Annotated in this window: 113 protein-coding genes, 11 tRNA genes and 8 pseudogenes (1 of these 132 only partly in view); 34 read left to right on the top strand and 98 right to left on the bottom strand. The window is 57.8% G+C overall.

The window, feature by feature from the left end; all coding sequences use genetic code 11:
* From EYC95_RS06435 to EYC95_RS06405, 8 genes are all read right to left on the bottom strand, one after another.
* Positions 1 to 47 carry the start of a hypothetical protein gene (locus tag EYC95_RS06435; RefSeq protein WP_131059603.1) on the bottom strand. 244 nt of this gene lie to the left of the window's left edge, so 47 of the gene's 291 nt are visible here — the first part of the coding sequence; its start codon is at positions 45 to 47; the stop codon falls past the left edge of the window.
* Positions 34 to 2,319 carry a hypothetical protein gene (locus EYC95_RS06430; protein WP_131059602.1) on the bottom strand — a complete coding sequence of 762 codons (2,286 nt, stop codon included), beginning with the start codon at positions 2,317 to 2,319 and terminating at the stop codon, positions 34 to 36. Before EYC95_RS06430 ends, EYC95_RS06435 begins: the two co-directional genes overlap by 14 nt.
* Before the next feature lie 9 nt (positions 2,320 to 2,328).
* Positions 2,329 to 3,588, bottom strand: coding sequence for a PBSX family phage terminase large subunit (locus EYC95_RS06425; RefSeq protein ID WP_131059601.1), 1,260 nt, complete (start codon positions 3,586 to 3,588; stop codon positions 2,329 to 2,331).
* Positions 3,578 to 4,105, bottom strand: coding sequence for a hypothetical protein (locus tag EYC95_RS06420; RefSeq protein ID WP_131059600.1), 528 nt, complete (start codon positions 4,103 to 4,105; stop codon positions 3,578 to 3,580). Before EYC95_RS06420 ends, EYC95_RS06425 begins: the two co-directional genes overlap by 11 nt.
* Before the next feature lie 12 nt (positions 4,106 to 4,117).
* Positions 4,118 to 4,528, bottom strand: coding sequence for a hypothetical protein (locus EYC95_RS06415; protein WP_131059599.1), 411 nt, complete (start codon positions 4,526 to 4,528; stop codon positions 4,118 to 4,120).
* A 20-nt stretch (positions 4,529 to 4,548) separates the two neighbouring features.
* Entirely contained in the window at positions 4,549 to 4,722 is a 174-nt protein-coding gene (locus EYC95_RS30125) for a hypothetical protein (RefSeq protein ID WP_165557432.1), read from the bottom strand.
* A gap of 1 nt (position 4,723) precedes the next feature.
* Entirely contained in the window at positions 4,724 to 5,128 is a 405-nt protein-coding gene (locus tag EYC95_RS06410; RefSeq protein WP_218568834.1) for a hypothetical protein, read from the bottom strand.
* 81 nt (positions 5,129 to 5,209) lie between these two features.
* Positions 5,210 to 5,286: transfer RNA gene (locus tag EYC95_RS06405), tRNA-Met, on the bottom strand.
* A gap of 101 nt (positions 5,287 to 5,387) precedes the next feature.
* Here EYC95_RS06405 and EYC95_RS06400 point away from each other — a divergent pair.
* Positions 5,388 to 5,591: a hypothetical protein gene (locus EYC95_RS06400; protein ID WP_131059598.1), complete on the top strand. Its 204-nt coding sequence runs from the start codon at positions 5,388 to 5,390 to the stop codon at positions 5,589 to 5,591.
* Here EYC95_RS06400 and EYC95_RS30120 read toward each other — a convergent pair.
* The 11 genes from EYC95_RS30120 to EYC95_RS06350 all read right to left on the bottom strand — a co-directional run bounded on the left by EYC95_RS30120 (position 5,588) and on the right by EYC95_RS06350 (position 11,470).
* The gene (locus EYC95_RS30120; RefSeq protein WP_165557431.1) at positions 5,588 to 5,752 is read right to left on the bottom strand and encodes a hypothetical protein; all 165 of its coding nucleotides are present in this window, start codon (positions 5,750 to 5,752) and stop codon (positions 5,588 to 5,590) included. The genes EYC95_RS06400 and EYC95_RS30120 overlap by 4 nt on opposite strands.
* Positions 5,753 to 5,842: 90 nt before the next feature.
* Positions 5,843 to 6,151, bottom strand: coding sequence for a hypothetical protein (locus EYC95_RS06395; protein WP_131059597.1), 309 nt, complete (start codon positions 6,149 to 6,151; stop codon positions 5,843 to 5,845).
* A gap of 197 nt (positions 6,152 to 6,348) precedes the next feature.
* Positions 6,349 to 6,738, bottom strand: coding sequence for an antiterminator Q family protein (locus tag EYC95_RS06390; RefSeq protein WP_131059596.1), 390 nt, complete (start codon positions 6,736 to 6,738; stop codon positions 6,349 to 6,351).
* The gene (locus EYC95_RS06385) at positions 6,735 to 7,004 is read right to left on the bottom strand and encodes a hypothetical protein (protein WP_131059670.1); all 270 of its coding nucleotides are present in this window, start codon (positions 7,002 to 7,004) and stop codon (positions 6,735 to 6,737) included. Before EYC95_RS06385 ends, EYC95_RS06390 begins: the two co-directional genes overlap by 4 nt.
* Before the next feature lie 17 nt (positions 7,005 to 7,021).
* Entirely contained in the window at positions 7,022 to 8,392 is a 1,371-nt protein-coding gene (locus tag EYC95_RS06380) for a DnaB-like helicase C-terminal domain-containing protein (RefSeq protein WP_131059595.1), read from the bottom strand.
* On the bottom strand, positions 8,389 to 8,886 hold the full coding sequence (locus EYC95_RS30490) for an ATP-binding protein (RefSeq protein ID WP_256656908.1): 498 nt from the start codon (positions 8,884 to 8,886) through the stop codon (positions 8,389 to 8,391). Before EYC95_RS30490 ends, EYC95_RS06380 begins: the two co-directional genes overlap by 4 nt.
* Before the next feature lie 289 nt (positions 8,887 to 9,175).
* Positions 9,176 to 9,982, bottom strand: a complete 807-nt coding sequence (locus EYC95_RS06370) for a helix-turn-helix domain-containing protein (protein WP_131059593.1) — start codon at positions 9,980 to 9,982, stop codon at positions 9,176 to 9,178.
* A 3-nt stretch (positions 9,983 to 9,985) separates the two neighbouring features.
* Positions 9,986 to 10,207, bottom strand: coding sequence for a hypothetical protein (locus EYC95_RS06365; protein WP_131059592.1), 222 nt, complete (start codon positions 10,205 to 10,207; stop codon positions 9,986 to 9,988).
* Complete coding sequence (locus EYC95_RS06360; protein ID WP_131059591.1) at positions 10,207 to 10,713, bottom strand: hypothetical protein; 507 nt, start codon at positions 10,711 to 10,713, stop codon at positions 10,207 to 10,209. The genes EYC95_RS06365 and EYC95_RS06360 overlap by 1 nt, the downstream gene beginning before the upstream one ends.
* Positions 10,714 to 10,734: 21 nt before the next feature.
* Positions 10,735 to 11,157, bottom strand: coding sequence for a phage regulatory CII family protein (locus EYC95_RS06355; RefSeq protein ID WP_077430489.1), 423 nt, complete (start codon positions 11,155 to 11,157; stop codon positions 10,735 to 10,737).
* A gap of 67 nt (positions 11,158 to 11,224) precedes the next feature.
* The gene (locus EYC95_RS06350; protein WP_131059590.1) at positions 11,225 to 11,470 is read right to left on the bottom strand and encodes a YdaS family helix-turn-helix protein; all 246 of its coding nucleotides are present in this window, start codon (positions 11,468 to 11,470) and stop codon (positions 11,225 to 11,227) included.
* Positions 11,471 to 11,568: 98 nt separating this feature from the next.
* Here EYC95_RS06350 and EYC95_RS06345 point away from each other — a divergent pair, with 98 nt between their 5' ends.
* A complete protein-coding gene (locus EYC95_RS06345) occupies positions 11,569 to 11,994 on the top strand; it encodes a hypothetical protein (protein WP_131059589.1) in 426 nt (141 codons plus the stop codon).
* Between the two features lie 44 nt (positions 11,995 to 12,038).
* Here EYC95_RS06345 and EYC95_RS06340 read toward each other — a convergent pair whose 3' ends face one another.
* The 3 genes from EYC95_RS06340 to EYC95_RS30115 form a co-directional block, all read right to left on the bottom strand.
* Positions 12,039 to 12,839 carry a phage antirepressor KilAC domain-containing protein gene (locus tag EYC95_RS06340; protein ID WP_131059588.1) on the bottom strand — a complete coding sequence of 267 codons (801 nt, stop codon included), beginning with the start codon at positions 12,837 to 12,839 and terminating at the stop codon, positions 12,039 to 12,041.
* A complete protein-coding gene (locus tag EYC95_RS06335) occupies positions 12,836 to 13,147 on the bottom strand; it encodes a DUF3077 domain-containing protein (protein WP_131059587.1) in 312 nt (103 codons plus the stop codon). Before EYC95_RS06335 ends, EYC95_RS06340 begins: the two co-directional genes overlap by 4 nt.
* 62 nt (positions 13,148 to 13,209) lie before the next feature.
* Complete coding sequence (locus EYC95_RS30115; RefSeq protein ID WP_165557430.1) at positions 13,210 to 13,371, bottom strand: hypothetical protein; 162 nt, start codon at positions 13,369 to 13,371, stop codon at positions 13,210 to 13,212.
* A 90-nt stretch (positions 13,372 to 13,461) separates the two neighbouring features.
* Between EYC95_RS30115 and EYC95_RS06330 the strand changes: the two genes are divergently transcribed.
* Positions 13,462 to 13,992 carry an Arc family DNA-binding protein gene (locus tag EYC95_RS06330; RefSeq protein WP_131059586.1) on the top strand — a complete coding sequence of 177 codons (531 nt, stop codon included), beginning with the start codon at positions 13,462 to 13,464 and terminating at the stop codon, positions 13,990 to 13,992.
* A gap of 339 nt (positions 13,993 to 14,331) precedes the next feature.
* Here the strand turns inward: EYC95_RS06330 and EYC95_RS06325 are convergent, their stop codons facing one another.
* A complete protein-coding gene (locus EYC95_RS06325) occupies positions 14,332 to 15,249 on the bottom strand; it encodes a DUF6387 family protein (protein WP_131059585.1) in 918 nt (305 codons plus the stop codon).
* A 163-nt stretch (positions 15,250 to 15,412) separates the two neighbouring features.
* Here EYC95_RS06325 and EYC95_RS06320 point away from each other — a divergent pair, with 163 nt between their 5' ends.
* Both EYC95_RS06320 and EYC95_RS06315 read left to right on the top strand, forming a co-directional pair.
* The gene (locus EYC95_RS06320; RefSeq protein ID WP_131059584.1) at positions 15,413 to 15,628 is read left to right on the top strand and encodes a hypothetical protein; all 216 of its coding nucleotides are present in this window, start codon (positions 15,413 to 15,415) and stop codon (positions 15,626 to 15,628) included.
* Positions 15,629 to 15,778: 150 nt separating this feature from the next.
* Positions 15,779 to 16,720, top strand: coding sequence for a hypothetical protein (locus EYC95_RS06315; RefSeq protein ID WP_131059583.1), 942 nt, complete (start codon positions 15,779 to 15,781; stop codon positions 16,718 to 16,720).
* On the opposite strand, the gene EYC95_RS06310 is transcribed toward EYC95_RS06315, so the two are convergent.
* The gene (locus tag EYC95_RS06310; RefSeq protein ID WP_131059582.1) at positions 16,692 to 16,982 is read right to left on the bottom strand and encodes a hypothetical protein; all 291 of its coding nucleotides are present in this window, start codon (positions 16,980 to 16,982) and stop codon (positions 16,692 to 16,694) included. The two genes, EYC95_RS06315 and EYC95_RS06310, sit on opposite strands and share 29 nt — an antisense overlap.
* A gap of 178 nt (positions 16,983 to 17,160) precedes the next feature.
* Between EYC95_RS06310 and EYC95_RS06305 the strand changes: the two genes are divergently transcribed.
* A complete protein-coding gene (locus EYC95_RS06305; RefSeq protein WP_131059581.1) occupies positions 17,161 to 18,417 on the top strand; it encodes a hypothetical protein in 1,257 nt (418 codons plus the stop codon).
* Here EYC95_RS06305 and EYC95_RS06300 read toward each other — a convergent pair.
* From EYC95_RS06300 to EYC95_RS06280, 5 genes are all read right to left on the bottom strand, one after another.
* Positions 18,401 to 18,613, bottom strand: coding sequence for a hypothetical protein (locus tag EYC95_RS06300; protein WP_131059580.1), 213 nt, complete (start codon positions 18,611 to 18,613; stop codon positions 18,401 to 18,403). The genes EYC95_RS06305 and EYC95_RS06300 overlap by 17 nt on opposite strands.
* Before the next feature lie 209 nt (positions 18,614 to 18,822).
* Positions 18,823 to 19,677, bottom strand: a complete 855-nt coding sequence (locus EYC95_RS06295) for a DUF3037 domain-containing protein (protein WP_131059579.1) — start codon at positions 19,675 to 19,677, stop codon at positions 18,823 to 18,825.
* Positions 19,674 to 20,471, bottom strand: a complete 798-nt coding sequence (locus EYC95_RS06290) for a HipA family kinase (RefSeq protein ID WP_131059578.1) — start codon at positions 20,469 to 20,471, stop codon at positions 19,674 to 19,676. The genes EYC95_RS06295 and EYC95_RS06290 overlap by 4 nt, the downstream gene beginning before the upstream one ends.
* Positions 20,472 to 20,700: 229 nt before the next feature.
* Positions 20,701 to 20,904, bottom strand: coding sequence for a hypothetical protein (locus tag EYC95_RS06285; RefSeq protein WP_131059577.1), 204 nt, complete (start codon positions 20,902 to 20,904; stop codon positions 20,701 to 20,703).
* A 144-nt stretch (positions 20,905 to 21,048) separates the two neighbouring features.
* Positions 21,049 to 21,390 (bottom strand): hypothetical protein, encoded by a 342-nt coding sequence (locus EYC95_RS06280; protein ID WP_131059576.1) that lies wholly within the window; start codon positions 21,388 to 21,390, stop codon positions 21,049 to 21,051.
* An 835-nt stretch (positions 21,391 to 22,225) separates the two neighbouring features.
* Between EYC95_RS06280 and EYC95_RS06270 the strand changes: the two genes are divergently transcribed.
* The 4 genes from EYC95_RS06270 to EYC95_RS06260 are packed head-to-tail and all read left to right on the top strand — an operon-like array spanning position 22,226 to position 24,239.
* A complete protein-coding gene (locus EYC95_RS06270) occupies positions 22,226 to 22,411 on the top strand; it encodes a hypothetical protein (RefSeq protein WP_131059574.1) in 186 nt (61 codons plus the stop codon).
* Positions 22,404 to 22,778: a hypothetical protein gene (locus tag EYC95_RS06265; RefSeq protein ID WP_131059573.1), complete on the top strand. Its 375-nt coding sequence runs from the start codon at positions 22,404 to 22,406 to the stop codon at positions 22,776 to 22,778. Before EYC95_RS06270 ends, EYC95_RS06265 begins: the two co-directional genes overlap by 8 nt.
* Positions 22,779 to 22,782: 4 nt before the next feature.
* Positions 22,783 to 23,184 carry a hypothetical protein gene (locus EYC95_RS30485; RefSeq protein WP_256656907.1) on the top strand — a complete coding sequence of 134 codons (402 nt, stop codon included), beginning with the start codon at positions 22,783 to 22,785 and terminating at the stop codon, positions 23,182 to 23,184.
* Positions 23,085 to 24,239, top strand: a complete 1,155-nt coding sequence (locus EYC95_RS06260) for a tyrosine-type recombinase/integrase (protein WP_256656911.1) — start codon at positions 23,085 to 23,087, stop codon at positions 24,237 to 24,239. Before EYC95_RS30485 ends, EYC95_RS06260 begins: the two co-directional genes overlap by 100 nt.
* A gap of 81 nt (positions 24,240 to 24,320) precedes the next feature.
* Here EYC95_RS06260 and EYC95_RS06255 read toward each other — a convergent pair.
* The 9 genes from EYC95_RS06255 to thrS all read right to left on the bottom strand — a co-directional run bounded on the left by EYC95_RS06255 (position 24,321) and on the right by thrS (position 31,776).
* Positions 24,321 to 24,397, bottom strand: a tRNA-Pro gene (locus EYC95_RS06255).
* 89 nt (positions 24,398 to 24,486) lie between these two features.
* Complete coding sequence (locus EYC95_RS06250) at positions 24,487 to 24,843, bottom strand: MerR family transcriptional regulator (protein ID WP_003179985.1); 357 nt, start codon at positions 24,841 to 24,843, stop codon at positions 24,487 to 24,489.
* Positions 24,824 to 25,126 carry an integration host factor subunit alpha gene (gene ihfA, locus EYC95_RS06245; RefSeq protein WP_002553164.1) on the bottom strand — a complete coding sequence of 101 codons (303 nt, stop codon included), beginning with the start codon at positions 25,124 to 25,126 and terminating at the stop codon, positions 24,824 to 24,826. The genes EYC95_RS06250 and ihfA overlap by 20 nt, the downstream gene beginning before the upstream one ends.
* A gap of 3 nt (positions 25,127 to 25,129) precedes the next feature.
* A complete protein-coding gene (pheT, locus tag EYC95_RS06240) occupies positions 25,130 to 27,511 on the bottom strand; it encodes a phenylalanine--tRNA ligase subunit beta (protein ID WP_131059571.1) in 2,382 nt (793 codons plus the stop codon).
* A gap of 26 nt (positions 27,512 to 27,537) precedes the next feature.
* A complete protein-coding gene (gene pheS / locus EYC95_RS06235; RefSeq protein ID WP_007905876.1) occupies positions 27,538 to 28,554 on the bottom strand; it encodes a phenylalanine--tRNA ligase subunit alpha in 1,017 nt (338 codons plus the stop codon).
* Between the two features lie 109 nt (positions 28,555 to 28,663).
* A complete protein-coding gene (gene rplT, locus EYC95_RS06230; protein WP_007905879.1) occupies positions 28,664 to 29,020 on the bottom strand; it encodes a 50S ribosomal protein L20 in 357 nt (118 codons plus the stop codon).
* 27 nt (positions 29,021 to 29,047) lie between these two features.
* Positions 29,048 to 29,242, bottom strand: coding sequence for a 50S ribosomal protein L35 (rpmI, locus tag EYC95_RS06225; protein WP_008145659.1), 195 nt, complete (start codon positions 29,240 to 29,242; stop codon positions 29,048 to 29,050).
* Positions 29,243 to 29,302: 60 nt separating this feature from the next.
* The gene (gene infC / locus EYC95_RS06220; RefSeq protein ID WP_176469887.1) at positions 29,303 to 29,854 is read right to left on the bottom strand and encodes a translation initiation factor IF-3; all 552 of its coding nucleotides are present in this window, start codon (positions 29,852 to 29,854) and stop codon (positions 29,303 to 29,305) included.
* On the bottom strand, positions 29,854 to 31,776 hold the full coding sequence (gene thrS, locus EYC95_RS06215; protein WP_131059570.1) for a threonine--tRNA ligase: 1,923 nt from the start codon (positions 31,774 to 31,776) through the stop codon (positions 29,854 to 29,856). Before thrS ends, infC begins: the two co-directional genes overlap by 1 nt.
* A gap of 373 nt (positions 31,777 to 32,149) precedes the next feature.
* Here thrS and EYC95_RS06210 point away from each other — a divergent pair, with 373 nt between their 5' ends.
* Both EYC95_RS06210 and EYC95_RS06205 read left to right on the top strand, forming a co-directional pair.
* Positions 32,150 to 32,452, top strand: coding sequence for a hypothetical protein (locus EYC95_RS06210; RefSeq protein ID WP_131059569.1), 303 nt, complete (start codon positions 32,150 to 32,152; stop codon positions 32,450 to 32,452).
* 290 nt (positions 32,453 to 32,742) lie between these two features.
* On the top strand, positions 32,743 to 32,955 hold the full coding sequence (locus EYC95_RS06205) for a cold-shock protein (RefSeq protein WP_007905882.1): 213 nt from the start codon (positions 32,743 to 32,745) through the stop codon (positions 32,953 to 32,955).
* Between the two features lie 72 nt (positions 32,956 to 33,027).
* Here the strand turns inward: EYC95_RS06205 and EYC95_RS06200 are convergent, their stop codons facing one another.
* Both EYC95_RS06200 and EYC95_RS06195 read right to left on the bottom strand, forming a co-directional pair.
* On the bottom strand, positions 33,028 to 33,348 hold the full coding sequence (locus tag EYC95_RS06200; protein WP_131059568.1) for an I78 family peptidase inhibitor: 321 nt from the start codon (positions 33,346 to 33,348) through the stop codon (positions 33,028 to 33,030).
* Between the two features lie 166 nt (positions 33,349 to 33,514).
* Positions 33,515 to 33,820, bottom strand: a complete 306-nt coding sequence (locus EYC95_RS06195) for a hypothetical protein (RefSeq protein ID WP_131059567.1) — start codon at positions 33,818 to 33,820, stop codon at positions 33,515 to 33,517.
* A gap of 133 nt (positions 33,821 to 33,953) precedes the next feature.
* On the opposite strand from EYC95_RS06195, the gene EYC95_RS06190 reads away from it, so the two are divergent.
* Complete coding sequence (locus tag EYC95_RS06190) at positions 33,954 to 34,163, top strand: hypothetical protein (RefSeq protein ID WP_131059566.1); 210 nt, start codon at positions 33,954 to 33,956, stop codon at positions 34,161 to 34,163.
* 36 nt (positions 34,164 to 34,199) lie between these two features.
* On the opposite strand, the gene EYC95_RS06185 is transcribed toward EYC95_RS06190, so the two are convergent.
* The 8 genes and pseudogenes from EYC95_RS06185 to EYC95_RS30480 all read right to left on the bottom strand — a co-directional run bounded on the left by EYC95_RS06185 (position 34,200) and on the right by EYC95_RS30480 (position 41,805).
* Positions 34,200 to 35,228: a nucleoside hydrolase gene (locus EYC95_RS06185; protein WP_131059565.1), complete on the bottom strand. Its 1,029-nt coding sequence runs from the start codon at positions 35,226 to 35,228 to the stop codon at positions 34,200 to 34,202.
* A 44-nt stretch (positions 35,229 to 35,272) separates the two neighbouring features.
* Positions 35,273 to 35,677, bottom strand: coding sequence for a D-ribose pyranase (rbsD, locus tag EYC95_RS06180; protein WP_131059564.1), 405 nt, complete (start codon positions 35,675 to 35,677; stop codon positions 35,273 to 35,275).
* Complete coding sequence (gene rbsK / locus EYC95_RS06175; protein WP_131059563.1) at positions 35,674 to 36,591, bottom strand: ribokinase; 918 nt, start codon at positions 36,589 to 36,591, stop codon at positions 35,674 to 35,676. Before rbsK ends, rbsD begins: the two co-directional genes overlap by 4 nt.
* 24 nt (positions 36,592 to 36,615) lie before the next feature.
* On the bottom strand, positions 36,616 to 37,635 hold the full coding sequence (locus tag EYC95_RS06170) for a LacI family DNA-binding transcriptional regulator (protein WP_131059562.1): 1,020 nt from the start codon (positions 37,633 to 37,635) through the stop codon (positions 36,616 to 36,618).
* A 3-nt stretch (positions 37,636 to 37,638) separates the two neighbouring features.
* Positions 37,639 to 38,616 carry an ABC transporter permease gene (locus tag EYC95_RS06165; protein WP_010455954.1) on the bottom strand — a complete coding sequence of 326 codons (978 nt, stop codon included), beginning with the start codon at positions 38,614 to 38,616 and terminating at the stop codon, positions 37,639 to 37,641.
* Positions 38,613 to 40,166, bottom strand: a complete 1,554-nt coding sequence (locus EYC95_RS06160; protein ID WP_131059561.1) for a sugar ABC transporter ATP-binding protein — start codon at positions 40,164 to 40,166, stop codon at positions 38,613 to 38,615. Before EYC95_RS06160 ends, EYC95_RS06165 begins: the two co-directional genes overlap by 4 nt.
* 55 nt (positions 40,167 to 40,221) lie before the next feature.
* Positions 40,222 to 41,178, bottom strand: a complete 957-nt coding sequence (locus EYC95_RS06155) for a sugar ABC transporter substrate-binding protein (protein WP_131059560.1) — start codon at positions 41,176 to 41,178, stop codon at positions 40,222 to 40,224.
* 188 nt (positions 41,179 to 41,366) lie between these two features.
* Positions 41,367 to 41,805 (bottom strand): annotated as a pseudogene (locus EYC95_RS30480) (hypothetical protein).
* A 344-nt stretch (positions 41,806 to 42,149) separates the two neighbouring features.
* Here EYC95_RS30480 and EYC95_RS06145 point away from each other — a divergent pair.
* From EYC95_RS06145 to EYC95_RS06135, 3 genes are all read left to right on the top strand, one after another.
* Positions 42,150 to 43,238 (top strand): asparaginase, encoded by a 1,089-nt coding sequence (locus tag EYC95_RS06145; RefSeq protein WP_131059559.1) that lies wholly within the window; start codon positions 42,150 to 42,152, stop codon positions 43,236 to 43,238.
* A gap of 169 nt (positions 43,239 to 43,407) precedes the next feature.
* Complete coding sequence (locus EYC95_RS06140) at positions 43,408 to 43,698, top strand: DUF1654 domain-containing protein (protein WP_131059558.1); 291 nt, start codon at positions 43,408 to 43,410, stop codon at positions 43,696 to 43,698.
* 4 nt (positions 43,699 to 43,702) lie between these two features.
* On the top strand, positions 43,703 to 44,392 hold the full coding sequence (locus EYC95_RS06135) for an endonuclease (RefSeq protein WP_131059557.1): 690 nt from the start codon (positions 43,703 to 43,705) through the stop codon (positions 44,390 to 44,392).
* 57 nt (positions 44,393 to 44,449) lie between these two features.
* Here EYC95_RS06135 and EYC95_RS06130 read toward each other — a convergent pair whose 3' ends face one another.
* Together EYC95_RS06130 and EYC95_RS06125 are read right to left on the bottom strand one after the other, a co-directional pair.
* Positions 44,450 to 45,361 (bottom strand): siderophore-interacting protein, encoded by a 912-nt coding sequence (locus EYC95_RS06130; protein ID WP_131059556.1) that lies wholly within the window; start codon positions 45,359 to 45,361, stop codon positions 44,450 to 44,452.
* Between the two features lie 101 nt (positions 45,362 to 45,462).
* Positions 45,463 to 45,828 (bottom strand): SPOR domain-containing protein, encoded by a 366-nt coding sequence (locus EYC95_RS06125; RefSeq protein ID WP_131059555.1) that lies wholly within the window; start codon positions 45,826 to 45,828, stop codon positions 45,463 to 45,465.
* A gap of 250 nt (positions 45,829 to 46,078) precedes the next feature.
* On the opposite strand from EYC95_RS06125, the gene csrA reads away from it, so the two are divergent.
* A complete protein-coding gene (gene csrA, locus EYC95_RS06120) occupies positions 46,079 to 46,273 on the top strand; it encodes a carbon storage regulator CsrA (RefSeq protein ID WP_007938114.1) in 195 nt (64 codons plus the stop codon).
* A 194-nt stretch (positions 46,274 to 46,467) separates the two neighbouring features.
* On the opposite strand, the gene EYC95_RS06115 is transcribed toward csrA, so the two are convergent.
* The gene (locus EYC95_RS06115; RefSeq protein ID WP_131059554.1) at positions 46,468 to 46,923 is read right to left on the bottom strand and encodes a DUF2214 family protein; all 456 of its coding nucleotides are present in this window, start codon (positions 46,921 to 46,923) and stop codon (positions 46,468 to 46,470) included.
* Between the two features lie 533 nt (positions 46,924 to 47,456).
* Between EYC95_RS06115 and EYC95_RS30475 the strand changes: the two are divergent.
* Positions 47,457 to 47,898: pseudogene (locus EYC95_RS30475) on the top strand (hypothetical protein).
* Positions 47,899 to 47,970: 72 nt separating this feature from the next.
* Here EYC95_RS30475 and EYC95_RS06105 read toward each other — a convergent pair.
* The 3 genes from EYC95_RS06105 to EYC95_RS06095 form a co-directional block, all read right to left on the bottom strand.
* Positions 47,971 to 48,165 (bottom strand): hypothetical protein, encoded by a 195-nt coding sequence (locus tag EYC95_RS06105; protein WP_131059553.1) that lies wholly within the window; start codon positions 48,163 to 48,165, stop codon positions 47,971 to 47,973.
* Positions 48,166 to 48,791: 626 nt separating this feature from the next.
* Positions 48,792 to 48,968 carry a hypothetical protein gene (locus EYC95_RS30110; RefSeq protein WP_165557429.1) on the bottom strand — a complete coding sequence of 59 codons (177 nt, stop codon included), beginning with the start codon at positions 48,966 to 48,968 and terminating at the stop codon, positions 48,792 to 48,794.
* A 140-nt stretch (positions 48,969 to 49,108) separates the two neighbouring features.
* Positions 49,109 to 49,185 (bottom strand) — tRNA-Val (locus tag EYC95_RS06095).
* A 183-nt stretch (positions 49,186 to 49,368) separates the two neighbouring features.
* Between EYC95_RS06095 and EYC95_RS06090 the strand changes: the two genes are divergently transcribed.
* Positions 49,369 to 50,652, top strand: coding sequence for an FAD-binding oxidoreductase (locus EYC95_RS06090; protein WP_131059552.1), 1,284 nt, complete (start codon positions 49,369 to 49,371; stop codon positions 50,650 to 50,652).
* A gap of 142 nt (positions 50,653 to 50,794) precedes the next feature.
* Here EYC95_RS06090 and EYC95_RS06080 read toward each other — a convergent pair.
* The 24 genes and pseudogenes from EYC95_RS06080 to leuC form a co-directional block, all read right to left on the bottom strand.
* A pseudogene (locus EYC95_RS06080) lies at positions 50,795 to 51,765 on the bottom strand (XdhC family protein).
* 1 nt (position 51,766) lies between these two features.
* Positions 51,767 to 52,375 (bottom strand): annotated as a pseudogene (locus EYC95_RS06075) (cytochrome c); the annotation flags it as partial.
* A gap of 222 nt (positions 52,376 to 52,597) precedes the next feature.
* Positions 52,598 to 55,021, bottom strand: coding sequence for a TonB-dependent receptor (locus EYC95_RS06070; protein ID WP_131059551.1), 2,424 nt, complete (start codon positions 55,019 to 55,021; stop codon positions 52,598 to 52,600).
* A 67-nt stretch (positions 55,022 to 55,088) separates the two neighbouring features.
* Positions 55,089 to 56,039 (bottom strand): FecR domain-containing protein, encoded by a 951-nt coding sequence (locus EYC95_RS06065; protein WP_131059550.1) that lies wholly within the window; start codon positions 56,037 to 56,039, stop codon positions 55,089 to 55,091.
* On the bottom strand, positions 56,036 to 56,545 hold the full coding sequence (locus EYC95_RS06060) for a sigma-70 family RNA polymerase sigma factor (RefSeq protein WP_131059549.1): 510 nt from the start codon (positions 56,543 to 56,545) through the stop codon (positions 56,036 to 56,038). The genes EYC95_RS06065 and EYC95_RS06060 overlap by 4 nt, the downstream gene beginning before the upstream one ends.
* 248 nt (positions 56,546 to 56,793) lie before the next feature.
* A tRNA-Asp gene (locus tag EYC95_RS06055) sits at positions 56,794 to 56,870 on the bottom strand.
* A 105-nt stretch (positions 56,871 to 56,975) separates the two neighbouring features.
* Positions 56,976 to 57,052 (bottom strand) — tRNA-Asp (locus tag EYC95_RS06050).
* A gap of 55 nt (positions 57,053 to 57,107) precedes the next feature.
* Positions 57,108 to 57,183 (bottom strand) — tRNA-Val (locus EYC95_RS06045).
* A gap of 193 nt (positions 57,184 to 57,376) precedes the next feature.
* The gene (locus tag EYC95_RS06040; protein ID WP_131059548.1) at positions 57,377 to 58,153 is read right to left on the bottom strand and encodes an SDR family oxidoreductase; all 777 of its coding nucleotides are present in this window, start codon (positions 58,151 to 58,153) and stop codon (positions 57,377 to 57,379) included.
* Positions 58,150 to 59,361, bottom strand: a complete 1,212-nt coding sequence (locus tag EYC95_RS06035; protein WP_131059547.1) for an O-succinylhomoserine sulfhydrylase — start codon at positions 59,359 to 59,361, stop codon at positions 58,150 to 58,152. The genes EYC95_RS06040 and EYC95_RS06035 overlap by 4 nt, the downstream gene beginning before the upstream one ends.
* Before the next feature lie 132 nt (positions 59,362 to 59,493).
* The gene (purF, locus tag EYC95_RS06030; protein WP_131059546.1) at positions 59,494 to 60,999 is read right to left on the bottom strand and encodes an amidophosphoribosyltransferase; all 1,506 of its coding nucleotides are present in this window, start codon (positions 60,997 to 60,999) and stop codon (positions 59,494 to 59,496) included.
* Between the two features lie 41 nt (positions 61,000 to 61,040).
* A complete protein-coding gene (locus tag EYC95_RS06025) occupies positions 61,041 to 61,601 on the bottom strand; it encodes a CvpA family protein (protein WP_109633196.1) in 561 nt (186 codons plus the stop codon).
* A 98-nt stretch (positions 61,602 to 61,699) separates the two neighbouring features.
* Positions 61,700 to 62,365: an SPOR domain-containing protein gene (locus EYC95_RS06020; RefSeq protein WP_131059545.1), complete on the bottom strand. Its 666-nt coding sequence runs from the start codon at positions 62,363 to 62,365 to the stop codon at positions 61,700 to 61,702.
* Entirely contained in the window at positions 62,349 to 63,656 is a 1,308-nt protein-coding gene (gene folC, locus EYC95_RS06015; protein WP_131059544.1) for a bifunctional tetrahydrofolate synthase/dihydrofolate synthase, read from the bottom strand. Before folC ends, EYC95_RS06020 begins: the two co-directional genes overlap by 17 nt.
* Positions 63,653 to 64,573, bottom strand: a complete 921-nt coding sequence (gene accD / locus EYC95_RS06010) for an acetyl-CoA carboxylase, carboxyltransferase subunit beta (RefSeq protein WP_131059543.1) — start codon at positions 64,571 to 64,573, stop codon at positions 63,653 to 63,655. Before accD ends, folC begins: the two co-directional genes overlap by 4 nt.
* A gap of 213 nt (positions 64,574 to 64,786) precedes the next feature.
* Positions 64,787 to 65,410: a phosphoribosylanthranilate isomerase gene (locus EYC95_RS06005; protein WP_131059542.1), complete on the bottom strand. Its 624-nt coding sequence runs from the start codon at positions 65,408 to 65,410 to the stop codon at positions 64,787 to 64,789.
* A 63-nt stretch (positions 65,411 to 65,473) separates the two neighbouring features.
* Positions 65,474 to 66,328 carry a tRNA pseudouridine(38-40) synthase TruA gene (gene truA / locus EYC95_RS06000; RefSeq protein ID WP_131059541.1) on the bottom strand — a complete coding sequence of 285 codons (855 nt, stop codon included), beginning with the start codon at positions 66,326 to 66,328 and terminating at the stop codon, positions 65,474 to 65,476.
* 280 nt (positions 66,329 to 66,608) lie between these two features.
* Positions 66,609 to 69,254 carry a FimV/HubP family polar landmark protein gene (locus EYC95_RS05995; RefSeq protein ID WP_131059540.1) on the bottom strand — a complete coding sequence of 882 codons (2,646 nt, stop codon included), beginning with the start codon at positions 69,252 to 69,254 and terminating at the stop codon, positions 66,609 to 66,611.
* A 208-nt stretch (positions 69,255 to 69,462) separates the two neighbouring features.
* Positions 69,463 to 70,473 (bottom strand): aspartate-semialdehyde dehydrogenase, encoded by a 1,011-nt coding sequence (locus EYC95_RS05990; RefSeq protein WP_131059539.1) that lies wholly within the window; start codon positions 70,471 to 70,473, stop codon positions 69,463 to 69,465.
* Positions 70,474 to 70,725: 252 nt separating this feature from the next.
* Complete coding sequence (gene asd, locus EYC95_RS05985) at positions 70,726 to 71,838, bottom strand: aspartate-semialdehyde dehydrogenase (protein WP_054052925.1); 1,113 nt, start codon at positions 71,836 to 71,838, stop codon at positions 70,726 to 70,728.
* A 69-nt stretch (positions 71,839 to 71,907) separates the two neighbouring features.
* Positions 71,908 to 72,990 (bottom strand): 3-isopropylmalate dehydrogenase, encoded by a 1,083-nt coding sequence (leuB, locus tag EYC95_RS05980; protein WP_131059538.1) that lies wholly within the window; start codon positions 72,988 to 72,990, stop codon positions 71,908 to 71,910.
* A 51-nt stretch (positions 72,991 to 73,041) separates the two neighbouring features.
* Positions 73,042 to 73,809: a class I SAM-dependent methyltransferase gene (locus EYC95_RS05975; RefSeq protein ID WP_131059537.1), complete on the bottom strand. Its 768-nt coding sequence runs from the start codon at positions 73,807 to 73,809 to the stop codon at positions 73,042 to 73,044.
* A gap of 160 nt (positions 73,810 to 73,969) precedes the next feature.
* On the bottom strand, positions 73,970 to 74,614 hold the full coding sequence (gene leuD / locus EYC95_RS05970) for a 3-isopropylmalate dehydratase small subunit (RefSeq protein WP_131059536.1): 645 nt from the start codon (positions 74,612 to 74,614) through the stop codon (positions 73,970 to 73,972).
* 11 nt (positions 74,615 to 74,625) lie between these two features.
* Positions 74,626 to 76,044: a 3-isopropylmalate dehydratase large subunit gene (leuC, locus tag EYC95_RS05965; protein WP_131059535.1), complete on the bottom strand. Its 1,419-nt coding sequence runs from the start codon at positions 76,042 to 76,044 to the stop codon at positions 74,626 to 74,628.
* 147 nt (positions 76,045 to 76,191) lie between these two features.
* Between leuC and EYC95_RS05960 the strand changes: the two genes are divergently transcribed.
* Positions 76,192 to 77,082, top strand: a complete 891-nt coding sequence (locus EYC95_RS05960; RefSeq protein WP_131059534.1) for a LysR family transcriptional regulator — start codon at positions 76,192 to 76,194, stop codon at positions 77,080 to 77,082.
* Positions 77,083 to 77,147: 65 nt separating this feature from the next.
* Complete coding sequence (locus EYC95_RS05955; RefSeq protein WP_131059533.1) at positions 77,148 to 80,426, top strand: PAS domain S-box protein; 3,279 nt, start codon at positions 77,148 to 77,150, stop codon at positions 80,424 to 80,426.
* A 229-nt stretch (positions 80,427 to 80,655) separates the two neighbouring features.
* Here the strand turns inward: EYC95_RS05955 and EYC95_RS05950 are convergent, their stop codons facing one another.
* From EYC95_RS05950 to gltX, 10 genes are all read right to left on the bottom strand, one after another.
* Positions 80,656 to 81,099, bottom strand: a complete 444-nt coding sequence (locus EYC95_RS05950; protein ID WP_131059532.1) for an Hsp20 family protein — start codon at positions 81,097 to 81,099, stop codon at positions 80,656 to 80,658.
* 119 nt (positions 81,100 to 81,218) lie between these two features.
* Complete coding sequence (locus tag EYC95_RS05945; RefSeq protein ID WP_131059531.1) at positions 81,219 to 82,178, bottom strand: tRNA-dihydrouridine synthase; 960 nt, start codon at positions 82,176 to 82,178, stop codon at positions 81,219 to 81,221.
* Positions 82,179 to 82,346: 168 nt separating this feature from the next.
* Positions 82,347 to 82,796 carry a thioesterase family protein gene (locus EYC95_RS05940; RefSeq protein ID WP_131059530.1) on the bottom strand — a complete coding sequence of 150 codons (450 nt, stop codon included), beginning with the start codon at positions 82,794 to 82,796 and terminating at the stop codon, positions 82,347 to 82,349.
* Between the two features lie 48 nt (positions 82,797 to 82,844).
* A complete protein-coding gene (locus EYC95_RS05935; protein WP_131059529.1) occupies positions 82,845 to 83,678 on the bottom strand; it encodes an alpha/beta fold hydrolase in 834 nt (277 codons plus the stop codon).
* 31 nt (positions 83,679 to 83,709) lie between these two features.
* The gene (locus tag EYC95_RS05930) at positions 83,710 to 84,249 is read right to left on the bottom strand and encodes a TetR/AcrR family transcriptional regulator (RefSeq protein ID WP_008028313.1); all 540 of its coding nucleotides are present in this window, start codon (positions 84,247 to 84,249) and stop codon (positions 83,710 to 83,712) included.
* 183 nt (positions 84,250 to 84,432) lie between these two features.
* Positions 84,433 to 84,508, bottom strand: a tRNA-Glu gene (locus EYC95_RS05925).
* A gap of 80 nt (positions 84,509 to 84,588) precedes the next feature.
* Positions 84,589 to 84,664, bottom strand: a tRNA-Ala gene (locus tag EYC95_RS05920).
* 53 nt (positions 84,665 to 84,717) lie between these two features.
* Positions 84,718 to 84,793, bottom strand: a tRNA-Glu gene (locus EYC95_RS05915).
* 79 nt (positions 84,794 to 84,872) lie between these two features.
* Positions 84,873 to 84,948 (bottom strand) — tRNA-Ala (locus EYC95_RS05910).
* Positions 84,949 to 85,187: 239 nt separating this feature from the next.
* Complete coding sequence (gltX, locus tag EYC95_RS05905; RefSeq protein ID WP_131059528.1) at positions 85,188 to 86,669, bottom strand: glutamate--tRNA ligase; 1,482 nt, start codon at positions 86,667 to 86,669, stop codon at positions 85,188 to 85,190.
* 220 nt (positions 86,670 to 86,889) lie between these two features.
* Between gltX and EYC95_RS05900 the strand changes: the two are divergent.
* Positions 86,890 to 87,080, top strand: a pseudogene (locus EYC95_RS05900) (HlyD family secretion protein); the annotation flags it as partial.
* Positions 87,081 to 87,266: 186 nt separating this feature from the next.
* On the opposite strand, the gene uvrB reads toward EYC95_RS05900, so the two are convergent.
* The gene (gene uvrB / locus EYC95_RS05895; protein WP_131059527.1) at positions 87,267 to 89,282 is read right to left on the bottom strand and encodes an excinuclease ABC subunit UvrB; all 2,016 of its coding nucleotides are present in this window, start codon (positions 89,280 to 89,282) and stop codon (positions 87,267 to 87,269) included.
* Positions 89,283 to 89,633: 351 nt separating this feature from the next.
* Here uvrB and EYC95_RS05890 point away from each other — a divergent pair, with 351 nt between their 5' ends.
* Positions 89,634 to 90,830 (top strand): amino acid aminotransferase, encoded by a 1,197-nt coding sequence (locus EYC95_RS05890; protein ID WP_131059526.1) that lies wholly within the window; start codon positions 89,634 to 89,636, stop codon positions 90,828 to 90,830.
* Positions 90,831 to 91,067: 237 nt separating this feature from the next.
* Positions 91,068 to 91,277: a hypothetical protein gene (locus EYC95_RS05885; RefSeq protein WP_131059525.1), complete on the top strand. Its 210-nt coding sequence runs from the start codon at positions 91,068 to 91,070 to the stop codon at positions 91,275 to 91,277.
* Here the strand turns inward: EYC95_RS05885 and EYC95_RS05880 are convergent.
* Entirely contained in the window at positions 91,274 to 91,504 is a 231-nt protein-coding gene (locus EYC95_RS05880; RefSeq protein WP_131059524.1) for a hypothetical protein, read from the bottom strand. The two genes, EYC95_RS05885 and EYC95_RS05880, sit on opposite strands and share 4 nt — an antisense overlap.
* Positions 91,505 to 91,731: 227 nt before the next feature.
* Between EYC95_RS05880 and EYC95_RS05875 the strand changes: the two genes are divergently transcribed.
* Positions 91,732 to 91,807: transfer RNA gene (locus EYC95_RS05875), tRNA-Asn, on the top strand.
* A gap of 120 nt (positions 91,808 to 91,927) precedes the next feature.
* Here EYC95_RS05875 and EYC95_RS05870 read toward each other — a convergent pair.
* Complete coding sequence (locus EYC95_RS05870) at positions 91,928 to 93,445, bottom strand: nucleobase:cation symporter-2 family protein (protein ID WP_131059523.1); 1,518 nt, start codon at positions 93,443 to 93,445, stop codon at positions 91,928 to 91,930.
* A 254-nt stretch (positions 93,446 to 93,699) separates the two neighbouring features.
* On the opposite strand from EYC95_RS05870, the gene EYC95_RS05865 reads away from it, so the two are divergent.
* Positions 93,700 to 93,981 (top strand): BrnT family toxin, encoded by a 282-nt coding sequence (locus tag EYC95_RS05865; RefSeq protein WP_131059522.1) that lies wholly within the window; start codon positions 93,700 to 93,702, stop codon positions 93,979 to 93,981.
* A 3-nt stretch (positions 93,982 to 93,984) separates the two neighbouring features.
* The gene (locus tag EYC95_RS05860) at positions 93,985 to 94,317 is read left to right on the top strand and encodes a BrnA antitoxin family protein (RefSeq protein WP_131059521.1); all 333 of its coding nucleotides are present in this window, start codon (positions 93,985 to 93,987) and stop codon (positions 94,315 to 94,317) included.
* A gap of 106 nt (positions 94,318 to 94,423) precedes the next feature.
* On the opposite strand, the gene EYC95_RS05855 is transcribed toward EYC95_RS05860, so the two are convergent.
* The 3 genes from EYC95_RS05855 to EYC95_RS05845 all read right to left on the bottom strand — a co-directional run bounded on the left by EYC95_RS05855 (position 94,424) and on the right by EYC95_RS05845 (position 98,828).
* On the bottom strand, positions 94,424 to 95,251 hold the full coding sequence (locus EYC95_RS05855; protein WP_131059520.1) for an arylamine N-acetyltransferase: 828 nt from the start codon (positions 95,249 to 95,251) through the stop codon (positions 94,424 to 94,426).
* 112 nt (positions 95,252 to 95,363) lie between these two features.
* Positions 95,364 to 96,158, bottom strand: a complete 795-nt coding sequence (locus tag EYC95_RS05850; protein WP_131059519.1) for an exodeoxyribonuclease III — start codon at positions 96,156 to 96,158, stop codon at positions 95,364 to 95,366.
* Between the two features lie 99 nt (positions 96,159 to 96,257).
* Entirely contained in the window at positions 96,258 to 98,828 is a 2,571-nt protein-coding gene (locus EYC95_RS05845) for an EAL domain-containing protein (RefSeq protein WP_131059518.1), read from the bottom strand.
* Between the two features lie 169 nt (positions 98,829 to 98,997).
* Between EYC95_RS05845 and EYC95_RS05840 the strand changes: the two are divergent.
* A pseudogene (locus EYC95_RS05840) lies at positions 98,998 to 99,443 on the top strand (GNAT family N-acetyltransferase).
* Positions 99,444 to 100,097: 654 nt separating this feature from the next.
* Here EYC95_RS05840 and EYC95_RS05830 read toward each other — a convergent pair.
* Together EYC95_RS05830 and EYC95_RS05825 are read right to left on the bottom strand one after the other, a co-directional pair.
* Positions 100,098 to 100,673 carry a DUF1254 domain-containing protein gene (locus tag EYC95_RS05830; RefSeq protein WP_131059517.1) on the bottom strand — a complete coding sequence of 192 codons (576 nt, stop codon included), beginning with the start codon at positions 100,671 to 100,673 and terminating at the stop codon, positions 100,098 to 100,100.
* Positions 100,674 to 100,815: 142 nt separating this feature from the next.
* Positions 100,816 to 102,174 (bottom strand): annotated as a pseudogene (locus tag EYC95_RS05825) (diguanylate cyclase); the annotation flags it as partial.
* Between the two features lie 49 nt (positions 102,175 to 102,223).
* Here EYC95_RS05825 and EYC95_RS05820 point away from each other — a divergent pair.
* Positions 102,224 to 102,691: a hypothetical protein gene (locus EYC95_RS05820; RefSeq protein WP_131059516.1), complete on the top strand. Its 468-nt coding sequence runs from the start codon at positions 102,224 to 102,226 to the stop codon at positions 102,689 to 102,691.
* A gap of 57 nt (positions 102,692 to 102,748) precedes the next feature.
* Here the strand turns inward: EYC95_RS05820 and EYC95_RS05815 are convergent, their stop codons facing one another.
* Positions 102,749 to 104,509, bottom strand: a complete 1,761-nt coding sequence (locus EYC95_RS05815; RefSeq protein ID WP_131059515.1) for a murein L,D-transpeptidase — start codon at positions 104,507 to 104,509, stop codon at positions 102,749 to 102,751.
* Positions 104,510 to 104,590: 81 nt separating this feature from the next.
* On the opposite strand from EYC95_RS05815, the gene EYC95_RS05810 reads away from it, so the two are divergent.
* The 4 genes from EYC95_RS05810 to EYC95_RS05795 all read left to right on the top strand — a co-directional run bounded on the left by EYC95_RS05810 (position 104,591) and on the right by EYC95_RS05795 (position 108,257).
* Entirely contained in the window at positions 104,591 to 105,295 is a 705-nt protein-coding gene (locus tag EYC95_RS05810; RefSeq protein ID WP_131059514.1) for a murein L,D-transpeptidase catalytic domain family protein, read from the top strand.
* A 143-nt stretch (positions 105,296 to 105,438) separates the two neighbouring features.
* Positions 105,439 to 106,257 carry an alpha/beta fold hydrolase gene (locus EYC95_RS05805; protein WP_131059513.1) on the top strand — a complete coding sequence of 273 codons (819 nt, stop codon included), beginning with the start codon at positions 105,439 to 105,441 and terminating at the stop codon, positions 106,255 to 106,257.
* Entirely contained in the window at positions 106,244 to 107,425 is a 1,182-nt protein-coding gene (locus tag EYC95_RS05800; RefSeq protein WP_131059512.1) for a PAS domain-containing sensor histidine kinase, read from the top strand. The genes EYC95_RS05805 and EYC95_RS05800 overlap by 14 nt, the downstream gene beginning before the upstream one ends.
* A 46-nt stretch (positions 107,426 to 107,471) precedes the next feature.
* Positions 107,472 to 108,257 (top strand): transporter substrate-binding domain-containing protein, encoded by a 786-nt coding sequence (locus tag EYC95_RS05795; RefSeq protein ID WP_131059511.1) that lies wholly within the window; start codon positions 107,472 to 107,474, stop codon positions 108,255 to 108,257.
* A gap of 134 nt (positions 108,258 to 108,391) precedes the next feature.
* On the opposite strand, the pseudogene EYC95_RS30465 reads toward EYC95_RS05795, so the two are convergent.
* A pseudogene (locus tag EYC95_RS30465) lies at positions 108,392 to 108,593 on the bottom strand (hypothetical protein).
* A 551-nt stretch (positions 108,594 to 109,144) separates the two neighbouring features.
* Between EYC95_RS30465 and EYC95_RS05785 the strand changes: the two are divergent.
* Positions 109,145 to 109,429, top strand: coding sequence for a type II toxin-antitoxin system YafO family toxin (locus tag EYC95_RS05785; RefSeq protein ID WP_256656906.1), 285 nt, complete (start codon positions 109,145 to 109,147; stop codon positions 109,427 to 109,429).
* Positions 109,430 to 109,665 lie beyond the last annotated feature (236 nt).

Here is a 109,665-nt window from a genome sequence, read left to right as displayed (position 1 = left end):
TCACGGGCTCTGTTGCCGTCATAGATGCGTTGTTCAAGCGTTGCCATCGGGCGCCCCTTGCTGTTCGAAATCCTGCGCTGACTTCATCTGCGCGGCGTTCAACGTGGTTTGCTGGCTGATCTGGGCCACGGCGATTCGGGTTTCTGCGTCGAGCTCGGCCTTCCAGCGGTCGAAGTCCAGCTGCATGGCCAGTTGCTGGGTCTTCTGCTCGTCTTTCAGCGCATCCAGCTGGGCCTGCTGCTGACTCATCAGAGTCTTCTGGTCGGCTTCGACCTGCTGGCGGTTGGCGTCGACCTGAGCCTGCATCTGCATCTTGGCCGTTTCGATCTGCAACTCGTGGTCGCGCTTGGCCTGATCCAGCTGGGCGTTGTGCTGCAACTCCATCTGCTTGATCTGCATGGACGACTGGATTTTTGCCTGCTCGACCTGCATTTGCGCCTGAGCCTTCATCTGCTCAGGGTCTGGCTTGTCCTGCGGCGGCTGCTTCGATGGGTCGGTGAAGTACTTGTCCGCGTTCTTGAACCCAAGCTGCTTGGTGAGCTCGGTTGCCGCGTGATAGATGTTGTCCGGGGTCGAGATGCCAATTTCCAGACCTTGCGCCTGGACTTGGCCCAGCATGGTCAGGTGCTGAATCTTCTGGTCCTTGTTGCCCATGCCAATGCCGACGTTGATGCACACGTCGAACTGGTTGCTCCACTCGCGCGGGTCGATTGGCACCCAGCCGCCAGTGAGCTTGACGATCTGTTCTTTCTGCTGGTACTGGCAAACCAGCTTCAGGATCAGCTTGAACAGGTCGACGTAGCCCTCGGAGAAGTTGCGGGCGATCAGGTCGAGGCGCATGTCGGCCTTGTTGGTCAGCACGTTGACGCCGGTTGCGGTGTCGTGCAACGAACCTTGGTCATTGCCCTGGCTGTAACGCGTCCAGCCGGTCTTGTTCTCCAGGTCCTGCTGCATGTACTCCATCATCTGCATGGAGTTACCAATGTCTGGTGCACCCTGATCGAGACGGCCGGCAGCGCCGATCTGCTTGACCCTCACGACTCCACCTGGGCGCGAGGTAAGCAGGTCGTCAAGGTTGACCTGCCCTTCCACGGCGAAATAGCGGCCATTGACGGCCAGATACATGTTGTCCAGCTGCGAGCGCAGGATGCTGGTCTTGGTCTTCTGGCTCTCCATGGCCAAATCGGCAATGGACAGGCCGAAGAACTCGTGGGGCAGCGGCACAGGTGTAATTGAAACGAACGGGATGGCATCAACCGGCTCGTTGTCGAGCAGTTCATTGCCGGCCATCGTGACCTTGCGCAGCTCGGCAATGCCGTCACCGTCGAAGTCACAGCGCACGTAGGCCTCAAGCACCCATATCAGGTCTTGGCTCTTGTCGCCCTCACCGTCATCGTCTGCGTAGGCGTTCTCGTCGTTCCAGCTGAGACGCTGGATGCGCTCGGAGTTCACAGCTTGGCCAGAGTCCTGCGAAGTGAGCTGATCGACGTTCTTGTAGCCCATCGATTTCAGCTCGGACTTGCTGCGCTGCACCCTGTGGGCGACGAACGAAGCTGTCTCAATGTCCTTGGCGTTGCGCGCAATCAGGAACTCTTCAGGCGGCACGTTCTCGATGCACACCTTCCCATCTGTTTTGGTGCGCTTGCAGACGACGTCATAGACCAGCTTGGGCGGCATGGATTCGATCTGCTGGATTTGCTGCATGACCCGAGGCGCGGACTGCGGTTGCGCCTGAGCCTGCTGTATTAACTGCTCAATGGCCTCTTGGCGCTGCTTGGCGTCGTCTTCATCAGCGGACGTCGAGTGCTCGACCACCTTGACTTCGTCGTCCTCCATCAGCTGAGCCAGCTCAACCTCGGACATGCCGCGGTATTCTTCGCGGGTTTCCTCGTTGCGCGTGTCCCACCAGACCTTGACGATGCCGTTCTTCTGAAGCAGCGCATCCTTCATCCAGGTGTACGCGATGCGATGGCCGTTGTTCTTCTTGTAGAACAGGTAGTTGACGTATTCAGTCGCCTGCTGAGCCTTCATCTCGTCATCAGGCTTGGTCGCCTCGAACTCGGCCACGGTGTCGGAGCCCACGAAGGTGACCATCAGCTGCGGCAGCATGGACTCGATGGTGTCGCGCACGTCGGTGGACACCACGGACGAACGACCCTCCACCTCGGGTGGCGACAGATCACCCACCGGCATACCGAGGTAGTAATACATCGACTTCTGCCGCGCGTTGCTCAGCTTCGACGATGCATACCCAAGCGACTGGCGCATCTCGGCCCCGACCAGGGCTTTGAGTTCGTCCTCGGTAAGACCCTTAGTCATGCTGTGCCCTTATGCGTTGTTGGATTTCGGATAGTTGAGCTTGCCGCCCCACTCATCGTTGCTGAGTTGGTCGGTGACAATGGCGAGGTAACGCATCACGTCAGCGCCGTGACTGTATTCGTCATGCAATGGAGCGCCGGGCTCGTTGGTCTGTTGATTGATCTGCCGGCGGTAGCGCTTGAGGCATTCCACCAGTCGAGCCGTGCGGTCACGGTTGAAATAGGTGCGGGGGAACACTTCGCGAACCCGGTTGATGCCCTGCTCGACGTGCATGTTCGGCACTGGCAACACGGACCAGCCCAGCTGACCCATCACCTCGGCGTCTGACTTGCCGCTCTGGTGGCGCTTGGCGTAGCCGTCGTGGGGCAGATAGACGTGCCCCCAGTTGATCGGCTGTCCATCCAGCTGCAAGCCCTTGAGCTCGGCGCTGTACTCGGCCAGCGTGCGCTGATGCCCTTCGATGTAGTGGACGATGCGGATCTCGCCGGCCACCTTCTGCGCCAGGATGATCGTCATCGCGTCATTCCAGCCCAGGTCGAAGATGACGTGGGTTTTCAGCAGCCCGTCGTGCGGCACGTTACCAATGCGCGACTCGGCCTGACTCATCTGCTCGAAGTAGATGGCGCCTTCGACTGCCGGCATACACTTACCTTCCCAAATGTGAGCGTATTGCTCGGGCTTCATGGTCGCTTTTGCGTGGAGGCGCTCTTGTTCGAGCACCTCAGGGAACCAGGGGTTGTCGCTGTAGTTCATCAGCACTGACACGCAGTCAGGCGGCGGCGTAATGACGAAGCGTTGATGCGTCTCGTCAGACTCAAGCTGCGGGTTGTAACCAGCCCAGATCTCAGACCCGGGCTTACGAATGGTTGGCAGCAACACGTCCCAACTTTTCTTCACGACTGCGTGAGCCTCTTCGACCCAGACGATGTCTACGCCCTCATAGGACTTGATCGAGTCGATGGTGTGCTGTTGCAGCCCGGCGAAGCTGAACTCTGTGCCGTTCCTGCCCTTGATGTAGGCCTGTTGGACGTCGTAGAACGCGCCCAACCCTAAGCCAGCGATCTGGTCAGCAAGCAGCTTGTGGACCGAGTCAGCGATGCTCTTCTGGATCTCCCGAGTACAGAGGATGCGCAGCGGCTTCTGAGCGCCATGCAGCAACAGCGCTCGGGCAAAGCTCCATGACTTGCCACTCCCCCTTCCGCCGTATGCCACCTTGTACCGGTGCGGCTCGAATAGGAATGCGAGCTTGTCGGGAAACTCAATTGCCATTGGATGGCTTGACGAAACTGATGGTCAGGTTTTGGTCAGCAGGACCGCCACCTTCGCCGTTGTCATCACCGAGGTTGTAAGCCTGGCGCTGACCCTTGATGACCTTGAGCTGAGCATCGACACCAGCGTTCAAGGAGCGGGCGAAGTCGCCGGAGTTGTCTTCAGTCACATCCATCTCGGCCAGCACCACGCTGAGCTTGTCAGCGATGCTCTGCCAACGAGCCAAGCCAGCCCTGTGAGCCAGAACAATGGCGGCGCCCTGAGAGGCAGCCTCTTCGATGATCTCGGCGTCAGTAACCGCCTTCGACTGGTTACCGTTAGTGGTTACCGCTGTGGTGACTTTCTGCTTGGTCGCGGTTCTGACTTGTTCGGTCAGATCTCGCGCCCAGCCTTCTTTTTTGGCTCGCTTGAGGATGGTCGCGTGGTTTACACCGTGCAGCTCACCTATGGCGCGGATCGAAAGAGAACCAGCCCTATAGGCGCGTTCGATCGCCTCCCAGTCAGGCTTGGTCGTCATGTTGAATTCCTTCTACTGCTTTGGCTTCTTGCTAAAGAGGTTGAATCTGGTGTCGCAGAACGCAGTCGTTACCTGCTGAGTGATCGCCTGCATTGAATAGGCTTCGAACTCACTGCTTGGGACGTCCTCGCCAATGGTGTCGAGGATGAAACGCCAAGCATGCGTGCACTCATGGACGATCAACCCGATGATGCCGTGACGACAGCTGCCAGCCTTCAGCCGCTCATGGACGCAGACGATGATGCAGTCCCTGTCGTCGCCGGTCTTAAAGCGCGTGGTGCACCCTGACGAACTCGGGTATGGCTCGGACACGCTCATCCGCTTCATTTCACGATGCCAAGCCTTCTCGCTCGGGCAGAACCCAATGAATACTGGCTGCCAGCCCCTATCGAGCCAGACAACCTTGTGCTTGGCAGTCGCCATTAGGTTTCACCTTGTGTGACTTACTGTTGATCGCTTGGATCGATCTCGCGGTAACGAGTGAATTGCTTGACCTGAGCGCGGATGACGTCTTGGTCAACCTCAAGCCCAGCCATGTAGGCGAATGCGTAGACTGCCTTGACGTAAGTGCGGAACCACCAGGGGAGGTAGGCGCGGACGTTAATCTGGCGAGGCATGTCACTGCCCGCCTGTGACGGTCTTGCGCAGATCCTTCAGCTCCGTAGCCAGCTCGGCCAGATCCTTGTCCTTGCGCTTCTCGGCCCACTTGAACCAGGCTCGGACCAATACCCATGCAGGCAGGCCGCAGACGAAGATGATCCCGCCGATCGCAATCAGGCCGATATCGTCATGCGCCCAGACCCCAAGATCGAACCAGCGCACCACGAAGGCGCCGCCGCAGATACTGGAGACTGTGGTGCTGATCATCGCGACAACGAATTCACGAACCGTCTTGGGCAGTGTCATCGCCATCACAACAATGGCTGCCAGTACCGCGACAAAGCCAAAGGCGCCGAGCTTGTAGAGCGCGATCCCACCCAAAGCGGTAAACGGTCCGGGCTCTGACATGGTTTGCGATCTCATAGGCGCCTCGTGGGTCTCGGCGTTAGGGAATAAAAAAGGCCGGTGTGAGCGGCCAAGCGCTGGGGGGAGCAGCGGAGAATTTGGATGCAAGGGCTGGATTTGAACCAACGACCTCTGGGTTATGAGCCCAGCGCGCTACCTGACTGCGCCACCATGCAATAGAAACAAAAAAGCCCCGCACTGTGGCGAGGCGTTACTGGTGTCCGGCGCTTCCGTGGTAACTTTTTGTTTCCACATCAAAAGGCCTAGGAGGCCGAACATGTCCGAAATCGTTAGTCTCAACAACAATGCTGCCACCGCAGCGCTTCAAGTCGTTATCGAGTTGATTCGAGCGGGCGACTTGAAGACCGGAATGGAAGCTGAAAATCCCGCAACTGCGATCATTGCAGCGCATGCACAACTGACCGAACACTTCAAAAGTGCGGCAGGCAAAGGCACCGTTACTGTGCCTCTTTCTCGCTAGCTGCTTGCTGGTTTAGCTAGCTCGTCAAAAGCAGCTCTGACGGCTTTAGCGTGTTCAATTGCCACGTTCGTCAGGGCGTTCACTCCAGTCTTGGGTAGGGCGTACAGCAGTAACTCTTTCAACGCTTCTGCCTCTGACTGATGGATATTTCGTGTGCTCATGGCGTTTCTCCGGATTGTTCTGAGCGCCTGCGCGACACCCACAAAAAAGCCCGACTCAATGGCCGGGCTATGGGTACGATTTTAATTTGTTCAGGCTCCTGATTCCGGGTCGCTCGCAGGCATGCCGCGAGGCTCCTTATCATCTGCGCCCTGATCGTTCATCTGTGGTTCGGCGTCCGGATCATCTACGCGACCGCTTTTCCCGGCTTCTGGATGCTCACCCGACACCGAGTTGTTGGTATCCACGTCCGACATCTCTTCATCCACAGGCGCTTCGTCGTCCGCGGGCAGCCGAACCTCAGACTCATTTCCCTTAGGGTCATGGCCTGCTTCGTTATCCGTGCTGCTTGTTGCGCCACTCTGAGAAATGTTTCCTGGCGCATTTTCATCAATGTCCATGCTCGCTCTCCGTTCTGACGCGCGAATTGCCCGCGCTTAAACTTCAGAGGTGACAGAGCATCGCAAGTGCCGAGCTTTGGACGAACGGCGGAAACGAAAAAGCCCAACTCAACGGCTGGGCTTCTCTGTGGTGTCGCGCTTGAAAAGCTGAACACCGTGCCATGAAAACAGTTAGTTATCCGCGTGGAAAGGACTTTTTAAGCTGCCTCGCGAATTGTCTCTAGCGCTGAATCAATCCAGGCGACTCCAGCCTTAATGACCTCCCGTGCCTTCGCCTCCCCCATGTCATTTTCCCTTGCGATGCGCAGTGCCGGCCATTTAGCACCGAAGTAAAGCCAAATGAAATTTCCCATCTGCTGATCGCGCTTCGTTAGTCGAGCGACTGCCCCATCCAACACTAACGCCAGATCATCGGTCACTGAATACTCCTTCACTCCTCCCTGGCACTGTGTGTTGTCGCGCATCAAGGCATAGAGCGGAGAAACGTACCGCGGCACCCCCATGCCGTCCATCCGCCAATAACCCCACTGCTCCAGCATCCACTCGGTATCTCCCAAGGCTTTACCGATGTACGTTCGCTTTTTCATGCAGCCTTCCTCGGGTCAGGGTCACTCAGGCCGAACAGGTCGCGCAGCAACCGATCAGCAGGTTTGTTCTTGGCGTTACCTTCGATCAACCATCGCTGACCGTAATCATGAAATCCGATTTCGGCCCGCATGCCGTGCCAGGAGGCGACCATGTCGAGCAAGCACGCCAACGCGCTGGGGCCGCCAAGCTTGACCTTGGCCAACTCTTCGCCTGCAATCTTCAAAAACTGTCGCTCCAGATCACTCATGCTTTTACGAGGAAGCATTGCGGCAACTTGACCATTCATTTGGCGTTCCCCCTGTACTTGCTGACGAAGGGACGATTCATCTCGACCTCTTCATCCGATGGATACGAGTTTCCGCAGAAGTCCACGAAGCGCCCATATTCCCCCTGTTGCTGGACAAGACAGCTTCCGACCTTGGCGTGCCGACACTTGGGCATGATCAACTCTGTGACCCCGTTTTGGCCCTCCTCGCTGTCCATGTCGCGATGAACCAGGATGATGCAACTGGCGTCGGCCTCGATCTCGCCAGAGTCACGCAGATCACTCGCTTGAGGTCTCTTGCCAACACGCTTTGTGGAATCACGATTCAATTGAGAGAGTTCAATCACAGGAACATTGAGTTCCTTAGCGAGCCGTAGGAGCGCCTTGCTGATCGCGCCGACTTCTTCGCTTCTTGTCCGCCCTCTCCTCTCTGACTGAACGAGCCCAAGATAGTCGACCATGATTCCGGCCAGGCCGTGCTCACGCTGACATTGCCTTGCGGTTGATCGAATGCTCGCCGGGGTCTGATGAGGATCGTCACAAATGAACAGCGGAGCTCCATGCGCCTTGGCTACGGCTCCGACCATTCGTGCCCAGTCGTCATCCTGCATCTTTTCCGGATTGTCGAGCCGCCGCAGGTCCACGCCGCCAAGGGACGCGATAGCGCGCACACCCAATTCTTCACCCGGCATTTCGATCGAGAACACCAACCACGGCAACTTCGCTACACAGGCATTGTGTTGCGCAATTTGCAGCGCCAGGGTGGTTTTCCCACTACCTGGCAGCCCCGCGATGATGGTCACCTTCTTCGGGCGAATCCCCTGTATCAACTCATCAAGCTTGTGGAGCCCGGTCGAAGGCCAATCCGGTCTCAGGCCAAGATGTTTATCATTGACGCCTTCAGCGGCCTGCCCCATGACATGGTCCAGACGGTGATACTTAGGATGGTCGTCATCTAGGTCGCGTAGGTCTGCAGTAGCCTGCTGAGCCAGCGCGATAATCTCAGCCACCGATCTGTCCTCACTGACTTGTTCTCTAATCACGTCGGCAGCCTGGACAACCTGGCGCAGCACGGCGCGCTCTCGAACGTGACGCGCGTACGCCTTCCAGTTGGCGGCGCTTGGGATGTTTTTGGCGATCTCGGCAGCGAACGCCAGCGTGCTATCACCGCTCGGTAACCGAGGACGAAACAGTCCAACGGTTACCGCATCGACGGGATCCCCCGTTGCATGACAATCGACAATCGCCTGGTACAGCGCGGCGTTCTCCAGATCATGAAAGTCCGAACTCTTTACCTTGCTGGTAATTTCGTCGAACAAGGACGGGTCCATCATGATCGCCCCTAGGACGCCATGCTCTGCCTCGATGCTGAACAGTTCGCGGCTCATACTGCACCTCGTGCAGATGCCCAGTTGAAACCGATAGCTTGCCCACCGGCTTGCCTCAAGCGATCCAGTGCGCGATCCCCGATGTAGCGAGCGAGATCCACAGTGACCAGATTGGAGACGACAACCGTCGGCAGGACGAGCTGGTAACGTCGATCAATCACCTCGTGAAGAACGCCAAGCTCATACGCGCTGCCACTTTGAGCGCCGACCTCATCAATCACCAACAGATCAAAACTGGAAAGTTCTTCGAGGACATCTCTTTCCGAATACTCGGCGCTGCGATCCATAGTGCTTTTGAAGACTCGGATGATCTCAGCTGCCGTGGCAATTACTGCTTGAGCCCCGTGCTCACGGATGACTGCCAGGACCATCGCGCAAGCGAGATGGGTTTTGCCATTACCGACATTGCCGGAGAGGACAAGTGAACGGCCGGCAGCGTAGTTGTCGGTAAATTGGGCAACATAGTCCTTGCAGGCACCTAGAGCCTTGGCCATAGCCGGCCCCCCTTCAGCGGTCCTGTAGGTGTCGAAGGTGCACCCGCTGAACCGAGGTGTGATGCCAGAGCCTATGAGCAGTTTGTTCAGGTCTTCCGCCTTCTTCCTGCCCTTCGCCAAGGCGTATGCCTCAGTTGATCTCGTGGCCGTGTGCAAAGCCTCCCAGTGGCAATGCTTGCAACCACGTGGCAACACCGAGCCGTCGAACTGCTCAGTCTCGGAACTGTTCACCAAACCATGCAACGGACATTCGAGATCAAAGAAGCGGACACGAGGCTGTCTGCAAAAATTAGAAGTTCGGGCCATTTTTCACCTCTGGATACATCTCGTGCGTGTGGGTAGGCAGACCGTGATAAGCCGATGTTTTGCCATTCTTTGCGCCAGTGCCGGGCAATACCGAATCCGGGTAGATATCACTCCAAGCATTTGTGGTTGAGTTATCCAAGACGGCATCAGGATCGGGATGGTTAGCCAGCTTCTTGGCGATCAACTCACAGGCTCGCTCAGTCAGCTCCTTGCGCTTGGATTTACGCATTTCGCAGAACCCGATCCAGGATTCGGTCGATGCGTTTTCAGGCTTGGCAGCTAGTGGATCAAACTTGCTCGACTTCCCCTTCGCCTGAGCACCAGCAGGCTTGCCTGCGCCTTCTTTTGGTTTATTAACGGGTAGTTGACGGATAGATGAAGGATTGGGTGCATGTGGTGCACCCCGTTCTGTCGTCATTTGCACGTCGTTCTGTTGTGAGCTGCACCCCGTTACGTCTTCATTTGCACCCCGTTCATCACGGGGTGCATCAGGTGCACCCCGCTCAACGGCCATGTCGTAGACCACCGGACGACGATCGTGCCTGTCGATATAGGCCGCCGCGATCGCTTGATTTCCGCGGCGAATCGCACCAAGCGCCTCGAGTGCCTCGAGCTTGTACTTGACCGTTCGCACGGCCAGGCCAGTGTCATCGCTCAAGCTGTTCGTAGAGGGGAATGCCCCTTTTCCGTTCTTGTCGGCATAGTTGGCAAGACACAGGAGAACGTGGCGAGCAGTGGACTCTTCGACCAGCCGCTGCTCAAGAGCCCAGACCATTGACTGAATACTCATACGTTAGAGCTCCATCTCGTCTGTCACACGCTTGATGAAAGCGTCGTAGGATTCAGCCATGACGAAACCCTGATCCTCCAGAGCCTGCCGATACGCCTTGGCGCTGCCGTAAAGGACCCAGCGCTCACGCTCAGGGAGATTTCGGAAGCTGGCATAGGTTGGCCAAGGACCAGCGATTTTGCAGGCCGTAGAGGGCTCTGGATGGTGATCTCGAAGAACACTCATTAGTTGTCCTCCCGATCGACAGCAACAAAATCGGCTTCACCATTTCGCATAGCGCGAAGGCCCAATACCGCGGCCGCAGCAACGCGTTGAACAAAACCAATTTCAAGGTTCGTACAGCGACCGCCCATGCCCATGATTGCGAACTGAATTGCATGGAAAGCTTCGGTTTCGTCAAAGGCCGCCAACGCACTGACTTCTTGATCGAAGAAAGTCATACCCTTTTCCCAGTCGGCAGCGACGCCGGGGTTGTTCCGTGGCCAATTGACCATGCGCCCCTGAACGTCACGCGCTGTAAAACTCAGGTCGTCGCGCGTACAAATCAGCGGATAGTTGATCAACATCAGCCGACGAGCTTGTTCACCACCAATTGCGTGTGCCATGATAAATACCTCTACGAGATGTGTTGTCCTGGTTGCACAGGACGATTTGATAAGCCCGGTTCCCGCCGGGTTTGTTGCTTTCTGCACCGGGTGAATTTCATCATCCACCCGTTTGAAATAATGCAAGTCCTGTCCTGGCTGGCGTATTCAGGCCGCCTTCACCGATTCTTCAAGCACCAGCAAGCTCTGCCGCACATGGCCGATTTCTTTCTGGATGCCCGCCTTCTCGATCTGCGAAACATGTCCATCCGCTATGGCGTCATGCACAGCGCGGGACACATCTCCCGACTCCGCAGCCAGGTGTACAAGCGCTTGAATCAGGCTGACTCCCTCAGGCTTCACTTGAGGCACCAACTCGTATCCCAAGGCGCTCGCCAGTAACTGCAATGGTTCCGGGTTCTTGCTGTGCACCAGAATCTGTAGGAACTGCTCCAGGTTCAGCCGATGCGAGTCGTCATTCGGGTTGCTGCGGTTGAGCAGCGCGGTGTGGCTCATGCCCATCAGGTGAGCCAATTGCTTTGGCCCCGCATCAAGCACTGCCTCATGAATTGCGCGATGTACTTGTTCCATTCGGGAAACCTCTTGGCGGTTGTCGTGGCAGCACATCCTGTCGTTGAGCGAAACTTTGCTCATCGGATCAGGCGGCAGATTGCTCGGAGCTGGTAGGTGAATTGCGCAGATAAGCCCAGTCGATATCAGGACGCAGTTCTTCACACGTCACCGCCCTCCCCGACTCGCGATCAAGATTGATGGCGAGTCCGGGACCAGCCAGGCGATACCCGTAGGCAATCTGTTTGAGGTTGCCGACGCTGGTGCCGCTTCGCTCTGCTAGAGCATCCAGTTGGGCCGGCTCCAAGGAGCGGATGAGGTCGATTAGCGTCATGGTGATCTCCGAAAGAAGCTCAGATTACGCTTTGCTAAATCAAATAACAATAGCAATTTATAATTTACTGTTTGCTAACGCGGGATCACTATTCGCCTATGGATATGAAAACTCTTCGGGTCGACGCGCTGCGGCGCGTAATCGGCCAACTCAGCCAGAAAGAATTCGCCGACCAGCACGATCTGGACGCTTCCTATTTGTCCCAGATCCTCAATGGCCATCGAGGCCTGGGCGAGAAAGCTGCGCTCAATCTTGAGCAGAAAATCGGCCTGGCACCGGGCGTACTGGTTAACCCGGGCAACTACGGCTCGAACGTCATCGAGGGCGAATTCTCGAGGCATGAGGTCCACCGTGAACAATCCCCCGCGTACCAAGCAATGCTAGGGAGCGCGTCACCCAGGGCGATCACCATCATCGATAAGCTGGCCAGAGCCGCGGCCAAGGGGAAGCTGAAAGAGTCGGACCTGGTACTGCTGGAAGGCATTGCCGGCCTCCTCGAAAAAGCCAACGCCGAAAAGCCATAAACCCCAGATAGCAAAAACCCGGCGCTGGGCCGGGCTCTATCCTGCTACTTCAGCAAGTCCTCTTCCCTGCTCTGCCACATAGCCTGAAGCTTGGTCAGCCCCTTGCCAGTGATCAACGTCGAGCACGTCGGGATCGTGCCGTCGATTGGGTGCTCAAAGGTACCCAGCTTCACATCAAGCAGACCTGCCTCGATCTTTACTTGGTAGGGCTCGTTGTTCCTCGTTACCCAGCCCTTCTGCCGCATAAACTGCAGCAACCGAGTACGGCCAGTGCCGATAATCTTCGCAGCCTGGGCAGCGTTGTAAGTCTTGTGCGACACCGTGACCATGTCGTGGAAAGCCACCTTCGGCGCATCCTGCTCAACCTTCACTTCCAGCTCGTGGTTCTCTTTCGAGAGCTCGATGTTGTCCGCCTCCAGCGCGACGACCTTCGTCACGTTCTCGGTGAGCAGCGCCAGGAGTGTACGAGGGTCGCTCAAGGCAGTTGCGTAGTCGAAGGTCGGTTTCGCGTTAGCCTCTTCGAGTTCGTGGAGACGACGAACAACCTTGCGACGAAGTGGGATGCTGTAGCCGGTCAGAAGCGTCTCTGTCAGCTCTCTATCCAGATGGAAATTTACGGTGTACCCACGACCATCCTTGTCCTCACGGACATGATCCAGAACTGGATCATCTTTCAACGCCTCAAGCATTGTGCGGATGTCACGAAGAACATGAGCGTGAAACTTCCCCGTTAGCTCTGCGATTTCCGAACTGCTCATGGTCACAGCGCGAGGTGAGTTCTCAGCAGGCTGATAGCTTGCCGCTGCGCAAGAATTCTGCCCGTGTTTGCTCAATGAGAGGTTCATTGGGTTTTCTCCAGGCCTGCATGTGTCGAGTCGACGATTGCTTTCGCTGTACCAACCGCCCGAAACAGGAGCCATGCCTGATTAGGCGTGATTCCATCCATCCCCATGGCAGCTGCTTCAAGTGATGACTTCAATTCGCTAAGAATGCAGGAGGCCTCCTCAAGGGCATCCGTTACTGGGATCCCGGGTCGTACAGCAAGCAAGTGTTCCTGGTCCGGGTTGCAAATCGTGAAAGACAACTCCACCGTGACCGGCATACAGACAGCGCCAGCATTGAGTTTTTCATTTACTGCGGTATGCTTATCCATGACGTTTTTCCTAGTAGATTGACGTTATCCAAACCTCAGCGCCGGCCAGCGCTGGGGTTTTTTTATGCCTGCTTGATTTGTTCATCTCGTTGCATCGCCTCTCTTAGCGCCTTCCCGACCAGCCAGTTCTGGCTGCGCTCTTCCTGCTGCGCCTTCCTTACGAGCCAAGCCTTAACGTCGGGATCCGCTCGAAAGACCACCTGCGTCATTTCACGTACCTTCATCTCAAACCTCCAAACCAAGCACCGTGCTTGATCAGGATTTAAGCACCGTGCTTTATTGCAGTCAATAGCACCGTGCTTCATTATTTGGGAATGAGCAGAACAGACCTTCAGGTAAATTTTCGGATTCCGGCCGAACTCAAGACATTCCTTGAGCAAGCTGCGAAGGAGAGCGGGCGTTCCTTAACGGCAGAGATTGTGGCGCGCCTCAATCTAAGCATCCTCGCTGACGGCAAAAACGGAGAAGAGCTTTTCACCGCAGATATGGCTAAGGAATATGCATCCATAGCGCGGAAGAGCTTGCCAGCCGTAGTGCGAGAGCGAATCAGGATTGCGATAAACCGGTCTGTCCTCCGAGGCCTGAGCAGTGCAGACGTATCCCTCAGTGACCTCGGACTGGAGTCACTGCCGTTTGAAGAACTAGCGAAGATTCAGATAGAGCTAAGTCAAGAACTGAATGACGCGGGCTATGGTTTTGAATGGGATGGGGGTGAATCGATCTGGATAACCTATGGTGATCCGGAGCCGACTTCGGAAATGCCAGAAGTCTCGGTGACTCGGAAAATTCAGGAGTCGGAGCCTCTTTCACCGCCACGACGCATTGGCGGCGCACGAAAGAGTTAAGTGAGTCCTGCGACAATCCCACCTTAACGCCGCAAGAGTCTCCATCTACTCTCCAGCAAGATCGAGATAAATGGGGGGCAGTCTCTATCGATTGTTTTTTGAAGCGCAATCTTTCTGAACGTTGTAGTGCAGCACGTCTATGACGGGCGAAAAGTGCTTGCGGGTAAATCGGAACATATATGGCCATCGTGCGCCTCTCGAAGCTTCTGTGGTTACGATGGTTTCCAATTATTCACATAAAATTTGCAATTGGAAGGCCCTCATAAGGGCCGTCTTTTTTCCGGAATCCGCCACACACAAACTTGTATCCGGAAGAGAATTGAATCAAATCGCTTCCGGTTATTCAGCCAAATCCTCTATATCGGCCAAATCATTTGTTCCAGCCTGGGCTGTGAGAGCCCCGCCAATGCTCGCACTCATCAGAAGATGTGCATTTTTCCTAACCGTCTTGCGTATAAACTCAGAAGTATCTACATCTGATTTTTCTGGAAAAATCAGATCAGCAATCTGATGAATAGGCGGTTTTGCCCCCACAGCTTCAAACCACAAAGTCAAATCTATGTATGCCAGAAGCCGCTGATCGATCCACTTATCAATATCTTTGGTAGCAATTTTCTGCTTTAGATTCGAAATGCCAAGCTTTTCTCTAATCGTTTTAGCATATTCCACTGCGGACTTAGCTATTAGTTCATCAGGTGCCGCGACGTCAAGATAAACTGGAACCAATGATCCAACCTGCGAAAACAGCGTCTCCCTAATATCGGATTGCATACGCCACACAGGTAGATTAGTAACTAGAGAATATTGTTTTAAAAGTGATTCGCTTGCGTCGCTAGGGGGAATAATCGTAAGTCCATTTTCATAATCAAGAATTTCGTCAAGCGGCAAGTCTGGAGCCACCTGCAAATATGCTGATAGAAACTTCGCATAGCTGAAAGCATCCATATCCACCATTGCGGTCTCTCTTCCGCCCCCTTCGAAATCCTCCTTACTCAACTCAGACAACGTCTCTTGCGCGAGATAAAAAGACGACATGAAATACATAGCCCAGCTAGCATCATCTGGCCCTTCATCTACAAATTTCACCTTTACAAAATGTCGCGCAGAAACAGCTTCACTCCACGCAGCAACTGACCTACTCACAATATTTGTGTAGTTCTCAAGATTAAACCAACGAGGCGGAAACTCTGTAGAATAATAGTAAGGCTCTAGCCTTTCGTAAATCTCAAGTTCTGGCCATGCCTTCAGTCTTTTCATAAAATCCCCCTACACTAACCAACCAATCGACTTCCAGTAGTCTATCGCCAGTTAGCAAAATGTAATAGCTGGCAGTTGAGCAGGCAGAACGGGCGCTTGACTGAGGATGCGCTAGGCTAAGGCGTGAATTACCAATAGCCGAAATAGAAAGGTGGGCTAGCAGATGGCGAAAAATGCAGAGCAGCGAGCACACGAGACAATGCACGCGCTGATTGCCGGAGGGTGCTTTCCGAAAGGATTGATCTCGTCAACAGGCGAGGACCTGGAGCTCAACAAGGCGCACCTTCAGCAGATTGAGGAGCAGCTTCACGACTACTACTCGACCGGACTGCACGAACCGAAGGAATCCACCGCGACGAGCACTCCCCTGAATATTTGAGAGTGCATGCCATAACCCTTTTCGTGACAGGTGCGCACTTCTTCCACGAAGAAGCGGATTTGTTGCGGGGGTTATGCGGATGAGTGAGGGCGGGAAAGATTGTGCGGGACTGATCAACGTAAGCAGCTTAAGTCAATTCAAGGAAGCGAAATGATCGACGACAAAGATAATTTATCTTTTGATGATGTCCCGGTGTTAACGGATATTGAATCAATTGTATGCCGAAAATGGTACAAGTCCCCACTACATTTTTTCCCAAAACATAAGGAGCGAAACTTTGGAAACATCGTCGCACCCTATCACCTAAAAGGACAAATGATAAAGTGTGGGATTTCTGATTGTGGCAAGCCGCACCTTCATGGGTATTTGATTACAACAAGTGACAAGCTGGAAACAAACATAGGGAAAGATTGCGGAACAAAGCACTTTAAAACTGATTTTGCGGCAGAAATGAAAAGGCATGACGAGCTTTATAGTAAGCGACTGAAAATAGGTAGGATACTGGAGCTAAAAACTGTAGCTCCGTCGATGCTTCATACCATCACTAGCATCCAGCAAAATTACTTGTTTCTTAAATCTCTTCGATTCAAGCTCCGCGGGGCGCTATCTGCGACAGACAGCTCCAGGCTCGACCACAAGATAAAGTCGAGAGATCCAGGTCTTTACAGATATGAAGCCAGATCACTCGCAGAGCGTGAGGCATACCTTGAGACCAATCCAGAAGCAAGAAAGTCAGGATCTGTCCCGCCGAAACAAATAAAAATTGGTGAAATTTCTGGATTTAGTTTCTTAGGTGCATCTCACAAGGACGAAGATTTATTTAATTTCATAAGCCCTTTAAAAGCAGTCATAGCAGCAAGTGGAGAAGAGATTCATCAATGGCGTCCTGGAGAAATAAGCAAAACGCACGCATGGATTGGATTAGTCCCGAAGGGCGTGTCCAGACTCGAAAGCCTAATCGTTAGCGGAAACGAATTTTTTACACAGCAGAACATAGAAGATCTAGCACTGATCGGAATTTCAAATGACAGCTTGAGTCCAGCTATTTATGAAATAAGACGAATCATGTCGATGGCTGGTCGACATTTTTAATAGCTTTTATCTTTGTCGTCATTAATTGTCGGCATAGTTCGCTCATATCCTCTGGCGTGGGGAGCACAGCCCAGAACAGTGTCTGCTCATGATGAAGTGGCTCATAGGTTGCGAACAAGTAAAAGCCCGGCTCATCTCCGAGATTCTTCCATGTTGCGACCATGAATCCTTCACATGGACTGTAGACCAGACACTCCTGATAATCATCGGGCTGGCGTAGCGATGTGAGATTCAGGCCAAGGCTTGTCTCTTGCTCTTTCATCTATCACCTATAGGAATGGAATTTCAGAATTCGATTCCTGTTAAGAATACACCAAGCCCAGCCCAGCGCTGGGCTTTTTATGCACGACGGAGACCATCACTGTACTCACTGCTAATGGTGATTTAGCCGCCTGAAATGATACGTTCGATCTCCTCACTCCGCGTGAAGAGACAAGAGCATGGCCGCACTCGAAAAGCGCTATCCCCGCGAGTCATTCACCAAGAAACTGGAGCGGATCTGCCAGAAGCTCGACGAGGCTTCGACCCGCACCATCGCCCATAAAGATTTCTTCAACAAAGCAGTTACGTCCGAGGTCGAGATCACTTCGCTATGGGTGGTCGGCTCGTATGCCCGCGGCGCACTGATCTGTGGTGACATAGATCTCGTCCTCGAGTATCGACTCGTTGAAGGCCCCCACCCTGCGCCCAGGAGAATAACGAAGACTTTCTTCGGCGCCCTTCCATACGTTAGCTATTACTTCGGAAAACCAGAGAGCAGCACGTCGGGTGTGGTATTCCCTGACGCAATCGCGATCTGGACCGAGCCTGACTGCGATTGGAGAGCGGCGATCGATTCAATTAAGCCGGTCCCTAGCGCCAGCCGCGCGGCGCGCGAGACGGACTCGATCCCATTACGACCGGAACAGTTGTACATGGAGCCGGAGGGTTTGAAGGCGTTAGCCGCGCTAGAAAAAGAAGGCGTCCTTGAATGGGAATTCGTAGAGTTCGCCGCGGCGGACCTTGAGCCGGTACCCACGCAAGAAATCAGCGAGCGAGACAGAAAGCTCATTCGAGTCGCGCACTACATGGGCAAAAAGTCGCAGATCCTGGTACCGGCGATGATTCGATTGATGGACAGGCTCAACCCTCTTGGCGTCTGGAACACATTCGAGAGCAATCGCGGGAGACTTGGATGCGGCGCTACAGCTTTACGCCTGGGCCGCCCGTCCCTGCCTTACAACCTTTTCGATAGTGAACCAACGATCAAGCAGTACGTACTGATCCCACATATCAGCGCGAAGGGCCCTAACGGTGCCTGGATAATTCGGCGCGGCCCCAACCATCCGGACGCGCAAGCTCTCGCAAACAGGCATGCCTTTTATCTCGGGGGTCAAGGATCCCCAGAGACGATTGCGTATCGCGACCGCAGTAAAACTTGGTCGACAGAAATGCTCGAACTCTTCGGCACGCACGAAGAGGCCAAAGACTTTGCCGATATGTTGAAAGATGGAAATGACTCGTGGGAGACCGATATTGGTAGAGCCGAAGGGCTAGACCTGATCTCACTCTTTGCTTTGGTGGACGTCGTCGAAATTGGAGACCATCAGCTCGCGATAACACACGCCGGCGCAGCCTACTTTGAGCGAGACATGGCGACGATGGAAGAGATCGCCGCCGCCCTCCCCCTGGCAACACAGATCAGCGCTGAAGCTTGAGCTTGGCCAGCCCCTGCTTAATGTGCCCGGCGTTCTCACCAATTGCCTCTAGGGCTCCGCGGACGTTATCACCTACATCGACATGACCTTGGCTCTCGACCATCAGGGTCAGCTCCATCAAGGCGGCTTCAATGGCGAGCTGGTTGTGATACATGCGCTCAAGGACATCAGGAAGAGAGTATTCGGGGGTAGGCATGGCTTCGATTCCATTCGAGGGAGTGGCAAGCGTAGCCCAGGATAAAAGCTGGCGCATCCCTGGAATCGCAGGCAAAGAAAAGCCCGCACAGGGCGGGCTGTTTTTTTCACGCTGGGTGCTGATCCTTCAGCTGAAGCCAGTGTAGATGGCGCCTTTCGAGTTGCAAGTCAGATACGAAAAAACCCGGCGCTAAGCCGGGCATTTATTGATCAGTGCAATGAGTTTGCATGGGTTTCCATTTTCTTCTGAATCTCTTCGGCAAGCTTAGGTGCCTCTTGCTCTAGGTAGATTTCACTTGCCACAGGGATTTTTCTTAAAATACTTAACGCTTTGTGGAAAGCTGGCTGTAGCTCAACTTCAGTAGGGGGACTAACCAACAAGTAAACTTTAAACTCATCTGCCGAGTCTTGGATACTTGATAACTGGCCAAGCCACCGGTGGGCTTTATCCTTGAAATAGTCGCCATCAGTAAGATCAAAAGAAATTGGCTCTATACAATGCCAAATACCATTTTTCCAAGAGTGTTGAAACTCTATTTCGTCGTCCTTGACTGATATTCGCTTAGATTGAAACTCTTCTGCAAGACTGAATTGTTCAAGCGTCTTCTTGAAGTCTTTCCATATATCTTGTTCCGTGCGTCTATCGCGCGCCACCTTAATGTCGTAATGGCTAACATACCGCTCATATAACAAAGTCAGTTCCGCCTCTAGATTGAGAGAAAGCCCGGCAGAAATCGGTGACCATTGCATTGAGCTGTCATCTTTAGGCAAAACCTTATGCAATAAAGTCTGCAAAGACTTTATCTCAGAAAATTGTAGCTCTGTATTTAGAGACTGATTTGTTCTGCAAAACTCTGTCTGCACGAATTTCATCATTTTTCGAAAGTGAGAGCTATTCAAATTCGGGAAAACGGCCGAGACTCGTGCGTAGGTGTTTCTGCATTGCGCTGAAATCCATTTCTCTTTTTCGCAATATATAACAACGCCAACGTTTACAAACTCTCCGGTTAGGGTGTCGTGTACATACCGCAAAACCGAAAATTCATAATTCTGGAAGTTGATCATGAAAGCACCCTCACAACTTCGTTAAAAGCCTCAGTGCTATTTTCTCTGAGGTCTCGAATGTAGGAGACAATATCAGAGGCAATAACGTTCCCTTGTCCAGCCAGCCACTCGTCCGGGAGTGCTGCCAAATATGAATCCAGCCTAGCATCATCAATCATCAGTAGGCAGCTTTTCATTCTCTCGAAATCGATCTTTTGTTTCCGAACGTGGATCCAAAAAACGTGCTTATCCACATTGCTAAGCGCTTCCCCGCCACCTACAGCCCAGGGGCTTTTCCAGAAGAGAATGGACCCCATCAGGAAGGCTAGCTCGTGATCAATGATTGAAACAAAATCTCCTTGCGTTAGGCAGTTTGGATTTTGCGGACCACGATCATAATTGGCAGTAAATGTATCAAACACGAAAATTTCCGCTGCCCTTTGGATCATAGGGCCATGAACGGGATGGGCAGGTGACACGATCTGATAACCTGCAGCGAGCTTTGTAGACCCAAACGCGTACCTAGAGCTTGTGGATATGAAGGCGCTATGCTCGGGGAACGCAGGACCTGCGGTAAATTGAGTCGGCACTTCAACCAGTAAGGGCTCGGGAATGTGGAGACCCAAATCTGCGGCAAAAAACGATGACAGTGCTTCACGAATCAGCGCCCCAACACCGCTTTCACACCCAGAACTGAATTTCACGATAGCTTCAGAGCGCTCGCCAGCCAGATCTGAGCAGGTTATAAAACATGCGCGATTTCTGCCGTTACCTGCAGGCTTGTCAAACCGGATGGCGTAAACTTTTCGAAACATTCCCAATCCTTAGGCATCGAGCTTCATCTAAGATATATAGCAGTGCAAGCTCAAAAGTCGCGCGATAATACGCAAAGCAGAGGCATAAAGCCACCAGGCGGCTAGCTACAACCATTCCGCATCAGGCAATCAGTGCTTCCCGGCACGAATTAACCTGGCACCACACAATCCTTCCCGCCTCACCTTATCAGCGTAAGCAGTCAGCCGATCATCGAGTCCATGGCGGTCGTCAATGAAGAACCTTGCGGCTCTCTCCAATCCTGATCCGATCGAGCGCCCGGTTTAGAGAATCCAAGGCATCAAGGAGGGCTTTCGCCTCGGTCTCTCGACCATCTCCCCAAAGGCGCTCAGCCATTTTGTTCAGGGCTTGGATGGCGTGCTCAATTTCAGTAGCAGTCGCTGCAGCTCTACTTTGCGGCTTTGTCTTCGGCATTCAGAAACCCTTCGGCAAGGCATCGCTCTGTCAATTGTTGCGCGATTACATCGCCCGCCAGATCACACGGCCAAGATCGCGGACTGCACGATCTTACCCCACGCAATCCTTCCCGACTTTACGCTTTCCACGTCCCGGTAGTGTCTACGGTTCATGGTAGAGAAAAACGCTCTTTTCCTTCGATTCATGTGCGGCGATCAGCGCTCTTGTAGCCAAGGCAATAGTTTCTCGGTATTGAAAGTGATATCGAGGAGGAAGGACTAATACGCTGGTCCAACACGGATCGCCATCTATTGGCAGAGGCAGATCATGGCAAACAAGCTGATTCTCGTCAGTCCTCGGACCCAATGCAATTCTGAGCTCGCGCGTTAGGTCCGATGCTCCGGGGCGGGTGAAGTGGTTAGCCAGCACTACGCCATAAGCCTTCAATGCTCCAAGAATTTCACCTAGGTCCGACTCGTCGTTCAATACGGCTACTACTGGCATTTCGCACTCCTTGCAATGCTGCTCAAAAACCCTCAATTCCACAAACCGACAGTTCTCGTCGAAAAGCTCAATCCATTTGAAGTACCACTCCGACCGGGGTAACTGAGCCTAGCCCCAAACCATGCTTCCCGCCTTCACCTCATCAGCGTAACCAGCCATCTATTCTGCTAAGGCTGCAATCGTTGGAGCCAGTTTCGCCTTTCTGCTTTGGTGCAGTTTATCGAATCCATGCGCCGTCTAAGTGCTAAGGATTTCGAAGGGTCATGAGGCTTGAAAGCAGAAGAAAATCCATTTAAGCCGGCAATATCCTGTAATTCAAAATAAAGCAGGTCGCTGAGATTTTTGCATTGATTTAACCGATCAGCCTCAGTGGTGGGCATCGGCGCCGCGTCTAGCTGCTTCTCAAATTCAGTCTTTTCCTTTGGGGCACTGCTACAACCCGAGAGAAACGTCGCCAGCAATAGACTGGCAATTTGACGCGTGCACATCTTCAATTCCACTTGATGTCCCAATTTGTGCTCGGCTGATGTCGGTCTAGCCTAGAAAGGCCTCTTCTGGCTTAGCTAGTTCTTACCGAAGCGAAATTTAGCACCATTAAATCGCCACTACGAGCAGCACCGCGTCGCATCTGCCGCTCTCTCAACGCATTAGCAAAATATCATTTAGCAATTTGTATTGACGAATTATTTAGCGCTTGCTAAATTCACATTACTTCTCCTTTGCCTTATGGCGAACCCAGAGCCATCACCATTTTGCGAAAGCCAACAATGCGGCGGGCCTTTGCTCGCCTTGGAGAAACTGCCTTGTAGGCAGCCATTAACCGAGAGGACATGTAGTGACCACTCAAGCACCGACCCAATCAAGCGAGTTCGCGGAGTTCGGCCAGCGCCTTATAGACCTGGGCATGGCGATGAAACGCGACCAGACCACCGTGCGAGATCTCCAAGCATTGGCCAAGGCCTGCGGCATTAAACTGCTGAGCCTTCGCTCGGTGCCTGAAACAGAGGTGCGCAATGGCTAAGACTGTCCTGCAAGTGCGCCAAGGCGGCGCCCACTTCTTCCTGAACACAGAGAGCTCGTCGCCCAACACCGGGCACAGGAACCGTTACCGGCTGTTCAAGACTGAACACTATGGGCGCGACAAGTCGGGCTGGATTCAGGTTGGTTCGATGGCAGGCCAAGACCTGATAGCCATTGAGGGGGAACAGGCACTGTTTGAGGCCTGCGAGAAGCTCTTCGCCAGCAAGAAACCCCGCCGGTACGAACACCATGGAGCAATACGCGGCACGCCAGGAAGGTGGGAGGGAGAGGCATTCCCTACTCGTCAAAGCCAAGTCAAAGTGAAAATGGACGCCGAGGCCGTCGGCCGCGTCGCTCGGGAGCGATGAAGAAATGACCGCAGATCTCGCGCTCCTCCCCCGTTTCATCCGGGCCAAACAAGCGCCGGCGTACCTGGGCATGTGTCGTGCGGTATTTGACGCCGAGGTACGCCCGCACATCCGTGAATTTCCCATTGGAAAACAAGGCGTCGCCTTCGACCGGCATGAGTTGGACGAGTGGGCGGACGCCTACGTCGCGCGCAAGTCGATTGAAAAGGCAGCTAATCAAGACAACAATCAGCCTCGCAGCGAGCGCCGTGGCGGAGCAAAAGGAGAAACGCCATGGCCCAAAAAGCAATCTCAGGCCTCCAGCAAATGCCGAGCGGCATCTGGAAAATCGACAAAATCTACCGAGGAGAACGAATTCAAGCGAGTACTGGCACTCGTGACCGGGCGGAAGCGGAGCAATTCCTGATTCACCTGCTCGAAAACCTGCGGCAACAAAAGGTCTACGGGGTAAAGCAGGTCAGGACTTGGCGGGAGGCTTCCATCAAGTTCCTGCTGGAAGTGAAGGACCAGGCTTCAATCCACATTTCAGCGACGTACATGGCTCAGCTCGATCCCTTCATTGGGGACATGCCGGTCACCTATGTAGATGACGCGGCCCTGGCCCCGTACATCAAATCGAAGCTGAACCCCAAGGACGGGAAAAGGCCGGTCACGAATAGGACGGTAAACATCGCCCTTCAGCGGGTCATTCGGGTTTTAAACCTGTGTGCCAGGAAGTGGCGAGATGATGAGCGCAGACCGTGGCTTGATACCGTGCCGATGATCTCGCTGCTGGATGAAAAGACGACCAGTCGCAAGCCCTACCCGCTCTCGTGGGAAGAGCAATCGATTCTGTTCTCTGAGCTTCCAGCGCATTTGCAGATCATGGCGATGTTCAAGGTCAACACCGGCTGCCGGGAGCAGGAGGTGTGCAAACTTCAATGGGATTGGGAGATTGCGGTACCGGAACTGGGAACAAGCGTGTTTCTGATCCCAGCTAGCTTTGGAGGCAGGAGCGAACGGTCCGGTGTGAAGAACCGGGACGAACGCTTAGTGATCTTAAACAGTGTGGCCAAGTCGATCATCGAAAATCAGCGCGGCCAGCATAAGCATTTCGTTTTCCCTTTCGGGATGCCGGATGCGGACGGGAATCAGACCATGATTCACCGAATGAACGACTCGGCCTGGAAGCGAGCAAGGATCAGGGCGACCAAGAAGTGGCTCGAGAAACATCTCCGCGCGCCACATGAAGGGTTCACCAAGATCCGGGTTCACGACCTGAAGCACACCTTTGGCAGAAGGCTGCGGGCAGCAGGCGTCACCGAAGAAGATCGAAAAGCATTGCTCGGACACAAGAACGGCAGCATCACCAGTCACTACTCAGCCGCAGAGCTGGACCAACTGATTGAAGCTGCAAATAAAGTATCAGTAACCGATTCCCGCGCACCAGCGCTGACGATTCTGAAAAGGAGGCAGGCTTGAATAAAAACCCTAGCTCACTCGGAAAGTCACTAGGGCAGAAATGAAAAAGCCACCAAAAGGCGGCTAAGTCATTGAAAAATATGGTCGGGACGGAGTGATTCGAACACTCGACCCCTAGCACCCCATGCTAGTGCGCTACCGGACTGCGCTACGCCCCGACTAGGCGTGTAACTCGTTCCTCTCCTCGAAGAACGCTCAAGAATATATCGCAAGCTTCTGAAAACTGGAAGTATTCAAACGCAGGAAATTATTTCTTGAGAACAACCAACACATCTTCCAACTCAGCAATCATCTGCCGAATCATCTGCTTGTATTGAGTGGTGTCGTCTTTGGCTTCATCGCCGGACAAACGCAAGCGCGCGCCGCCGATTGTGAACCCTTGATCGTAAAGAAGCGCGCGGATCTGCCGGATCATCAGCACGTCTTGTCGCTGATAATACCGACGGTTTCCGCGGCGTTTGACGGGGTTGAGTTGAGGAAACTCCTGCTCCCAGTAGCGCAGCACGTGCGGTTTTACCGCACACAGCTCACTGACTTCACCAATGGTGAAGTAGCGTTTGCCTGGGATGACGGGTAGCTCGTCGTTATGACTTGGTTCCAGCATAAGCCTCAACTCGGGCCTTCAACTTCTGCCCTGGACGAAAGGTGACCACACGGCGAGCCGTGATCGGGATTTCTTCACCCGTTTTCGGATTGCGGCCAGGCCGCTGGCGTTTGTCCCGAAGGTCGAAATTGCCGAAACCGGACAATTTGACTTGTTCGTTGTCTTCAAGAGCGTGCCTGATTTCTTCAAAAAACAGTTCGACCAATTCCTTGGCCTCCCGTTTATTCAGGCCCAGCTCTTCATACAGACGTTCCGCCATCTCAGCTTTCGTCAGAGCCCCCATACGTCACTTCCTTAACGTGGCGTTCAACCTTTGTTCGAGCGAGGTGAGGATATTTTGCGTCGTGGTATTCACCTCATCGTCGTTAAGAGTGCGCGATGGATGCTGCCAGGTCAAGCCGACTGCAAGGCTTTTTCTATCAGGATCAATGCCTTTACCCTGATACACGTCAAATAGCCTGAGGTCTGTGAGCCATTCGCCTGCATTTTCACGGATTACGTCCAATACGGCACTGGCCGCAACGTCCGTGGACGCAATCAGTGCCAAGTCACGACGCACTTCAGGAAAGCGTGATAACTCCTGGAATTTAGGCATTTTTCCCAATGCCACTTCGGCCAGAACCAGCTCGAAGACGAACACCGGGCGGTCGAGACCGAGGGTTTTCGATAATTCAGGGTGGATAGCGCCGACGAAACCGACCAGGCGACCTTCACGTTCGATACGCGCGGTTTGACCCGGGTGCAACGCAGGGTGTTTGCCCGGCACGAACGTGAACGAATCCAGTGCACCTGCAAAACCCAGCACCGCTTCCACGTCGGCTTTGACGTCGAAGAAATCCACGACATCGCGACCTTGAGCCCAGCTTTCTGGCAGTCGGCTACCGCAAACAACTCCCGCCAGCATCGGCTCTTGCTTCAGGCCTTCCAGCTGACCGACAAAACGCAGGCCGCTTTCGAACAGACGAACGCGATCCTGTTGACGGTTCAGGTTGTGCTGAAGCGCCTTGACCAGACCGGGCCACAGGGACGAGCGCATGGCTGCCATGTCGTTCGAGATCGGGTTGGCCAGCAGCAGCGGCTCGACACCCGGATTAAACAACTCGAATTGTTTCGGATCGATGAAACTGTAGGTGATAGCTTCCTGATAACCACGAGCCACCAACAGGCGACGCAGCTCAGGAAGATCGCTGCGCGCTTCAGCCTTGGCTTGCGGTGCGAGGCGAGCTTGCGGGTAACGAACCGGCAGACGGTTGTAACCGTACAGACGAGCCAGTTCTTCGATCAGATCGACTTCCAGGCTGATGTCGAAGCGATGGCTTGGCACTTCTACGCGCCACTGCCCTGCCCCATCGGCAGAAATTTTCAGGTCCAAGCCACTGAGCAGACGCTCGACTTCGGCCGACTCCATTTCCATGCCCAGCATCTGAGTGATGCGTTGCGCACGCAGCGTAACCGGCGCAATCGACGGCAGATGCTGCTCACTGACGGTTTCAATGATCGGGCCAGCTTCGCCGCCAGTGATTTCCAGCAGCAGGCCAGTGGCGCGCTCCATGGCTTCACGGGCCAGCTGCCAGTCCACGCCACGCTCGTAGCGGTGCGAAGCATCGGTGTGCAGGCCATAGGAACGGGCCTTGCCAGCGACGGCGATCTGGTCGAAAAACGCACTTTCAAGGAATACGTCGCGAGTGGTCGCGGTGTTGACGCCGCTGTGCTCGCCGCCCATGACGCCGGCGATTGCCAAGGCGCGGGTGTGGTCGGCAATTACCAGCGTATCGCTACGCAGGCTGACTTCCTGACCGTCGAGCAGTACCAGCTTCTCGCCTTCTTCGGCCATGCGCACGCGAATACCGCCATTGATTTCGGCGAGATCGAACGCGTGCAGCGGCTGACCCAGTTCCAACATCACGTAGTTGGTGATGTCGACGGCAGCGTCGATGCTGCGCACGTCGCCGCGACGCAAGCGCTCGACCATCCACAGCGGCGTCGGCCTGGACAAGTCAACGTTACGGATCACACGACCCAGGTAACGCGGGCATGCGGCTGGCGCCAGCACCTCGATCGAACGCACTTCGTCGTGCACGGCTGGCACGACAGCCACCACCGGACGGGTGACTTCAACGTCATACAGTGCGCCGACTTCACGAGCCAGACCGGCCAGGGACAGGCAGTCGCCGCGGTTCGGGGTCAGGTCGACCTCGATGCTGGCGTCGTCCAGGCTCAGGTACTCACGAATGTCCAGACCGACCGGCGCATCGGCCGGCAACTCCATCAGGCCGTCGTTGCCTTCGCCGACTTGCAGCTCGGCTTGCGAGCACAGCATGCCGTTGGACTCAACGCCTCGCAGCTTGGCTTTCTTGATCTTGAAGTCGCCCGGCAGTTCGGCACCGATCATGGCGAACGGGATCTTCAGGCCCGGGCGCACGTTTGGTGCACCGCATACTACCTGGAAGGTCTCCGAGCCATTGCTGACCTGGCAAACGCGCAGCTTGTCGGCGTCCGGGTGCTGCTCGGTGCTCAGCACCTCGCCCACGACCACGCCATTGAATTCACCGGCGGCCAGCGTAACGCTATCGACCTCAAGACCGGCCATCGACAGACGAGCAACCAGCTCGTCGCGACTTACCTGCGGGCTTACCCAGCCACGCAGCCATTGTTCACTGAATTTCATCCTGCTCTCCTAAGAATTCGTTACGACTAGCGAAATTGCGCGAGGAACCGCAAGTCGTTGTCGAAGAACAGACGCAAGTCGTTCACGCCGTAACGCAGCATGGCCAGACGCTCGACGCCCATGCCGAAGGCAAAGCCCGAAAACTCTTCCGGGTCGATCCCGGACATGCGCAGCACGTTCGGGTGAACCATGCCGCAGCCCATCACTTCCAGCCAGCCAGTCTGTTTGCAGACACGGCAGCCTTTACCGCTGCACATCACGCATTCCATGTCGACTTCAGCGGACGGCTCGGTGAACGGAAAATACGAAGGGCGGAAACGCACGGCCAGTTCTTTTTCGAAGAACACGCGCAGGAACTCTTCGATGGTCCCTTTGAGGTCGGCGAAATTGATGTCGCGATCGACCAGCAGGCCTTCAACCTGGTGGAACATCGGCGAGTGGGTGATATCGGAGTCGCTACGGTACACACGGCCTGGGCAGACGATGCGGATCGGTGGTTGTTTCGATTCCATGGTGCGGACCTGTACCGGCGAGGTATGGGTGCGCAGCAACATGTTGGCATTGAAATAGAAGGTGTCATGCATCGACCGGGCCGGGTGATGGCCTGGGATGTTGAGCGCTTCGAAGTTGTGGTAATCGTCTTCGACCTCAGGGCCTTCGGCAATGCCGTAGCCGATGTGGGTGAAGAATTGCTCGATACGTTCCAGAGTGCGGGTAACCGGATGCAGACCACCCGAGGTCTGACCACGGCCAGGCAGGGTCACGTCAATGGACTCGGCGGAGAGTTTGGCGGCTAGATCAGCCTCTTCAAACAACGCCTTGCGCGCATTGAGAACTTCTGTGACACGCTCCTTGGCAACGTTGATCAGGGCGCCGACTTGTGGACGCTCTTCTGCCGGCAAATTCCCCAGGGTCTTCATCACCTGAGTCAATTCGCCCTTTTTGCCAAGGTAGTGAACCCGGATTTGCTCCAGGGCATTGATATCTTCAGCGCTTTGCACAGCCTCTAGTGCTTGAGAGACGAGCGCATCCAGGTTTTCCATGTACAGACTCCAGATACAAAATAGGGGAAGAGCTTGAAGGCTCTTCCCCTATTTATGACGTTTAACACCTGGCCGCACAGAGGTGAGGCCGGGTGACTGTCGGGGGTACTTAAGCCAAGGTGGCTTTAGCTTTCTCGACAATCGCAGCAAACGCCGCTTTTTCGTTCACTGCCAGATCAGCCAGAACCTTACGGTCGATCTCAATGGACGCTTTTTTCAGGCCGGCGATGAAACGGCTGTAGGACAGACCGTTGATACGTGCACCAGCGTTGATACGAGCGATCCACAGAGCGCGGAACTGACGTTTTTTCTGACGACGGTCACGGTAGGCGTATTGGCCTGCCTTGATTACCGCTTGCTTGGCAACACGGAATACGCGCGAGCGAGCGCCGTAGTAGCCTTTAGCAAGTTTCAGAATTTTTTTGTGACGTTTACGGGCAATGACGCCACGCTTTACACGAGCCATGAGTTACTTCCTCTATTCTTGACTAAATTAACGAAGGCGCAGCATGCGCTCGACTTTTGCCACGTCACACGGTGCCAGCAAGCTGCTACCGCGCAGTTGACGCTTACGCTTGGTCGACATTTTAGTCAGGATGTGGCTCTTGAAAGCGTGCTTGTGCTTGATACCGTTAGCAGTTTTCAGAAACCGCTTAGCAGCACCACTTTTAGTTTTCATTTTTGGCATGTTCGGATACTCCGCATTCAGTTGATAAACATAATCAGAAGGCCTGCCGTGCCCTATTGATTATTTCTTCTTTTTCGGGGCGATGACCATGATCAGCTGGCGTCCTTCCATCTTAGGATGCTGTTCGACCGAACCGTACTCGAGCAAGTCACCTTCAACTCGCTTGAGGAGTTCCATCCCCAGCTCCTGGTGGGCCATCTCACGGCCGCGGAATCGCAAGGATACCTTGGCCCTGTCCCCATCACTCAGGAAACGTACCAGGTTGCGCAGTTTTACCTGGTAATCCCCTTCCTCCGTCCCTGGACGAAACTTGATTTCTTTAACCTGAATTTGCTTCTGGTTTTTCTTGGCCGCGGCAACCTGCTTCTTCTTCTCGAAGATCGATTTGCCGTAGTCCATCAGTTTGCAAACAGGGGGTACTGCATCGGCGGAAATTTCCACCAGATCCAGTTTGGCCTCTTCAGCCTTAAGAAGCGCGTCTTCAATTGACACAATCCCAAGCTGTTCACCTTCAGCCCCAATTAACCGAACCTCGCGTGCCGAGATATTCTCGTTGATCGGGGCTTTCGGTGCAGCTCGTTTATCTTGTCTCATTTCACGCTTAATAGTAATTACTCCGAATCTGGGCGACCACGCCGGGAAACCGCTTGCGCGAGAAACTCAGCGAACTGGGCGACGGGCATCGAGCCCAGGTCAGCACCTTCACGAGTACGCACAGCGACAGTCTGCATCTCGACTTCCCGATCTCCGATAACCAAGAGATAAGGAACCTTGAGCAAAGTATGCTCGCGGATTTTAAAGCCGATCTTTTCATTTCTCAAGTCAGACTTGGCACGAAATCCGCTTTCATTGAGGGTTTTTTCAACCTCGGCGGCAAAATCAGCCTGTTTATCAGTGATATTCATGATCACTGCCTGGGTCGGAGCCAGCCACGCAGGGAATGCACCCTCGTAGTGCTCGATCAGGATTCCGACGAAACGTTCGAAGGAGCCAAGGATCGCCCGGTGCAACATAACCGGGTGCTTGCGACTGTTGTCTTCGGAGACGTATTCGGCTCCCAAACGGACAGGCAGGTTAAAATCGAGCTGAAGGGTACCACACTGCCAGACACGGCCAAGGCAATCTTTCAGCGAGAACTCGATCTTCGGACCGTAGAACGCACCCTCGCCCGGCTGCAGATCGTACGGCAAGCCAGCGCTATCAAGGGCTGCAGCCAGTGCAGCTTCGGCGCGATCCCACAGCTCGTCGGAACCCACGCGTTTTTCCGGACGAGTGGACAGCTTCATTTCGACGTCTTTAAAGCCGAAGTCGGCATAAACGTCCATGGTCAGCTTGATGAACGCGGCGGATTCCGCCTGCATCTGCTCTTCAGTACAGAAGATGTGGGCGTCGTCCTGAGTGAATGCGCGCACACGCATGATGCCGTGCAGCGCACCCGATGGCTCGTTACGGTGGCATGCACCGAATTCGGCCAGGCGCATCGGCAACTCGCGGTAGCTTTTCAGGCCCTGATTGAACACTTGCACGTGGCAAGGGCAATTCATTGGCTTGATCGCGTAGTCGCGGTTTTCCGACTGAGTGGTGAACATGTTGTCGGCGTAGTTGGCCCAGTGCCCGGATTTCTCCCACAGGCTGCGGTCAACGACCTGAGGCGTCTTGATCTCCAGGTAACCGTTGTCGCGCTGAACCTTGCGCATGTACTGCTCGAGCACCTGATACAAAGTCCAGCCGTTCGGGTGCCAGAACACCATGCCCGGCGACTCTTCCTGGGTGTGGAACAGGCCCAGACGCTTGCCGATCTTGCGGTGATCACGCTTTTCAGCTTCTTCGATACGCTGGATGTAAGCCGCCAGCTGCTTCTTGTCTGCCCATGCGGTGCCGTAAACGCGCTGCAATTGCTCGTTCTTGGCATCGCCACGCCAGTAGGCGCCGGACAACTTGGTCAGCTTGAAGGATTTCAGGAAGCGCGTGTTCGGCACGTGCGGACCGCGGCACATGTCGACGTATTCTTCGTGATAGTACAGACCCATGGCCTGCTCGTTCGGCATGTCCTCGACCAGGCGCAGCTTGTAGTCTTCGCCACGGGCCTTGAACACTTCGATCACTTCGGCGCGTGGAGTGACTTTCTTGATCACGTCGTAATCTTTTTCGATCAGCTGCTGCATACGCTGTTCGATCGCGGACAGGTCGTCCGGGGTGAAAGGACGCTCGAAGGCGATGTCGTAATAGAAGCCTTCGTCGATGACCGGACCGATGACCATCTTGGCCGTCGGGTACAGCTGCTTGACCGCGTGGCCAACCAGGTGGGCGCAAGAGTGGCGAATGATCTCCAGCCCCTCTTCATCCTTTGGCGTAATGATTTGCAGCGTGGAATCGCTGTCGATGATGTCGCTGGCGTCGACCAGCTTGCCATTGACCTTGCCGGCCACGGTGGCCTTGGCCAGACCTGCACCAATGGATGCGGCGACCTCGGCTACGGAAACCGGGTGATCGAATGAACGTTGACTGCCGTCGGGAAGAGTAATAGTTGGCATGGCGCCTCCTCTCCTAGTGGTGACCCCTACCAAAGGTCACGTGGGTTGGGATGAGCCAGTACAAGATCCGATCCAGGCCATTCAATGACGAACGCCTGCCTTACAGCGGCAGGAGCCTTGCGGCCAACCGGAAAACCGAACCAGAGTGACTGGGATTCAAATCAGGGTTATTCGCGCTATTGCCGCCACCGGGACTGAAGGTCATCCGGAGCCTGCAAACGCCCGAGCGAGGCATGCTAGCACAGATGAACGGTCGTCGATGCAACGAGGCTTTGTGCTGGGGCAAATCATGCAATTTATGCCAGAGTGCTGAACTTGAACCCCACTTTACCCCTCAGATAACAAGACATTGACCCACAAGGAGCATCCCAGCATGCGTCTGAATCGTTTGTTCGCAGTCGTCGCCCCCATCGTTCTGCTGCTGCCACTGGCCGCCCACGCCGATTGGCCAAAGGGCGAGCGCGATAAGTACATGGCTCAATGCACACAAGCAGCGACCCCGCAAATCGGTGCTGCTGCAGCGAAGGCTCACTGCGCTTGCGGTGCCGATGCGATCAAATCGTATCCGGCCGGCGATATCCAGGCATTGATGGACAACAAGGCCAGCCCGGAATTGCAACAGAAAGCACTGGGTCAGATAGCCAAATGCAAGGCCAATACGCCGGTTAAAAAGTGACGAAACAGTCCTTTTGCCTCGGCCCAAAGCCGATAAAAAGTGATGCATTTGAGCCTTTTCGTACAATTTATGCAGGTTTTACAGGTTTTTTTATCGTCTTTACCTTCGGCTGAAAGCCTTATAAAACGGGGCTTTCAGCTACATCAAGCAGCAAACGGAACGCGTCTGTAGGGCAAACAGCACGTCCGGGGGGCTCCCAAAGCGAACATTTCGACTATGATACCCCGGTGTGCCCAGTTGGCCTGAGCAGCACAGCACTACTGAAAATATATGTTTCTTGGAGATACACCATGTCTAATCGCCAAACCGGCACCGTTAAATGGTTCAACGATGAAAAAGGCTTCGGCTTCATCACTCCTCAAGGTGGCGGTGACGACCTGTTCGTACACTTCAAAGCTATCGAAAGCGACGGTTTCAAAAGCCTGAAAGAAGGCCAAACCGTTTCCTTCGTGGCTGAGAAAGGCCAAAAGGGTATGCAAGCTGCACAAGTCCGCGCTGAGTAATTTTCAGCCGCACTAAAAAAACCCCGTCCATGTGACGGGGTTTTTTATGGGCGAAGCAAAAGCCTGAAGCGATCAGCCGCAGTTGACGCGGATCACCACCTGGCTGGCATCGGTATTCAGGTTCAGGCGATCGGAGCGGTATTCCAGCGTCACCATATCGTTAGGCGACAGGAACCGAGCGTTCTGGGCACCTGCGCGGGTACGCGCCTGCTCCAGCAGTGCGGGCGAAGCCGCTTTGCCGATGGCGAATTCGGCCGCCTTAGCCTCACAACGGCTGTGGCCAGTGTCAGTCGTCGTAACAGGGTCTGTCGTCGATTCCGACATCGTACTGCTGCAACCCGCCAGCAGCGTGACAGCGAACAAAGTACCCAATGACGCGAACTTCCAAGGCATGAAGCCTCCTTTTTTCAATAGTTAAGCTGAGATCTTGCGACCGCCAATCCGGCATTTGGTTTCGAGGTGAGTGCCATCACCCTGCCCTAAATCCGCACGAGCCGCGAGTTTGCCTGAGCATCGTCCTGCGGTTCATCACTCAATCGTGACTGAATATGAACAGTCTTCAATAGACGTCGATGTAATCATAGGGCGGGTTCGGCCAGTTTTCTTTCAGCGCATTGAAAATCTGCATGACCCAGACTTCGTCGCTGGCCGCGACCAATCCTACATATCCGGAACCCTTGGCCCACGTCTCCAGACGAAACAGTAAGCCGCTGATATCGGTGCCGCCCACAACGCCTGATGAAATGTAGGCGATGCCGCCCTTGGTCACCCGCAACTGCGTGTGCTCATCATCACTGGCGGAAGCCAGCAACTGGCGCACCGCCTCAAGGGTCAAGCCGTCGGGCGTGTTCAAATCGATCTGCACAGCGCGGTCCTTGAAAAGTTCGTCAAAAACCAAGTGTCGCATAGCCCTCTTCTCATGCCTAAGTCGGAGTGCCAAACGCCGCGCAAAATGGTTAACTCGGCACTCAGACTTTTCCGACTACACGAGCGCCATCATGACCACCGTAAGCATCGACGCCAACATCACCGTCAAGTGGCCGCAGGGCCACAGCTCTTACAGCCCGGGCAGCCCGGAAGAGTTGGCAATCATTGGTATCGATCTGTTGGTAAAGGCACTGGGCACTGACGCAGCCCATTCATTCATCAAGCAGGTATTCGAGAGGTATCCCGCCGAGCTGAAAGGCGCAGTAGAAACCGAGAAATAGTAAAAACCCGCAGGCTAGCACCTGCGGGCATGCGGCTTACTTCAGACGAGCCAGACGCTGGGTCAGCAGGTCGAAGAAACCCTGGGCATCGCCGCTCTCAACCCAGAACGCATTCTTCGGCGCTTTCAGGCCGTCATACCAGTCGACAATGGTTTGACCGAAGGTCGGGCCTTCGCGGCTATCAACGACCACGTTGACCGAACGACCGGTGAACAATTCAGGCTTGAGCAGGTAAGCGATGACAGTTGCGTCATGCACCGGACCACCGGGAATACCGTAGTGCTCCATGTCGCCCTTGACGTACTCATTGAGAATATCGCCCACCAGTTTGCTGGCATTGTTGTTGATCGCTGCGATCTGCTTCAGGCGCGCGTCACTGGTGAGAATCTTGTGGGTCACGTCCAGCGGCAGATAAGTCAGCTTCACGCCACTTTTGAGCACCACTTCCGCAGCCTGCGGGTCGGCGAACAGGTTGAACTCGGCCACCGGGGTAATGTTGCCGCCGTTGAAGTGTGCGCCCCCCATGATCACCACTTCCTTGATGCCCTGAACGATTTCAGGTTCCTGGATCAGCGCCAAGGCCAGGTTGGTCTGTGGACCCAGCATGGCGATGGTGATGCTGTGGGGTTTGGCGGCCTTCAAGGTATCGATCAGATAATTGACCGCGTTGCCTTCGGCCAGGCCCTTCTTCGGCTCGTGCACGGCGACGCCCGACAGACCTTCCTTGCCATGGATGTTTTCCGCATAGATTGGCGTGCGCATCAACGGCTTCGGTGCGCCCGCGTAAACCGGCACCTCCTCGCGCCCCGCCCACTCACGGGCCAGTCGTGCATTTCGCGAAGTCTTGTCCAGACGCACGTTGCCAGCGACGGTGGTCAGCGCACGAACATTCAGTTCTTCAGGCGACGCCAACGCAAACAGCAAGGCGACTACGTCGTCGGCACCGGGATCGGTGTCGATGATCAATTCGATCTTTTCCGCCGCCTGGGCGCTCGTTGCAGTAATCAGGGACAAAAGCAGCAGACTCCGGAGCAGGTGGTGCAGTTTCTGAACATAGCGGTGCATATCGCACTCCTTGTGCGTGGGGAAACAAATGTGTGTACAGCGCGTTAGAACGTCACCCCCGATACCAGCACGATGTTGCAGTACGGCGCACATTCGCCTGTACGAACAATCGCTCGCGCCTGTTGGCTGAGGACTTTGAACTGCTCATGACTGAGCAGCTCACGCTGGCCCAGTGCGCCTTTGGCATTCAGCTCATCCAGCGAGCTCATGGCGGGTGGTTGTTTGTCCAGAATTTCCTGCGCCAGCACATGGCGCTCAACCTGCATTTCGCTGAGAACGACCTTCAAAGTGCTGACGAAATCCGGAATACCCTGGGTCAGGGCCAGGTCGATCAGTTCGACGCCCGGCGGTACCGGCAGGCCGGCATCGCCGATCACGACCATATCGCCGTGGCCAAGGGACGCGATCAGCCGAGACAGCGCGACGTTGAGCAATGGTGTCTTTTTCATGGTGCTTTGAACGCCTGGACATCGGACAAGGTGGGAATCGAGGGTTGCGCGCCGGCACGGGTGACCGAAAGCGCCGCGGCGACCTGGCCGAAACGGATCGCTTCGGCTTCAGTCTTGCCGGACGCCAGCGCGGCGGCGAACCCACCGACGAAGGTGTCGCCTGCCGCCGTGGTATCGACAGCCTTCACCTTCGGCGCCGGGAAATGTTCGAAGCCGGCGCCGTTGGCGAACATCGATCCTTGAGCGCCAAGGGTGATGATGACCTTACCGGCGCCCAGAGCGATCAGGCGGGTCGCGGCGGTTTCGGCGGTTTCAAGGGAGTCCACCGGCAAGCCACTCAGGGCCGAGGCTTCGCTTTCATTGGGAATCAGATAATCGATGGACGTATACCAATCCGCCGGTAGTGGGCGACTGGCCGGGGCCGGGTTGAGGATCACGATTTTGCCCAGCTCGCGGCCGCGTTTGAGGGCATGACCCACCGTGGCATCCGGCACTTCCAGCTGACAAATGATCACGTCCGCCGTCTGCAATACCGAATCGAACTGGTCGATGACTTGTGGCGTCAGCGCACCATTGGCACCGGCGACGATCACGATTGCGTTCTGACTGTTGTCATCGACCACAATCAAGGCCACGCCGCTGGAGCCTTCTACCGTGCTGACTGCCTGGCAGTCGATCTGCTCGGCCAAAAGCGCCCCGCGCAGTTCTTCCCCATAAGCATCGCTGCCGACACAACCGACCATCGACACCTGTGCCCCAAGCCGCGCCGCGGCGACTGCCTGGTTCGCGCCCTTGCCGCCGGAAACCGTGGCAAACGACTTGCCGATCAGCGTCTCACCGCCACGGGGCAACCGTGGAGCCCGGGTCACCAGGTCCATGTTCAGGCTGCCTATCACCACTACTTTTGCTGGCATACATCACTACTCGTCAATTCGGTTTCAGCGGTATTCGTCGAACACACCGGCGAGCGGTGCAGTCGATTCTCGCAGGACAATACTGGGCGTCACGATCCGTTGATCGGTGGCCATATCGGGTGATGCGATGCGTCGTAACAGAACCTCGGCCGCCATCTCACCGAGCCGCAGGATCGACTGGCCCACGGTAGTCAGCGCCGGGTAGACATAACGGCTCATCTGGATATCGTCGAAGCCGATCACCGACAGTTCGGTCGGTACACGAACATTGCGCTCGGCAGCCGCTCGCAACACACCGATGCCGATCATGTCGTTGCCGGCGAAGATCGCGCTGGGCGGGTTCTTTTCCAACAGAATCGCGGCAGCGTTGTAACCGCCAGTGCTGGTGAAATCACTCTCCAGCATGCGCTCCGAATGCACTTCGACGCCCGCCTCCTGCAAGGCACGGCAATAACCGGCCAGACGCATCTGCGCCACGCTTGTACCCGCCGGGCCGCCAATGGTGGCGATGTCCCGATGGCCCAGTTCCAGCAGATGCCGGGTGGCCAGATAGGCGCCGTATTCGTGGTCGATACGCACCAGGTCGGCATTCACACCTTCCAGCCCGCGGTCGACGATGACCATCGGCGTGCGCACGCCAGCGAGACCTTCCGCCAGCCCCGCGTCACCGCCGGCCGAGGCCACGATCAACCCGTCGACGCGCTTTTCCAGCAGCACGCGCAGGTAACTGCGCTGTTTGTCCGGGTTGTCGTCGGAATTGCAGAGGATCACGCAATAGCCGTTACGCTCGCAGTAATCCTCGATGCCACGGGCCAGTTCGGCGAAGTACGGGTTGAGGCTGTTAGGCACCAGCAAACCGATGGTCGCCGTGGTCTTGGCTTTCAATGAGCGGGCCACGGCACTCGGCACGTAATCCAGAGTTTTGATCGCCGCCTCGACTTTGATCCGCACCTCTTCGCTGACCGGCCGGGTCTTGTTCACCACGTGGGAAACCGTGGTGTAGGAAATCCCCGCGAGTGCCGCTACATCCTTGATCGTTGCCATGACTCAGGTCCGCCGGCTTGCGCGCTGACTGCGATAAGTATCCAGCACCACCGCCACCACGATCACTGCGCCGGTGATGATGCGTTTGGTGGGCTCGGTCGCGCCGATCTGCGCCAGGCCTGCCGCCAGTACGGAAATGATCAGAACCCCGAAGAACGTGCTGATCACCGAACCACGGCCGCCCATCAGACTGGTGCCGCCGATTACCACGGCGGCGATCACTTGCAGCTCCAGTCCGGAGCCTGCATTCGGGTCCGCCGCTTCCAGACGGGAAATCTGGAACAGCGCAGCAATACCGGCCAGCAGCCCCATCAGACTGAATACCAGGATCTTGTAGGGTTTTGGATTGATCCCTGCCAGACGCACCGCTTCTTCGTTGGTGCCGATGCCGATCAGGTAGCGACCGAACACGGTACGGGTCAACACCGCCTGAGCGATGATGATGATCAGCAAGGCAATGATGAACGACGGCGAGATGCCAAAGGCAATCGGGTTAGACAGCCAGGCGAAGGCATCACCGATATAAGCAGTGCGCGAACCGGTCATCTGATACGCCACGCCACGGGCCATTTCCAGCACGCCGAGGGACACGATGAACGACGGAATGCGCCACGCCACGGTGATTGATCCGGTGATGGTTCCGGCCAAAGCCGCAATCGCCATCCCGAGCAGCGCGGCAGGCAGGACACTCCAGCCCCAGCCAAGAATCGCCACACTGACGGCCGACGCCGCAAGCGCCAATACCGAGCCGACCGACAGGTCGATGCCACCGATGATCAGCACGAACGTCATGCCGACAGCCAGCACCATCAAATCGGGAATCTGGTTGGCCAGGGTGCTGAACGTGTCGTAAGACAGGAAATGGCTGCTCAATACCGAGAACAGCGCAACCATCGCCAGCAAGGCACCGGCCAGGCCCAGATAGGTGCCCAGACCGTAGAAATTGCCACTACGTTTGCCGGCGGAAGATGCAGTTTTCATGAAAGGTCCCTAGGCGCTGCTTCGTTGAGCAACGCATCACGTTTTTGGTAGCCGGCAAACGCGGCGGCAAGCAAATCATCCTGGGTCCAGCTGTCGCGCTCGAAGGTGTCGATCAGGCGCCCCGCCGACAAAACGCCGATCCGGTCGCAGATCAGCATCAGCTCACGCAGGTCGCTGGACACCACCACCAGCGCCTTGCCCTGTCGGGTCAGCTCACCGAGCAGTGCATAAATGTCGAACTTGGCGCCCACATCGATGCCACGGGTCGGTTCATCGAACAGCATTACAGAGCAGTCGCGCTCGAGCCAACGGCCGATCACGACCTTCTGCTGGTTGCCCCCCGACAGCTCGGAGACCAACTGCGTCGGGCTCGAACTGCGGATGCGCATGGCGTCGATCTGACGTTGGGCCAGGGACATTTCGTCAGCGTTGTTGACGATGCCGCCACTGGAAATCACCGGCATGTTGCCCAGCGCGATGTTGGCGCTGATCGATTGGGTCAGCAGCAGGCCTTCGCCTTTGCGGTCCTCGGTGATCAGGGCGATGCCGTGACCGACCGCATCAGCCGGCGAGCGAATACTCACTATTTGAGCGGGTGAACCCAACGCGACGGTGCCGCTGTCCGCTGTGTCGGCACCGAAGATCAGACGCAGCAACTCGGTACGCCCTGCCCCGATCAATCCGGAAATCCCGTAGATCTCGCCGGCGCGTACTTCGAATGACACGTCGCGAACTTTATCCGAGCGGGTCAGCCCTTTGACCGTCAAGGCTGGTGCGCCAATGTTGCGCGGCCCCAGGTCCATGTGTTCGCCGAGTTCACGGCCAACCATCAGGGTGACCAATTGCTCGCTGTTGTAATTGGCCATCGGCTCGACGCAGACCAGGTTGCCGTCGCGCAACACCGCAATGCGCTGGGCCACTCGCGCGAGTTCTTCGAGGCGATGGGAGATATAGATGATCGACACGCCGCGAGCCTGCAAGCGGGTAATCTGTTCGAACAGCATCTCGACTTCACGAGCGGTCAGCATCGCGGTCGGTTCGTCGAGGATCAGCACATGGCAATCGCCGATCAGGTTGCGCGCGATCTCGACCATTTGTTGGTGACCGATGCCGAGTTCGCCGACCAGGGTGTCCGGGTCTATTGCGTCGAGCCCGACCTGGGCCATGGCCTCGATCGCGGCTTTGCGCAGTTGCTTGCGGCTGATCCAGCCGCCATTGCTGGGCAAGTTGTCGAGAAACAGGTTTTCCGCCACCGACAGGGTCGGCAACAGATTGAGTTCTTGCATGACCATGCGGATGCCCAGGTCTTCGGCCTGGGTGCGGCTGCCGGGGCGGTAATCCTGCCCCTGGAATTGCATCTGGCCGGTGGTCGGCGTTACCAGCCCACCAATGATTTTCGACAGCGTGCTTTTGCCGGCGCCATTCTCGCCGGTCAGCGCCAGCACCTCGCCGCGCATCAGCGTCAGGTCAATACCGGTCAGGACGGGTTGGGCGTAGGTCTTGCCGATGCCGCTGACCGAGAGGACAGCGTTCGGGGCGGAAACTGACATAAAACTCTCCATGTACTCGCCCGGACGGGCGAGCACCGTTGTGTCGCCAGAAGGATTACTTGGTGACGAGCTCTACCGGAGTTTCGATCACGCCGTTGGTGCCGCTGTCGACCTTCTCGCCCTTGATGATTTTCAGCGCAGTCTCGATACCGAACACGGCTTGCTTCGCGGCAAACTGGTCAGCGGTCGCCAGGACCCGGCCGTCGTTCAACATTGGTTTGATGGCGTTGATGTTGTCGTAACCGACCACTTGCACCTTGCCCGCCTTGCCTGCCGCACGCACGGCAGACACTGCACCGACGGCCATGCTGTCGTTACCGGCCAGCAGGGCTTTGACTTCTGGGTATTCGCTGAGAATCGAGGCGGCAACCTTGTTGCCCTTGTCGATCTCCCAGTCACCGGACTGCAACGAGACGACCTTGATCTGCGCCGCTTCCATCGCGTCTTTGAAGCCTGCGGTGCGGGCCTGGGCGTTGGTGGTGGTGGACACGCCTTCAATGATGCCGACTTCGTCACCGGCCTTCAGCTGCTTGGCCAGGTATTCGCCGACCAGACGCGCACCTTTGCGGTTATCCGGGCCTACGAACGGGACGGTGATGTTCTTGCTTTTGACCACGGCCGGGTCGAGTTGGTTATCGATGTTGATCACGGTGATGCCGGCATCGATGGCTTTCTTGATCACCGGAACCATGGCCTTGGAGTCCGCCGGCGCAATGACCAGCGCATTGACCTTGGCCAGAATCATTTGCTCGACGATGCGCGTCTGGCCAGCGGTATCCGTTTCGTCCTTGATGCCGTTGGAGATCAGTTCAAAATCGCCGGAATGGTCTTTCTGATACGCCTTGGCGCCGTCTTCCATGGTCAGGAAGAACTCGTTGGCCAGGGATTTCATGACCAGCGCGACTTTGGGTTTTTCAGGGGTCTCGGCGAATGCCGAAGAGACAGGCAGCGCGGCGGATGCGGCGGCCAGCATAGCGACAGCAAGAAGACGTCCAGCGAATGGCAGCTTCATGGGTTCACTCCGATCTTATGATTATTGTGAGCAACGCTTGCGCTGGCGTAGGCTTCATTGCGTCCGTCAATGGTTCGAGTTATCGCGAACAGCGCGCAAACGTTTGCGTAGACCGAACTATGCGAACCCTGCTGAGATTTGTCAACGACCTGTTTTGCGTCTCTGTTGGCAAATTCCAACCCTTCACATTACGCCGTCGTGCTGATCAGCGTGCCGGTGCTGGAGTCTTTGGCCAGTTCTTTCACCAGATTGCCGGAGACTTGCGCCAGCGCGCCATTGGTATCGGGGATCTGCCCCCTGGATCGACATGACGGCGGTGGCTTTGGCTTCCTCGGTTGGATAGGACGTTGCCTGAGCGGCCGCCAATTGCTGCTGTTGTTCGCGCATCTGCTATTGCAGTTCCTGCATGCGCTTGAGCAGTACTTGCACCGCGATACTTTGACTGCTTTTGCTCTCGGATTTGCTTTCGCCCTGAGCAGCACCACCGGTCCTGACCTGATTTTCTTCTTTTCCAGTCAGTTGCGTGGACGTCTCTTCCGTCGCTTCGCTCTAGGCATTGATCGTCGACGGAGTCTTGCCACCGATGGTGATTGCGCCTGCATTTGGAAAACCGACAGAAAAAGACATGTGAACTCCCGAAAAAAATCCTTGAAGGGGTATCGACCTGTGCGCGGGTTTCTTTAGCACTGATTTTCTTTCTGGCAAGGCGATGTGTTCACCAGAGGTCGTAGGCCTTTTCGGAGAGCCGAACACGAATCCTCAACTTATTCGGAAACCCGGACACGAGGCTGTTCAACACCGGTAATCCAATGGATAAATATTGATATAAATCATCATGTTAAAAGTTTTTCTCATTCAACGTATGGCTGGTACAGATCCTGCTCTTCACCTATAGCCCAAGCGTTCAGATCTGCCTGGGGCGTATCTAGATGAACTTGCATCAGCACCGTCTCACTACTAGAGAGAAAATAATGAAATCTGCCCTCAACACCTTTATTCCGGGCGCTTTGGCCCTCCTGCTGCTCCTGCCTACTGCCCTTCAGGCAAAAGAAGTCGAAACCCAACAGAAACTGGCCAACGTGGTGATCCTTGCCACCGGCGGCACCATTGCCGGCGCCGGCGCGAGCGCCGCTAACAGCGCGACCTACCAGGCGGCGAAAGTCGGTATCGAGCAACTGATCGCCGGGGTTCCGGAACTCAGCCAATTGGCCAATGTTCGCGGCGAACAGGTCATGCAGATCGCTTCGGAAAGCATCACCAACGACAACCTGCTGCAACTGGGTCGTCGCGTGGCCGAACTGGCAGACAGCAAAGACGTCGATGGCATCGTGATCACCCACGGCACCGACACCCTGGAAGAAACCGCCTACTTCCTGAACCTGGTGGAAAAAACCGACAAGCCAATCATCGTCGTCGGCTCTATGCGCCCGGGCACCGCGATGTCGGCTGACGGCATGCTCAACCTGTACAACGCCGTTGCCGTCGCCAGCAGCAAAGAAGCCCGCGGCAAAGGTGTGCTGGTGACCATGAATGATGAGATCCAGTCGGGTCGCGACGTCAGCAAAATGATCAACATCAAAACCGAGGCGTTTAAAAGTGCCTGGGGCCCGCTCGGCATGGTGGTTGAAGGCAAATCCTACTGGTTCCGTCTGCCGGCCAAGCGTCACACCATGGACTCGGAATTCGACATCAAAACTATCAAGAGCCTGCCTGACGTCGAAATCGCCTATTCCTACGGCAACGTCAGCGACACAGCCTACAAGGCACTGGCTCAGTCCGGCGCCAAAGCGATCATCCATGCCGGCACCGGCAACGGTTCGGTCTCTTCGCGTGTGGTTCCTGCCCTGCAAGCCCTGCGCAAGGACGGCGTGCAAATCATTCGTTCGTCCCACGTCAATGCCGGCGGTTTCGTCCTGCGTAACGCCGAACAGCCTGACGACAAGTACGACTGGGTCGTGGCGCATGACCTGAACCCGCAAAAAGCCCGCATCCTGGCCATGGTCGCGTTGACCAAGACCAACGACAGCAAAGAGCTGCAGCGGATGTTCTGGGAATACTGATTCACCCTCGCCCGACCGATTCCGGCCGGGCACTGCAATCACCACTCGCCAGCCTTGGCGAGTGGTTTACGCCCCTTCCGATATTCCGATAAAAATTTTCCCTTCTTCCTACACCAAACGGAAAAAACTGCTGTCAGAGGATTTTCTTGAATTTTAAGCAGTTGCGAAAATGCCTACAGTTAAATACTGTATGCACGTACAGCTTAATAAGGATAATTCCGTGGCCACCACCTCTGCCTCTCCTGACGCCTACGAACGCATGGGTATTCGCGTTCAGAAAATCATCAATTCGCCCACTGCTCAGAAAGCCAAAGCCGCACTTATCTTCCGTCTACCGGACGAACCTGTGGATGAGTGGGAGCAATTGCTCGAAGAAATCGATGAGAACGACAACGTCACGCTCGCCTATCGCGACGATGGCGGTGTGCAGATTTTCTGGGTTGTGCCGAAGGAAGATTGAGTCAATGAGTGTCCGCTGGTTTGCTTTGCTGTTTCTGTTCATCACCCTCGGCGCCCAGGCTGGCGCCCCACGCACCTTCAGCGAAGCCAAGAAAGTCGCCTGGAAGTTGTACGCGCCGCAATCCACCGAGTTCTATTGCGGCTGCAAATACACCGGCAATAAGGTCAACCTCGCAGCGTGTGGGTATGTGCCGCGCAAGAATGCCAAGCGCGCCGCCCGCATTGAGTGGGAGCACATCGTTCCGGCCTGGCAGATCGGCCATCAGCGCCAGTGCTGGCAAGAGGGCGGACGCAAGAACTGCACGCGGTACGATCCTATCTATCAAAAGGCCGAGGCTGATCTGCACAACCTGGTGCCGAGCATCGGTGAGGTGAACGGTGATCGCAGCAACTTCAGTTTTGGTTGGCTGCCAGTGCAATCGGGTCAATATGGCTCGTGCCTGACCCAAGTCGACTTCAAGGCGAAGAAGGTCATGCCCCGCCCTTCCATTCGCGGCATGATCGCCCGGACGTATTTCTACATGAGCAAACAGTATGGTTTGCGCCTGTCGAAACAGGATCGCCAACTGTACGACGCGTGGAACAAGACCTATCCGGTTGAAGCCTGGGAACGTCAGCGCAACCAGAGCGTGGCGTGCGTGATGGGTCGCGGCAACGAGTTTGTCGGGCCCGTGGACATGAAAGCCTGCGGCTGATCGACCGCTGAAAAACAAAAAGGCCTCGGAGGTAATACCCGAGGCCTTTGTTCGTTTCTATCCGCCGCTTTTGTTGAAGCGCCAGTAGCCCATCAGATTGAGTGACTCCCGAGCGATGCCGCGCTCCTTGATCAAATACTTGCGCAGGTTCATCACGGCCACCGTTTCTCCGGCGATCCAGCCGTAGAAACCGTCACCGGTCGAGTCGGACGTTTCCCAGAGAATCTCTTCGTCAACATCGACTTCCGCCAGTTCCACCGTTTCGTGAGCCAGCGAAGCAGTGACCGGCAGCTCCGTCTGACGGACCGCTTCAACCATCAGCGCGCCTGCTGCCTTATCGCTGGAATGATCCCGGACCAGCCACCGCACCGACAGACCCGGCCACTCAGGCACCGGCAATGCGTCTTCTGCACTGTCCACCTCGAAAAATGCCTGGGTGGTCGGCGGCTCGGCCAAGGCAGCCATCTCATCCAGAATGCCGAGAGCGGCGGGCAATGCAGTGGCATCGGCTACCAGCAACAGATGCTTGAGCGTATGAGGCGGCTTCCACTCGAAACCTCCCGTGTCTTGCGCTGAAAACTGGCGATCAGGTGCAACAATCTGGATAGGCTCGCCCGTCACCGCACGCATCGCCCAGCGGGAGGCCGGACCGGTTTCACCGTGCAAAACGAAATCGATGTCCACTTCGCCTTGCTCGGCCCGCAAGTGTCGAATGGTGTAAGTGCGCATCGCCGGACGCTGAGCCACCGGCATTGATCGGTAGCGCGCATACCAATTCTGGTCATGAGCCAGCCTGGCAGGCGTCCCATCCTCGGCCGGGAAGAACAGTTTTACCCGCTGATCCGGCGCCCAAGTGGCCATTTCGGTGACCATCGGACCGGCCAGGGTCACGCGCATCATATGAGGACTGAGGTTTGTTTTGTGCGCAAGAACCGCGTCGAAGATTTTGTAAGGGGTGGCGGAGGCCATGGAGAGCCCCTTCTGGGAATCGACAGTGACTACGTTTAGAGACGAGTCAATGTGGATCCCCTTTAAGGCGCTTCGACAGAAGGCTTGCGTGAAAAGGGCTGTTACTGGGCTACCGGACGCTCAAGCACCAGCAATTCGATGTTCTGTTTCTTGGCCCGGACAAGCGCTGCAGCTACCTGGGCCTGTTTGGCTTCGGCCTCGGCTTTCGAATTGAATGGCCCTACCAGAATCCGGGTCATGCCGTTTTCCTTGACGACGCTGGGCACAAAGCTGTGTTCGATCAGCCAGCCGCTCAGGTCGCTGACAGCCTGGGTCGTTTCGCCTCGCACTTCGAGATCCCATTGCGGCCCGATGGCTGCCGCCGGTGCGGAAACAACTGCCGGCTTAGGCTTTTGAGCGTCAACGCCCTTACCTTGATCGCACCCAACCAACGCCAGTACTGCGATTACCAAGACCATTTTGCGCACAACGTGTCCCTCTGAATGCTGAAAGCGGCGATTTTAACATTCATGAATACTTTCCGAGTGCCGCAAAATGGGCTCAAAACAACGAGAATGATGGTTGCGGCCTCTGTATAGTTACGCCTTGGGAATTAATGCAGCATCTGCGCGTCAGAAAGAGGCACCCAAACCGTGAGACTTCGCACTAATCTATACATACCACCGACCTCTGCACTGTTCGAATCAGGTGCCCTACAAAGCAATCAAGGAGAAGACCATGCTGATACTCACCCGCAAAGTCGGTGAAAGCATAAATATCGGTGACGACATTACGATCACCATTCTGGGCGTGAGCGGCCAGCAAGTCCGGATCGGCATCAACGCGCCGAAAGACGTCGCAGTCCATCGCGAAGAAATCTACCAACGCATTCAGGCTGGCCTGACCGCTCCAGACAAGCCACAAACTCCCTGAATCCTGTTGCAGTCAGTAGCCAGCCCGTTCAACCCCGGACAACGGCTGGCTAAAGATTCAAGCGCTGTATCGCCATCCGTTGATTCGTTCGCCCATTCCTGTTGAAAACGTGAAGCCGATATTAACGGCACGCCCCCTGCCCTGACTGTCAGACGTTTCGGATTAATCCCGAGGAAGAGTGTGATCAGACTCGGCTAACCAAACGTCACGCCGCGCGCCATGCCCGTGGCAGCCACAACCATCAGTAACACCAGCAACCCTTCGACATGACTGATCCGTGCAAACAGCTTCGCGCGCCCGGTATTGATCGCCTCGCCACGGCTCAGTGCGATCCGCCATTTGATCAGCGTGATAATTGGCGCTACTTCAAGCAGCAGGATCAGAACGAAGAGCGTCATCTTGAGATGGAACAATGGCTGGTGGAGGTAGTAATCAGTACCTTTTTCGTACCCACCAAAAGCACGCATCACACCGGTGACCAGGAGTATGACGGCAGAGATGCCCCACAGGTTATCGGCCATCAACACCCGGCGAGCCTCCCCCGCGCCGGCAGCCAGGCGGCTAAATGCCGTCCCCCGCGTCAGAACAGCCCAGAACCCCAAGGCAAAAGCCAGCAGGTGAATTGCCGCAAGCGACCAATGAACCAGCATCGATATACTCCCATCAGACTGAGTTTGAGTTTGGCCAGTCAGTAGTAGTCCAAAAAACCGGAGTTCGCCCAAGTGGCGTTTCGCGCTTTTCCCATAGAAGCAACACGGCATATGGCCGTTTTTTCAGAGTAAGGGAACATAGATGAAGCTGTCCTTTTGATGTTCGAGCGAACCAGGACAAATTTCAGGCAAAAAAAATCCCAAGCAGCTGATGGAAGCTTGGGACTTAAAAATGCATAAACCGTGGTGGTGAACGCGGAGCGATAATAGCCTAACAACCCACTTGTAACAATATATTTTCGATCACTGTCTGGTTAAAAAATATCGTAACCCATTAAATATCCACACTATTGTTATGGTTCCTAGACGAAATCTAGCTAAGCCAGGGCATCAAGCGCCAAACCAGCAAACGTGGAAACAGCGTCCGAAACATAACGCTACAGCCGTCAAGACTTCATCACACCAGTGCTGAAGGGTTCCTTGAGCACTCGCTTTTGACAGCAATTCCCTCCCTGTTACCTGAGTACACAGCCATGTGTAAATCGTGTGATTCAAACCCGATTAAAGCCGAAAATGATCGCCGCAAGTTCCTTCGATTAGCCGGACTCGGAGAAGGCGCTCAGTTATTGGCTGGCGCCCTGCCCAACCAGGTCCCCAAGGCTGCGGAGAAACCGCACCTAAACCGCAAAACTCAATCAATCCTGACCAGGCCCTGCAAAGGCTAATGGAGGGAAATGAACGGTATGTTTACGGCACCTCCAAGACAAATGACTTCAAGGCCGAACGATATCGAGACAGAGCTCAAGGAACACGGAAATCTTCCCACCGACGCCGTCGCGCAAGATGTCAAAGACTCGGTCAAGCGCCTAAAAAAATGATTCGCCACTGCTGACTGATGCCCTCAGTAAAGGCACGTTGAAGATAGTGGGCGGCATCTATCGCCTGGCGAGCGGCAAAGTAGACCTGATCGCTTGATTCATAACGCGTACATCGACCGTCATTGAGATGGCCGGATGTGAAGAGCCCAGCGCGATGGCTGGGCTCTGGTTATTTCCGGTTTTCCATCATCTTGTCGGCAAGAGCCTTGGCCCTTTCAACCAGCAGGTTCTGCCTGTCTTCGTGAGTAGCCCCTCCTACAACCGGTGCCGTTAGATTGCTTTCCGCAATCAACGCAGCGCAGAAGTATTGATCCCAAACAGCCCTGTCTTCAGATGCCTGTTTGTTCATTTGGTCGGCGATCATATGCGGCTCCTTTTGATGAGCTAGCACCGCCAGTTTACGCCTGAATTGCAGGTTTCCACGTCGCTGAAAACACCTTGCGGACCGCCGTAAGTTTTGCTGGCAGGAACAGGCGACAGAAGCCAAGGATCAATGAGAGAGCAGGCGCACACGATTGATCAATCTTACTTCTTGAACCAGTAATCCGCTCGCTTCCCCGGGTTAGCCACGATTTCATCGCATTTAGCCGAGTACTTATTTATTAGATTCGACCATTTCGCGGCGTCACCATTGACCTCTTCAAGCATTGATCTGATCGCTTTTTCCGTTTTGGCTCGAGTCACGTTCTCATCCGTGATTTCTTTTGAAAAGGCTAAAGCACTGACCGCTGCCTGCTTCTTCTGCTCAGCCAGTTATGGTTGCGCCCTAACAGCCCTTGCCGAGACCAAATAGAACCCGGCGCAGTCAGTATGCTCATCCGAAAAACTATTTATTGCTGGATCGGTCTCGAACGCAGATGCCGAGTCCAGTGGAAACAACAACACAAAAAGAATGTATCGACCCACAGCGGAGCGTCCTTTCAACGGCTTGAGATGTGTGGGCTTTGTATCACACCAATAAGAACACGGACCTCGGTGAAGCCGAGAAGCTCACGTATTGCTCTGCATCCAGCCGATCAACATAAAAGCGAGTCCTGGAATAAGTAGCCCGGGCGCCATGTAACTGAGCGTCGATTCGTTCAAAAGCCCAGTCAGACCAAAGCTGAATCCGCAGATTGTCAGCGGTATGCCGGTTAGAAACATTGCATTTCGAAACGCCTTATCCATAGCAACATCTCCTGAAGAATTCCGCTTACTAAACCATATCGCCTGCCGGTGAGCGGCGGGAATTGCTAAACACCAGACAACAAAAAAGGGCCCACCTTTCGGTGAGCCCTTCTAGACCGCCCAGCAGAGCGGATTTTGTTTGGTAGGCGCGATTGGACTCGAACCAACGACCCCCACCATGTCAAGGTGGTGCTCTAACCAACTGAGCTACGTGCCTGCTGTGAGGCGGCATTCTACGGAATTCCGGAGGGGTGTCAACACCTTTTTTCGAGCTAACCCTATGAATATGCAAAATATTTAATTTCGTGGTGGCAAAGAAGATTTTCCGGTGGCTGGCGGTCGATTTTTAACTCGGGTAGGATCGATGCACTCGTAAAATATATTAAACAGAGGCAGCCGGATGGCGAACACCCCCTACCCCGAATCCTATTACGCCGCGTCGGCCACTTCGGTTCCGCCGCGTCCGCCCCTGCAGGATGACGTGGAGACTGATGTCTGTGTGATCGGCGCTGGTTACACTGGGCTGTCCTCTGCCCTGTTTCTGCTGGAGAACGGCTTCAAGGTCACGGTGCTGGAAGCCGCCAAGGTGGGTTTCGGCGCGTCGGGTCGTAACGGCGGCCAGATCGTTAATAGTTATAGCCGTGACATTGATGTGATCGAGCGCAGCGTCGGCCCCAAGCAAGCTCAGTTGCTGGGGCAAATGGCGTTTGAGGGCGGGCAGATCATTCGTGAGCGGGTCGCCAAATATAATATCCAGTGCGACTTGAAGGACGGTGGCGTGTTTGCTGCTATTACCGCCAAGCAGATGGGGCATCTGGAATCGCAGAAACGTCTGTGGGAACGTTTTGGTCATACGCAGCTGGAGTTGCTGGATCAAAAGCGCATTCGTGAAGTGGTGGCCTGCGATCAATACGTCGGCGGCATGCTCGACATGAGCGGCGGGCACATTCATCCGCTGAACCTGGCGCTGGGTGAAGCGGCGGCGGTCGAGTCGCTGGGCGGCACGATTTATGAGCAGTCGCCGGCGGTACGCATCGAGCGCGGTGCCAATCCCGTGGTGCATACGCCACAGGGCAAGGTCAGGGCCAAGTTCATTATCGTTGCCGGCAATGCTTATCTCGGCAACCTGGTGCCTGAGCTGGCAGCCAAGTCGATGCCCTGCGGGACTCAGGTCATCACCACCGAACCTTTGGGCGACGAATTGGCCAAGCGCCTGCTGCCGCAGGATTACTGCGTCGAGGACTGCAATTACCTGCTCGATTACTACCGACTGACCGGCGACAAGCGCCTGGTCTTCGGTGGCGGCGTGGTCTATGGAGCGCGGGATCCGGCGAACATCGAAGCGATCATCCGGCCGAAGATGCTCAAGGCGTTCCCTGAGCTCAAGGACGTGAAGATTGACTACGCCTGGACCGGCAATTTCCTGCTGACTCTGTCGCGCCTTCCTCAGGTCGGACGCATCGGCGACAACATTTACTATTCCCAGGGTTGCAGCGGCCACGGTGTGACGTACACACACTTGGCAGGCAAGGTGCTGGCCGAAGCGTTGCGTGGCCAGGCTGAGCGTTTCGACGCGTTTGCCGATCTACCGCACTACCCGTTCCCCGGCGGACAATTGCTGCGTACGCCGTTTGCAGCGTTGGGTGCGTGGTATTACGGATTGCGAGACAAGTTCGGGTACTAACCGACACAGCAACGATTTTGTGGGAGCGAGCCTGCTTGCGATGAGGCCGTCACATTCAACATCAATGCTGCCTGTCAGTCCGCTATCGCGAGCAGGCTCGCTCCCTCAGGGGAAATGGTTCCTCCCACAGGGAAAATGGTGCTTAAAGCCGATCCCGCGCGATGCCGCTACGGATTCGCAGGATGTCGGCAAGAACGGCCAGGGCGATTTCTGCCGGGGTTTTACTCCCTAGGCTCAGCCCGATTGGTGCATGAATCCACGCCAACTCCGCGCCTCCCAGACCGCCAATCCTGCGTTACCGCTCGAAGCGCTTTTGCGAGGCCTGCATGGAGCCCATCAGCCGATGTAAATCGCCTCGGTGCGCACGGCTTCCATCATCGCCAGATCGTCGATGCGCGGGTCGTGAGCCAAGGCCACCACCGCGGTGTCGCTGTGGCAGCCGCCGTCAGCGATGAACACTGACGGCAATTGACGACGAATCTCGACGTTTTCTAGCACGACGCCTTCCAGCACTTCGTCCCGTGGATCACAAAGAATCACCTCGAAACCCAGGCCAACCGCCAACTCCGCACACGCCAGAGCGACGCTGGAATACCCCGCCAACAGCAAACGCTGAGCCGCGCCAATCCGCACACGCACCCGGTCAATCTCACGTTCGATGCGCACGCCCTGCTCGCGATCGACAAACAGACTGCGCGCACCGCTGGCCAGATCGACCTCGCGGATCAGCTGACGCTGGCCCAACAACGCCGACTCCAGTTCCCGCAGATGAGCCTGAACCTCGCACTCGGACTCAAGCTTCTCCACCAGCACATCGAGCACGCCGCCACAGGGCAAACTCACGCGCGAGCGCGGATCATCGCCTTCGCCATAACGAATGACGCTGACCGCATCAAAAAACGCCCCCTCAGCGACGCGCTCAAGAAAGTCTTCCTCGACGCAGCCGCCGGGCAGTGAGCCGATCCATTGTCCGTCAGTGTTCACCGCCAGCAACGAGCCTGGCGCACGCGGTGCCGAGCCATAAGTGGCGAGCACCGTGCACAGCCAGATGCGGCGGCCAGCCGTCGACCATTCAAGCGCCCGTCGCACGACTTGCAGATCGAGATGCTGCATGTCAGTGCGCCTTGTGCTCGAGCGGCGGGGCATCGGCTCGCAACGTCTGCACGTCCTTCACCGCGAGATCACCCGACCGACCACCCCACCCCTGACGCAGGTAGTCCACCAGATCGGGGAGTTGCTCGTGGCTGAGTTTTTCGGCGAGCCCCGGCATCGGCTGCATGTTTTCGAACCCGGCGAACTTCTGCTCGCCGATACCTTCGTCGATCACCCGCACCAGATTGCGCGGATCTTCCAGGCGCAGCGTAGTGTTGCCGCGCATAGCCACGGCGATGTGCGGTTTGCCTTCGCCACCGACCGCGTGGCAACCGGCGCAGACGTTCAGGTAGTCCTGACGACCGCGCTGGGCGCTGGTACTGAGTTTGTCCAACGGCACGTCCGTCTGCACCTTCGCCGCCGGCGGTTGATCGCCGAGCAGGAAGGTCGCCATCGCCGCCAGGTCCGGGTCATTGAGGCCTTGGGTGCTGTTGTGGAACACCGGGAACATCTCGTTGAACATCGTGCCCTGGGCGCTCATGCCGTGTTTGAGGAACGAGCTCAGGTCCTGATGATTCCAGCCGCGAGCGGCCAGGTCATTGGCCAGCAGACTCGGCGCCAGGTACCCATGCGATCTACTTGCAAGGCTGAACCGATAGACGCTTGCGTCCGCTTGTAGCAGCTGTCGAGCCCCAGCGAGGCTGCGTTCGACTGTGTAGCAGTCGTAGAACGACCACCACGGTCTTTCAGGAAGATCGGGGTGGCAGGTATTACGACTGCTTCGCAGTCGAACGCAGCCTCGCTGGGGCTCGACAGCTGCTACAGGCGTAGGCAGCCTCGCAGTGGAATCGACTCAGAAATCGACGGTCGCTGAAAGCAAGTAGGTGCGTGGCGTCGAAAGCGTCAAACCAGGCTCGCTGTCATCCGAGGCCCCGGCCGAGCTCCAGTAGCGCTTGTCCACCACGTTCTCGATATTGGCGCGCAAGGTGATGTTCTTTTCCTCGACCTTGAACGCGTAGCGTGCGCCCACGTCGAAACGCTCCCAGGAGTCGATTTCCTTGTTGTTGGATTGGTCCAGGTACTGCGAGCTGGAATAGATGCCTCGGCTGGTGAGGGTCAGGCCCTCTACGGTCGGCACGTCCCACTCGGCGCCCAGGTTGACGTTGTATTTCGGCGTGGCCGGCGCCCGGTTGCCGTCGAAGGCGCGTTTGGCGGTGTTGGTCAACTCGCTGTCGATGTACATGACACCGCCAAGCAGGCGGAAACCATCGAGCGGCTCACCGAACACACTCAGTTCCACTCCTGTGTTCTCACGCTTGCCGTTCGGGCCGAAGACGCGCGTCGTGGCGTTGGTTTCGTAGGCCGGCTGCTTGATCCGGAACACTGCGGCGGTCACGGCAAATGCGCCCGCGTCGTACTTGGCGCCGACCTCGACCTGGCGGCTGACGAACGGCGGGAAGATTTCGTCCTCGTTTACCGAAGTCGACGGCGCGATCTTGCCCTGGCTCAGGCCTTCCATGTAGTTGGCGTACAGCGACAGCTTATCGGTAGCCTTGAACAGGATGCCGCCCGACGGCGAAACCTTTTCCTCATCGTAGGCGGTGTCGCCTTTCACATTGCCCGACCAGTCATCAACCTTCACCCGCTGCCAGCGGGCGCCGAGGGTCAGCAGCAGCCGATCATCAAAAAAGCCCAGGGTGTCGGACAACGCCACGCCGCTGAAGCGGTTCTCGGTATAGACCTTCGCATCCTGTCGCGTGGGCCTGAGCGGCGTGGGGGTTTCCACCGGGTTGTAGAGGTTGCTGGGGGCCGCCGCGTAACGCGCGCCGCCATTTTCGAAGTCCATGTAGAAATAGCTGGCGGCCAGGTTGACCTCATGGCTCACCGGGCCGGTATGGAACCAGTTGCGCACCCCTGCCGTGGCCGTCCGGACATTTTCGTCGCGGGTGAAATCACGTGGCTGAACACTGAAATCACCCGCGTTGTTGGTGACCGCAACGGCATGCCGGAGAAAGTCATGGTTGCTTTTGCGCGCGCCCACACCGCCGTACAGCATGACGGAATCGTTGACATCGAATTCACCGTTCACCGTTCCGAACGTGTCGTTGGTGCTCGCCTTGCTCCACGGCTGCGCATAGTTGTGGCGCACATCGCTGGCACGCGGAACCTGCGCGTTGGCGTTGACCTGCACGCGTTCCTGCGGCGCGTCGGTGTCACGCTCGGTGCGCCCGATGTCCGTCGAAAGCCGCAAGCGTTCACCGCGAAAATCCAGGCCGAGCACGGCCATCTCGCGGTCGACATTCTGCTGATCCCATTCGGTGTCGCCGGACTGTTTGACGCCGTTGAAACGAATGCCGAACTTGTTGTCTTCACCAAAGCGCCGGCCGACATCCACGGCACCGCCAACCTGACTGTCGGACGCGTAGCTGCCGGTGAACGAAGTGATGGGCTTATCGGTTGCGCGCTTGGGCACCACGTTGATCCCGCCGCCCACGCTGCCCCTCGGCGAGATGCCGTTGATCAGCTGGCTCGGCCCCTTGAGGACGTCGACGCGGTCGGCCATTTCCATGTCGATCGTGTAGGTCGGCAGGACGCCGTAGAGACCGTTGTAGGCAACATCCCTGTTGAACAGACTGAGCCCGCGAATGGTGAACTGCTCGTAACGCCCACCCGCCGGGTTGGTGGCGCGAACCGAGGGATCGTTGGCGATCAGGTCGCCCAAGGTACGAGCCTGCTGGTTTTTGACCACCTCGCTGGTGTAGGTGGTCATGCTGAACGGCGTTTCCATAAAGTCTTTCGAGCCCAGCAGGCCTTGCGAACCACGGCGCGCCACCTGGCCGCCGGCATACGGATCGCCGTCCACCGGGTCGATGGCACCGAGAATCGAGGTGGCGCCCAGTTGCAGGCCGCTGCCTTCTGGCGCTGGGGTCAGAATGTACGCTTGTTCGCCCACCGGCTGCAGTTGCAGACCGGAACCCTGCAACAACCGGGCAAAGCCCTCCTCCACTGCAAATTCGCCGGACAGGCCGGGGCTGTTACGACCACTCACCAGCGCCGGGTCCACCGACAGGTTGACCCCGGCCAGCCCGGCGAAACGGGTCAGCGCTGCGCTGAGGCTGCCGGCGGGCACCTGATAACTGCGTCGAGGCGCGTCTTCGGCCCAACCGGCGGTGATGAACAACGGACAGGCACTGAGGCTCAGCAACAGACTCAAGTGCATTAACGGGCGCAGGCGGGATGAAGCCAAACGCGGACTGGACGGGAACACTGCGGGCATTGAGGAAGCTCTCTTATTTCGTTCACTTGCCTTGAATGACAAGCGAGGCGAAAAAAGGGGACACGCTTCAAACACTATTTTTGCGCGGCAGCAGCGTGACCCAATATCGCGTACGCGAATGCACCTCCAACGGCAGGCTGGCCGCCAGCAGCGCCAGAATTCGATCGGTGTCTTCCAGGCGAAAACTGCCGGTGACGCGTAGGGAATCCAGTTCTGGCTCCCAGCGCAACACACCCGGGCGATAGGTGCTGAGTTCGCGCAAAAAGTCCCCCAGGGGCTGGTTCTGCGCCATCAGCACACCGTCGCGCCAGCCTGGAGCAAGGACGTCGAATGGCTCCACAGCGCCGGCACCCGTAGCCTGAAGGCTAGCTTGCTGGCCTGCGCGCAACGAAAAGACCGGTCCATGCAAAGGCTGCAACTGCACCGTGCCGTTAAGCACCGACACCTTGCACCCCGTCTGCCACTGACGAACGCATACTTCACTTTGACTGACGACCACCTGGCCGAAGTGCGTCTGGATCGTTAGCGGCGAGGTGCCAGGGACTTTCAGGGCAATTTCGCCCTCAACAAGCTTGAGTAGACGGTTGCTCAGATCAATATCGACGGCGCTCGCGGTGTTCAATTGCAGCGAGCTTCCGTCGGCCAACTGGACTTTCTTGCCCTCCCCGGTCGCTGTCCGCAGGTCGGCACTCCAGGCATCCAAAGGCAACTGCCGACTGATCAGCCAGGCGGCCGGCACCAACGCCACCGCGCCGACGGCGCGCTTGAGCACCGCGCGTCGGCTCGGCTGCGGTCGATCCAGACTGGCCATCGCCAGTGCTGACGGCAAGTCAGCAAAGCGTTGACGCAAGAGTTGCGCTTTTTGCCAGGCCTGCTCGTGGCTGGAATGACTGTCGCGCCAGCTCTGCAACTCCGCTCGGTCCCGCTCGTTGGCGGTGCCCGATTCCATGAGCGCCAGCCACTGCGCGGCAGCCCCTATGACTTGACGGGCGTCGGCCGAAGGGGCGGAACCGCTCACAGCGCCACCAGCAGGCAATGCTCGTAGGCTTGGGCCATGTAGCGCTTGATCGTGCGCTCCGAGACTTGCAGGCGCTCGGCGATTGCTTGATAACCCAGGCCTTCCAGTTGGCTCCAGAGAAACGCCCGACGTACAGGGGCCGCTAATCCATCGAGCAATTCGTCGAGGGCTTGCAGGGTTTCCAGCAGAATCCAGCGCTGCTCGGGGGATGGCACGCAGTCTTCAGGCAGGAGCGCCAGCGCATTGAGGTAAGCCTGCTCCAGGCTGCGGCGCTTGTAGAAGTTGGTCAGCAGCCGTTTGCCCACGGTCGCCAGGTAGGCGCGGGGTTCTTGCAGGTCAGCAATACGCTGGGAGCTGGCGAGCAAGCGCACGAATGTGTCCTGGCTCAGGTCCGCCGCATCGTGACCATTGCTCATGCGTCGTCTCAACCAGCTTTCGAGCCAGCCGCGATGGTCGCGGTACACATCGTGGAAAGTTTGCTCCTCCGGCATCGCTGCATCACTCATTTCAAGAAGCCCTGTGCCAGGAGTTATCGTAAATGAGAGTGATTCTAATTAATGTCGAACATATGAAGGAAGCCCTTTATGCATCGGCTGAGCAGAAAGGTTGGATTGACAAGGAATGAAGGGAGGAAAAGCCAAATCGCAGACACAAAAAACCCCGGTCTTTCGACCAGGGTCTTTGCTATCGACTCGAAGACTGCCAGTGGCTTTCTTCGTAGCTCCAAGGCGTTCAGTGGGCCTTGAGGCAGATATGGCGCAGCGGACGGGACTCGAACCCGCGACCCCCGGCGTGACAGGCCGGTATTCTAACCGACTGAACTACCGCTGCGTATCGCTTTGGACTTGCGTCCAAGTAACTCGTCTGATTGAAAGCTCTGAGACTTTTCAGTCTCTCTTTCAATCTCGAATCAGGGCAAGCCTGACGCGGAAAATATGGCGCAGCGGACGGGACTCGAACCCGCGACCCCCGGCGTGACAGGCCGGTATTCTAACCGACTGAACTACCGCTGCGCGTCGGTGGAGGCTTTTAAAAGCTTCCATCTTGCTTTCGCAAGACTCTCGGATTTGGTGGGTGATGACGGGATCGAACCGCCGACATTCTGCTTGTAAGGCAGACGCTCTCCCAGCTGAGCTAATCACCCGTTTGCATCTCCGAGGCCGCGAAATTTACGCAGGTAGCGAACCTAAGTCAATAGCAGGATTGAAGTTTTTCTGAAAAAGACAGAATCGTGTCATTCCACACCAGGGCCGCAAACCGTCAGACCGCTTCGCGAGCAGGCTCGCGATGAGGACGGCACACCCAACATCAATGCTGAAGACAGCACCTCTGCCCCATCACTCGCTGTAAATCATCTTCTTGGTCATGCCGCCATCGACCACAAACTCCTGACCCGTGACGAAACCGGCGTTCTTCGACAGCAGCCAAGCGACCATTGCCGCAACGTCTTCGACGGTCCCTACCCTGCCCGCCGGATGCTGGGCATGGTCGGCCTCTGTCAGGGGCTCAGCACGCCGTGCCACCGGGTCTCGCGCATCGATCCAGCCGGGGCTGACCGCGTTGACGCGAATTTCCGGCCCAAGGCTGATGGCCAACGCGTGAGTCAGGGCCAACAGACCGCCCTTGCTCGCCGCGTAAGCCTCTGAGTCCGGCTCGGACTGCGCAGCGCGGGTCGAGGCCAGATTGACGATCGCACCGCTGTGAGCGCGCAGATACGGCGCACAGTGCTTGGCCAACAGCATCGGGCCGCTTAGATTGACCGCCAGCACCCGATTCCAGTAAGCCAGATCGAGACTTTCCAGAGTAATGTTGTGCGGGTCGGCAATCGCCGCGTTACACACCAACGCATCCAGACGCCCGAACTGCCCCAACACCTCGGCGACGCCCAACGCCACTTGCCCCTCGTTCGAGACGTCCATGGCGATGAACCAGGCGTTTTCGCCCAGCACCTTCGTCACTTTCGAACCGCGCTCTCGATCAAGGTCGGTCAGCACCACTTGCCAGCCTTCGCTGATCAGCCAGGCCGCGATCCCCAGCCCGATGCCGCGTGCGGCACCGGTGACCAGTGCAACGCGGCCATGGGTGCCGGTGCCCGGCGTCGACAACTCGATCACAAGGCAGCCAACCCGCGCGCCAGATCGGCTTTCAGGTCAGCCACATCTTCCAGACCGACCGCGATGCGGATCAGGCTGTCACGAATGCCCGCCGCTTCACGTTCTTGCGGCGCCAGACGGCCGTGGGAGGTGGTGCTCGGGTGCGTAATGGTGGTTTTGCTGTCACCGAGGTTGGCGGTGATCGAAATCAAACGGGTCGCATCGATAAAGCGCCAGGCGCCCTCTTTGCCTCCCTTGACCTCAAAACTCACGACCGCACCGAAGCCCTTCTGCTGGCGCAGAGCCAGTTCGTGCTGCGGATGGCTCTTGAGGCCGGCGTAATGGACTTTCTCGATGCCGTCCTGCTGCTCCAGCCACTCGGCCAGTTGCTGGGCGTTGGCGCAATGCGCCTTCATGCGCAGGCTCAAGGTTTCCAGGCCCTTCAGGAAGATCCAGGCGTTGAACGGGCTCAGGGTCGGCCCGGCAGTGCGCAGGAAACCGACGACTTCTTTCATCTGCTCGCTACGACCGGCCACAACACCGCCCATGCAACGGCCCTGGCCGTCGATGAACTTGGTCGCCGAGTGCACGACGATGTCCGCGCCCATCTTCAGCGGCTGCTGCAACGCAGGGGTGCAGAAGCAGTTGTCCACCACCAGCATCGCGCCTTTGGCGTGAGCGATTTTCGCCAGCTCGGCGATATCCACCAGTTCGGCCAGGGGATTGGACGGCGACTCGACGAACAGCAATTTGGTGTTGGCCTTGATCGCCGCGTCCCAACCGGACAAGTCCGCCAGAGGCACGTAATCGACTTCAATGCCGAAGCGCTTGAAGTACTTCTCGAACAGGCTGATGGTCGAACCGAACACGCTGCGCGACACCAGTACGTGATCGCCGGCGCTGCACAGGCTCATCACCACCGCCATGATCGCTGCCATGCCGGTGGCCGTGGCCACCGCTTGCTCGGCGCTTTCCAGCGCAGCGATGCGCTCTTCGAACGCGCGCACGGTCGGGTTGGTGTAGCGCGAGTAAACGTTGCCCGGCACTTCGCCGGCAAAGCGCGCCGCGGCGTCGGCAGCGGTACGGAAGACGTAGCTGGAAGTGAAGAACATCGGATCACCGTGTTCGCCTTCCGGCGTGCGGTGCTGACCGGCGCGTACGGCCAGGGTATCGAACGCTACGCCTTCGAGGTCGCTGTCCAGCCGACCGGCATCCCAATCCTGACTCATGCTGTCACTCCTTGCCCTGCTCAGTAATAGATACAAAACCGGCCTGTAGGAGCATGGCTTGCCCGCGAAGGGGCCTTTGGGAACGCCAAAAGCTTCGCGGGCAAGCCTCGCTCCTACAGGCCGCTCGTTTACTCAGTTGTTATACAGATCAATGATTGCACTGACTGCCTGCGTCTTGACCTTGGAGGCATCGTTACGTGCCTGCTCGATCTTGTTCAGGTAAGCCTCGTCGACGTCGCCGGTCACGTACTGGCCATCGAACACCGCGCAATCGAACTTCTCGATCTTGATCTTGCCGCCACCGACCGCTTCGATCAAGTCAGGCAGGTCCTGATAGATCAACCAATCAGCGCCGATCAGGTCAGCAACGTCCTGAGTCGAACGGTTGTGAGCGATCAGCTCGTGGGCGCTTGGCATGTCGATGCCGTAGACGTTCGGGTAGCGAACGGCCGGGGCTGCGGAGCAGAAGTAGACGTTTTTCGCGCCGGCTTCACGGGCCATCTGGATGATCTGCTTGCACGTGGTGCCACGAACGATCGAGTCGTCCACCAGCATCACGTTCTTGCCGCGGAATTCCAGTTCGATGGCGTTGAGCTTCTGGCGTACGGATTTTTTCCGTGCAGCCTGGCCCGGCATGATGAAGGTCCGGCCGATGTAGCGGTTCTTCACGAAGCCTTCGCGGAACTTGACGCCCAGGTGGTTCGCCAGCTCCAGGGCCGCGGTACGGCTGGTGTCCGGAATCGGGATAACCACGTCGATGTCATGTTCTGGACGCTCGCGCAGGATCTTCTCGGCGAGTTTCTCACCCATGCGCAGGCGGGCCTTGTAGACCGACACGCCATCGATGATCGAGTCCGGACGCGCCAGGTAGACGTGTTCGAAGATGCATGGGGTCAGGGACGGGTTGGTCGCGCACTGACGGGTGTGCAGCTTGCCGTCTTCAGTGATGTAGACCGCTTCGCCCGGTGCCAGGTCGCGAATCAGGGTGAAACCGAGCACGTCCAGGGAAACGCTTTCGGAGGCGATCATGTACTCGACGCCTTCGTCGGTGTGACGCTGGCCGAAGACAATCGGGCGGATGCCGTGCGGGTCGCGGAAACCGACGATGCCATAACCGGTGATCATCGCCACGACCGCGTAACCACCGACGCAACGGTTGTGCACGTCGGTGACGGCAGCGAACACGTCTTCTTCGGTTGGCTGCAACTTGCCGCGCTGGGCCAGTTCGTGTGCGAACACGTTGAGCAGCACTTCCGAATCGGAGTTGGTGTTGACGTGGCGCAGGTCAGATTCGTAAATCTCCTTCGCCAACTGTTCAACGTTGGTCAGGTTGCCGTTGTGCGCCAGGGTGATGCCGTAAGGCGAGTTGACGTAAAACGGTTGGGCTTCGGCCGAAGTCGAGCTGCCCGCGGTCGGGTAACGCACATGGCCAATGCCCATGTGGCCGACCAGGCGCTGCATGTGACGCTGATGGAACACGTCACGCACCAGGCCATTGTCCTTGCGCAGGAATAACCGGCCATCATGGCTGGTCACGATACCGGCAGCGTCCTGGCCGCGGTGCTGGAGGACGGTTAGCGCGTCATACAGCGCCTGATTGACGTTCGACTTACCGACGATACCGACGATGCCACACATGCGACGCAACCCCTACTTAATGGATCTGAACTGAACACAACTCACTGAGGCGTTTTGGCCATCGGCAAGAGGTGCTCCTTGAACGGTATCTCAGCGGGTACGCTGATACCGCTGGCAAGCCACTGACTGCTCCACCCGAGGATCAGGTTTTTGGACCAGTCTGCGACCAATAGAAATTTTGGCACGAGCTGCGACTGTTGCCACCACCCGTCCTGCTGTACCGGCCCCAGGCTCAACAGCCCGACCGCCACGACCACCAGCAGCACGCCACGCGCGGCGCCGAAGGCCATGCCGAGGAATCGATCGGTCCCGGACAACCCGGTGACGCGAACCAACTCGCCGATAAGATAATTGATCATTGCGCCCACGATTAAAGTGGCGACAAACATGATGGCACAGCCCGTGATCACACGAGCCGATGGCGTTTCGATGTATCCGGCGAGGTACTCGGACAATGCACCACCGAACATCCAGGCGACGACTCCTGCGATGATCCAGGTCACCAGCGATAATGCTTCTTTGACGAAGCCGCGGCTCAGACTGATCAATGCGGAGATGGCGACGATTGCAACGATCGCCCAGTCAACCCAGGTAAATGGCACAGTGCAGCCTACAGACGGATAAGGCGGCGCATTTTAGCAGAGCCCATGGCTATCGGTAAGCTGCGATTGTCAGTGCATTTCAAATCGGGGCGATAGTTTTAACCGCGCTCAGGTTGGAAACGCACCACAAACCCCTTGAGGTTCTTCTGGCGGCCCAACAAGTCACGCAGACGATCGGCTTCGGCGCGCTCGATCAGCGGTCCGACAAACACCCGGTTCTTGCCATCTGCCGTACGGATGTAGGCGTTATAGCCCTGACTGCGCAGGTCTTTTTGCAGGCTTTCTGCACTTGCACGGCTCGACAGGCTGGCCAATTGCACCGACCAGCTGACCGACAGGCCATTGGCGTCGACGCGACTCTGAGTCGTGTCCGGCTTGCCCGGTGCAGCAGTGATTGGCTGAGGGGGCGCGGTTGCAGGCTTGGCAGCCATAGCAGGAGCAGGTGCTGGCGCGACCGGTTTGGCAACAGGCGCAGGCGCCACTGGTGCACTCGGTGCAATCGGCGCGGACGGTGCTTCTTGCTGAGCGATCTCATCATCGCTCGGCACCGGTTCTTGAGGCAGCGCTTGCGGCTCAGGCACCACCACCGGCTCGACCTGCACTTGCGGCATCGACGGTGCTTGCGGTGCAGTCGGGGCTTCGACCGTCACTTGACGCTGCTCATCCTGACGGGAAAACAGCATCGGCAGAAAAATAACCGCCAGCGCCACCAGAACCAGGGCGCCAACCATGCGCTGTTTGTATGCCTTATCCAGCAATGCCATTTGCCGCTTCCTCCGTGGAGCGCCGAGCCAGCCATTCAAGGGCCTCGGCGACACAATAAAATGATCCGAACAACAGAATCTCGTCGTCGCTCGTCGCCAGCGCACACTGCCCTTCCAGGGCGGCGACCACACTGTCATAGGACGTTACCGCGGCGCCAAGGTTCTGCAACGCCGCCTGCAAATCGGCAACCGGGCGCGCACGCGGTGAATCCAGCGGCGCGACAGCCCATTGCTGGACACTAGCATTCAATTCACTGACAACACCATCCAGATCCTTGTCCGCCAGCAATCCGAACACCGCCAGACGCTTGCCGACCGGCGGACGACTGGCCAGACGGCGCGCCAGATACTCGGCCGCATGCGGGTTATGCCCCACATCCAGCAACAGGCTCAGGCGCTTGCCCTGCCAGTCGAACTGACGGCGATCGAGACGACCGACCACCCGCGTCGCTTTCAGGGCCTCAATAATCAGTGCAGCCACCCACGGCAAACCGAGCAACAGGTAAGCCTGCAAAGCCAGTGCAGCGTTTTCCATCGGCAGGTCGAGCAACGGCAGATCGCGCAACTCGAGCACACGCCCTTGAGCGTCTACTCCGCGCCATTGCCAGTTTTGATCGGTGATACCGAGATCAAAATCGCGGCCACGCAAGAAAAACGGGCAATTGAGCTCGCGGGCTTTATCCAGCAGAGGTTGTGGAGGATTCAGGTCGCCGCAGAGCGCAGGCGCGCCCTGACGGAAGATGCCGGCCTTTTCAAAAGCCACGGACTCGCGGGTATCCCCCAGGTAATCGGCGTGATCGACACCGATGCTGGTGACCAGCGCCATGTCAGCATCGACCACGTTGACCGTATCCAGACGCCCACCGAGGCCGACTTCCAGCACCACGGCATCAAGCCCGGCCTGCTGGAACAGCCAGAACGCCGCCAGGGTTCCCATTTCGAAGTACGTCAGGGAAGTGTCGCCACGCCACGCCTCGACTGCAGCAAAGGCTTCGCACAGCTCGGCGTCAGTCGCTTCGACGCCGTTGACCTGCACCCGCTCGTTGTAACGCAACAGGTGCGGAGAATTGTAGACACCGACGTTCAGGCCCTGCGCCCGCAGCAGCGAAGCCACGAATGCGCAGGTAGAACCCTTGCCGTTGGTGCCGGTGACCGTGATCACCCGAGGCGCCGGCTTGCCCAGCCCCATGCGGGACGCTACCTGTTGCGAGCGCTCAAGGCCCATGTCGATGGCCGAAGGGTGCAACTGCTCAAGGTAGGCGAGCCACTCGCCAAGGGTACGTTCGGTCATAGGTTGGCAGGTACCGGTGGAACCACGATCGGCTCGATGGGTGCGGCGACGAATTTCGGCGTCGGCAGGCCCATCATTTGTGCCAGCAGGTTGCCCAGGCGTGGACGCAGTTCCTGACGGTGAACGATCAAGTCGATCGCGCCGTGCTCCAGCAGGAACTCGCTGCGCTGGAAGCCTTCCGGCAGTTTTTCGCGCACGGTTTGCTCGATAACGCGCGGACCTGCAAAGCCGATCAGGGCTTTCGGCTCACCGACAATCACGTCGCCCAGCATTGCCAGACTGGCGGAAACACCACCGTAGACCGGGTCGGTCAGCACGGAGATGAACGGAATGCCTTCTTCACGCAGACGCGCCAGTACCGCAGAGGTCTTGGCCATTTGCATCAGGGAGATCAGGGCTTCCTGCATCCGCGCACCACCGGAGGCGGCGAAGCAGATCATCGGGCATTTGTTTTCCAGCGCGTGGTTGGCGGCGCGGACAAACCGCTCACCCACAATGGCGCCCATCGAACCGCCCATGAAGGAGAATTCAAACGCCGAAACCACCACCGGCATGCCCAGCAGGGTCCCGCTCATGGAGATCAGTGCGTCTTTTTCGCCGGTCGCCTTTTGCGCAGCGGTCAGGCGATCCTTGTACTTCTTGCCGTCGCGGAACTTCAGACGGTCAACCGGCTCCAGGTCCGCGCCCAATTCGGCACGGCCTTCGGCGTCGAGGAAGATGTCGATGCGGGCGCGGGCGCCGATACGCATGTGGTGGTTGCACTTGGGGCAAACGTCCAGGGTCTTTTCCAGCTCCGGACGGTACAGCACAGCCTCGCAAGACGGGCATTTGTGCCACAGACCTTCAGGCACCGAGCTCTTCTTGACCTCGGAACGCATGATCGAAGGGATCAGTTTGTCTACTAACCAGTTGCTCATGCTTTCTTTCTCCAGTACCGGCGGCCCGAACGCTCTGGTTCGCAGCCCCGCGTATGCCCTTGAGCTAAATTCATGTGTGTGTGTGGCGATGATCGGTGGATGGTCGGGTCGGTGGAGCGTGACCTGCGTACAACCCATCAATCCTCAGCCGTGCCTGCTTTGTGCAGCGCAGTGCATTTTGGGACGGCGGCAGTCTGCCAGCCGTCACATCAACTACGTGCTACTACGTACAGCCTTGATGAATGCCTGAATCTTTGCGTGATCCTTGATGCCTTTGCTCGCCTCTACCCCACCGCTGACGTCCACCGCGTAAGGCCGAACCCGGTCGATTGCCTGCGCCACGTTATCCGGAGTCAAGCCGCCAGCGAGGATGATCGGCTTGCTCAAGCCTTGCGGTATCAAAGACCAGTCGAACGCTTCACCGGTTCCGCCGGGTACGCCTTCAACGTAGGCATCGAGCAGGATACCGCTGGCACTAGGAAATGCATCGCATGCCGCCGCGATATCGTCGCCGGCCTTGACCCGCAGTGCCTTGATGTACGGGCGGTGCCAGCCTTCACAGTCGGCTGCGGTTTCGTCGCCATGGAACTGCAACAGGTCCAGCGGCACGGCGTCGAGCAGTTCGCCCAACTCGCAGCGGCTGGCGCTGACGAACAACCCCACGGTGGTCACGAATGGCGGCAGCGCCTTGATAATCTCGCGCGCCTGCTGGACCGTCACCGCCCGCGGGCTTTTGGGGTAAAACACAAATCCGATGGCATCCGCCCCGGCCTCGACCGCCGCCAACGCATCTTCTATGCGGGTAATCCCACAAATCTTGCTGCGAACGGCTGACATGTCGATAAAACCTCAGGGCAAATCCGAGAAAGTCCCGGATGGTAACAAATGCGTTCGAGGGCGTCAGCCGTCAAGTTCAGAGAAGCCTGTGAGGAAGTGTGGGCCGATGTAACGCTCGGGCAATTCGAACTCGTCGCGATATTCGACCTGCACCAGATACAGACCGAACGGATGCGCCGTCACCCCGCCAGAACGACGGATCCGACTCTCCAGCACTTCCTTCATCCACTCCACCGGGCGCTCGCCGGCCCCGATGGTCATCAATACACCGGCGATGTTGCGCACCATGTGGTGCAGGAAGGCGCTGGCGCGGATATCCAGCACGATCATCTTGCCGTGACGCGTGACACGCAGGTGATGCAGTTCCTTGATCGGCGACTTGGCCTGGCACTGACCGGCGCGGAACGCGCTGAAATCATGGGTGCCAACCAGATACTGGGCCGCCTCGGCCATGCGCTCGACGTCGAGCGGACGGTGGTTCCAGGTGATTTCTTCGTTCAGGTGCGCCGGGCGGATCTGATCGTTGTAGATCACGTAGCGATAGCGGCGGGCGATGGCCTTGAAACGCGCATGAAAATGCGCCGGCATGACCTTGGCCCAGCTGACACTGACGTCGTGGGGCAAGTTGATATTGGCGCCCATGACCCAGGCCTTCATCGAACGCTCGACCTGGGCATCGAAATGCACCACCTGGCCGCAGGCATGCACGCCAGCGTCCGTGCGCCCGGCGCAGAGCAGCGACACCGGTGAGTCGGCGACTTTGGACAAGGCCTTTTCGAGGGTTTCCTGCACGGTGAGCACGCCGGAGGCCTGGCGCTGCCAGCCGCGATAACGCGAGCCTTTGTATTCAACGCCCAGCGCGATCCGGAAAAAGCCGTCGGCCGCCAGTTCGACGGCCGGGTTATCTATATTTGCCAAGGAGTAACAGCCTGCTGATAAGCGCAAAGGCGGGCATTATAAGGCCGCGCCACCGGGATGCCAGTGCAACAGAAAACAGGATATCGAATGTCAGGCCCTCTTCGCGAGCAAGCCCGCTCCCACAAGGTATTCGCGCCCGGCTTAAATACTTTGGGCAACACGAACCAATGTGGGAGCGGGCTTGCTCGCGAAAGCGGTTGGACAGGCAACACCGCAGCTAAGCGAAAACAAAAACGGCAGCCTCACTGGGCTGCCGTTCTGTTTACTGCCTGCCGAACACTCAAGCCAGATGCGAAAGCATCTCCTTGGCTTCGCTCTTCTGGCCAGCATTACCCTCGGTCACCACCTCATTGAGGATGTCCCGAGCGCCGTCGTTGTCGCCCATGTCGATGTAGGCCTGGGCCAGATCGAGTTTGGTGGCGACTTCATCGGTGCCGGAGAGGAAGTCGAAATCCGGCTCGTCCGCCGCGGAAGCCATAGCGTCTTCTGCGGTAAAGGTCGGCTCACCCATGCTCTGGGACAGACGATCCAGCTCGGCGTTGACGTCTTCCAGCTCAGCGGCGAAGGCGTCCGGCTCGGCCGGGGTGGTGGTGGCGGTGTCCATTTCATCGGCCAGCGACAAGTCGAAATTGGCCGGCAACTCCAGGTCATCCTGCGGAACTTCAGGCTTCACAGGCTCGGTAGGCAAGTCCTTCACGCCTTCGTCGAGATCCAGCAGGAAGTCGTCCTCAGCGAGGATCGCCGGCGATGGGTCTCCCCCCAGATCCATGTCCAGGTCGAAGTCCGACAGGTCGTCGAGGTTTTCCTTGATTTCGGTCTGCTCCTTCAACACCGACTCAAAGCTCAGGTCGTCGTCCAGCGGGAATTCTTCAAGGTCAGCCGCCGATTCCGGCTCGGGTGCAACCACCGCCGGAGAAGCGGCTTCCAGATCGTCCAGGCTTAGATCGAAGGCGCTGTCAAAGTCGTCATCGGCGGGGGCTGGCGCTTCCGGCTCGTCCAGTAGCAGGTCTTTGACGTACTGCGCGTCCAGCTCGGCGGCGATGGCGGCAGCGGCGAGACCACCGGCAGCCGCGATAACCATCGCAGGGAAACGGGTTTTAAGCTGTTCGACCTGGGCGAAGTTGTCACCGTTGGCCACCAACTGACGCTCCTGAGCGACAAACGCATCGCGATCGCCCTGCTGACCGTAGACTTCCATCAGCTTCAGGCGCAGGTCGCTGCGTTGCGGCTCTTGCTTGATGCCGTCTTCGAGCAACGCCACTGCCTGGTTCAAACGACCGGCGGCAATGTGCGACTGAGCCTTGGTCAGTACATCGTCATCGCGGTCGGCTGCCGGCGATATCAGTGGTGCGGCAATCGGCGGCGTGACCACTACCGGAGCAATCACTGGAGCCGGAGCAGGCATCGGCGCTGGCGCAGGAGTCGGCGACGTAGCGAGTTTCACGCTCGGCGGCGGAACTTCCAGGCCTTCGAAGCTGCTTTCCGGCAGGTCCTGCTCGGCGGAGAACTCCTTCTCCTCTTCCAGGGCACGTGCCATGCGCAGGTGTTTCTCGGCTTCTTGCTGCGCTTTGCGGCGACGTGCCAGCAACAGCAGCAACAACAGCAGAACCACTGCACCGCCGCCCACCAGGCCCAGCAGCACCGGATTGGTCAGCAGCTCGTTGAATTTCTGGTCGTCGGAAGCGACTGGCGTCGGCTCGACAGGTGGCTCGGCGGGCGCTGGCACCGGAGCGGCTTCAGGTGCCGCCGCCTCTGGCGCAGGCGCTACCGGTGCAGGAGCCACTTCCGTCGGCGCCGCCGCAGGGTCGGCGGCCAACTCAGCAGACATTGCCGGAGCGGCCGCGGCTGCAACCGGCGCATCAGCAGAGCCTTCGGCCTGCAACTTGGCCAATTGATTGTTCTTCAGCTCGATCAGGCGTTGCAGCTTTTCCATCTGACTTTGCAGATCGGTCATGCGGCTTTTCAGTTCGGCATTGTCACGACGGGTCGTGTCGAGGCTTTCCTGGGTGACAGCCAGTTTGTTGCCCAAGGCTTTGGCATCGCCTGCAGCGCCTTTGCCACGGGCTTTGCCGGTTTCGGCAGAGACCAGGCTCAGATTGTCTTTCGCCGCTTGCGACGGGGCTGCGTCAGCGCGGCCACGCTTGGTGGCATCGAGTTGCTGCTGCCCGGTGCCGGGCTTAGCCACATAACGACGACCCTGTCGCCATGCGGTGTTCTGTGCAGCGACTTCAGCGATTGCCTTGGTTTGCGGCAGGCCGGTGCTCTGCGCCTGATCGGGCATGCGCAGCACCTGGCCGGTTTTCAGGCGGTTGATGTTGCCGTCGATAAAGGCATCGGGGTTCAGCGCCTGGATAGCCAGCATGGTTTGCTGAACCGACCCGCCATTACGCGCCTTCGCGGCGATTTCCCAAAGGGTATCGCGCGGCGTGGTGGTGTATTGGATTGGCTTGGTGGCGCCAGTGACCGGCGCAGTGATCGTTTGGGTCGGCGCAGGCTGCGCAGCCGCTTCAGCGGTCTGCGGGGAGAATTTGGACGGATCGAGCAGCACGCTGTAATCGCGCAGCAGTCGACCGTTGGGCCACATCACCTGAACCAGGAATTTCACCATGGGCTCGGACAGTGGCTTGCTGGACGTCACACGCAGGATGCTTTTTCCGCTGGCGTTGAGCACTGGCGTGAAGGTCAGGTCGTTGAGAAACGCCTGGCGATCGACGCCTGCCTTGGCGAAATCTTCGGGCGAAGCCAGGCTCGGCACCACTTCCGCGGCGGTGAGGTCCTTGACGTCGAGCAGCTCGATTTCCGCCACCAGAGGTTGGTTCAGCGTCGACTTCAGGGTCAATTCCCCAAGCCCGAGGGCATGCGCCATACCGGAGGACAGCGCCGAGGCGGCCGCTATTGCTAACACCAGTTTGCGAACTTGAACCATAGCCTCATCCTTTGTTTGAACATTCCTCGGCCAGCGAGAAGGTGTTGATAGCCGCTGCCGTAAGGCATTGCGCGCGGCGACGAAGGGTCGTCACGCGCGATCATTTCATTCATGCCCCGGAAAGCCCCGCAGGGTGGCTCGCCATCAGCAATCCGGCCAAGCATAACGCTCGACCGGACTCATTCGAAAAATTGTTGCCAAGTATCTTTTACAGCAGGTCTTTTATCAACAATTCAGCCACCTGCACAGCATTGAGCGCGGCGCCTTTGCGTACGTTATCTGACGTCAGCCACACATTAAGTTCCGACGGGTCGTCGATACCTTGGCGAACCCGACCAACGTAAACCACGTCCTGCCCTACCGCATCGCCTACCGCTGTCGGGTAATCGCCGGCTTCCACCAGCTCGATACCCGGCGCGTCTTCCAGTGCCGCGTTGACTTTTGCCAGGTCGACAGCGCTCGCTGACTGCAAGGTCACGCTAAAGCTATCGCCAAAAAACACCGGGGCTTGAATGCAAGTGACGGAAATCTTTAATAAAGGCAGAGCCATGACCTGACGCAGCTCACGCACCAGGCGTTTTTCCAACAGCGTGTGGCCCTGTTCATCAGGCTTGCCGACCTGAGCCAACAGGTTGAACGCCATTTGCCGATCGAAAAAGGTCGGCTCCAGCGGGCGCACGTTGAGCAGCTCGGCGGTTTGCCGTGCCAGCTCGGTCACTGCTTCGCGGCCCTGGGCGGAGACGGCCAGGCTGGCGGTCAGGTTGATGCGTTGCAGGTCGAGCAAACCGAGCAACGGCGCCAGCACCACGGCCAGCGTCGTGGCCGACGGGCTAGGGCTGCTGACCTGGAACGGTTTTTTCAGACCGGCGAGGATGTCGGCGTTGGCTTCCGGCACCACTTGCGGCGCCTGATCGGCCGGCAAGGCGCCGGACAGGTCGATCAGCGAGCAACCGGCGGCGGTGGCGCGCGAGGCGAAACTCAGGGTTACTGCCGGGCCGGCCGCGAAGAACACCAGCTGGACTTTGCTGAAGTCGAATTCGTCGACTTCACGCACCCGCACGTTCTTGCCGCGAAACGGCACCGAATGCCCGGCGGATTCGCTGCTGGCCAGCAGGTGCAGGTTACCGACCGGGAAGTCGCGCTCTTCGAGAATCTGCACGAGTGTTTCGCCGACAGTACCGGTGGCGCCGATCACGGCAATATCAAAGGACTGGCTCATGGTTCTACCTCTGGCGAAACGGGGGGAGCGGCACTTTACCGGGTGGGGGGCATGCAGGCAATTCGGCTGGGGATTTGTGGTGATTACACCGGCCTCTTCGCGGGCAAGCCTCGCTCCTACAGTTATGTGGACGCCCGGATCCCTTGTAGGAGCGAGGCTTGCCCGCGAAGAGGCCCTCACTGACGACACACCGGGCAAAAAAAAAAACCCGCACCTCTTTCAAGGTGCGGGTTCTTTCATTACTTCAATCGATCAACGCTCAAGCAGGATCCGCAGCATACGACGCAGCGGTTCGGCCGCGCCCCACAGCAGCTGGTCGCCAACGGTGAACGCGCCGACGTACTGCGTGCCCATGTTCAGCTTGCGCAGACGGCCAACCGGTACGTTCAGGGTGCCGGTGACTTTCGTCGGGCTCAGTTCCTGAATGCTGGCTTCGCGGTTATTCGGCACCAGTTTGACCCAAGGGTTGTGCTGGCTGATCAGCCCTTCGATGTCGGCGATCGGCACGTCTTTGTTCAGCTTGATGGTCAGCGCCTGGCTGTGGCAGCGCATGGCGCCGATGCGCACGCAGATGCCATCGACCGGGATCGGGCTCTTGAAGCGACCGAGGATCTTGTTGGTTTCGGCCTGAGCCTTCCACTCTTCGCGGCTCTGACCGTTTGGCAGTTCCTTGTCGATCCACGGGATCAGGCTGCCGGCCAGCGGTACCCCGAAGTTTTCGGTCGGGTACGCGTCGCTGCGCATGGCTTCGGCGACACGGCGGTCGATGTCGAGGATCGCGCTGGCCGGGTCGGCCAGTTGATCGGCGACAGCGGCGTGGGTCGCGCCCATTTGCTTGATCAGTTCACGCATGTTCTGCGCGCCGGCCCCGGAGGCCGCCTGATAGGTCATGGCACTCATCCACTCGACCAGCCCGGCTTCGAACAGACCGCCCAGGCCCATCAGCATCAGGCTGACGGTGCAGTTGCCGCCGATGTAGTTCTTGGTGCCCGCGTCGAGCTGCTGGTCGATGACCTTGCGGTTCACCGGGTCCAGCACGATCACCGCGTCATCCTGCATGCGCAGGCTGGAAGCGGCGTCGATCCAGTAACCCTGCCAGCCGGCTTCGCGCAGTTTCGGGAAGACTTCGCTGGTGTAGTCGCCACCCTGGCAGGTCAGAATCACGTCGAGGGTTTTCAGCTCTTCAATGCTGTAAGCGTCCTTGAGCGGAGCAATGTCCTTGCCCACGGACGGGCCTTGGCCACCGACATTGGAAGTGGTGAAAAACACCGGCTCAATAAGATCGAAATCCTGCTCTTCCAGCATCCGCTGCATGAGCACGGAACCGACCATACCGCGCCAACCGATCAGACCTACACGTTTCATCGCAACTACACCTTCTTTAAAAAGTGGGCCGCTGCTTTCAAGAGTGAAAGTGGCAGCGGGCCCGAGAGATTACAGATTCCGCAGAGCGGCGACTACTGCGTCACCCATTTCCTGCGTACCGACTTTAGTGCAACCGGCCGACCAGATGTCGCCCGTGCGCAAGCCCTGGTCCAAAACCAGACTGACGGCCTTCTCGATGGCATCGGCCGCATCCTGCAGATTGAAGCTGTAACGCAGCATCATCGACACCGACAGAATGGTCGCCAACGGGTTGGCAATGCCTTTGCCGGCAATGTCCGGCGCCGAACCGTGGCACGGCTCGTACATGCCTTTGTTGTTGGTATCCAGCGACGCCGACGGCAGCATGCCGATGGAACCGGTGAGCATCGATGCCTGGTCGGACAAGATGTCGCCAAACAGGTTGTCGGTGACGATCACGTCGAATTGCTTCGGTGCACGCACCAGCTGCATGGCGGCGTTGTCGACGTACATGTGGCTCAGTTCGACTTCAGGGTAATCCTTGGCCACTTGCTCGACGATTTCACGCCACAACTGGCTGGAAGCCAGTACGTTGGCCTTGTCCACCGAGCACAGCTTCTTGCCGCGCACCATGGCCATGTCGAAACCGACACGGGCGATGCGGCGGATTTCGCTTTCGCTGTACGGCAGGGTGTCATAGGCCTGACGCTCGCCGTTTTCCAAGGTGCGGGTACCACGCGGTGTGCCGAAGTAGATGCCGCCGGTCAGCTCACGGACGATCAGGATGTCCAGGCCAGCCACGATTTCAGGCTTCAGGCTCGAGGCTTCAGCCAGTTGCGGATACAGGATCGCCGGACGCAGGTTGCCGAACAGGCCCAGTTGCGCACGAATTTTCAGCAGGCCGCGCTCAGGGCGGATGTCACGTTCGATGGTGTCCCATTTCGGGCCGCCCACGGCGCCCAGCAATACCGCCTCGGCAGCGCGTGCGCGAGCCAGGGTTTCGTCGGCCAGCGGCACGCCGTGCTTGTCGATGGCGGCGCCACCGATCACGTCGTGGCTCAGCTCGAAGCCCAGGCTGTATTTGTCATTGGCCAATTCCAGCACCTTGACCGCTTCGGCCATGATTTCCGGGCCAATACCGTCACCTGGGAGAATCAGAATCTGCTTGCTCATGCTTTCCTCATGTCATCAGTCGGTGTGCCCGCAGGCACACCCGGAAAAATTCTATCGTTCTGCCATCAGCACCAGCACATCTGTACTGAACGAACCATCGGCCTCGATCTCGAAATATTCGCGCACTTCATTGCCCATGGACTGCTGCAACTCGCGGATCGCCGCGCGCATCACCTCTGGCGTGCGCATGCGCTCGACCCAGCTGTTGTATTCCAGACGCAGGCGCTGCCGGGTGGTGCTGCGGGTATGCAACCCCGCTTCGCTGACCTGACGCAACCACTCACCGGCGGAATAATCGCGCACATGGCTGGTGTCGCGCAGCACTTCGACGCTTTGCAGGTAAGTGTCGAACAACGGACTGCCCGGTGACAACACGTCGACGAACGCCGCCACGCCACCCGGTTTCAGCACCCGGCGCACTTCGCGCAGGGCCAGGCCGAGATCGCTCCAATGGTGCGCCGAGTAACGGCTGAACACGAAGTCGAACTCGCCGTCGGCGAAGGGCAGCCGCTCAGCGGCGCCGAGGACCGTGGTCACATTGCTTAAACCACGGTCGACAGCGGCGGCGGCGACCACGTCGAGCATCTGTTGGGACAGGTCGTACGCCACAACCTCCTTGACCAGCGAGGCCACGTGAAAACTGACGTGACCGGCACCGCAACCCAGGTCCAGCACCCGTGCATCGCCCTGCCCGGCCAGTTCTGCCTGTAGCAGCGCGAATTCGGTGCCTTGAGCGTGTACGGCGCTGCTCAGATAGGCCGAGGCCTGTTCACCGAATTGCTTTTGGACTACCTGACTGTGCTGGGCGGTGCTGGTCATCGGGACTTCCTTTTTTAGGGTGAGTCTTGTGGTGTCTGGGCGGGCCTCTTCGCGGGCAAGCCTCGCTCCTACAGGGGCGAGGCTAGCTCTCGATCCTGTAGGAGCGAGCGATGCGGCGATCCGACTTGCCCGCGAAGGCGTCATCACGCCTTACGCAAATTCAAGCGTCGCGAAACAACCACGGTTGGCTGGCACGGTGCTTGGCTTCAAACGTCGCAATCGCCTCGTGGTCCATCAACGTCAGGCCGATATCGTCCAGACCATTGAGCAAGCAGTGCTTGCGAAACGCATCAATCTCAAAGCTCAACACTTTGCCATCCGGACGGGTCACGGTCTGGGCCTGCAGGTCAACCTGCAACTGATAACCCGGAGTACCTTCAACCTGCTGGAACAGCTCATCCACGTCGGCATCGCTCAAGATGATCGGCAGCAAGCCGTTCTTGAAGCTGTTGTTGAAGAAGATGTCGGCGTAGCTCGGCGCGATGATGCTGCGCAAACCGTACTCTTCCAGGGCCCACGGCGCGTGCTCACGACTGGAGCCGCAACCGAAGTTCTCGCGGGCCAGCAGCACACTGGCGCCTTGATAACGCTCGGCGTTGAGAACGAAGTCCTTGTTCAACGGGCGTTTCGAGTTGTCCTGATACGGCTGCCCGACATCCAGGTAGCGCCACTCATCGAACAGGTTCGGGCCGAAACCCGTGCGCTTGATCGACTTCAAGAACTGCTTCGGGATGATCTGGTCGGTGTCGACGTTGGCACGATCCAAAGGCGCGACAAGACCAGTGTGCTGGGTAAAAGCTTTCATGCTGCGCTCCTTTAGATCAATTCACGGACGTCGACGAAACGACCGTTTACAGCGGCGGCGGCGGCCATGGCCGGGCTCACGAGGTGGGTACGGCCACCGGCGCCCTGACGGCCTTCGAAGTTGCGGTTGGAGGTCGACGCGCAATGCTCGCCCGACTCCAAACGGTCCGGGTTCATCGCCAGGCACATCGAGCAACCCGGCTCGCGCCACTCAAAACCCGCCTCGAGGAAAATCTTGTCCAGGCCTTCCGATTCAGCCTGAGCCTTCACCAGACCCGAGCCCGGCACCACGATGGCCTGCTTGATGGTCGAAGCGACTTTGCGGCCCTTGGCGATCACGGCGGCAGCGCGCAAATCTTCGATTCGCGAGTTGGTGCAGGAGCCGATGAATACGCGGTCCAGCTGGATATCGGTGATCGCCTGATTGGCGGTCAAGCCCATGTACTTCAAGGCGCGTTCGATGGAGCCACGCTTGACCAGGTCCATTTCCTTCGAAGGGTCCGGCACGTTCTGGTCCACGGCCAGCACCATTTCAGGCGAAGTGCCCCAGCTGACTTGCGGTTTGATCCGGGTGGCGTCGAGCTCGACGATAGTATCGAACTGGGCGTCTTTATCGGTCACCAGGTCTTTCCAGGCTTCGACCGCCAAGTCCCACTCCGCGCCTTTCGGGGCGAAAGGACGGCCCTTCACATAGGCCACGGTTTTTTCGTCAGCGGCCACCAGCCCTACGCGAGCGCCGGCCTCGATGGACATGTTGCAGATGGTCATGCGGCCTTCGACCGACAGATCACGGATCGCGCTGCCGGCGAACTCGATGGCATGGCCGTTACCGCCGGCGGTGCCGATCTTGCCGATCACGGCGAGAACGATGTCCTTGGCCGTCACGCCGAACGGCAATTTGCCTTCGACCGACACCCGCATATTCTTCATCTTTTTGGCGACCAGGCACTGAGTGGCGAGCACGTGCTCGACCTCGGAAGTGCCGATACCGTGAGCCAGAGCGCCAAAAGCGCCATGGGTCGAGGTGTGGGAGTCGCCGCAGACCACGGTCATGCCCGGCAAGGTTGCGCCCTGCTCCGGGCCGATGACGTGGACGATGCCTTGGCGCACGTCGTTCATCTTGAACTCGACGATGCCATATTCATCACAGTTGTCGTCGAGGGTCTGAACCTGCAAACGCGAGACCTCGTCGGCAATGGCTTCGATGCCGCCCTTGCGCTCCGGGGTGGTCGGTACGTTGTGGTCCGGGGTCGCGATGTTGGCATCGATGCGCCAAGGCTTGCGCCCGGCCAGACGCAGGCCTTCAAAGGCTTGCGGCGACGTCACTTCGTGGATGATGTGACGATCGATGTAAATCAGCGCGGAGCCATCGTCGCGCTGTTTGACCAAGTGCGAATCCCAGAGCTTGTCGTAGAGCGTTTTGCCGGCCATCAGACGGTTCCTCATCAGCGTATTTCTATGCCCCGGGTCTTGAGACATTCAATAACCCTTTGGCTTGTGAGGTCGATCCTAGGGGGTTACATTAAATAACTCAAATTCATATTTTTTATGCTTTGGATAACCAACTGGAATACCGAAATGGACCTTGCCAACCTCAATGCCTTTATCGCGATTGCCGAGACCGGAAGCTTCTCTGGCGCGGGAGAACGCCTGCATCTGACGCAGCCGGCGATCAGCAAGCGCATCGCCGGGCTGGAGCAGCAATTGAAGGTGCGGCTGTTCGATCGCCTGGGCCGTGAAGTTGGGCTGACCGAAGCGGGTCGCGCCCTGTTGCCTCGGGCCTATCAGATTCTCAATGTGCTGGATGACACCCGCCGCGCCCTGACCAACCTGACCGGCGAAGTGACCGGTCGCTTGACGCTGGCCACCAGTCACCACATTGGCTTGCACCGTTTACCGCCCTTATTAAGGGAGTTCACCCGACGCTACCCACAAGTGGCGCTGGATATTCAGTTCCTCGATTCGGAAGTGGCCTACGAAGAAATTCTCCATGGTCGCGCCGAACTGGCCGTCATCACCCTGGCGCCGGAGCCCCACGCATTGGTCAAGGCCACACCGGTGTGGGACGACCCGCTGGATTTCGTGGTCGCCCCGGAGCATTCACTGGTCAGCAACGGTGCGGTCAGCCTGGCGGACATCGCCCTGCACCCGGCGGTGTTCCCTGGCGGCAACACCTTTACTCACCACATCGTCCATCGGTTGTTCGAAGCCCAAGGCCTGACGCCGAACATCGCCATGAGCACCAATTACCTGGAAACCATCAAGATGATGGTGTCGATCGGCCTGGCCTGGAGCGTGTTGCCACGCACCATGCTCGATGATCAAGTTGCACGAATACCTTTACCGGGCATACAACTGACTCGCCAGCTAGGCTATATCCTGCACACCGAACGGACGCTGTCGAATGCGGCACGGGCCTTCATGGCTCTGCTGGATGCACAAATCGATCTGCCAGGGACTCAAGGCTAACCTGTTCTACCGCCATGAGCCGCGAATTCCTGTGCCTAACGCCCAATTCAGCCCAAGGCTTGCCAATGCCGAAATCTGTTGACCGTATTCCGCCGATGCCCCGTATTCAGGCGCTTGACCCGAAACGGTCCGAGCAGAGCTGGGAAAGCGCACCGCAGTTGCTGGCCGCTCTCAATGGCGCGCGTCTGGGCGCCTGGTATTGGGACATCGAGCGCGGGCAGATCAGCTGGTCGCGGGGTACTCAGGCGTTGTTCGGCTTCGATCCCCGGCAACCGTTGCCGGCCGATCTGGAATACCTCGACTTGCTGCCCCCGGAGGATCGGGCAAAAACCATCCGCGCCTTTCATGCCGTGATTGCCGGCGCCCCACTGGAACAGGCGATGCACCACCGCATTCGCTGGCCCGACGGCAGCCTGCACTGGCTGGAGATCAACGGCAGCCTGCTGCCGGACAAGCACGGCCGGCCACGGATGATCGGGGTCATTCGCGAGATCACCCACCAACGCCAGCGGGAACAGGCGCTGAGCAGCTCGGAAAAACGCTTCGCCACGCTGTTTCACCTGTGCCCGAACATGGTGTTGCTGACCCGCCAGGAAGACGGCCTGATTACCGAAGCCAACCAGTATTTCGAAAGCCTGTTCGGCTGGCCGGTGCAGGACGCGATTGGCCGAACCACCGTTGAACTGGGTCTCTGGGTGCATCCGGAACAACGGGACGTGCTGGTTAAAGCGACCAAAGCCAAGGGCGAACTCATCAGCATGGAGGTGCAGTTTCGCGCCAGCAATGGCCAGATCCACGACGGCATCCTCAGCGCACAGAAAGTCGAACTCGAAGGCCAGCCGTACCTGCTGAGCACTTTCCTCGACACCACTGAACGCAAAGCCGCCGAACACGCGCTGAAAGACAGCCAGGAACGCCTCGACCTGGCGCTGGATTCGGCGCAACTCGGCACCTGGGACTGGCACATTCCCAGCGGCATGCTGTACGGCTCGGCGCGGGCCGCGCAGTTGCACGGGCTGGAGGCCATACCCTTCCACGAGTCCTTCGACGCGTTTTTCGAAGGCGTGCCCTATGAAGAACGCGGCACCATGCGCGACGCTTACCGCAGCCTGCGCGAAGGACCGGCCGGCAATTATCAACTGACCTATCGCGTGCAACTGGCGGACGGCAGTTCACGCTACCTGGAAAGCCGCGCCCGCCTCTACCGCGATGAAAACGGCACGCCGCTGCGCATGGCCGGCACCCTGCTGGACATCACCGACCAGGTCGAACGTGAGCAGCGGCTGGTGACCTCGGAAGAGAAATTCGCCACGCTGTTCCAGGTGAGCCCTGACCCGATCTGCGTCACGCGCCAGGACACCGGCCAGTTCATCGAGATCAATTCCAGCTTCACCCAAACCTTTGGCTGGAGCGCCGACGAGGTGATTGGTCGCAGCGCCGACGAGATCGGCTTGTGGGACGCTTCGGCGAAAAGCCTGCAACGGATCGAGCAGGTCATCCGCGAACAGGGCCTGAATAATGTAGCGATCGTCGCCCAGCACAAAGACGGGCAGTCCCTGACTTGCGTGATTTCCAGCCGGCAAATCAGCGTCGGCGAACAGCCGTGCATCGTCACCACCCTGCGCGACATCACCCAGCAGCAACGTTCCGAAGCCGCTCTGAAGGCCAGCGAAGAGAAGTTTGCCAAGGCGTTCCACTCGAGCCCCGACGCGATCACCATCACCGAGCGCGATACCGGTCGCTACCTGGAGGTCAACGATGGTTTCTGCCGCCTGACCGGTTACCGCGCCGACGAAGTGGTCGGCCGCACGGTGTATCAGGTCGGTATCTGGGCCGAAGAGAAACAACGCTCGGCGCTGCTGGCCGAGTTGCAGATCAAGGGCCGAGTGCACCACCAGGAAATGCTCGGCCGCAATAAACGCGGCGAGTTGCTGACCGTCGAAGTCTCGGTGGAGCCGATCACCCTCAACGAGACCGCGTGCCTGTTGCTGACCGCCCGGGACGTCAGCCTGCTGAAGAATGCCGAAGCGCAGATCCGTCACCTGGCCTACCACGACCCGCTGACCAACCTGCCGAACCGCGCGCTGTTGATGGATCGCCTGAGCCAGCAGATTGCCCTGCTCAAGCGCCACAACCTGCGCGGCGCGTTACTGTTCCTCGACCTCGATCACTTCAAGCACATCAACGATTCCCTCGGTCACCCGGTGGGCGACACGGTGCTGAAAATCATCACGGCTCGCCTTGAAGCCAGCGTGCGCATGGAAGACACCGTGGCGCGCCTGGGTGGCGACGAATTTGTGGTGCTGCTCAGCGGCCTCGAGGGCTCGCGCAACGAAGTCAGCGCCCAGGTCAGTGACCTGGCCGACACCTTGCGCGAACTGTTGTCGGAGCCGATGTTCCTCGACGGCCAGCGCCTGCAAGTCACGCCGAGCATCGGCATCGCGCTGATTCCCGACCACGGCTCGACGCCGACCGACCTGCTCAAACGTGCCGACATCGCGCTTTACCGCGCCAAGGACTCAGGTCGGAACACCGCGCAGATGTACCACAACACCATGCAGAAGGCGGCGAGCGAGCGCCTGCGCATGGAAACCGACCTGCGCCTGGCCCTTTCACGGGGCGAATTTCATGTGCATTACCAACCCCAGGTCGACGCCCAGGGCAACCGCATTGTCGGCGCCGAAGCGCTGGTGCGCTGGGACCATCCGGAACTCGGCCCGCAATCGCCCACCGAGTTCATCAAGGTGCTGGAGGACAGCGGGCTGATTCTGGAAGTCGGTACCTGGATCATCGATGAGGCCTGCGCGGCCTTCAAAAAACTGATCACAAAAGGCTTAATCAACCCGCTCAGCTTCAGCCTGTGCGTCAACATCAGCCCGAGGCAATTTCGTCAAAACGATTTCGTCGAACGCATCGAACACAGCCTCAGCAGCCACGGCCTGCCCTGCTCTCTGCTGAAACTGGAAATCACCGAAGGCATCGTCATCCAGAACCTGGAAGACACCATCAACAAAATGCGCAGCCTGAAAAAACTCGGCGTGAGTTTTGCGATGGACGACTTCGGCACCGGTTACTCCTCGCTGACCTACCTCAAGCGCCTGCCCGTCGACACCCTGAAAATCGACCAGTCGTTCATCCGCGATGCCACTACCGACCCCAACGACGCCGAAATCATCCGCGCCATCGTGGCCATGGCCCGCAGCCTGGAACTGAAAGTGATCGCCGAAGGGGTGGAGACGCCGGAGCAGCTGGAGTTTTTGCAGGGGCTGGGGTGCCATTTCTATCAGGGGTATCTGCACAGCCGGCCGTTGTCGGTGGAGGAGTTCCAGAAACTCCTCAAGTAACACGGGCCCTTTAGCAGCTGCCCTGTGGCGAGGGGATTTATCCCCGTTCGGCTGCGAAGCAGTCGTCAATCCTGCAAGCTCTATGCGCCTGAAGGAATGTAGAGGGCTGCTTCGCAACCCAACGGGGATAAATCCCCTCGCCACAGGGCAGCTGCAAGTCGTGCGTCGAGCGCGAGATGATTGGTACAAAAAAGGGCGCCAATGGCGCCCTTTTCATTGCTCTGGCTTGTTACTGCAGAGCTGGTTTTTGCGTGCCGTTGATCGGGATGCGTTTGGCTTTTGCCTCTTCCGGCACGATGCGCAGCAGGTCGATACTCAGCAGACCGTTGCGCAAGTCAGCGGCCTTGATCTCGATGTGATCGGCCAGGCGGAACGACAACTTGAACGCGCGCTGGGCGATGCCCTGGTGCAGGAACGTCACGCCTTCAGTCGCGTCGCGTTTGCCACCACTGATGGTCAGCACACCTTTCTCGACTTGCAGGTCCAGGTCTTCTTCCTGGAAACCGGCCGCGGCCACGACGATGCGGTATTGATCATCACCGTGTTTTTCAACGTTGTAGGGTGGGTAGGTGCTGCCTGGCTCGTTGCGCAGGGCGGTTTCGAACAGGTCGTTGAAACGGTCGAAGCCTACCGAGGAACGGAACAGTGGGGCCAGGGAAAATGCAGTAGTCATGGCTCAAATCTCCTGAAAACAATCAGCAAGGTTTTTTGTCTCCGCGACCCGTATTCGGCATCGCGTAATCCTTAGATAGGGATCGCTGATTGCTTTTCAAGAGAATATTTGCAGATTTTTTAGGCCGCTTCAGCCACCTGAAGACCCAGCAAACGCGAGACCTGATCCAGCTCAGTCTCTCGACGCAGGACGGTGAACAGCTCGACCGCTTCAGGATAATTGCGGGTCAGCATTGCCAGCCATTGCTTCAAACGACCCGGCGATTGGCGTGCTGTCATCTGCGCCTTGGCTTGCAACCAGAAGTCCTGAATCAGTGGTAGCAACTCTGCCCACGTCATCTCGACCACTTCTTCACCGGCCCGTGCCGCTGCAATTTGCCGGGCCAGGTCCGGACGCGAAACCAGGCCGCGACCGAGCATGATGTCCTCCACGCCGCTGATTTCGCGGCAACGGCGCCAGTCCTCAACGCTCCAGATATCGCCATTGGCGAACACCGGAACCTTGACCACTTCCTGCACGCGAGGGATCCATTCCCAGTGAGCAGGCGGCTTATAACCGTCGGTTTTGGTCCGCGCGTGAACCACGATGTGCGCCGCGCCGCCTTCGGCCAGCGCGGTTGCGCAGACCAGCGAACCGTCCGGGCTGTCGAAACCCAGACGCATTTTTGCCGTGACCGGAATGTGCGCAGGCACAGCGCGGCGCACGTGTTCAACGATTTCGTTGAGCAGTTCAGGTTCTTTAAGCAGGACGGCGCCGCCACGGGACTTGTTGACAGTCTTGGCCGGGCAGCCGAAGTTCAGGTCGATAACCTCGGAACCCAATTCACAAGCCAGCGCGGCGTTTTCTGCCAGGCACACCGGATCGGAACCGAGCAACTGCACCCGCAGCGGCACGCCGGACGCCGTGCGGGCGCCGGTCAACAATTCCGGGCCGAACTTGTGGTAATAGGCAGGCGTGAGCAGTTGATCGTTGATCCGAATGAACTCGGTCACGCACCAATCGATACCGCCCACACGGGTCAGCACGTCCCGCAGGATGTTGTCGACCAACCCTTCCATGGGCGCCAAAGCAATTTGCATGAAAAACACACTCAACGAAAAACGTGCGGCAGTTTACTGGATTGCGCGGGAAATCTGCAGAACATCGCAGATTCCCCCTGAGGGAGCGAGCCTGCTCGCGATAGCGGTGCATCAGCCGCATCACTGTTGGCTGACACACCGCTATCGCGAGCAGGCTCGCTCCCACATTTAGATTTTGGTCGTATCGAACACCTGCAACGCCGGGCCGTAGCCTTCGATGAACTCGGCCGGCATGCGCTTGGGCTTGCCCGTCGACAGCTCGATGCAGACGAAGGTGGTTTGCGCACGCAGCAACGTGGTGTTGTCGCTGGGGCGCTTCAACTGGAAGTGTCGGGTCATTTTCAGACGCTGATCCCAGTCGACAATCCAGGTTGCCAATTGCAGCCCGTCGCCTTCATAGGCGGCGGCCAGATAATCGATCTCATGCCGCACTACCGCCATTGCCCGATCCAGCCGACGGTATTCGACCAGGTCCAGGCCCAGCCGCTGCGAGTGGCGCCAGGCGCAACGTTCGAGCCAGGTCACGTACACCGCGTTGTTCGCGTGCCCCAGCCCGTCGATGTCCTCGGCGCCGACTTCCAGATCAATGATAAATGGCGTTGCCCGATCCCAGCCCATGCCCCACTCCCGGTCAGATGATGTCGACCGGGGCAGTGTAACGGATGCTTATGCCGATTGGCGCGATTGCAGACTGCGACCGGCCAGCAGTGACAGCACGCCATCAATTACCCGAGGATCCGCCAGCACGCGCTGATGACCGCCCTCTTCCAGGCGTAACAGCCGGCTGTCGAACCAAGCCTCGTTGATCAACTGGGATTCCTTGACCGGGACGAAGTTGTCATCTTCGGCATGGACGATCAGGCCGGGCATGTCGAGCTGGTAGTGCGCAACATCGAGCGTGGCAGCGCGCATGCCGACGTCTTTCTCGACCTGACGAATGAATGCCGAACGCGCTTTGGGCGGCAGCCGCACATAACGGGCAAAGCCGCGCAACACGCCAAGAATCCGCGCTGGTGCAGCGATGGTGACCAGGGTTTCGGTGCGCAAGCCCAGCTGCACGGCGAGCATCGCACTGGCGCCGCCCATGGAGTGACCGATGACCGCTTGGAGCGGCGGCAACTCGGCAGCCGCTTCGAGCATGGCCCTGGCAAACAGCACGACATTCGCTTCGTTACCCGGCGAACGGCCATGAGCCGGACCGTCCAGCGCTACGACCGAATAGCCGGCATCGACCAGCGCCGTGATGAGACTCGCAAACTGCGTCGGCCGGCCTTCCCAACCGTGCATCAGCAACACGGCAGGACCTTGCCCCCAGCGCAACGCCGAGAGGCCGAAGCGCAAGGTGATTCGTTCGGATTTTGCCAGCAGCGGCAACTCCCAATCACGCGGCGGCAAGTCCCGCGGCGTCATGAACGCCAGTCGCATTATACTCGCGACCAGTTTCGGTGCGAACCAGCCCAAGGTGCCATTAACGCCACGAACCCACTTCAACGTGTTCATCGCTCTCACTCCTCAGGCCAATGCCTTCAGGTCATAGCACCGCCGACTTGGCGGCGCGCAGCAATCGATCGGACAACTCTCCTGGCCCCAGCGCCCGTGCCAGAGCCAGACCACCGACCATCAACGCCATGTCGGCCAAGGCTTTGTCGGTGTCTTCCGGGCTGGCCGCCAACTGCGCGACCATCATTTCCACATGCTCATTCAACGCCACGCGAAACGCGTCCGGCAGGCGACCCAGCTCACCGACAGATGCCGGGATCGGGCACGCCGACTCAGAAGAATCACGGTGTTTGCGCGACAGATAAAACGCAGCCACCAACGCGCGACGTTCTTCGCCGGTCAGTTCGGCGTCCATGTCGGCGATCAAGCCACGGCGGTGACCGAGCAGTTGCTTGAACGCTTCCAGCATCATGGCGTCCTTGCTTTCGAAGTGTGCATAGAAGCCGCCAACCGTCAGGCCGGCTGCGCCCATCACTTCGCCCACGCTCGGTTCGGCAGGGCCACGCTGAATCAGCGCTGCGCTGGCGGCCTTGAGAATGCGTTCGCGGGTTTGAGCTTTTTTATCGTTCATCGTTGCCTCCGAATATTACGACTAGAATATTATTCTCATAATAATTTTCCGCAAGTCGTGGATGTGACCGCTGGTCTGAAGAACAGTTTGAAAGAAATGGGGGAATTGGCCAAACGCCAGACAAACAAAAGGGCCATTCAATAATTGAATGACCCTTATAAAATCCCGCAGAGCGGGTAATCGTGGCGTCCCCTAGGGGACTCGAACCCCTGTTACCGCCGTGAAAGGGCGGTGTCCTAGGCCACTAGACGAAGGGGACGCAAAACCTTCTATACAACTGATCAGTGCTGAGAGCTGATCGATTCAAGGCCGGTGTGGCCAGACCTTGAACTGTAAAATTGGTGGAGCTAAACGGGATCGAACCGTTGACCTCTTGCATGCCATGCAAGCGCTCTCCCAGCTGAGCTATAGCCCCGGATTTTTCGCCTCGCGGCGGAGCGACATTTTGCAACATCGCTTCTGTAAAACTGGCGTCCCCTAGGGGACTCGAACCCCTGTTACCGCCGTGAAAGGGCGGTGTCCTAGGCCACTAGACGAAGGGGACGCAAACCCTTCTATACAACAGATCAACGCTGAGTGCTGATCGCTTCAAGGCCTGTGTGGCCAGGCCTTGAAGTGTAAATTGGTGGAGCTAGACGGGATCGAACCGTCGACCTCTTGCATGCCATGCAAGCGCTCTCCCAGCTGAGCTATAGCCCCTCATCGCTGAGGACGGGGCGAATCTTAATGGCGCTTCGGAAAGCTGTCAAACTTATTTTTAACAATTTCCAAAATTTTTTGTCGCCATAACAATCACTTACCGCCCTCCCCCCATAAATCCGGGGTATACCTACATCTGTAGGAGCCAGGCTTGCCGGCGAATGAGACACCTCGGTGTGTCTGACACACCGCATCATCGTTCTTCGCGAGCAAGCAACGCTCCTACAGAACCGTGGTGATCAGGCGATGTTGCCCAGAAGTTTTTCCCACTCCTTGTTTTCCTTCTTCGACACGCCGCCCAACAGATCGATGGCCTGGCGCAGACGGAAACGGGTCAAGTCCGGGCCGAGGATTTCCATCGCATCAAGCACCGATACCGAGCTGGCCTGGCCCGTGATCGCGGCGAACATCAGCGGCATGGCATCACGCAGCTTCAGCTCGAGGGATTCGACCACCGCCTGAATCGTCGCAGTGATGCTGTCTTTCTCCCACTGACGCAGGCTTTCCAGCTTCCACAGAATCAGTTGCATCAGCTGACGCACCTGATCGCCCGAAAGCTTCTTCGATTCGAACAGCTTGGCATCCGGGTTCACGCCACCGGCGAAGAAGAAACCGGCCAGCGGTGCAACCTGGCTAAAAGTTTCGACGCGGCCCTGCACGTGCGGCGCGATCTTCATCATGTATTCAGGGTTGAGTGCCCAGGTTTGCAGGCGCGAAGCGAACTCTTCCACCGGCAGATCACGCAGCCATTGGCCGTTGAGCCACGACAGTTTCTCGATGTCGAAAATCGGCCCGCCGAGGGAGACGCGGCTCAGGTCGAAGTGGTCGACCATTTCCTGCAGCGAGAACTTCTCGCGCTCGTCCGGCATCGACCAGCCCATGCGGCCGAGGTAGTTGAGCATCGCTTCCGGCATGAAGCCCATGCGCTCGTAGAACGTCACCGAGGTCGGGTTCTTGCGCTTGGACAGCTTGCTCTTGTCCGGGTTACGCAACAGCGGCATGTAGCACAACTCCGGTTGTTCCCAGCCGAAGTACTCATAAAGCAGGATCAGTTTCGGCGCCGATGGCAGCCACTCTTCACCGCGCAGCACGTGGGTGATGCCCATCAGGTGGTCGTCGACCACGTTGGCCAGGAAGTACGTCGGCAGGCCGTCGGTCTTCATCAACACTTGCATGTCCATGCGATCCCACGGGATCTCGACATCGCCACGCAGCATGTCCGGCACCACGCAAACGCCTTCGCTCGGCACTTTCATGCGGATCACGTGTGGCTCGCCGGCGGCCAGTCGGGAAGCGACTTCTTCCTTGGACAGCAACAGCGCACGGCCGTCGTAACGCGGGGTTTCGCCACGGGCCATTTGCTCGGCGCGCATCTGGTCCAGTTCTTCGGCGGTGCAGAAGCACGGGAAGGCGTGGCCCATTTCGACCAGCTGCCGGCAGTATTTCTGATAGATGTCGCCGCGCTCGCTTTGACGGTACGGGCCGTGCGGGCCACCAACGTCCGGGCCTTCGCTCCAGTCGATACCCAACCAGCGCAGGGCATCGAAAATCTGCTGTTCGGACTCGCGGGTCGAGCGCAATTGGTCGGTATCTTCGATGCGCAGGATGAACTCACCGCCATGCTGCTTGGCAAAGCAGTAGTTGAACAAAGCGATGTAAGCGGTACCTACGTGGGGGTCCCCGGTAGGCGATGGCGCGATGCGCGTGCGGACGGTGGTCATGGCAAGTCTCGAAATGAAGATAAAACAAAGGGCGAATGGTAACAGGCGACAGCCGCCCGGCTCCAGTCAGCAGGGCATTTAAGCCAAGGTTGCGTCTACAACGGGCCTGAACCGCGATGAATGATGGACTATCAGCCGATGACATTTACCCACTACCGACTGTATGTCAGATTCACCTGCTGATAACTTTCCTTACAATTTCTCGCCTACAGTCTGCCCCATGCCTGCCCAACTCAAGCGTCGCCTGTTTATTTTCCTGTTGATCGTCCTGCTGATTGCCGGGGGCTTTTTTGCCCAAAGGTTCTTCAAGGGACGGTTTTATGAAAGCACCGACAACGCCTATGTCCAAGGCGAGATCACCCGTGTCTCGAGCCAATTGGCGCGCGCATCGATCAGGTGCTGGTGCAGGACAGGTGTTGTTGACCAAGACGTTGCCGGCGGGGTTGAAGACTGGGGAAGCGCACTAGCTGAAAATTGTGGTGTTTTGTCGGACGCCTTCGCAGGCAAGCCCGCTCCCACATTTGACCGTGTCCGCCCGGACACCTTGATCTAATGTGGGGCTTGCTCGCGAAGAGGCCCATATAGCCCATGCAAATCTCAGACAGTAATCAACCGCTCCCGCAACTTGGTAATTTCGTCACGCATCTGCGCCGCGGCTTCGAATTCCAGGTCGCGGGCGAGCTGGTACATCTTCTCTTCCAGCGCCTTGATACGCCTGGCGACTTCCCCCGGCGATCGCAATTCGGCTTCGTACTTGGCGCTTTCTTCAGCGGCCTTGGCCATGCCTTTGCGCTTCTTGCTGCGCGAACCGGGCACGGTGGCGCCTTCCATGATGTCGGCCACATCCTTGAACACCCCTTTGGGCGTGATGCCGTTGGCCAGGTTGAACGCAATCTGCTTGTCGCGACGACGCTCGGTTTCGCCAATCGCCCGCTCCATGGAACCGGTGATGCGATCCGCGTAGAGAATCGCCCGACCATTGAGGTTACGTGCCGCACGGCCAATGGTCTGGATCAGCGAACGCTCGGACCGCAGGAATCCTTCCTTGTCCGCATCCAGGATCGCCACCAGCGAGACTTCCGGCATGTCCAGGCCTTCGCGCAGCAGGTTGATCCCCACCAACACATCGAAGGTGCCCAGACGCAAATCGCGGATGATTTCCACCCGCTCGACCGTGTCGATGTCCGAGTGCAGGTAACGCACGCGCACGCCGTGGTCAGCCAGGTAATCGGTCAAGTCTTCGGACATGCGTTTGGTCAGGGTCGTGACCAGCACCCGCTCCTCCAGCGCCACGCGCTTGCCGATTTCCGAAAGCAGATCGTCGACCTGGGTCAGCGCCGGGCGGATTTCAATTTGAGGGTCCACCAGGCCAGTCGGACGCACCAGTTGCTCGACCACTCGACCGGCGTGTTCCGCCTCGTAATTGCCCGGCGTGGCCGAAACAAAGATCGTCTGCGGGCTGATGTTTTCGAACTCGTCGAAACGCATCGGTCGGTTATCCAGCGCTGACGGCAGGCGGAAGCCGTATTCCACAAGCGTCTCTTTACGGGACCGGTCGCCCTTATACATGGCGCCGACCTGCGGCACGCTGACGTGGGACTCGTCGATCACCAGCAAGGCATCGGCCGGCAGGTAATCAAACAAAGTCGGCGGTGCCTGCCCGGAATCACGACCCGACAGATAGCGCGAGTAGTTTTCGATGCCGTTGCAGTAACCCAGTTCGAGGATCATCTCCAGGTCGAAACGGGTGCGCTGCTCCAGGCGCTGGGCTTCAACGAGTTTATTGTTGGAACGCAGGTAATCCAGGCGCTCCTGCAATTCGACCTTGATCCCTTCGACGGCGCCCAGCAGGGTTTCCCGTGGCGTCACGTAGTGGCTTTTCGGATAGAAGGTGAAGCGCGGCAACTGACGGGTCACTTCGCCGGTCAACGGATCGAACGCGGAAATCTTCTCGACTTCATCGTCGAAGAGTTCGATGCGGATTGCTTCAAAGTCGGATTCCGCCGGATGGATATCGATCACATCGCCGCGCACCCGGAACGTTGCCCGGGCAAAATCCATGTCGTTGCGGGTGTATTGCAGGTCTGCCAGGCGGCGCAGCAACGCGCGCTGATCGAGCTTGTCACCGCGATCCACGTGCAGAACCATCTTCAAATAGGTTTCCGGACTGCCCAGACCGTAGATGCACGACACCGTGGTGACGATGATCGCATCTTTGCGCTCCAGCAGCGCTTTGGTCGCGGACAGCCGCATCTGCTCAATGTGGTCGTTGATCGAGGCGTCCTTCTCGATGAAGGTGTCCGAAGACGGCACATAAGCTTCGGGCTGGTAGTAGTCGTAGTAGGAAACGAAGTACTCGACGGCGTTGTTCGGGAAGAACGCCTTGAACTCACCGTACAACTGCGCGGCCAGGGTCTTGTTTGGCGCCAGCACCAGGGTTGGACGTTGCACCTGGGCGATCACGTTGGCGATGCTGAAGGTCTTGCCAGAGCCGGTCACACCGAGCAACGTCTGGTGCGCCAGGCCGGCTTCGATGCCCTCGACCATCAGGCGGATGGCTTCCGGTTGATCGCCGGCGGGCTGGAAGCGGGTGACTAGCTGGAATTCAGACATGCATACCTCTCGATTCTCGAAGCAGGGTATCGCGCCAGCGCGGTCAAACCGGCAGCAACGAGAAAGGCCGCAAACGACTCACGTCGCCCGAGGAAAAAACTGGATTGTGCTCAATGTGGTGCCGATTGCCCGCGCTTTCAAGGCAAACGTCCTACATCCCTTGAAGTCTTTGATGCCGACATTCGACTAACGGTCGAAAAATAATCGAAAAAACTTAACCTAAAAGCCGAATCGTCTGTCGCCATCAATCGCAGATGGCCTCTATACTAGCTCCCCGTTTGTGCACCGCTCTAGTGCATTCGGCTGGAGCGCGACACGTCCCTCCACACTCCATTCAGAGCCGCCGCAAAAATGAGCCTGTTCTCCGCTGTCGAAATGGCACCACGCGATCCAATCCTGGGCCTCAACGAAGCATTCAACGCCGATCCACGTACCACCAAGGTCAACCTGGGGGTCGGTGTTTACTGCAACGAGGAGGGGCGAATTCCACTCCTGCGCGCCGTTGTCGAAGCCGAGACGATTCGCGTCGCTCAACACGCGTCCCGTGGCTACTTGCCGATCGATGGCATTGCCGCCTACGACCAGGCTGTGCAGAAACTGCTGTTCGGCAATGACTCGCCATTGATCGCCGCTGGCCGCGTCATCACCACCCAGGCCGTTGGCGGCACCGGCGCACTGAAAATCGGCGCCGACTTCCTCAAGCAACTGCTGCCGAACGCCATCGTGGCGATCAGCGACCCGAGCTGGGAAAACCACCGCGCCCTGTTCGAAACCGCGGGTTTCCCGGTGCAGAACTACCGTTACTACGATGCCGCGACCCACGACGTTAACCGTGCCGGCCTGCTCGAAGACCTGAACGCCCTGCCGTCCGGCTCGATCGTTGTGCTGCACGCGTGCTGCCACAACCCGACCGGCGTGGACCTCAGCCCTGCGGACTGGAAAAACGTGCTGGACGTGGTGAAGGCCAAAGGTCACGTACCTTTCCTCGACATGGCCTACCAGGGCTTTGGCGATGGCATCGACGAAGACGCCGCGGCCGTACGCCTGTTCGCTGAGTCGGGCCTGACCTTCTTCGTCTCCAGCTCGTTCTCCAAATCCTTCTCGCTGTACGGCGAGCGCGTTGGCGCCCTGTCGATCGTCAGCGAATCGAAAGAAGAAAGCGCGCGCGTGCTGTCGCAAGTCAAGCGCGTGATCCGCACCAACTACTCCAACCCGCCGACCCACGGTGCAAGCATCGTTGCTGCTGTGCTGAACAGCCCGGAGCTGCGCACTCAGTGGGAAGAAGAACTGGCGGAAATGCGCCTGCGGATTCGCGGCATGCGCACTCAGATGGTCGACCTGCTGGCGAAAAACGCACCACAACGCGATTTCAGCTTCGTCGGTCGTCAGCGCGGCATGTTCTCCTACTCCGGCCTGACCGTTGAGCAAGTCACCCGCTTGCGCACCGAGTTCGGCATCTACGCCCTGGACACCGGCCGCATCTGCGTGGCGGCGTTGAACCAGAGCAACATCGATGCGGTGACCAAGGCCATCGTTGCGGTGATCTGAGTCCCGTGCGGTACGAAAAACGGGAAGCCTCAGGGCTTCCCGTTTTTTATTTGTCGCAGATAAGTGTCAAAGCGCTATCGGCGCCCTCTAAACTCCACACAACGATGCACCTGTAGGAGCGAGCGGGCGGCGATCCGACTTGCCCGCGAAGCTTTGAGCGTCAGAGAGGACGCCTTCGCGGGCAAGCCTCGCTCCTACAGATTATGTGTACACCTGAGAATTCTGAAGAGAGCCCACATGAAAAACGATGACCTGCGCGCTGAGCGCGATGACTTGGACGACTTGAATGATTTCGCCCCTCGCACCCCGGCCAAACGCGCTAACAACCTGGTGCTGCAAGTGGCCGCTGGCGTATTTCTCGGCGGCCTGGCCTTGTGGCTGGTGCAACTGGCCGCCACGATGCTGTACGCCAAACTGATGCTCGCCACGGTCACGTTCGGCGGTTAAGCCAGTTCGGTGGCACGCTGAGTGGCGGCGTCGTCATAGGCGACGTAGAGCGATTCAGCCACCTGACTCTTGATCGCTTTGGCGCTTTCCAGACCGAGGACGAAGCCTTCAGCCTTGCCGCCCGCGCGATTCAAATCGTCAGCGGTGCTGGCCTGAGTGATTGCGTCGAACAGCTTCTCGGCGTGCGGGCCGACACCTTTGGGCAGGCTGATTTGAGCGATGCTCATGCGAACACCCCATTGTTTTGAAGGGTGAGGATTGGGTGATTCATGGCACGTACCTTTTCGGCGAATGGCCGGCAGCGCGTGTAACCACTTCCGGGCGGCCATGGTAGACCTCTGGGGCGATTCTGGTAACCGCCCATGGCCGATAAACCACCGTCCGTCTCCATGAATCCATCAAGTAGTTAACAGACACTTGACTTCTCTTTTTGAATCAGTAACATACACGCCATTCCGCGATAGCTCAGTTGGTAGAGCAAGTGACTGTTAATCACTGGGTCCCTGGTTCGAGTCCAGGTCGTGGAGCCAGACAGCAAAAATCGAAAAGCCCCTGAATCGAAAGGTTCAGGGGCTTTTTTGTGGCCGACGGAAAATCAAAAGGCCGATCTGTCTAAACAACAGATCGGCCTTCTTTAACCCGTGCGCCTGTCAGACATGCTCACTGCTTTTAGCGTGAACCGCTCGATGTTCGCTCGAATCATGGGCCGCTTCCTCCACCGGGATCTCATTCCCGTCGCAGTCACGCAGTTTGCCTTCGCTGAAGTAATCCCCTTCACGCAACGCTGCCAGGTCCTGGTAACGCAGAACCCGTTCAGTACCGGCTGCAAACACCGATTGTTGATCCGAGTTACCGGCGGTGAGGTGGTTGAAGGTCAGGTTGAGCACGATGGCCATGATCGCCGAGGAACTGATGCCCGAGTGGAAGATCGTGGCGAACCAGCTCGGGAAGTGGTCGTAGAAATTCGGCGCGGCGATCGGGATCATGCCGAAGCCGATGGAGGTGGCGACGATGATCAGGTTGACATTGTTGCGGTAATCAACCTTGGACAGTGTGCGAATGCCACTGGCCGCCACGGTGCCGAACAGCACGATGCCGGCGCCGCCGAGCACCGAGGTTGGTACGGCGGCGATGACCCGGCCCATGAACGGCAGCAGACCGAGGATCACCAGGAACAAGCCGCCGGTGGCGACCACGAAGCGACTCTTGATGCCGGTCACCGCCACCAGCCCGACGTTCTGGGCGAAGGCGCTTTGGGTAAAGGAGCCGAAGATCGGCGCGATCATGCTCGACAGCATGTCAGCACGCAGGCCGTTGCCCAGGCGTTTGGAGTCAACCTTGGTGTCGATGATTTCACCGACGGCGAGGATGTCCGCCGAGGTTTCCACCAGGGTCACCATGACCACGATGCACATCGACAGGATCGCGGCGAAGTGGAACGTCGGCATGCCGAAGTGGAACGGTGTCGGGAAGCCGAACATCGGGCCTTGCGTGACCGACGAGAAATCCGCCATGCCGAGGAACACCGCGATGATCGTGCCGATGACCATCGCCAACAGGATCGACAAACGAGAGATGGTCGCGCTGCCGATCTTGCTCAACAGAAGGACCAGCACCAGCGTCACTGCCGCCAGACCGATGTTCGCCATGCTGCCGAAGTCCGGGGCATGGCTGTTGCCGCCCATGGCCCAGCGTGCGGCCACTGGCATCAGCGTCAGACCGATGGTGGTGATCACAATGCCCGTCACCAGCGGCGGGAAGAACTTGGTGATTCGCGAGAATACCGGTGTGATCAGTAACCCGATCAACGACGCGGCGATCACCGCCCCGAGAATCGACTGAAAGCCGCCCTCCCCGCCGCTGCTGACAATCGCCACCATCGTCGCAACACCCGAGAACGACACACCCTGTACCAGCGGTAACTGACACCCGAAAAACGGTAAACCGAGGGTTTGCAGTAATGTCGCCAAGCCCCCCGCAAACAATGAAGCAGCAATCAACAAACCGATGTCCGCCGGCGAGAGCCCGGCCGCCTGGCCGATGATCAAAGGCACCGCGACGATGCCACCGTACATGGTCAGAACATGTTGCAGGCCGTAAGCCATATTCGCGCCGACCCCGAGGTTTTCGTCCTCAGGCCGTTGGTGTGAAACATGGGGCGTTTTCATGGTTGGGGGGTTCCCTGGTTTTTTGTTATGCGCACACTGTATGCAAGACTCAGGACAAATGTCTATAGAGTTGTATACAACTCACCAGTCAGATTATGGACATGTGTCCATGCTGCCCTTTGGCTGCGCGGTTTCCCATCCAAAAAATCCTGAAACACATCTGGCGTTCGCCTTCTCCCCTGCCCGCTAGTCTTTTGCATTCCAAGCGACCGCCGGCACGGACGCCTCTCGCTTATACATATAAAGTATGCATAATGAAGTCATTCGAAATTCAGTATCACAAGGCAAAAAACGCAGCCAACAAATTAAAGCACCGCGGCATCAGCCTCGCTGAAACAGAACAAGTGTTTTATGACGAACGAGCACTGACGATTCAGGACAACCATCACGATGAACAGCGGTGGATCGTCATGGGAATGGATGCCAAGGCTCGTTTGCTGGTCGTTGCGTACACCTATCGCGATCCGAATTTCGTTCGAATCATTTCCGCGCGCATCGCTAACAAAAACGAGCGTCGCCGCTATATGGAGGATTGACCGGTGAAAGACGAATACGACTTCAGCAATGCCAAGCGTGGAGCGGTTGCCTCCAGCAAGGGTAAAACCCGAATTACGATCATGCTTGATGACGTCGTCATCGAAGCGGCACGTGCCTTGGCTGAGGGCGAGGGATATGGCTATCAGACGGTGATCAATAACACCTTGCGCCAGACGTTGCTCAGCAACAGAGAAAAAACTGCCGGGCACGATCAGTACGCCGCAGTTGCGAATGCCGGACATTTCAAAGCAGGAGTAACAGCATCTGAACTGAAGAGCCTGGAGAAAAAATTGTCAGAAGTCTTGAGCGAAATCCACCGAGTAATTGAGCCTTGAGTTTGTCGCGGTTCAAAAACAGTGCAGTACCCGATGGCGTACAAGGCCTGGTATCAATTCAAAGGAAAAGGGCAGATGTATTCGCTCTGCCCTTTCTGGGTGGCGGCTATGTCGCCTGAATTAACTGCTCAAGCACTCGCTTCAACCCCGCATGCTCCGGCACCCGTATCCCGAACTCTTCCTCCAGCACCCCAATCAATTCCTCCACATCGGTCACTTGCCGTCGTTCGCTTTCGGCACCCACCCGATGAATCGCAAAACTGCCGTTGTTCAACGTACGCCTCCAGCCATCCCCGGTGCGCGCGACCATCAGTTGTTTAGCAAAAGACGATTCGGGATAGGTCGAGACGTACCAGTTGCCGACGGCGTAATCGATGTCTTCCTGGCGTAGCAGGTCGAAGATGTACATCGGCCGCCACTCGCCGCCGACGTTGGCGCGCAGGGTGTAGCCGTCTTCATGGCGCTCTATGCGATAGGGCTCGTGGGGCGTGAGCTGTGCAGCATCGGTGTCGAGCATGAGCGGTGCGGTGGGCACCATGCCGCCGAAGCCGACGTCGGTGATGTAGCGCACGCCATCCAGAGTGACCTGGCTCAAGCGGTGCGTGCGGGCAGTCCATGCGCCTTCGGGCTGGCCCATGACCACTCGGCCGGTGATGCCGCGCGCGTCGAAGCCCAGCTCCTGGAGCAAGGCCAGAAACGCGCAGTTGAGTTCGTAGCAATAACCGCCGCGCCCCTCGTGCAGAATTTTCTGTTCGATGGATGGCAGGTCGATGAGTACCGGCTCGCCGGACAGCGTGGTGAGGTTTTCGAACGGGAAGGCCCCGGTGTGGCGTAGCTGAAGTTGGCGCAGGGTGTCCAGGGTCGGCGCCGGGGGCGCGTCGAAACCCAGGCGTTGCAGGTATAACGCACGGTTCGTCAGGCGTGGCTCGCTCATTGCTCGGTCCTTTTGCATGGGGCCGCGGATCTCTCCGCCGATGGGCGCCATGTATAAGGGATAAAGCGGTTCGACTGACAATTGATTTAGCCAATCGCACTCCCTCTGAACATCAACGCCGTTTGCGCGAACTCAAGCGAATCCACGTCGGCGCGTGATCGCTGGCGTGCGGTTCGTTGCGAACCCAGGCATCGACCCCGGCCTCATGCAGATAAGGATTCAGGCCTGAGTTGAGCAACAGATGATCGATGCGCAACCCCGAGTTTTTCTGCCAGTGCTGCCTGAAATAATCCCAGAAGGTGTAGAGCCGATCCTCCGGGTATAAATGGCGCAGGGAATCGGTCCACCCCTGATCCAGCAAGCGCTGGTAACACTCGCGACTTTCCGGTTGCAACAAGGCGTCCTTGAGCCAAGAGCGCGGGTTGTAAATGTCCAGGTCGGCGGGCACCACGTTGTAGTCGCCGGCCAGCACCACCGGATGCTCGCTGCCTTGCAGGTCCTTGGCATAGGCGATCAGCCGCTCGAACCATGCCAGTTTGTAATCGAACTTCGGCCCGGGTTGCGGATTGCCGTTGGGCAAATACAGGCAACCCACCAGAATCCCGTGTACCGCGGCTTCCAGGTAGCGGCTATGGGTGTCGGCATCATCTCCTGGCAAGCCGCGCCGGCTCTCTAACGGTTGCGCATCACGCGCCAGAATCGCCACCCCGTTCCACGACGACTGACCTTGCCAGATTGCGCCGTAGCCAACGGCCTCAAGCTCGGAGGCCGGGAACGCGCTGTCCACCGACTTGAGCTCCTGCAAACAGGCGATGTCGGGTTTTTCTCGCTCAAGCCAGGCCAGCAGATTCGGCAGTCGGGCACGCATGCCGTTGACGTTGAAGGTGGCGATTTTCAGATTTTTCATGGGCCGAGGCTCGCAACGGATGGACGGTATCCAGTTGTGACCGAGGTGCGTGATGGCAGTTGCCACGACAAACGAAACAGGCGACTAAAGGTCCCCCCATTACACCGGATGCTCGTCATGCGATGCCTTGAGCAACGGCAACAGCGCCTGATTTTCCATCGGCCGGCTGAGGTAGAAACCCTGCACTTCATGGCACTCGTCAGAGATCAGGAAGTCCAGTTGCTCCAGCGTCTCGACGCCTTCTGCGGTGACGGTCAGGCCCATGGCCTTGCCCAGGTTGATGATCGCCTGCACCACCGCGCGGTCGTTACCTGCACCGCTCATGGACGAGATGAAACGCTTGTCGATCTTGATCCCGTCGAACGGATACGTGCGCAGGTAACCCAGTGATGAATAACCGGTGCCAAAGTCGTCCATGTTCAGCCGCACACCCAGCTCCTTCAGTGCGTTCATGGTCGCGAGAGCGCCGTCGACGTCGTTGAGCATCACGTTTTCGGTGATCTCCAGCTCCAGTCGACTGGCCGGCAAACGGGTGTGGATCAACGCTTCCCTGACATCCTCCACCACGTCACTGCGTACGAACTGCACGGGCGACAGGTTGACCGACACCATCAGCTCACCCGGCCAGGTCAGGGCCGTCTCGCAAGCTTCACGTAAAACCCAACGCCCCAATGGCACGATCAGGTCGGTCTGCTCGGCCAACGGAATAAACGAGTCGGGGCTTAGCAATCCCTGCACCGGATGCTGCCAGCGCAGCAACGCCTCGACCGAGACGATCTGCTTGCCATCGACGTGATAACGCGGCTGATAGTGCATCACGAACTCGTTGTTCTTGATCGCCTGGCGCAGGTCGTTTTCCAATTTGCGGCGATGCTGGATCTGATCGTTCATGTGTGGCGCAAAATAGCACCAGGTCTTCTTGCCATCGGATTTGGCCTGATACAGCGCGATGTCGGCACACCGGATCAGTTCCTCCGGCATGTGCCCCTGACGCCGACTCAAGGCGATGCCGATGCTCGCGCCGATGTGCAACGTGTGATGATCATAGTGGATCGGCCGGTGCAGGCTTTCGAGAATACGTTCGCAAATCCGGTCGATTTCCGTGTGGATGTCCATGCCATTGAGCACCAGCACAAACTCGTCGCCGCCCAGTCGCGCGACCAGATCGATGTCCCGCGTGCATTCACGCAAACGGGTGGCCACTTCCAGCAACACAGCATCGCCGGCCGGGTGGCCGAGGGAGTCATTGATCGGCTTGAAGTTATCCAGGTCGATCATCAACAACGTCAGCGGCGCTGAATGTTCTTTCAGCACCAAAGCGTCTTCGAGGTAACGCGCCAGTTTGTTGCGATTGGGCAGGCCGGTCAGCGCGTCGTGCAAAGATAGATGCTGGATCTGTGCATGGGCGGCGACTTCATCGGTGATGTCACTGGCCGTTCCGCGATAACCCAGCACCGCGCCCTTGCTATGGATCGGTCGTGCCGAAACCCGGCAGACACGTTGCTGCCCCGACTGGTCGCGATAGGAACAACGCAGGTGACTGACGCTGTGCTCTTCGTCGAGCCTGTTCAGCCACAGTGACAACGGCGTGGTGTCGCAATACAGCAGTTGCTCGATGTCCTGCCCCAGCCATTGCTGATCGGAAAAACCGGTGACGGCGCCGAAGCGCCCCGACAGATACGTGATGCGATGCTTGTCGTCGATTTCCCAGATCCAGTCGGAAGCGGCCTCGGCCACGGCACGAAAACGCTCTTCGCTGGCCTCCAGCGCCTGGTTCGATAAATCCAGGTTGATGTAACTGGCATCCACGTGCCCCGACGATCGCAACACATATCGGAAGAAGTAAGCCGTCAACAACGCCAGAATCAACAACGCGCCGCCCAGTGGCGGCAGCAGTGACCAAAGAAGCTGATGGCCTGGCTGTTCGAGCCGCGAGACCAGGCTGTAACCGGTGCCCGTGAGTGCCACCACGGGCTGACCTGGCGCGAGTTTATTGTCAGGCGCGAGGCTCAAGTCATGCAAACCGTAGTCGGCACTCAAGGCACTGAGCTTTTCCGGACTCAATTGATCGACGAACACCAGCATCGAAGTGCTTTGGGGATCGACCGCAGGTCTTTCGTCATTCGGCACGATCGCCGCAGCCGTCAGTAGTGCGGGCTGGCCCTCAAACAGCGTGAAGCGGCTGACGGGGACGAGCAGGCTTTCTTGCCCCTGAACCTCCTTGATCAATGCCGCCATCGATATCGAAAGACGGGCCGCCGCATCATCCTGCACCTGAAGGCCACGCACCGTGGCGTATTTGGTTCGCTGGTGATCGACCACCAACACACTGTCGTAGTGATCCATGGTGTACAAGGTTTTACCCATGTTCTGCTCGACATAAGCCCACTGCACATCGACTTCACCGTTGAGACGGTCGTAGGCGGTCGTCCAGGTTGCATAACTGGCGACGTAGTTTTTCGAAGCACTGATGCGGTTTTCCAGCGCGCGCTGGGTGTAGAACGTGGTCTTTGCCAGGTCCTGGGCATCGAGCCGGCCGGCAATGTTGAACAAGGCAACCAGGGCGATCAGCACCCCCAGTACGAATACCAGTCCGACGGACCAGATCAGGTTCCGTGTGATCGGCGTATGGCGCCCGGGGGCGGCGGTGGTCGTGGCGCTCAATTCCATGCATGGGATCCTGTAATCGATTGCCTGATCGGGTGCATCACAGGCAAGCGTCCATTGACCATAGCAGCCATGGTCCGTCATCGCGCCACGACTATTGCCAATCGACAGCCGCTACCCTGTAATGGCGCGCATCACCCGCGAAACTTTGTTTGCCGAGAACGCCTCGCTCATGGACACTCTGGAAGGTCAACGAATTACCCTGCGCGCCCTGCAAACCAGCGATACCGATGCGCTGGTCAACGCCGCGCGGGATGGCGAATTGTGGAACCTGACGGTCACCGTCGTGCCCTCTCGATAGCTACTTGAAGAAAGCCCTCGACGGTCGCGATGCGGGAACGGTCCTGCCCTTCGTGATCGTGCTCAAGGACACCGGCGAGGTCATTGGTTCGACACGCTTCTGGAAAATCGACCGCCTCAACCGCAAGCTTGAAATCGGGCAGCAGCTGGATCTCTGCACGCTGGCAGAAAACGTTCGTCAACACCGAGGCCAAATACCTGATGTTGCGTTACGCCTTCGACGTACTGGACTGCGTGCGGTTCAGCATCATCGATGAGGAGTGGCCGTTGGTGCGGGAGAATCTTGAGAAAAAACTGACTGAATACAGACTTCGCTGACACCCCGAACTACTGTGGGAGCGAGCTTGCTCGCGATGACATTGGCCCTGTCACATTGAGCCGGCTGGACTACCTATATCGCGAGCAAGCCCGCTCCCACAATGATGGATGTTGCACACACATTCTGTGATCGGCCCACCAACCCCGAGACCAACTCACCATCAACCATTCGTCATCCCGCCAACACCCACCGCCCTCCCCGTCACACCATCAGCAGGTAACGACTCATCTTTGGAGACGTGCACTGATGAACATCAAGCTCACCTCGCAGTTGTTGATAGGTTTGCTGACCGCAGCAACAGGAGCCGCTTACGCAGCCTCCGGCGATAACGCTGACGCGACCGAGACCCGGTCCTGGTCTAGCCGCGGCTCAATCATGGCGCCCAACAACGATACGGACCAACCCTCAGGTCGATATAACCCAGACCGGGGCAAAGGCGGATATGGCTCATCGAGAGAGGGCAATGGTGGAAATGCCGGTGCCAGCGGCTCGGGTGCGGGCGGTGGCACGGGCGCTGCCGGTGGGGGCACCGGCGGTGCAGGAGGCGGGACCGGCAGCTGGACACGCAGAAGCAACCAATGACGGGAAATCGTCGGCTGCTTTCTACTCAGTGTTCTTAACGTAGTTGCCACGGACCGCCAGGGTGTCAGCGTTCATCGACCCGCCGTGACCACACGAGCGCGGATTGCAATCTCCGGGTCGACCTGCTCGGTTCTTTTGTCGATCTGCGACAACGGCGTCACGGTGTAGCCCGCCTGAATCCTGTTCACCATCGCATAGTCCACCGCCCCGCTGACGTCGGTGCGACCGACGACCCAGACGAAGGGCGTGGGCGCCGGCAAATGATTCAGCCCTGCCGGCACCGTTCCGGTCCATCCCGGTGGCGTCACCACAAACTCACTGGACTGTGTGCCCGTCGCATATCCACCGGGCGAGGCAAACACATCGCTCCACATGTCGAGCATTGGCAACACGTACAGACGCCCGGCGGTGTCCGGCGCGGTAATCACCTGCGGCTCTTTGGTCAAATCGAGCCAGGCGATGGAATACAACGTGTCGACGTTCGACTGCACCACGGCTTTGAAATCTTCAGACGGGTACTGCGGCACAGTCACAAAGGCGTTGGCTTCCTGCGATATGACTTTCGATTGAGCCTGGCTGTCCAGCGGCAAAACAACGGTAACTGCAAGGGTTAGAGCAACGACTGTCAATGCTTGAGGTATCAACATTTTGGCGATCGTCCGTGCTGTGGGGAGATCTGGCGGGTTCGACAGAGCTACCGGAACTCTAGACGATCAAAACAGACGGAACTGACAGGGAGACAGACGGACGTGCGAGTGTTACAGGTCTGAAACAACGGCACGAAATACCTCAACGGTCGGAGCGCATCAGCGCCTCCACGCCGCCTTCGATCGACAACACCGCCGCACGGTTTCGCCCCGAATGCTTGGCTTGATACAACGCCGCATCCGCTCGCTCGATGAACACTTCGATGCTGTCGCGGCCGGTCGGCACAAACGCGTAACAGCCAAGGCTGACCGTCACGTAACCCGTGGGTGAACCGCTGTGGGTGATGTTCTTGTCCATGACGCTGCGGCGGATCTGCTCGGCAATCACCATTGCAACGTGAAGGTCGGTGTCGGGCAGCAACACCGCAAATTCCTCACCGCCATAACGCACCGCCAGATCGGCTTTGCGGTGGCAGCAACCCTTGACCGCACGCGCCACTTCCGCCAGGCAATGATCCCCCGCCACGTGGCCGTAAGCATCGTTGTAGCGTTTGAAAAAATCGATATCGAGCATGATCAGGCTCAGCGAACTGGACTGCCGGGCGCCTCGGCCAAACTCGATGTCCAGCGCCTGCTCGAACAGCCGACGATTGGCCAGGCCCGTCAGGCTGTCGTGAGTCGCGATCAGCTTCAGTGCTTCCTTGGCCTTGCGCAAATCGGCCTCGACCCGCACGCCGACGCGCACCTGGCGAACGAACACCCAACCAAACAGCCCCACACCCAACACCACCAGGGCAACGATGACGCTGGATTGGAACGCGGTGTCGTACCATTCCTTGAGAATCGAATCCCTGGACGATGCCGCCGACACCACCAGCGGATAGGCGTCGAGCTGACGGTAGCCATACAAACGCACAACACCATCGACCACCGAGCTGATCATCGCGTTGCCGGCGGGCGCGCTGGGCAAGTATTTCTGAAAGATTTCGCCCTTGGCCAGGGACGTCCCGATCAGCGATTCCACAAACGGCCTTCGCGCCAGCAACGTTCCGTCGGTCAACGCCAAAAACATCGAGCCGTTGTCATCGATGCTGAAGCTTTTGAAGAACTGATCGAAGTAGGCCATTTTGATTCCGGCCAACACCACGCCCTGGAAATTGCCGTTCTTGTCGTTCACCCGTTTCGATACCGGAATGATCCACTCGCCATTCTCCCGACTGCGAAGCGCCGGCCCGATGTGCGCGAGGGTGGACGCGTTCTGCTGGTGGAACTTGAAGTACTCCCGATCCGACACGCCCGGACCGCGGTTCAAATCCTCGAACGAGGTCACGACCCACCGCCCTTGCTTGTCGAACAGAAATATTCCGTGCAGTTGACCCAGCGCCTGCACCCGCCGGGCGAAGGTTTTCTGCAAGCGTGGTTTTTGTGCCGCGCCGTAGCCATCGGCCTGAATCCAGTCCACCAGACTGGTCAGCACCAGGTCGGCTTTCATGAAGGTGGATGGCGTTGAAGGAGCTACGATTACTCTTACATCACGACAGGGAATCGAAATGAGTAAGGCAGACGAGCTTGCGGCGAAGTTGAAACAAACCCAGCCTTCCAGCGCGGATCAGATGATCGACAGCTGGCCCGGCCAAGTCTACGAGTTGTATGAGCAGATCAAGGCGTGGCTGCTGCCGGTGACCGAGGTGGGTCTGGTTCTGCGGCGTAATCCCACGCATGTCTTCGAGTGCGATTCAGAGGGTGCGACTTACGACTACGCGATCGACCAACTGCTTATCGAAGGCAATGACCACAGCATCACCTTCGACCCTGTTGCGCGCTTCACCGGTGATGGCGCTGGGCGTGTCGAGATTCACTCGAAAGGCAAAGAACTCGCGCTGCTACGCACGGTGGACGAGCATGGCGAGACGCATTGGTGGCTGCAGGCGATTGAGCAGGCCGGACAGCAACTGGATGCGGTTGCGTTGACCGAGCATAACCTGCTGGCGGTGGTGCAAGAGGGGCTGGAGCTTTAGAGAGACTGAACCCAGAACCGGGAAAGGGGGCGGACTGATTAAATCAAGCCCACTCCCCTACTGCCGCGCCGGCCCCGCCGCCACCACCGATCCCACCGATCCCACCGCCGAATGCAAATCCAGCACTGGCACCGGCGGCGGCCGGTTCAACGCCCGTAATACCGGCGCATCGTAGCCATACACATCAGGCTTGAACGCCACCCGCCCGTCGCTGCCCAAATCCACGGTCCAGTACGCCAACAACACCGGCACTTTCACCGGCAGCCGAATGTTTTCTGTCTTGCCGCTGGCCAACTGCTTTTGAATGCCATCGCTGTTCCAGCGCACCGGATCGTTGAACAACAGCTCCACCAGTTGCAGCGGATTCTCCACCCGTATGCAGCCCGAGCTGGTCGCGCGGATGGTTTTGGCGAACAACTCGCGATGCGGCGTGTCGTGCAGGTAAATCGCATAGTCGTTGGGAAACCGGATCACCACTTGACCCAGCGAGCTGTCGGGCCCGGCATCCTGGCGCAATGTGAGGCCGCGCGGGTTGGTCCAGTCGACGGTCGACGGATCGAGCACATTGCCTTCGCGATCAAGCACTCGTATCCGGTTGGCCGCGAGGTAGCCGGGATTGCTCTGAACCTTCGGCAGCATATCTTCCTTAAGGATCGTTGGCGGCACCGTCCAGGTCGGGTTAAACGTGATGTAGGTAATCTGCGCCTGGAAGATCGGCGTATTGCGAGCTGTTTTACCGACCTGCACCCGGGATCGCCAGATTGGCAGACCGTCGCGGTACATCGCTACCTTGTAGCCGGCGATATCGACGATGACGAACGTGCCCTGGAGTTTGTAGAGCAGCCAACGCGCCCGCTCCATATTCACCCGGACTTGATCGATTCGCGCATCCACAGGCACATTCAATGCCGCCAGTGTTGTCGCCCCTGCCATGCCGTCCGCGCCAAGGTATTGCTCGTTTTGATACTTTTTCACCGCTGCGGTGACGGCGCCGTCGTACTTCGTGCCGTGGATCAATCGTGGATCGAGAAAACCTGCCGCGACCATCCTCGCGCGCAACTGCGCGACGGCCGGTTCGTCCATGCCCGGTTTGAGTGAATGGTCGACAACCACTTTCGGCCAACCGCCCCGGTCCCTGATACCGCGCAGTTGCGCCAGGGCCTGACGCAAACCGACGTACACCGCTTCTTGTGGCGGCGCTTGAGCAAACGCCTTGGCCACGTCGTGATTGTCGAGCGCAGCGAAGAAGGCATTGACGTCGTCACGTGGATCGACGCCATTCGAATCAAAGTTCCAGTGAATGTCGAGCCGCGAAGGATCAACCTTGCCGCGGCGCAACTGCAGCAGCGCGGTGATGAAAGTATGCGTGGTCGCCAAATCAAAAGCCGCCCGTTGCTCGGGCGTTACCGGCGTTGTCTGCATCGTAGTCTGCGACCGGATCAATTCATCGATATGAAAATCCGCCGGGGTCAGACCATCGGCCTCAGTCGCGTTCAGGCTGGCAATCAATTGCGCGACATCGCTGTCATTCGTCCACGCCGCGCGATAGTCACGGCGCGTATAAAAATCCATGACCAGACGACTGACATCCACTCGCCGATGACGAGGTCCAGTGAGCAGCGGTGGAAACGCGGTTTTCAGCGGCTCAAGCGAGGTCTGAATCGCTTGCCCGACGTTATCGTCCGCTGCTGCCTCGATTATGGAGGTTGGCGCAGTTGTCGGCTCAATCGGCGAAGTTTCCGCGAGCGCTGTGCCGCTGATCAGAAAGCCCATAAAAAATACGCGGCTTATGACGAATAACCTTGTTAAAAGCACCATGAATAATCCCTAATCTCCCGCATTCAACGCCTGGCTTTCAACACACTGCTAGACTCGAACTTAACATGATGAGACATCTATATGGCGCTACTACGTTTTGGCTATCTATTATCGGCCCTGCTACTGACTGCAATGTCCGTACCGTCAGCCTACGCCGATTCGCTCGCGGCAGCCCTCATCAAAGCGGCTCCGAAGGCTAACGCCAACGTCATTAACCTCGCCGTTCGCGCCTCGCAATGCAGCATCGCTCAAGGCAAAGCGCCAGCCCAAAGGCTTGCGGTCATCGACTATTCCCTGCCTTCGACCGAACAGCGCCTCTGGGTGTTCGATTTAAAGAAGCGCAAATTGCTGTTTCATGAACTGGTGGCTCACGGTCGAAACAGCGGCGAGAACATGGCAGTCAACTTCTCCAACCAAAACGAAAGCTTCGCTACCAGTCTCGGCTTGTATCGCACACAGTCAAGTTATGTCGGGCAGAACGGTTACTCGCTGCGCATGGAAGGCCTGGAGCCGGGTTTCAATGACAACGCCTTTGACCGCGCAATCGTGATTCATGGCGCGCCTTATGTGAGTCCGGTCCTGGCCCGTGCGAATGGGCGGATTGGCAGAAGCCTCGGCTGCCCGGCGGTACGGCCGGCGGTTGCTCGTCGGCTGATTGATTCGATGAAGGGCGGGCAGCTGTTGTTTTCTTACTATCCGGATCAGCGTTGGCTGAAGTCTTCTTCGTATATCAATTGTGGCAGCGGCACCGTGGCGTCTGCATCGAAAACGACTGTCCGCAAGTGAACATCGTGAACCTGTCCTGTAAATAACAGAGGGCGCCTCATCAGGGCGCCCTCTTTCCATGTAGCAACGCGTGACCTGATGCCCGCGACTATCTAAACTCCCTCGGATGCCAAAACACACTTGGCCCGCCCGGGAAGACACGCATGGACCTTCAACATCGCAACAACGTAAAAGTGATGGGCAACGGTCCGGCAACGCTGATCTTCTCCCATGGCTTCGGCTGCGATCAAACCATGTGGCGCTATCTCGTTGACAACTTTACCGGTCGTTTCAACGTTGTTTTGTATGACCTAGTCGGTGCAGGGCAGTCGGATCTCGATGCCTACGAAAAAGAAAAATACAATTCACTGGCCGGATATGCCCAGGACCTGGGCGAAATAATCGATCAGTTCGCCAGCGGCCCGGTGATTCTAGTGGGTCACTCCGTCAGCGCCATGGTTGGTGTCCTGGCGGATCGTCAGTCCCCCGGCAACATCGCCGCCCACGTCATGATTGGTCCTTCGCCTTGCTACATCGATTCCGACAACTACGTGGGCGGATTCAAACTAGAAGACATCCACTCACTGCTCGACACCCTCGACAGCAACTACCTCGGCTGGTCCAGCACGATGGCCCCGGTGATCATGGGCGCACCCGGGCAACCGGCGCTCGGCGAAGAACTCACCAACAGTTTCTGCCGCACCGAACCCGAGATCGCCAAGCAGTTTGCGCGGGTAACGTTCATGTCGGACAACCGCAAAGACATCGCGGGCCTGACCACCCCGACCCTGATTCTGCAATCCACCGACGACCTTATCGCCCCGATCGTCGTGGGCGAATACCTGCACACCGCACTCCCCAACAGCACGCTTTGCCTGGTGGCCAACGTCGGCCACTGCCCGCACATGAGTGCGCCGAGTGCCTGTTCCGAAGCCATGGACAGCTTCCTGTCGCCGTGGGTGGGCGCTCATGCCGACCGATGATCCGTCACTGCCCGACCCGCAGACGCTATTCGAAGGTGCGCCTTGCGGATTAGTGGTGACGAAAGAGGACGGCACGATCCTGCGCAGCAATCAGACGTTCAGCAACTGGATCGGCTTCGATGCCCAAGCATTGATCGGCCGGCGCTTTCAAGACCTGCTGACCATGGGCGGACGCATTTTTCATCAAACCCACTGGGCGCCGCTGATGCAAATGCAAGGCTCCGTGGCCGAGGTGAAACTCGATCTGGTTCACCAGGACAAACGGATCGTCACCATGCTGCTCAACGGCGTGAGACGCGAGCACGCCAGCGGTACGTTTTATGAACTGGCGCTGTTCGGCACCACCGACCGCGACAAGTACGAGCGCGAACTGCTCAACGCCCGAAAACTCGCTGAGGACCTGTTGACCAAAAAGACCGCCGCCGATGCCGCCCTTCTCGAAGCTCAGACCCAACTGAACCTGGCCTACGAAAAAGCCAAACGCCGCGCCTCCTTCGCCGAACAAATGGTCGCCATCGTCAGCCACGACCTGAAAAACCCGCTGACCGCAATTAAAATGGCCTCCGACATCCTCGCCCGAGGACAACGCACCGCCAAAGAAACCAAGATGCTCGGCCACATCAGCCAATCGGCGGAACGTGCGCAACGCATGATCGCCGACCTGCTGGACTTCGCGCTGGCCAGAGTCGGACGCGGCATCGGGATTTCTCTTACGTCGCTGGACTTGCATTCCTTCGTCAGCCACAGCGTTGATGAGCTGCGCGTAGCGTTCCCTGAGGCGACGTTGCTGCACCAGTCCATCGGCACCGGCAGCGCGCACCTGGATGCTGATCGGGTCCAGCAAATCATTGGCAACCTGGTCGCCAATAGCGTGGCTTATGGCGATTTGCAGCAGCCGATTACCATTTCTTCGCGACTGAAAGACGATCAGGCCGTTGTGTCGGTGCAAAACCACGGACCGGTTATTCCGGAGTCGTTGATGGCGGTGCTGTTTGAACCGATGACTCGTGGCACGGAGACGGACAGTGATGTGCGCAGTGTGGGGCTGGGATTGTTTATCGTCAGGGAAATCGCCAAGGCGCATGGCGGGGATGTTTCGGTGAGTTCGAGCCTGGAGGGTGGGACAGTGTTTAGTGTTTATTTTCCGTTGGGGGCCGCTGCGCCTTAAACGCTACGCCGAGAACTATCAAGTCCATCATGGAAGCCGGATAACAATGAAAAACATAAAAAGCAAAATCATGCTCGGTGGTCTGTTCGCTCTGTCGTTTGCCGCTCAGGCAGAGCCATCGCATCTGGACAGCGTCATCCAGCAAGGCCAACTGCGCGTATGCACAACCGGCGATTACAAACCCTATACCTTCAAAGCCGAGGACGGCGAATACTCGGGCATCGACATCGCCATGGCTCGCTCACTGGCCGACAGCCTGGGCGTCAAAGTTGAATGGGTGCAGACCACCTGGAAAACCCTGATGCCCGACATGCTGGCCGGCAAGTGCGACATCGGCGTTGGCGGCATCTCGGTCACCCTGGAACGCCAGAAAAAAGCCTTCTTCAGCACCACACTGGATGTCGACGGCAAGATCCCGTTAGTGCGCTGCGAAGATCAGGCGCTGTACCAGACCGTCGAACAAATCAACCAGCCTTCGGTTCGTTTGGTTGAACCGGCCGGTGGCACCAACGAAGCGTTTGTTCACGCGTTTCTGCCCAAGGCGCAATTGAGCCTTCACGACAACGTGACGATCTTTCAGGAGCTGCTGGATAAGAAGGCTGACGTGATGATTACCGATGCGTCGGAGGCGTTGTATCAGCAAAAACTTAAACCCGGGCTGTGTGCGGTTAACCCGAGCCAGTTTATGCAGTACGGTGAGAAGGCCTATCTGCTGCCCCGTGACGACATGACCTGGAAGATATATGTTGACCAATGGCTGCACCTGGCCAAAGTGACCGGCAACTATCAGAACGTTTTGGGCCAGTGGATAGCAACGCCTGATTCCAAATAGCAGCCGCGCATAAATCCCCTGTAGCAGCTGGCGAAGCCTGCGTCCGGCTGCGAAGCAGTCGCCAACTCAGCACTCGCAATGCATTAGGCAACAACGTGACCCGGCGGAAACATCTTCCGCCGTTACGTCACACCTTAGTCTTCGTGCAGCAACCCCGAGCTGTACTCGCTAAAACTGCTACCGATCGCACTCCCGCCAAGGTTCAACTCTGTTGGCACCATGACCATCGAACGATTGGCAGCCTTCTGAAAAACAGGTGCTGGTGCTGACGCCTGAGCAGGCGCTTAGCAGCAAAGCGCTGGTGATCATCACGACTTTCAAAAGGTTTGAGATCATTTTCAGGTTCCTGGGGGTTGGGCGCGTGGTGATAGGACCGTTGCTCCTTATCCTAGGCTGAGAATTCGTCAGACATTATGAAACCTGGCTGGGCGACAGCATTGGTTCAGCTATGGCGGCTTTTTGATGCAAAATAATGGGCGTTCCACCAGACAAACGTTCACATCCTACACGACACTAGGAATCGTCCGTATTCCTACCCATTGCTGCGCTTCTTTTACGAGGCCTGTAGTCAAAACCGCCCGTCACAGAACCAGCTCGCAAGGCAACTCCTTCGGCCCTGGACGAATGGAAGCTGGCAGGAAAAAGTAACCCCGCCTACCGCTTTTGCGGTTTGCCCGGACACCATCAATCACATAAGCTGGTCAGCATGAATACACATCCTTCGGAGGCTCCGATGGCCACCACAAAAAAAAACCGACAAGCCCCGCAGAAAGGTCACTCATAAAGAACTGACGTTCCTGGATGTTCGGGAAGCAGCACGTGATGGGCAAAACGTGTTCGATACATTTGTGATCACTGGCAAGCTTCCTATTACAAAGTAGGCCTGGATGCCGGCAGTCAAAATTGCTGCAGTCTTTGAAAAAGTAAAACATTGGGAAACCATCGCCACACAGCTCTACAACTACAAACTATTCGGCGATCTACCCGCGATTTTTGGTAGAGACGAGAAGCTCGACCTGAGCGAAATGCATCATATCCACCTCGCCAGTACAGAAGTGACACAAACTCGCTGGGCAAAAATCAATCGCCAGTACTATCGCACCGCTCTTGTTGATGACGCCGATAATGATTTCTGGCTCATCTATGCCTACGACTTCAGAGATGAATACTGACTCGGATGCTCACAATCGCGGAGAATGGGGTTCGTTTCTGCGTACGATGCGCAACGATATCGTAGAACCCTGGATTGTTGGCAGGCTCTACTTCCCTGATCTGGATGACCTGTGAACTGTGTAGTCCTGAAATAGACTTACATCTGTTTCACCCCAACGCCCGATGCATCGCATCGGGACTTGTCTGACCCGGTAGACTCATTCCTGATAAACTCCCCCACCTCCCAGCCCCACCA

Origin of the sequence: Pseudomonas sp. BGI-2 (assembly GCF_004310295.1) — a bacterium.
Lineage (GTDB): Bacteria > Pseudomonadota > Gammaproteobacteria > Pseudomonadales > Pseudomonadaceae > Aquipseudomonas.
Note: the sequence above shows the minus strand (reverse complement) of the source record. Positions and strands in the feature narration are given on the sequence as shown.

Excerpts from the sequence above, each read along its gene's own strand:
- EYC95_RS06285 (WP_131059577.1), bottom strand. The coding sequence starts at position 20,904 with ATGCCGAAGACAAAGCCGCAAAGTAGAGCTGCAGCGACTGCTACTGAA.
- EYC95_RS06305 (WP_131059581.1), top strand. The coding sequence starts at position 17,161 with ATGGCCGCACTCGAAAAGCGCTATCCCCGCGAGTCATTCACCAAGAAA.
- EYC95_RS06265 (WP_131059573.1), top strand. The coding sequence starts at position 22,404 with ATGGCTAAGACTGTCCTGCAAGTGCGCCAAGGCGGCGCCCACTTCTTC.
- leuB (WP_131059538.1), bottom strand. The coding sequence starts at position 72,990 with ATGAGCAAGCAGATTCTGATTCTCCCAGGTGACGGTATTGGCCCGGAA.
- EYC95_RS06395 (WP_131059597.1), bottom strand. The coding sequence starts at position 6,151 with ATGGACATTGATGAAAATGCGCCAGGAAACATTTCTCAGAGTGGCGCA.
- EYC95_RS06425 (WP_131059601.1), bottom strand. The coding sequence starts at position 3,588 with ATGGCAATTGAGTTTCCCGACAAGCTCGCATTCCTATTCGAGCCGCAC.
- EYC95_RS06160 (WP_131059561.1), bottom strand. The coding sequence starts at position 40,166 with ATGTCAGTTTCCGCCCCGAACGCTGTCCTCTCGGTCAGCGGCATCGGC.
- EYC95_RS06190 (WP_131059566.1), top strand. The coding sequence starts at position 33,954 with ATGACCACCGTAAGCATCGACGCCAACATCACCGTCAAGTGGCCGCAG.
- EYC95_RS05810 (WP_131059514.1), top strand. The coding sequence starts at position 104,591 with ATGGCGCTACTACGTTTTGGCTATCTATTATCGGCCCTGCTACTGACT.
- EYC95_RS06280 (WP_131059576.1), bottom strand. The coding sequence starts at position 21,390 with ATGCCAGTAGTAGCCGTATTGAACGACGAGTCGGACCTAGGTGAAATT.
- EYC95_RS05850 (WP_131059519.1), bottom strand. The coding sequence starts at position 96,158 with ATGAAAAATCTGAAAATCGCCACCTTCAACGTCAACGGCATGCGTGCC.
- pheS (WP_007905876.1), bottom strand. The coding sequence starts at position 28,554 with ATGGAAAACCTGGATGCGCTCGTCTCTCAAGCACTAGAGGCTGTGCAA.
- EYC95_RS06345 (WP_131059589.1), top strand. The coding sequence starts at position 11,569 with ATGGATATGAAAACTCTTCGGGTCGACGCGCTGCGGCGCGTAATCGGC.
- EYC95_RS06105 (WP_131059553.1), bottom strand. The coding sequence starts at position 48,165 with ATGATCGCCGACCAAATGAACAAACAGGCATCTGAAGACAGGGCTGTT.
- EYC95_RS06155 (WP_131059560.1), bottom strand. The coding sequence starts at position 41,178 with ATGAAGCTGCCATTCGCTGGACGTCTTCTTGCTGTCGCTATGCTGGCC.
- EYC95_RS06325 (WP_131059585.1), bottom strand. The coding sequence starts at position 15,249 with ATGAAAAGACTGAAGGCATGGCCAGAACTTGAGATTTACGAAAGGCTA.
- EYC95_RS06350 (WP_131059590.1), bottom strand. The coding sequence starts at position 11,470 with ATGACGCTAATCGACCTCATCCGCTCCTTGGAGCCGGCCCAACTGGAT.
- EYC95_RS06410 (WP_218568834.1), bottom strand. The coding sequence starts at position 5,128 with ATGAGATCGCAAACCATGTCAGAGCCCGGACCGTTTACCGCTTTGGGT.
- EYC95_RS05950 (WP_131059532.1), bottom strand. The coding sequence starts at position 81,099 with ATGACTACTGCATTTTCCCTGGCCCCACTGTTCCGTTCCTCGGTAGGC.
- EYC95_RS06200 (WP_131059568.1), bottom strand. The coding sequence starts at position 33,348 with ATGCCTTGGAAGTTCGCGTCATTGGGTACTTTGTTCGCTGTCACGCTG.
- EYC95_RS05855 (WP_131059520.1), bottom strand. The coding sequence starts at position 95,251 with ATGAGCGAGCCACGCCTGACGAACCGTGCGTTATACCTGCAACGCCTG.
- asd (WP_054052925.1), bottom strand. The coding sequence starts at position 71,838 with ATGAAACGTGTAGGTCTGATCGGTTGGCGCGGTATGGTCGGTTCCGTG.
- EYC95_RS06340 (WP_131059588.1), bottom strand. The coding sequence starts at position 12,839 with ATGAACCTCTCATTGAGCAAACACGGGCAGAATTCTTGCGCAGCGGCA.
- EYC95_RS05815 (WP_131059515.1), bottom strand. The coding sequence starts at position 104,509 with ATGGTGCTTTTAACAAGGTTATTCGTCATAAGCCGCGTATTTTTTATG.
- rpmI (WP_008145659.1), bottom strand. The coding sequence starts at position 29,242 with ATGCCAAAAATGAAAACTAAAAGTGGTGCTGCTAAGCGGTTTCTGAAA.
- folC (WP_131059544.1), bottom strand. The coding sequence starts at position 63,656 with ATGACCGAACGTACCCTTGGCGAGTGGCTCGCCTACCTTGAGCAGTTG.
- EYC95_RS06250 (WP_003179985.1), bottom strand. The coding sequence starts at position 24,843 with ATGCTGGAACCAAGTCATAACGACGAGCTACCCGTCATCCCAGGCAAA.
- EYC95_RS06370 (WP_131059593.1), bottom strand. The coding sequence starts at position 9,982 with ATGAGTATTCAGTCAATGGTCTGGGCTCTTGAGCAGCGGCTGGTCGAA.
- purF (WP_131059546.1), bottom strand. The coding sequence starts at position 60,999 with ATGTGTGGCATCGTCGGTATCGTCGGTAAGTCGAACGTCAATCAGGCG.
- EYC95_RS30115 (WP_165557430.1), bottom strand. The coding sequence starts at position 13,371 with ATGAAGGTACGTGAAATGACGCAGGTGGTCTTTCGAGCGGATCCCGAC.
- EYC95_RS06290 (WP_131059578.1), bottom strand. The coding sequence starts at position 20,471 with ATGTTTCGAAAAGTTTACGCCATCCGGTTTGACAAGCCTGCAGGTAAC.
- EYC95_RS05870 (WP_131059523.1), bottom strand. The coding sequence starts at position 93,445 with ATGAAAACGCCCCATGTTTCACACCAACGGCCTGAGGACGAAAACCTC.
- EYC95_RS05990 (WP_131059539.1), bottom strand. The coding sequence starts at position 70,473 with ATGAGCCAGTCCTTTGATATTGCCGTGATCGGCGCCACCGGTACTGTC.
- EYC95_RS06185 (WP_131059565.1), bottom strand. The coding sequence starts at position 35,228 with ATGCACCGCTATGTTCAGAAACTGCACCACCTGCTCCGGAGTCTGCTG.
- EYC95_RS06390 (WP_131059596.1), bottom strand. The coding sequence starts at position 6,738 with ATGAAAAAGCGAACGTACATCGGTAAAGCCTTGGGAGATACCGAGTGG.
- EYC95_RS06090 (WP_131059552.1), top strand. The coding sequence starts at position 49,369 with ATGGCGAACACCCCCTACCCCGAATCCTATTACGCCGCGTCGGCCACT.
- EYC95_RS06260 (WP_256656911.1), top strand. The coding sequence starts at position 23,085 with ATGCCGAGCGGCATCTGGAAAATCGACAAAATCTACCGAGGAGAACGA.
- rplT (WP_007905879.1), bottom strand. The coding sequence starts at position 29,020 with ATGGCTCGTGTAAAGCGTGGCGTCATTGCCCGTAAACGTCACAAAAAA.
- EYC95_RS05795 (WP_131059511.1), top strand. The coding sequence starts at position 107,472 with ATGAAAAACATAAAAAGCAAAATCATGCTCGGTGGTCTGTTCGCTCTG.
- EYC95_RS05880 (WP_131059524.1), bottom strand. The coding sequence starts at position 91,504 with ATGAGCATCGCTCAAATCAGCCTGCCCAAAGGTGTCGGCCCGCACGCC.
- EYC95_RS06365 (WP_131059592.1), bottom strand. The coding sequence starts at position 10,207 with ATGAGTGTTCTTCGAGATCACCATCCAGAGCCCTCTACGGCCTGCAAA.
- EYC95_RS06320 (WP_131059584.1), top strand. The coding sequence starts at position 15,413 with ATGGCGAAAAATGCAGAGCAGCGAGCACACGAGACAATGCACGCGCTG.
- gltX (WP_131059528.1), bottom strand. The coding sequence starts at position 86,669 with ATGACCACCGTCCGCACGCGCATCGCGCCATCGCCTACCGGGGACCCC.
- EYC95_RS05955 (WP_131059533.1), top strand. The coding sequence starts at position 77,148 with ATGCCGAAATCTGTTGACCGTATTCCGCCGATGCCCCGTATTCAGGCG.
- EYC95_RS06210 (WP_131059569.1), top strand. The coding sequence starts at position 32,150 with ATGCGTCTGAATCGTTTGTTCGCAGTCGTCGCCCCCATCGTTCTGCTG.
- pheT (WP_131059571.1), bottom strand. The coding sequence starts at position 27,511 with ATGAAATTCAGTGAACAATGGCTGCGTGGCTGGGTAAGCCCGCAGGTA.
- EYC95_RS06380 (WP_131059595.1), bottom strand. The coding sequence starts at position 8,392 with ATGAGCCGCGAACTGTTCAGCATCGAGGCAGAGCATGGCGTCCTAGGG.
- EYC95_RS06165 (WP_010455954.1), bottom strand. The coding sequence starts at position 38,616 with ATGAAAACTGCATCTTCCGCCGGCAAACGTAGTGGCAATTTCTACGGT.
- EYC95_RS05830 (WP_131059517.1), bottom strand. The coding sequence starts at position 100,673 with ATGTTGATACCTCAAGCATTGACAGTCGTTGCTCTAACCCTTGCAGTT.
- EYC95_RS06145 (WP_131059559.1), top strand. The coding sequence starts at position 42,150 with ATGAAATCTGCCCTCAACACCTTTATTCCGGGCGCTTTGGCCCTCCTG.
- EYC95_RS06415 (WP_131059599.1), bottom strand. The coding sequence starts at position 4,528 with ATGGCGACTGCCAAGCACAAGGTTGTCTGGCTCGATAGGGGCTGGCAG.
- EYC95_RS05820 (WP_131059516.1), top strand. The coding sequence starts at position 102,224 with ATGAGTAAGGCAGACGAGCTTGCGGCGAAGTTGAAACAAACCCAGCCT.
- EYC95_RS05935 (WP_131059529.1), bottom strand. The coding sequence starts at position 83,678 with ATGAACACGTTGAAGTGGGTTCGTGGCGTTAATGGCACCTTGGGCTGG.
- EYC95_RS05930 (WP_008028313.1), bottom strand. The coding sequence starts at position 84,249 with ATGAACGATAAAAAAGCTCAAACCCGCGAACGCATTCTCAAGGCCGCC.
- leuD (WP_131059536.1), bottom strand. The coding sequence starts at position 74,614 with ATGAAAGCTTTTACCCAGCACACTGGTCTTGTCGCGCCTTTGGATCGT.
- EYC95_RS05940 (WP_131059530.1), bottom strand. The coding sequence starts at position 82,796 with ATGGGCTGGGATCGGGCAACGCCATTTATCATTGATCTGGAAGTCGGC.
- uvrB (WP_131059527.1), bottom strand. The coding sequence starts at position 89,282 with ATGTCTGAATTCCAGCTAGTCACCCGCTTCCAGCCCGCCGGCGATCAA.
- EYC95_RS06400 (WP_131059598.1), top strand. The coding sequence starts at position 5,388 with ATGTCCGAAATCGTTAGTCTCAACAACAATGCTGCCACCGCAGCGCTT.
- EYC95_RS30485 (WP_256656907.1), top strand. The coding sequence starts at position 22,783 with ATGACCGCAGATCTCGCGCTCCTCCCCCGTTTCATCCGGGCCAAACAA.
- EYC95_RS06295 (WP_131059579.1), bottom strand. The coding sequence starts at position 19,677 with ATGATCAACTTCCAGAATTATGAATTTTCGGTTTTGCGGTATGTACAC.
- EYC95_RS05785 (WP_256656906.1), top strand. The coding sequence starts at position 109,145 with ATGCCGGCAGTCAAAATTGCTGCAGTCTTTGAAAAAGTAAAACATTGG.
- EYC95_RS05945 (WP_131059531.1), bottom strand. The coding sequence starts at position 82,178 with ATGCAAATTGCTTTGGCGCCCATGGAAGGGTTGGTCGACAACATCCTG.
- EYC95_RS06130 (WP_131059556.1), bottom strand. The coding sequence starts at position 45,361 with ATGGCCTCCGCCACCCCTTACAAAATCTTCGACGCGGTTCTTGCGCAC.
- ihfA (WP_002553164.1), bottom strand. The coding sequence starts at position 25,126 with ATGGGGGCTCTGACGAAAGCTGAGATGGCGGAACGTCTGTATGAAGAG.
- EYC95_RS06430 (WP_131059602.1), bottom strand. The coding sequence starts at position 2,319 with ATGACTAAGGGTCTTACCGAGGACGAACTCAAAGCCCTGGTCGGGGCC.
- EYC95_RS05995 (WP_131059540.1), bottom strand. The coding sequence starts at position 69,254 with ATGGTTCAAGTTCGCAAACTGGTGTTAGCAATAGCGGCCGCCTCGGCG.
- EYC95_RS30125 (WP_165557432.1), bottom strand. The coding sequence starts at position 4,722 with ATGCCTCGCCAGATTAACGTCCGCGCCTACCTCCCCTGGTGGTTCCGC.
- accD (WP_131059543.1), bottom strand. The coding sequence starts at position 64,573 with ATGAGCAACTGGTTAGTAGACAAACTGATCCCTTCGATCATGCGTTCC.
- EYC95_RS30120 (WP_165557431.1), bottom strand. The coding sequence starts at position 5,752 with ATGAGCACACGAAATATCCATCAGTCAGAGGCAGAAGCGTTGAAAGAG.
- EYC95_RS30110 (WP_165557429.1), bottom strand. The coding sequence starts at position 48,968 with ATGGATAAGGCGTTTCGAAATGCAATGTTTCTAACCGGCATACCGCTG.
- rbsK (WP_131059563.1), bottom strand. The coding sequence starts at position 36,591 with ATGCCAGCAAAAGTAGTGGTGATAGGCAGCCTGAACATGGACCTGGTG.
- EYC95_RS06315 (WP_131059583.1), top strand. The coding sequence starts at position 15,779 with ATGATCGACGACAAAGATAATTTATCTTTTGATGATGTCCCGGTGTTA.
- EYC95_RS05975 (WP_131059537.1), bottom strand. The coding sequence starts at position 73,809 with ATGACCAGCACCGCCCAGCACAGTCAGGTAGTCCAAAAGCAATTCGGT.
- EYC95_RS06330 (WP_131059586.1), top strand. The coding sequence starts at position 13,462 with ATGAGCAGAACAGACCTTCAGGTAAATTTTCGGATTCCGGCCGAACTC.
- EYC95_RS30490 (WP_256656908.1), bottom strand. The coding sequence starts at position 8,886 with ATGGCCAAGGCTCTAGGTGCCTGCAAGGACTATGTTGCCCAATTTACC.
- leuC (WP_131059535.1), bottom strand. The coding sequence starts at position 76,044 with ATGGCCGGCAAAACGCTCTACGACAAGCTCTGGGATTCGCACTTGGTC.
- EYC95_RS05960 (WP_131059534.1), top strand. The coding sequence starts at position 76,192 with ATGGACCTTGCCAACCTCAATGCCTTTATCGCGATTGCCGAGACCGGA.
- EYC95_RS06170 (WP_131059562.1), bottom strand. The coding sequence starts at position 37,635 with ATGGCAACGATCAAGGATGTAGCGGCACTCGCGGGGATTTCCTACACC.
- EYC95_RS06070 (WP_131059551.1), bottom strand. The coding sequence starts at position 55,021 with ATGCCCGCAGTGTTCCCGTCCAGTCCGCGTTTGGCTTCATCCCGCCTG.
- EYC95_RS06020 (WP_131059545.1), bottom strand. The coding sequence starts at position 62,365 with ATGGCATTGCTGGATAAGGCATACAAACAGCGCATGGTTGGCGCCCTG.
- EYC95_RS06310 (WP_131059582.1), bottom strand. The coding sequence starts at position 16,982 with ATGAAAGAGCAAGAGACAAGCCTTGGCCTGAATCTCACATCGCTACGC.
- EYC95_RS06355 (WP_077430489.1), bottom strand. The coding sequence starts at position 11,157 with ATGGAACAAGTACATCGCGCAATTCATGAGGCAGTGCTTGATGCGGGG.
- EYC95_RS06005 (WP_131059542.1), bottom strand. The coding sequence starts at position 65,410 with ATGTCAGCCGTTCGCAGCAAGATTTGTGGGATTACCCGCATAGAAGAT.
- EYC95_RS05865 (WP_131059522.1), top strand. The coding sequence starts at position 93,700 with ATGAAGTCATTCGAAATTCAGTATCACAAGGCAAAAAACGCAGCCAAC.
- EYC95_RS06060 (WP_131059549.1), bottom strand. The coding sequence starts at position 56,545 with ATGAGTGATGCAGCGATGCCGGAGGAGCAAACTTTCCACGATGTGTAC.
- EYC95_RS06205 (WP_007905882.1), top strand. The coding sequence starts at position 32,743 with ATGTCTAATCGCCAAACCGGCACCGTTAAATGGTTCAACGATGAAAAA.
- EYC95_RS06035 (WP_131059547.1), bottom strand. The coding sequence starts at position 59,361 with ATGAGTCAGGATTGGGATGCCGGTCGGCTGGACAGCGACCTCGAAGGC.
- EYC95_RS06115 (WP_131059554.1), bottom strand. The coding sequence starts at position 46,923 with ATGCTGGTTCATTGGTCGCTTGCGGCAATTCACCTGCTGGCTTTTGCC.
- EYC95_RS06140 (WP_131059558.1), top strand. The coding sequence starts at position 43,408 with ATGCCTACAGTTAAATACTGTATGCACGTACAGCTTAATAAGGATAAT.
- EYC95_RS06385 (WP_131059670.1), bottom strand. The coding sequence starts at position 7,004 with ATGCTTCCTCGTAAAAGCATGAGTGATCTGGAGCGACAGTTTTTGAAG.
- EYC95_RS05805 (WP_131059513.1), top strand. The coding sequence starts at position 105,439 with ATGGACCTTCAACATCGCAACAACGTAAAAGTGATGGGCAACGGTCCG.
- EYC95_RS06420 (WP_131059600.1), bottom strand. The coding sequence starts at position 4,105 with ATGACGACCAAGCCTGACTGGGAGGCGATCGAACGCGCCTATAGGGCT.
- EYC95_RS06300 (WP_131059580.1), bottom strand. The coding sequence starts at position 18,613 with ATGCCTACCCCCGAATACTCTCTTCCTGATGTCCTTGAGCGCATGTAT.
- EYC95_RS05885 (WP_131059525.1), top strand. The coding sequence starts at position 91,068 with ATGAAAAACGATGACCTGCGCGCTGAGCGCGATGACTTGGACGACTTG.
- EYC95_RS06335 (WP_131059587.1), bottom strand. The coding sequence starts at position 13,147 with ATGGATAAGCATACCGCAGTAAATGAAAAACTCAATGCTGGCGCTGTC.
- EYC95_RS05845 (WP_131059518.1), bottom strand. The coding sequence starts at position 98,828 with ATGGAATTGAGCGCCACGACCACCGCCGCCCCCGGGCGCCATACGCCG.
- rbsD (WP_131059564.1), bottom strand. The coding sequence starts at position 35,677 with ATGAAAAAGACACCATTGCTCAACGTCGCGCTGTCTCGGCTGATCGCG.
- csrA (WP_007938114.1), top strand. The coding sequence starts at position 46,079 with ATGCTGATACTCACCCGCAAAGTCGGTGAAAGCATAAATATCGGTGAC.
- thrS (WP_131059570.1), bottom strand. The coding sequence starts at position 31,776 with ATGCCAACTATTACTCTTCCCGACGGCAGTCAACGTTCATTCGATCAC.
- EYC95_RS06135 (WP_131059557.1), top strand. The coding sequence starts at position 43,703 with ATGAGTGTCCGCTGGTTTGCTTTGCTGTTTCTGTTCATCACCCTCGGC.
- EYC95_RS05800 (WP_131059512.1), top strand. The coding sequence starts at position 106,244 with ATGCCGACCGATGATCCGTCACTGCCCGACCCGCAGACGCTATTCGAA.
- EYC95_RS05890 (WP_131059526.1), top strand. The coding sequence starts at position 89,634 with ATGAGCCTGTTCTCCGCTGTCGAAATGGCACCACGCGATCCAATCCTG.